Source organism: Mesorhizobium sp. B264B1B, assembly GCF_020165765.1.
Classification (GTDB): domain Bacteria; phylum Pseudomonadota; class Alphaproteobacteria; order Rhizobiales; family Rhizobiaceae; genus Mesorhizobium.
In genome coordinates, this window is record NZ_JAIUIS010000011.1 from 1 (window position 1) to 115,343 (window position 115,343).

Annotated in this window: 98 protein-coding genes and 12 pseudogenes (1 of these 110 running past the window's edge); 62 read left to right on the forward strand and 48 right to left on the reverse strand. The window is 60.3% G+C overall.

What is annotated here, in order from left to right:
* Positions 1-317 precede the first annotated feature (317 nt).
* A pseudogene (locus tag LB547_RS21535) lies at positions 318-500 on the reverse strand (IS21 family transposase); the annotation flags it as partial.
* Between the two features lie 285 nt (positions 501-785).
* Here LB547_RS21535 and LB547_RS21540 point away from each other — a divergent pair.
* The 3 genes and pseudogenes from LB547_RS21540 to LB547_RS21550 all read left to right on the forward strand — a co-directional run bounded on the left by LB547_RS21540 (position 786) and on the right by LB547_RS21550 (position 4,022).
* Positions 786-2,033, forward strand: a complete 1,248-nt coding sequence (locus tag LB547_RS21540) for an ATP-grasp domain-containing protein (protein WP_064994224.1) — start codon at positions 786-788, stop codon at positions 2,031-2,033.
* Positions 2,034-2,255: 222 nt separating this feature from the next.
* Positions 2,256-2,563: pseudogene (locus LB547_RS21545) on the forward strand (IS21 family transposase); the annotation flags it as partial.
* A 229-nt stretch (positions 2,564-2,792) separates the two neighbouring features.
* Positions 2,793-4,022 (forward strand): ATP-grasp domain-containing protein, encoded by a 1,230-nt coding sequence (locus tag LB547_RS21550; protein ID WP_084015912.1) that lies wholly within the window; start codon positions 2,793-2,795, stop codon positions 4,020-4,022.
* A 315-nt stretch (positions 4,023-4,337) separates the two neighbouring features.
* Here LB547_RS21550 and LB547_RS32645 read toward each other — a convergent pair.
* Positions 4,338-5,136 (reverse strand): annotated as a pseudogene (locus tag LB547_RS32645) (IS630 family transposase); the annotation flags it as partial.
* A 272-nt stretch (positions 5,137-5,408) separates the two neighbouring features.
* A complete protein-coding gene (locus LB547_RS21560) occupies positions 5,409-5,738 on the reverse strand; it encodes a hypothetical protein (RefSeq protein ID WP_064994219.1) in 330 nt (109 codons plus the stop codon).
* Between LB547_RS21560 and LB547_RS32650 the strand changes: the two genes are divergently transcribed.
* From LB547_RS32650 to LB547_RS21610, 10 genes and pseudogenes are all read left to right on the forward strand, one after another.
* Positions 5,733-5,963, forward strand: coding sequence for a hypothetical protein (locus tag LB547_RS32650; protein ID WP_411908928.1), 231 nt, complete (start codon positions 5,733-5,735; stop codon positions 5,961-5,963). The two genes, LB547_RS21560 and LB547_RS32650, sit on opposite strands and share 6 nt — an antisense overlap.
* 587 nt (positions 5,964-6,550) lie before the next feature.
* The gene (locus LB547_RS21570; RefSeq protein WP_064994218.1) at positions 6,551-8,158 is read left to right on the forward strand and encodes an ABC transporter substrate-binding protein; all 1,608 of its coding nucleotides are present in this window, start codon (positions 6,551-6,553) and stop codon (positions 8,156-8,158) included.
* On the forward strand, positions 8,158-9,099 hold the full coding sequence (locus LB547_RS21575) for an ABC transporter permease (protein WP_064994217.1): 942 nt from the start codon (positions 8,158-8,160) through the stop codon (positions 9,097-9,099). The genes LB547_RS21570 and LB547_RS21575 overlap by 1 nt, the downstream gene beginning before the upstream one ends.
* A 1-nt stretch (position 9,100) precedes the next feature.
* On the forward strand, positions 9,101-9,982 hold the full coding sequence (locus LB547_RS21580; protein ID WP_064994216.1) for an ABC transporter permease: 882 nt from the start codon (positions 9,101-9,103) through the stop codon (positions 9,980-9,982).
* Positions 9,983-9,989: 7 nt separating this feature from the next.
* Positions 9,990-10,991: an ABC transporter ATP-binding protein gene (locus LB547_RS21585; protein ID WP_064994215.1), complete on the forward strand. Its 1,002-nt coding sequence runs from the start codon at positions 9,990-9,992 to the stop codon at positions 10,989-10,991.
* Positions 10,988-12,061: an ABC transporter ATP-binding protein gene (locus LB547_RS21590; protein WP_064994214.1), complete on the forward strand. Its 1,074-nt coding sequence runs from the start codon at positions 10,988-10,990 to the stop codon at positions 12,059-12,061. Before LB547_RS21585 ends, LB547_RS21590 begins: the two co-directional genes overlap by 4 nt.
* 45 nt (positions 12,062-12,106) lie before the next feature.
* On the forward strand, positions 12,107-13,474 hold the full coding sequence (locus LB547_RS21595) for a CapA family protein (protein WP_064994213.1): 1,368 nt from the start codon (positions 12,107-12,109) through the stop codon (positions 13,472-13,474).
* A gap of 370 nt (positions 13,475-13,844) precedes the next feature.
* Positions 13,845-14,840, forward strand: coding sequence for a succinylglutamate desuccinylase/aspartoacylase family protein (locus tag LB547_RS21600; protein ID WP_064994212.1), 996 nt, complete (start codon positions 13,845-13,847; stop codon positions 14,838-14,840).
* An 81-nt stretch (positions 14,841-14,921) separates the two neighbouring features.
* Complete coding sequence (locus LB547_RS21605) at positions 14,922-16,172, forward strand: methylaspartate ammonia-lyase (protein WP_064994231.1); 1,251 nt, start codon at positions 14,922-14,924, stop codon at positions 16,170-16,172.
* Between the two features lie 15 nt (positions 16,173-16,187).
* Positions 16,188-16,988 (forward strand): annotated as a pseudogene (locus LB547_RS21610) (CaiB/BaiF CoA transferase family protein); the annotation flags it as partial.
* 325 nt (positions 16,989-17,313) lie between these two features.
* On the opposite strand, the gene LB547_RS21615 reads toward LB547_RS21610, so the two are convergent.
* Genes LB547_RS21615 through LB547_RS21625 form a run of 3 tightly spaced genes read right to left on the reverse strand, consistent with a single transcriptional unit; the run spans position 17,314 to position 22,764 of the window.
* A complete protein-coding gene (locus LB547_RS21615; RefSeq protein WP_140523105.1) occupies positions 17,314-21,306 on the reverse strand; it encodes a PIN domain-containing protein in 3,993 nt (1,330 codons plus the stop codon).
* Positions 21,306-21,992 (reverse strand): RES family NAD+ phosphorylase, encoded by a 687-nt coding sequence (locus LB547_RS21620; RefSeq protein WP_140523108.1) that lies wholly within the window; start codon positions 21,990-21,992, stop codon positions 21,306-21,308. The genes LB547_RS21615 and LB547_RS21620 overlap by 1 nt, the downstream gene beginning before the upstream one ends.
* Complete coding sequence (locus LB547_RS21625; protein ID WP_224656323.1) at positions 21,985-22,764, reverse strand: hypothetical protein; 780 nt, start codon at positions 22,762-22,764, stop codon at positions 21,985-21,987. The genes LB547_RS21620 and LB547_RS21625 overlap by 8 nt, the downstream gene beginning before the upstream one ends.
* A 625-nt stretch (positions 22,765-23,389) precedes the next feature.
* On the opposite strand from LB547_RS21625, the gene LB547_RS21630 reads away from it, so the two are divergent.
* The 3 genes from LB547_RS21630 to LB547_RS21640 are packed head-to-tail and all read left to right on the forward strand — an operon-like array spanning position 23,390 to position 27,160.
* A complete protein-coding gene (locus LB547_RS21630; protein ID WP_224656322.1) occupies positions 23,390-24,943 on the forward strand; it encodes an adenylate/guanylate cyclase domain-containing protein in 1,554 nt (517 codons plus the stop codon).
* Positions 24,940-26,652: a ThiF family adenylyltransferase gene (locus LB547_RS21635; RefSeq protein ID WP_140523110.1), complete on the forward strand. Its 1,713-nt coding sequence runs from the start codon at positions 24,940-24,942 to the stop codon at positions 26,650-26,652. The genes LB547_RS21630 and LB547_RS21635 overlap by 4 nt, the downstream gene beginning before the upstream one ends.
* Entirely contained in the window at positions 26,627-27,160 is a 534-nt protein-coding gene (locus LB547_RS21640; protein WP_181165402.1) for a Mov34/MPN/PAD-1 family protein, read from the forward strand. Before LB547_RS21635 ends, LB547_RS21640 begins: the two co-directional genes overlap by 26 nt.
* Here the strand turns inward: LB547_RS21640 and LB547_RS21645 are convergent.
* Both LB547_RS21645 and LB547_RS21650 read right to left on the reverse strand, forming a co-directional pair.
* Positions 27,141-28,058: a TIR domain-containing protein gene (locus LB547_RS21645; RefSeq protein WP_140523116.1), complete on the reverse strand. Its 918-nt coding sequence runs from the start codon at positions 28,056-28,058 to the stop codon at positions 27,141-27,143. The genes LB547_RS21640 and LB547_RS21645 overlap by 20 nt on opposite strands.
* Positions 28,059-28,228: 170 nt before the next feature.
* Positions 28,229-29,134: a restriction endonuclease gene (locus LB547_RS21650; protein ID WP_140523118.1), complete on the reverse strand. Its 906-nt coding sequence runs from the start codon at positions 29,132-29,134 to the stop codon at positions 28,229-28,231.
* Positions 29,135-29,988: 854 nt separating this feature from the next.
* Between LB547_RS21650 and LB547_RS32655 the strand changes: the two genes are divergently transcribed.
* Positions 29,989-30,228: a type IV toxin-antitoxin system AbiEi family antitoxin domain-containing protein gene (locus LB547_RS32655; RefSeq protein ID WP_347439601.1), complete on the forward strand. Its 240-nt coding sequence runs from the start codon at positions 29,989-29,991 to the stop codon at positions 30,226-30,228.
* A 102-nt stretch (positions 30,229-30,330) separates the two neighbouring features.
* On the opposite strand, the gene LB547_RS21655 is transcribed toward LB547_RS32655, so the two are convergent.
* A complete protein-coding gene (locus LB547_RS21655) occupies positions 30,331-30,603 on the reverse strand; it encodes an SDR family oxidoreductase (protein WP_140523121.1) in 273 nt (90 codons plus the stop codon).
* A gap of 32 nt (positions 30,604-30,635) precedes the next feature.
* Between LB547_RS21655 and LB547_RS21660 the strand changes: the two genes are divergently transcribed.
* Complete coding sequence (locus LB547_RS21660; protein ID WP_140624922.1) at positions 30,636-30,848, forward strand: hypothetical protein; 213 nt, start codon at positions 30,636-30,638, stop codon at positions 30,846-30,848.
* A 740-nt stretch (positions 30,849-31,588) separates the two neighbouring features.
* Here LB547_RS21660 and LB547_RS21665 read toward each other — a convergent pair.
* From LB547_RS21665 to LB547_RS21675, 3 genes and pseudogenes are all read right to left on the reverse strand, one after another.
* Positions 31,589-33,202, reverse strand: a complete 1,614-nt coding sequence (locus tag LB547_RS21665; RefSeq protein ID WP_140523129.1) for an MDR family MFS transporter — start codon at positions 33,200-33,202, stop codon at positions 31,589-31,591.
* A gap of 44 nt (positions 33,203-33,246) precedes the next feature.
* Positions 33,247-34,485: an HlyD family secretion protein gene (locus LB547_RS21670; protein WP_140523132.1), complete on the reverse strand. Its 1,239-nt coding sequence runs from the start codon at positions 34,483-34,485 to the stop codon at positions 33,247-33,249.
* 352 nt (positions 34,486-34,837) lie between these two features.
* Positions 34,838-35,262 (reverse strand): annotated as a pseudogene (locus LB547_RS21675) (alpha/beta fold hydrolase); the annotation flags it as partial.
* A gap of 483 nt (positions 35,263-35,745) precedes the next feature.
* Here LB547_RS21675 and LB547_RS21680 point away from each other — a divergent pair.
* From LB547_RS21680 to LB547_RS21695, 4 genes are read left to right on the forward strand one after another with little or no spacing between them, the layout of a single operon-like run.
* Complete coding sequence (locus LB547_RS21680) at positions 35,746-39,540, forward strand: PAS domain-containing protein (protein ID WP_140523137.1); 3,795 nt, start codon at positions 35,746-35,748, stop codon at positions 39,538-39,540.
* Positions 39,537-40,184, forward strand: coding sequence for a response regulator transcription factor (locus LB547_RS21685; RefSeq protein WP_023767341.1), 648 nt, complete (start codon positions 39,537-39,539; stop codon positions 40,182-40,184). Before LB547_RS21680 ends, LB547_RS21685 begins: the two co-directional genes overlap by 4 nt.
* Positions 40,181-40,570: a response regulator gene (locus LB547_RS21690; RefSeq protein WP_013896619.1), complete on the forward strand. Its 390-nt coding sequence runs from the start codon at positions 40,181-40,183 to the stop codon at positions 40,568-40,570. The genes LB547_RS21685 and LB547_RS21690 overlap by 4 nt, the downstream gene beginning before the upstream one ends.
* Positions 40,560-41,288 carry a response regulator transcription factor gene (locus tag LB547_RS21695; protein ID WP_140523140.1) on the forward strand — a complete coding sequence of 243 codons (729 nt, stop codon included), beginning with the start codon at positions 40,560-40,562 and terminating at the stop codon, positions 41,286-41,288. The genes LB547_RS21690 and LB547_RS21695 overlap by 11 nt, the downstream gene beginning before the upstream one ends.
* Before the next feature lie 239 nt (positions 41,289-41,527).
* On the opposite strand, the gene LB547_RS21700 is transcribed toward LB547_RS21695, so the two are convergent.
* Complete coding sequence (locus LB547_RS21700; protein ID WP_140523142.1) at positions 41,528-42,493, reverse strand: alpha/beta fold hydrolase; 966 nt, start codon at positions 42,491-42,493, stop codon at positions 41,528-41,530.
* A 566-nt stretch (positions 42,494-43,059) separates the two neighbouring features.
* On the opposite strand from LB547_RS21700, the gene LB547_RS21705 reads away from it, so the two are divergent.
* Positions 43,060-44,037, forward strand: coding sequence for an alpha/beta fold hydrolase (locus LB547_RS21705; protein WP_140523145.1), 978 nt, complete (start codon positions 43,060-43,062; stop codon positions 44,035-44,037).
* A 177-nt stretch (positions 44,038-44,214) separates the two neighbouring features.
* Positions 44,215-44,964, forward strand: coding sequence for a glucose 1-dehydrogenase (locus LB547_RS21710; protein WP_140523148.1), 750 nt, complete (start codon positions 44,215-44,217; stop codon positions 44,962-44,964).
* A gap of 204 nt (positions 44,965-45,168) precedes the next feature.
* Here the strand turns inward: LB547_RS21710 and LB547_RS21715 are convergent, their stop codons facing one another.
* Positions 45,169-45,396, reverse strand: a complete 228-nt coding sequence (locus tag LB547_RS21715; protein WP_013896614.1) for a DUF680 domain-containing protein — start codon at positions 45,394-45,396, stop codon at positions 45,169-45,171.
* A 418-nt stretch (positions 45,397-45,814) separates the two neighbouring features.
* On the opposite strand from LB547_RS21715, the gene LB547_RS21720 reads away from it, so the two are divergent.
* The 8 genes from LB547_RS21720 (at position 45,815) to LB547_RS21755 (ending at position 50,849) form a co-directional block, all read left to right on the forward strand.
* Entirely contained in the window at positions 45,815-46,585 is a 771-nt protein-coding gene (locus LB547_RS21720; RefSeq protein ID WP_085984582.1) for an alpha/beta fold hydrolase, read from the forward strand.
* 66 nt (positions 46,586-46,651) lie between these two features.
* The gene (locus LB547_RS21725; RefSeq protein ID WP_140523151.1) at positions 46,652-47,410 is read left to right on the forward strand and encodes an SDR family oxidoreductase; all 759 of its coding nucleotides are present in this window, start codon (positions 46,652-46,654) and stop codon (positions 47,408-47,410) included.
* 71 nt (positions 47,411-47,481) lie between these two features.
* A complete protein-coding gene (locus LB547_RS21730; RefSeq protein ID WP_140523153.1) occupies positions 47,482-47,883 on the forward strand; it encodes a cupin domain-containing protein in 402 nt (133 codons plus the stop codon).
* Between the two features lie 68 nt (positions 47,884-47,951).
* Positions 47,952-48,599, forward strand: coding sequence for a hypothetical protein (locus LB547_RS21735; RefSeq protein ID WP_140523156.1), 648 nt, complete (start codon positions 47,952-47,954; stop codon positions 48,597-48,599).
* Between the two features lie 58 nt (positions 48,600-48,657).
* Positions 48,658-49,095, forward strand: a complete 438-nt coding sequence (locus LB547_RS21740) for a CBS domain-containing protein (RefSeq protein WP_140523159.1) — start codon at positions 48,658-48,660, stop codon at positions 49,093-49,095.
* A gap of 209 nt (positions 49,096-49,304) precedes the next feature.
* Positions 49,305-50,039, forward strand: coding sequence for a sensor histidine kinase (locus LB547_RS21745; RefSeq protein WP_140523162.1), 735 nt, complete (start codon positions 49,305-49,307; stop codon positions 50,037-50,039).
* Between the two features lie 51 nt (positions 50,040-50,090).
* Positions 50,091-50,372 (forward strand): GNAT family N-acetyltransferase, encoded by a 282-nt coding sequence (locus tag LB547_RS21750; RefSeq protein WP_140523165.1) that lies wholly within the window; start codon positions 50,091-50,093, stop codon positions 50,370-50,372.
* Positions 50,373-50,417: 45 nt separating this feature from the next.
* On the forward strand, positions 50,418-50,849 hold the full coding sequence (locus LB547_RS21755) for a DUF1810 domain-containing protein (RefSeq protein WP_140523168.1): 432 nt from the start codon (positions 50,418-50,420) through the stop codon (positions 50,847-50,849).
* Between the two features lie 48 nt (positions 50,850-50,897).
* On the opposite strand, the gene LB547_RS21760 is transcribed toward LB547_RS21755, so the two are convergent.
* From LB547_RS21760 to petA, 4 genes are all read right to left on the reverse strand, one after another.
* A complete protein-coding gene (locus tag LB547_RS21760) occupies positions 50,898-51,806 on the reverse strand; it encodes a pirin family protein (RefSeq protein WP_140523171.1) in 909 nt (302 codons plus the stop codon).
* A 4-nt stretch (positions 51,807-51,810) separates the two neighbouring features.
* The gene (locus LB547_RS21765; protein ID WP_140523174.1) at positions 51,811-53,370 is read right to left on the reverse strand and encodes a mechanosensitive ion channel family protein; all 1,560 of its coding nucleotides are present in this window, start codon (positions 53,368-53,370) and stop codon (positions 51,811-51,813) included.
* Positions 53,371-53,527: 157 nt separating this feature from the next.
* Complete coding sequence (locus LB547_RS21770; protein WP_140523177.1) at positions 53,528-54,823, reverse strand: cytochrome b; 1,296 nt, start codon at positions 54,821-54,823, stop codon at positions 53,528-53,530.
* A gap of 15 nt (positions 54,824-54,838) precedes the next feature.
* The gene (gene petA / locus LB547_RS21775; protein ID WP_023767325.1) at positions 54,839-55,315 is read right to left on the reverse strand and encodes a ubiquinol-cytochrome c reductase iron-sulfur subunit; all 477 of its coding nucleotides are present in this window, start codon (positions 55,313-55,315) and stop codon (positions 54,839-54,841) included.
* Positions 55,316-55,785: 470 nt separating this feature from the next.
* On the opposite strand from petA, the gene LB547_RS21780 reads away from it, so the two are divergent.
* The 3 genes from LB547_RS21780 to LB547_RS21790 all read left to right on the forward strand — a co-directional run bounded on the left by LB547_RS21780 (position 55,786) and on the right by LB547_RS21790 (position 58,896).
* Positions 55,786-56,370, forward strand: coding sequence for a glutathione binding-like protein (locus tag LB547_RS21780; RefSeq protein ID WP_140523180.1), 585 nt, complete (start codon positions 55,786-55,788; stop codon positions 56,368-56,370).
* Between the two features lie 360 nt (positions 56,371-56,730).
* Positions 56,731-57,792, forward strand: a complete 1,062-nt coding sequence (locus LB547_RS21785; RefSeq protein WP_140523455.1) for an alpha/beta fold hydrolase — start codon at positions 56,731-56,733, stop codon at positions 57,790-57,792.
* Between the two features lie 123 nt (positions 57,793-57,915).
* Positions 57,916-58,896: a Dyp-type peroxidase gene (locus tag LB547_RS21790; RefSeq protein ID WP_210239471.1), complete on the forward strand. Its 981-nt coding sequence runs from the start codon at positions 57,916-57,918 to the stop codon at positions 58,894-58,896.
* Between the two features lie 199 nt (positions 58,897-59,095).
* On the opposite strand, the gene LB547_RS21795 is transcribed toward LB547_RS21790, so the two are convergent.
* From LB547_RS21795 to LB547_RS21820, 6 genes are all read right to left on the reverse strand, one after another.
* Positions 59,096-60,040 carry a threonine/serine dehydratase gene (locus LB547_RS21795; RefSeq protein WP_140499646.1) on the reverse strand — a complete coding sequence of 315 codons (945 nt, stop codon included), beginning with the start codon at positions 60,038-60,040 and terminating at the stop codon, positions 59,096-59,098.
* Complete coding sequence (locus tag LB547_RS21800) at positions 60,037-61,053, reverse strand: succinylglutamate desuccinylase/aspartoacylase family protein (RefSeq protein WP_140499644.1); 1,017 nt, start codon at positions 61,051-61,053, stop codon at positions 60,037-60,039. The genes LB547_RS21795 and LB547_RS21800 overlap by 4 nt, the downstream gene beginning before the upstream one ends.
* A 79-nt stretch (positions 61,054-61,132) precedes the next feature.
* Positions 61,133-61,921, reverse strand: a complete 789-nt coding sequence (locus LB547_RS21805; protein ID WP_056570895.1) for a transporter substrate-binding domain-containing protein — start codon at positions 61,919-61,921, stop codon at positions 61,133-61,135.
* Positions 61,922-61,956: 35 nt separating this feature from the next.
* Positions 61,957-62,688: an amino acid ABC transporter ATP-binding protein gene (locus LB547_RS21810; RefSeq protein ID WP_140499643.1), complete on the reverse strand. Its 732-nt coding sequence runs from the start codon at positions 62,686-62,688 to the stop codon at positions 61,957-61,959.
* The gene (locus tag LB547_RS21815) at positions 62,675-63,325 is read right to left on the reverse strand and encodes an amino acid ABC transporter permease (RefSeq protein WP_140499641.1); all 651 of its coding nucleotides are present in this window, start codon (positions 63,323-63,325) and stop codon (positions 62,675-62,677) included. Before LB547_RS21815 ends, LB547_RS21810 begins: the two co-directional genes overlap by 14 nt.
* On the reverse strand, positions 63,322-63,993 hold the full coding sequence (locus LB547_RS21820) for an amino acid ABC transporter permease (protein ID WP_140499639.1): 672 nt from the start codon (positions 63,991-63,993) through the stop codon (positions 63,322-63,324). The genes LB547_RS21815 and LB547_RS21820 overlap by 4 nt, the downstream gene beginning before the upstream one ends.
* A 122-nt stretch (positions 63,994-64,115) precedes the next feature.
* On the opposite strand from LB547_RS21820, the gene LB547_RS21825 reads away from it, so the two are divergent.
* Positions 64,116-64,877 carry an IclR family transcriptional regulator gene (locus LB547_RS21825; RefSeq protein ID WP_181165404.1) on the forward strand — a complete coding sequence of 254 codons (762 nt, stop codon included), beginning with the start codon at positions 64,116-64,118 and terminating at the stop codon, positions 64,875-64,877.
* 6 nt (positions 64,878-64,883) lie between these two features.
* Here LB547_RS21825 and LB547_RS21830 read toward each other — a convergent pair whose 3' ends face one another.
* Positions 64,884-66,041 (reverse strand): M24 family metallopeptidase, encoded by a 1,158-nt coding sequence (locus LB547_RS21830; protein WP_140523182.1) that lies wholly within the window; start codon positions 66,039-66,041, stop codon positions 64,884-64,886.
* Positions 66,042-66,117: 76 nt separating this feature from the next.
* The gene (locus LB547_RS21835) at positions 66,118-67,239 is read right to left on the reverse strand and encodes a RidA family protein (RefSeq protein ID WP_140762140.1); all 1,122 of its coding nucleotides are present in this window, start codon (positions 67,237-67,239) and stop codon (positions 66,118-66,120) included.
* 123 nt (positions 67,240-67,362) lie between these two features.
* On the opposite strand from LB547_RS21835, the gene LB547_RS21840 reads away from it, so the two are divergent.
* Positions 67,363-67,959 carry a TetR/AcrR family transcriptional regulator gene (locus tag LB547_RS21840; protein ID WP_140499631.1) on the forward strand — a complete coding sequence of 199 codons (597 nt, stop codon included), beginning with the start codon at positions 67,363-67,365 and terminating at the stop codon, positions 67,957-67,959.
* A gap of 160 nt (positions 67,960-68,119) precedes the next feature.
* On the opposite strand, the pseudogene LB547_RS32660 reads toward LB547_RS21840, so the two are convergent.
* From LB547_RS32660 to LB547_RS21865, 5 genes and pseudogenes are all read right to left on the reverse strand, one after another.
* A pseudogene (locus LB547_RS32660) lies at positions 68,120-68,409 on the reverse strand (transposase); the annotation flags it as partial.
* A gap of 23 nt (positions 68,410-68,432) precedes the next feature.
* A pseudogene (locus tag LB547_RS21850) lies at positions 68,433-68,691 on the reverse strand (IS110 family transposase); the annotation flags it as partial.
* Between the two features lie 221 nt (positions 68,692-68,912).
* Entirely contained in the window at positions 68,913-69,848 is a 936-nt protein-coding gene (locus LB547_RS21855) for a choline/ethanolamine kinase family protein (protein WP_140523188.1), read from the reverse strand.
* Between the two features lie 9 nt (positions 69,849-69,857).
* The gene (locus tag LB547_RS21860; RefSeq protein WP_140523191.1) at positions 69,858-70,943 is read right to left on the reverse strand and encodes a phosphotransferase family protein; all 1,086 of its coding nucleotides are present in this window, start codon (positions 70,941-70,943) and stop codon (positions 69,858-69,860) included.
* A gap of 132 nt (positions 70,944-71,075) precedes the next feature.
* Positions 71,076-71,840, reverse strand: coding sequence for a DeoR/GlpR family DNA-binding transcription regulator (locus LB547_RS21865; protein ID WP_140499625.1), 765 nt, complete (start codon positions 71,838-71,840; stop codon positions 71,076-71,078).
* Positions 71,841-72,311: 471 nt separating this feature from the next.
* Between LB547_RS21865 and LB547_RS21870 the strand changes: the two genes are divergently transcribed.
* From LB547_RS21870 to LB547_RS21920, 11 genes and pseudogenes are all read left to right on the forward strand, one after another.
* A complete protein-coding gene (locus LB547_RS21870; protein ID WP_140523193.1) occupies positions 72,312-73,865 on the forward strand; it encodes an ABC transporter substrate-binding protein in 1,554 nt (517 codons plus the stop codon).
* Positions 73,866-73,922: 57 nt separating this feature from the next.
* On the forward strand, positions 73,923-74,912 hold the full coding sequence (locus LB547_RS21875; RefSeq protein ID WP_140499621.1) for an ABC transporter permease: 990 nt from the start codon (positions 73,923-73,925) through the stop codon (positions 74,910-74,912).
* The gene (locus LB547_RS21880) at positions 74,912-75,826 is read left to right on the forward strand and encodes an ABC transporter permease (RefSeq protein ID WP_140499619.1); all 915 of its coding nucleotides are present in this window, start codon (positions 74,912-74,914) and stop codon (positions 75,824-75,826) included. The genes LB547_RS21875 and LB547_RS21880 overlap by 1 nt, the downstream gene beginning before the upstream one ends.
* Positions 75,823-77,694 (forward strand): ABC transporter ATP-binding protein, encoded by a 1,872-nt coding sequence (locus tag LB547_RS21885; RefSeq protein WP_140499617.1) that lies wholly within the window; start codon positions 75,823-75,825, stop codon positions 77,692-77,694. Before LB547_RS21880 ends, LB547_RS21885 begins: the two co-directional genes overlap by 4 nt.
* 79 nt (positions 77,695-77,773) lie before the next feature.
* A complete protein-coding gene (locus LB547_RS21890) occupies positions 77,774-79,357 on the forward strand; it encodes a GMC family oxidoreductase (RefSeq protein ID WP_140499615.1) in 1,584 nt (527 codons plus the stop codon).
* Positions 79,358-79,391: 34 nt separating this feature from the next.
* Positions 79,392-80,828, forward strand: coding sequence for an aldehyde dehydrogenase (locus LB547_RS21895; RefSeq protein ID WP_140523199.1), 1,437 nt, complete (start codon positions 79,392-79,394; stop codon positions 80,826-80,828).
* Between the two features lie 18 nt (positions 80,829-80,846).
* Positions 80,847-82,256, forward strand: a complete 1,410-nt coding sequence (locus LB547_RS21900; RefSeq protein WP_140499610.1) for an amidohydrolase — start codon at positions 80,847-80,849, stop codon at positions 82,254-82,256.
* Between the two features lie 453 nt (positions 82,257-82,709).
* On the forward strand, positions 82,710-83,516 hold the full coding sequence (locus tag LB547_RS21905) for an SDR family oxidoreductase (protein WP_140523201.1): 807 nt from the start codon (positions 82,710-82,712) through the stop codon (positions 83,514-83,516).
* Between the two features lie 13 nt (positions 83,517-83,529).
* The gene (locus LB547_RS21910) at positions 83,530-84,474 is read left to right on the forward strand and encodes a 3-hydroxyacyl-CoA dehydrogenase (protein WP_140523204.1); all 945 of its coding nucleotides are present in this window, start codon (positions 83,530-83,532) and stop codon (positions 84,472-84,474) included.
* Positions 84,471-84,688 (forward strand): annotated as a pseudogene (locus LB547_RS21915) (3-keto-5-aminohexanoate cleavage protein); the annotation flags it as partial. The gene LB547_RS21910 and the pseudogene LB547_RS21915, both read left to right, overlap by 4 nt.
* A gap of 29 nt (positions 84,689-84,717) precedes the next feature.
* A complete protein-coding gene (locus LB547_RS21920) occupies positions 84,718-85,353 on the forward strand; it encodes an AAA family ATPase (protein WP_140523207.1) in 636 nt (211 codons plus the stop codon).
* 57 nt (positions 85,354-85,410) lie between these two features.
* On the opposite strand, the gene LB547_RS21925 is transcribed toward LB547_RS21920, so the two are convergent.
* Positions 85,411-86,334 carry a nucleotidyltransferase and HEPN domain-containing protein gene (locus tag LB547_RS21925; RefSeq protein WP_140523464.1) on the reverse strand — a complete coding sequence of 308 codons (924 nt, stop codon included), beginning with the start codon at positions 86,332-86,334 and terminating at the stop codon, positions 85,411-85,413.
* A 407-nt stretch (positions 86,335-86,741) separates the two neighbouring features.
* Here LB547_RS21925 and LB547_RS21930 point away from each other — a divergent pair, with 407 nt between their 5' ends.
* From LB547_RS21930 to LB547_RS32380, 3 genes are read left to right on the forward strand one after another with little or no spacing between them, the layout of a single operon-like run.
* Positions 86,742-88,001 carry a metallophosphoesterase family protein gene (locus LB547_RS21930; protein WP_140762143.1) on the forward strand — a complete coding sequence of 420 codons (1,260 nt, stop codon included), beginning with the start codon at positions 86,742-86,744 and terminating at the stop codon, positions 87,999-88,001.
* The gene (locus LB547_RS32515) at positions 87,998-88,291 is read left to right on the forward strand and encodes an AAA family ATPase (protein ID WP_246674848.1); all 294 of its coding nucleotides are present in this window, start codon (positions 87,998-88,000) and stop codon (positions 88,289-88,291) included. The genes LB547_RS21930 and LB547_RS32515 overlap by 4 nt, the downstream gene beginning before the upstream one ends.
* Positions 88,192-88,878, forward strand: a complete 687-nt coding sequence (locus LB547_RS32380) for an AAA family ATPase (protein WP_246674846.1) — start codon at positions 88,192-88,194, stop codon at positions 88,876-88,878. The genes LB547_RS32515 and LB547_RS32380 overlap by 100 nt, the downstream gene beginning before the upstream one ends.
* 29 nt (positions 88,879-88,907) lie before the next feature.
* Here LB547_RS32380 and LB547_RS32665 read toward each other — a convergent pair.
* Positions 88,908-89,069 (reverse strand): annotated as a pseudogene (locus LB547_RS32665) (helix-turn-helix domain-containing protein); the annotation flags it as partial.
* A gap of 404 nt (positions 89,070-89,473) precedes the next feature.
* Between LB547_RS32665 and LB547_RS21945 the strand changes: the two are divergent.
* Together LB547_RS21945 and LB547_RS21950 are read left to right on the forward strand one after the other, a co-directional pair.
* On the forward strand, positions 89,474-90,322 hold the full coding sequence (locus tag LB547_RS21945; RefSeq protein WP_224656360.1) for a S8 family peptidase: 849 nt from the start codon (positions 89,474-89,476) through the stop codon (positions 90,320-90,322).
* Between the two features lie 424 nt (positions 90,323-90,746).
* Positions 90,747-91,520 carry a hypothetical protein gene (locus LB547_RS21950; protein ID WP_140499601.1) on the forward strand — a complete coding sequence of 258 codons (774 nt, stop codon included), beginning with the start codon at positions 90,747-90,749 and terminating at the stop codon, positions 91,518-91,520.
* A gap of 895 nt (positions 91,521-92,415) precedes the next feature.
* Here LB547_RS21950 and LB547_RS21955 read toward each other — a convergent pair.
* Positions 92,416-92,835, reverse strand: a pseudogene (locus LB547_RS21955) (transposase); the annotation flags it as partial.
* 25 nt (positions 92,836-92,860) lie between these two features.
* On the opposite strand from LB547_RS21955, the gene LB547_RS21960 reads away from it, so the two are divergent.
* Entirely contained in the window at positions 92,861-93,025 is a 165-nt protein-coding gene (locus LB547_RS21960) for an FCD domain-containing protein (RefSeq protein ID WP_246672837.1), read from the forward strand.
* A gap of 85 nt (positions 93,026-93,110) precedes the next feature.
* Here the strand turns inward: LB547_RS21960 and LB547_RS21965 are convergent, their stop codons facing one another.
* The gene (locus LB547_RS21965) at positions 93,111-94,118 is read right to left on the reverse strand and encodes a LysR family transcriptional regulator (protein ID WP_140523218.1); all 1,008 of its coding nucleotides are present in this window, start codon (positions 94,116-94,118) and stop codon (positions 93,111-93,113) included.
* A 122-nt stretch (positions 94,119-94,240) separates the two neighbouring features.
* Between LB547_RS21965 and LB547_RS21970 the strand changes: the two genes are divergently transcribed.
* Together LB547_RS21970 and LB547_RS21975 are read left to right on the forward strand one after the other, a co-directional pair.
* Positions 94,241-94,939 carry an HAD-IA family hydrolase gene (locus LB547_RS21970; protein ID WP_140523221.1) on the forward strand — a complete coding sequence of 233 codons (699 nt, stop codon included), beginning with the start codon at positions 94,241-94,243 and terminating at the stop codon, positions 94,937-94,939.
* Between the two features lie 31 nt (positions 94,940-94,970).
* On the forward strand, positions 94,971-96,266 hold the full coding sequence (locus tag LB547_RS21975) for an NAD(P)/FAD-dependent oxidoreductase (RefSeq protein ID WP_140523224.1): 1,296 nt from the start codon (positions 94,971-94,973) through the stop codon (positions 96,264-96,266).
* A gap of 20 nt (positions 96,267-96,286) precedes the next feature.
* Here the strand turns inward: LB547_RS21975 and LB547_RS21980 are convergent, their stop codons facing one another.
* The 9 genes from LB547_RS21980 to LB547_RS22020 form a co-directional block, all read right to left on the reverse strand.
* Positions 96,287-98,329: an NADH:flavin oxidoreductase gene (locus LB547_RS21980; protein WP_140523226.1), complete on the reverse strand. Its 2,043-nt coding sequence runs from the start codon at positions 98,327-98,329 to the stop codon at positions 96,287-96,289.
* Between the two features lie 142 nt (positions 98,330-98,471).
* Entirely contained in the window at positions 98,472-99,263 is a 792-nt protein-coding gene (locus LB547_RS21985) for an amino acid ABC transporter ATP-binding protein (protein ID WP_281405127.1), read from the reverse strand.
* Complete coding sequence (locus LB547_RS21990; protein ID WP_140523229.1) at positions 99,247-100,086, reverse strand: ABC transporter permease subunit; 840 nt, start codon at positions 100,084-100,086, stop codon at positions 99,247-99,249. Before LB547_RS21990 ends, LB547_RS21985 begins: the two co-directional genes overlap by 17 nt.
* Complete coding sequence (locus LB547_RS21995; protein WP_140499588.1) at positions 100,083-100,829, reverse strand: amino acid ABC transporter permease; 747 nt, start codon at positions 100,827-100,829, stop codon at positions 100,083-100,085. The genes LB547_RS21990 and LB547_RS21995 overlap by 4 nt, the downstream gene beginning before the upstream one ends.
* Positions 100,830-100,877: 48 nt before the next feature.
* Positions 100,878-101,738 (reverse strand): transporter substrate-binding domain-containing protein, encoded by an 861-nt coding sequence (locus LB547_RS22000; RefSeq protein ID WP_140523232.1) that lies wholly within the window; start codon positions 101,736-101,738, stop codon positions 100,878-100,880.
* On the reverse strand, positions 101,735-103,321 hold the full coding sequence (locus tag LB547_RS22005; protein ID WP_140523234.1) for an FAD-dependent oxidoreductase: 1,587 nt from the start codon (positions 103,319-103,321) through the stop codon (positions 101,735-101,737). Before LB547_RS22005 ends, LB547_RS22000 begins: the two co-directional genes overlap by 4 nt.
* Positions 103,322-103,390: 69 nt before the next feature.
* Positions 103,391-104,485 carry a LysR substrate-binding domain-containing protein gene (locus LB547_RS22010; protein WP_224684691.1) on the reverse strand — a complete coding sequence of 365 codons (1,095 nt, stop codon included), beginning with the start codon at positions 104,483-104,485 and terminating at the stop codon, positions 103,391-103,393.
* A 48-nt stretch (positions 104,486-104,533) separates the two neighbouring features.
* Positions 104,534-106,072, reverse strand: coding sequence for an FAD-dependent oxidoreductase (locus tag LB547_RS22015; protein ID WP_140523237.1), 1,539 nt, complete (start codon positions 106,070-106,072; stop codon positions 104,534-104,536).
* Between the two features lie 202 nt (positions 106,073-106,274).
* A complete protein-coding gene (locus tag LB547_RS22020) occupies positions 106,275-107,126 on the reverse strand; it encodes a transporter substrate-binding domain-containing protein (RefSeq protein WP_140523240.1) in 852 nt (283 codons plus the stop codon).
* Positions 107,127-107,281: 155 nt separating this feature from the next.
* Between LB547_RS22020 and LB547_RS22025 the strand changes: the two genes are divergently transcribed.
* From LB547_RS22025 to LB547_RS32670, 6 genes and pseudogenes are all read left to right on the forward strand, one after another.
* Positions 107,282-108,202 carry a LysR substrate-binding domain-containing protein gene (locus LB547_RS22025; RefSeq protein WP_181165427.1) on the forward strand — a complete coding sequence of 307 codons (921 nt, stop codon included), beginning with the start codon at positions 107,282-107,284 and terminating at the stop codon, positions 108,200-108,202.
* A gap of 99 nt (positions 108,203-108,301) precedes the next feature.
* Positions 108,302-109,588 (forward strand): NAD(P)/FAD-dependent oxidoreductase, encoded by a 1,287-nt coding sequence (locus tag LB547_RS22030; RefSeq protein WP_140523245.1) that lies wholly within the window; start codon positions 108,302-108,304, stop codon positions 109,586-109,588.
* Complete coding sequence (locus LB547_RS22035; RefSeq protein ID WP_140523247.1) at positions 109,492-110,076, forward strand: DUF1403 family protein; 585 nt, start codon at positions 109,492-109,494, stop codon at positions 110,074-110,076. The genes LB547_RS22030 and LB547_RS22035 overlap by 97 nt, the downstream gene beginning before the upstream one ends.
* Positions 110,045-110,296 (forward strand): annotated as a pseudogene (locus LB547_RS22040) (DDE-type integrase/transposase/recombinase); the annotation flags it as partial. The gene LB547_RS22035 and the pseudogene LB547_RS22040, both read left to right, overlap by 32 nt.
* Positions 110,297-110,501: 205 nt before the next feature.
* Positions 110,502-111,644 carry a GSU2403 family nucleotidyltransferase fold protein gene (locus LB547_RS22045; protein WP_140523249.1) on the forward strand — a complete coding sequence of 381 codons (1,143 nt, stop codon included), beginning with the start codon at positions 110,502-110,504 and terminating at the stop codon, positions 111,642-111,644.
* 93 nt (positions 111,645-111,737) lie between these two features.
* Positions 111,738-112,002: pseudogene (locus tag LB547_RS32670) on the forward strand (hypothetical protein); the annotation flags it as partial.
* Positions 112,003-112,088: 86 nt separating this feature from the next.
* Here LB547_RS32670 and LB547_RS22050 read toward each other — a convergent pair.
* From LB547_RS22050 to LB547_RS22065, 4 genes are all read right to left on the reverse strand, one after another.
* Positions 112,089-113,003, reverse strand: coding sequence for a polysaccharide deacetylase family protein (locus LB547_RS22050; RefSeq protein ID WP_140523252.1), 915 nt, complete (start codon positions 113,001-113,003; stop codon positions 112,089-112,091).
* Between the two features lie 197 nt (positions 113,004-113,200).
* Positions 113,201-113,959, reverse strand: a complete 759-nt coding sequence (locus LB547_RS22055) for an SDR family NAD(P)-dependent oxidoreductase (protein ID WP_140523255.1) — start codon at positions 113,957-113,959, stop codon at positions 113,201-113,203.
* Positions 113,960-114,011: 52 nt separating this feature from the next.
* Complete coding sequence (locus LB547_RS22060) at positions 114,012-114,317, reverse strand: hypothetical protein (RefSeq protein ID WP_140527984.1); 306 nt, start codon at positions 114,315-114,317, stop codon at positions 114,012-114,014.
* Positions 114,314-115,343 carry the 3' portion of a mandelate racemase/muconate lactonizing enzyme family protein gene (locus LB547_RS22065; protein WP_140523261.1) on the reverse strand. Its footprint extends 140 nt past the window's final position, so 1,030 of the gene's 1,170 nt are visible here — the last part of the coding sequence; its start codon lies beyond the right edge, outside the window; it ends in the stop codon at positions 114,314-114,316. The genes LB547_RS22060 and LB547_RS22065 overlap by 4 nt, the downstream gene beginning before the upstream one ends.

Genomic DNA, 115,343 nt, shown 5'->3' on the forward strand with positions numbered 1-115,343 from the left:
AATCTGCCACGGCTCGTCCTCCTGTGATGAGGATCGGCTCGGACCGCCCGAGCAACCCTCGGACGCGCAGTGTAGGGTGAGCCACCTCACCGGCAGAAGCGGACATACGGTCTTACACTTGACCGCAACCTTCGTGAGCAGATGCTGATCGAGAGTAAGACCGTATGTCCGCTTCTGCCGGTGAGGTGGCTCGCCCTACACTGCGCGTCCGAGGGTTACTCGGGCGGGCCGAGCCGATCCTCATCACAGTAGGACGAGCCGTGGCAGATTATAGGGGAGCAAGATTATAGGGAAGCATTTGTCGGACTCGATGTCAGGTGGACCTTCGCCGACTTCCACTCGGGTATTAGAACGGCCGCCGGCAGCGGCTTCAAGGCGGCCCGCTCGATCTCCTCGAACAGTTCGCGGCGGCTTTGGCCGACATGGCGCATCGGCCGATTGTTCAGATTCTCTAGCAGTTAGGCGATCGCCGCGTTGAGCTCGGCGTTCGAGAAGAAGGATCAACGACGCCGCGACCGCGGGCGGACACCAGAACTCTCCGGGCCTGACAAAATGCGCCACAGCTGCTTCGCCGGAACGTCGGCACGCAGCTTTGTCAGAGCGCGCCGCGCTGCAACGGCTGCAGCGTTAATCGTTGAATCTTAAACTAAAGCTTAGCGAATCTTTGCAACCGCAGGCCGCCGACAGTGATAACTTCACCGCCAAATCTGAGGTCCGGGAGCGATAAGGAGCTGATGCTTTTTACGCTCGGACCACCGCATAGCATGCAATAAAGGTCAGGGCCAATGACAAGAAGAGCGCTCATCATGGTTGAAGGCCATAGGAGTATGGGTCTGCTATTCGTCCAAGCGGCCCAGCGTCTTGGTCTTCATCCAATTACCCTGTCGGCTGATCCAGCTCCGTACGGCTACCTTGCAGCAGAAAGCGTTGATACAATCCCTGTCGATACAGCCAATCTCGATGCGCTGATCCACGTATGTTCCCGGCTGCGTGCGACCTATAAGATTGCAGGCATTACGGGCGCCGAGGAAGAGATTTATGCGATGGTTGGCAAGCTCTGCCGGCACTTCGACCTACCGGGCCCGGACCCCGAATCGGTTGAACGATGCTGTGATAAATTCCTTCAACGTCAGCTCCTCGCTGAGGCTGGCGTGGCAATGCCTGCTTATCGCTTGGCAATGAACACCGCGGATGCAGAAATCGCTGCCGCCGAAATTGGCCTCCCAGTGATTCTCAAACCGGCCGTAGGCACCGGCAGCAGCGGTGTCCGATTGTGCCGCAATGTGGACGAAGTAGCCGAACATACCACCTATCTGTTGGGCGGTAAGTACACATGGCGGTCTTCCCCGAGAATACTCGTGGAAGAATTCGCACAAGGACCTTATTATGCCACCCATATTATGGGAAATGAGGTTATTGGGATTGAGGCTGCTGACTTCGACCGTCCACCCCATTTTGTCTTTCGTGAGGGCATCTATCCGGCACCGCTTACTGGTCACGAGCAGAAACGCATGGCCGATGTATCGCTGAGCTGTTTGCGCGCTCTCGGCCTTGGCTGGGGGCCAAGCTTCGTTGAACTCCGGTGGACGAAGGTTGGTCCAGTCGTCATTGAAGTCAATCCGCGCCTTGGTGGCGGTCCTCAACACATCCAGCTGGCTGACGGTGTCGATCTCATTACGGAGCACATCAAGCTTGTCATCGGCAATGAATGGAATTTGCGCAAAACGCACTCAAACGTTGCGGGCTGGCGGAACCTACTTCCCGACCGCGATGGCACCCTCGATTGGATCGACAACGGCAGTCAGGCCGCTGCTGTACCAGGTGTCGCTGAGGTCAAATTCTATGTTGAACCCAACAAGCCGATCGTCAGGAAAGGTGATTACCGAGACTCTCTCGGATCTGTCATGGCCGTTTCGCCCAACCTTGCTCAGACCCAGGCAATACTTCAGCGTGCCGTCGACTTAGTTAGCTGGTCGATCACACCATTTCCGAGTGTGAATGAACAGGAACAGCCTGCAGCCCCTTACTCCTAGCGCAGTTAGGTAGCGCGGAGCGGATGGAGTGTGAATCGTCCGGGCTCTTTTTTCCAGGCCTTGCAGATGATCGATATGCACCGGAACAAAGCTGTTGTCGCACTTGCCGCCAAGATGGCGCATGTCTGGGTTGTCCTGACCAAGCGCTCTTCGAACGCAGGGACCCCTGCTTTCGTCTGACGCTCCGGCTCCATTGCAATTCTCGGGAATGATGACGAAACAGTGGCGCTGACGCTATTGTGGCAGGAGTATCGCGCCGTCCATCCCGACGGCTACGGCTACACCTGGTTCTGCGAGCACTTCGCCGCTTTCGAACGCCGGACGAGCGCGACATTCAGCAATCGGCATGCGGCGGGCGCGGTGATGCAGACGGGCTATTCCGGGCACACGGTCCCGGTGATCGATCCGGCGACCGGCGTCATTTACCGGCGCAGATTTTTGTCGCGGTGCTGGGCGCATCCAATCTGACCTTCGCCTTTGGGAGCCTCATTCAAAAGCTGCCGGACGGGATCGAGGGCCAGCTACAAGCGACCCCAGCCCGCGTGTCGGACAGGCTCCTAGGCCATGCCCTGCTGTGCAGCATCACCACCGAGGAATCGACTAATTCCGTCGTGTAACAGATCTTGCATGAAAAACTCACAAGTCTTCGCGATCGCAGGTATCTGACTGTGGTAGATTAAGCCGGGGTACAGCAAAAAGCTGTGATGTTGCTTTTACGCCTCAGACGCCCAACAGCACACAACATCGGAGTTAACAGCCATGGCGAGAAGAGCGCTCATCCTGATTGAAGGCTCAAGGAGCAATGGTCCGTTATATATCCAGGCGGCCCAGCGTCTAGGTCTTCATCCAGTTACCCTTTCAGCCGATCCAGACCGGTATAACTATCTTGCGGTGGAAAACGTTGAGGCAATCCGGGTCAATACAGACGATCTCGATGCGCTGATCCGCGAATGTTCCTGGTTGCATGCAACGTACGGCATTGCTGGCATTACTGGGTTTGCGGGTGACGACGAGTCGGTCTATGCGACAGTTGGCAAGCTCTGCCGGCATTTCAATCTACCAGGACCGAACCCCGCATCGATTGAACGATGCTGCGACAAATTCACTCAACGTCAGCTCCTTGCGGAGGCTGGGGTTCCGATACCTGCATATCGCCTCGCAGCGAATGCGGCGGAGGTTGAAAGCTGCGCTGCGGAGCTCGGCCTGCCGGTAGTTCTGAAGCCTACGGTAGGCAGCGGCAGCATCGGTGTCCGATTGGGCCGTACCGTCGAAGAGGTGGCTCAATATACAGCCTTTCTGTTGGGCGGGAAGCACGTATTGCAGTCTTCGTCGAGGATACTGGTCGAAGAATTCGCACAAGGCCCCCATTATATTGTTCATATAATGGGAAATGAGGTGTTTGGGATTGAGGCCGCTGATTTCGACCGCCCACCGCATTTCGTCTTCCGTGAAGGCATCTTTCCAGCACCGCTTGCTGATGAGGAGCATGAGCGTATCGCCAACGTTTCGCTGAGTTGTTTGCCAGCTCTCGACCTTGGCTGGGGACCAACGTGCGTTGAACTCCGGTGGACCAAGCGGGGCCCGGTCGTCATTGAAGTCAATCCGCGTCTTGGTGGCGGTCCTGATGCGGTTCAGCTGGCCTACGGCGTCGATCTCATCGCCGAGCACATCAAGCTTGTCATTGGTAAGGAATGGGATTTGCGCAGAAGGCAGTCTCACATTGCTGCCTGGCGGTGCCTGCTTCCTGATCGCGATGGCATCCTCGATTGGATTGATGGCGACAGTCTGGCGGCTGCTGTACCAGGTGTCGCCGCGGTCAAATTGTATGTTGAACCCAAGACGCCGATTGTCAGGCAAGGTGATTACCGAGACTCGCTAGGATGGGTCATAGCTGTTTCCCCGCGCCTTGCTGAGACCGAGATCGCCCTTCAGCGTGCTGTCGATTTAATCAATTGGTCGATCACACCGTTTCCACCAGTTGGGGACTAGTAATAATCTTCAGTTCGTTCTTCTGGGCCGGAAGCGAAGGTGCGGCAGATAGGAGATAATGAAAGCTTTATCGCAGTAGGGGAGAAGTATTTTCTGATTTTACCAAGTCCTGACACGGAATCCAGGATCGGGGAGAGCAGCAAGGGACTTCAGCGCCTAGTTGTGCCCGCCACAAGTCTGGCCGCTAAGCAGCGACGAAGAGCTTCGCGTGAGATTTGGACCTGCAATGAGCGGTGCTTCTGAAATATGAGCCCGTACATCAAAGCCGCGGCCCGTACACTTTGGCCAGGGTTAGGAAATTCGTTGCGATTAACGGAAGGCGAAGCGCTGATGCCGCCACGCGCGCACTTTCGGTAGCTGTGAGCAAGTAGTTGTCGAGACTGGACGGCCTTGTTGGCCGGCCTTTCGGCGTTGATGTCATTGAGGAAGCGAATGAACTACTGGTGGCGGTGCCGCTGCATGTTGCGGCCGCGCCGTCGAGCAAGTTGGTCACGGCAAAGAGAGCGGTGGTGCCGTGCTACTTCTAGTCATGCGCCATGGTGCCCCCGCCTCCCAGCTTCATGGACAGGCCAGGCTGGGGCTTCGGTCCGGCGCCTGGATCTGCAAAATTTCATCAGACGGCGGACCGACGTAAAGCCCGAGACATCGCGCCGTTTGTCGACAAATGTCGGATCGTTGGAGAGCTTGAACTGCCGCGAGCGGTGTGGCTGAAGACCATACGCCTTCCCGATGCGCTGGCTGGCGCTGGCGCTGATGTCGGCTACCTTCGCCATCATGGCGGCCGTCCAGCGCGTCGTCTCGGCGGGCGGGTCTTCGAGCGTGAGCGCAACAACGCGTTCGGCGACATCCGGGCCGAGCGGGGGGTGCGCGAGGGCCGCTTCTTGTGCGCAGCAGTTTTTCAAAGCCTTCCTCTGCGAAGCGCTCGCTGTCAACCGCCAGACGTTTTGGACTTGCCGGTCCGCCGCATGATTTCGACGGTGCCAACACCATCGGCGCTCAACAGCACGGTCTCGGCACGCCAGACATTCTTCTGCGGACTGTTGCGGTCGATGACCAGGGCGGTCAGCCGCCGATGATCAGAAGGCGAGACGGCTAGAGATATTCTACCGCGCATGATGCACAGGCAGCAGGTAATTCTACCCCAGAACTCTTATGTCAGGCGGAGACCATTAGGTGCCTTCAGCAATACCAGCGTGCATTAACCGCGCCTATCAGTGAATCTTAAAAAACGACAGCATCCCGAAACAAGGGAGTTCATAGAAATCTAAACCAAGGAGCGCGCATTCAAAGGTTATGGCTCAAACTTTGTTAAGCTTCCGTAAACTATAAAGTGCCAGCCCAGAGAGGAATCTTCCGATGTACACCCTCGAAACGTCCCACCTCATCCTAAGGTGTCCGTCGCATTGCGACGAGATTCTTCTGCATGGACTGCATAGCGATCCGTTCGTGGTAAACGCCATCAGAGACGGAGTCTCTCCGACAATAGAGCAGACGAAAGCTGAGCTTCTTCAGTTCATCAATCATTGGCAGCATCATCGTTTCGGCTATTGGATAATCGATATCAAAGACGAGGGTAAGGCCAAAAAATTCGCTGGTTACTGTGGACTTGTACGGGGAGACTCCGTAGAGGAGAGCAACGTGTAAATTGTAACCCGCCTCCACCTTGCTGCCTCCGGGAAAGGCATCGCGGTCGAAGCTGGGAGAGCGGTAGTGCAATTTGCTTTCGACTATTTAGAAATTAATAAAGTGACTGCGTTCGTTCGCCCAGGTAACACTCGCTCGCTCATCAAAAATCTGAAGATTGGGTTTCACTACGTAGATGACATAGTGTTCGAGAAAGGGACTAGAAGGCGCCTAGAGGTTTCTCCTAAAACTGCTGTAAGATCCGACAGTTTACGTGTGTTTGATTGCAGAGAGACGGGAATCACTCGAAATCCGTAGCGCTACGCCCGGCCCGCATTGAACACAGTCGCACGATTGGTGGCGGCGCCTCCTTCTCGTACTCGGTCGTAGCCATTCCCCGCTGTGATTGAGGCCCGGACAACGCCAAATTAGTAGACTAGATTGTCGCCGTTCGATCTCCGTCCCGATATCATCAATTTCGCGATCCATTCGGCGTCGCTGAGTGGCCAGAAGGCGATCTGCCCCTGCTTTCGGAGCGGACCAGGAAAACTCCCTGTTCCGCAAGGTTAGCATCCAAGCGATGAAGGCCGCTGTTCTTCATCCATGATATCGGAAGATCCGCCGGAAATCGGCGCGAAGACCTAACACGCTGCGTCTTACTCTCGGTCAGGCCGAATTGTATCGCCGGCCGCGTGCCGCTTCGCAGATCGGCGCTGCGTTCGACAGCTATCCATCTCGCTTTTAGATGACGACATATACAAACTGCATTTGACGACCGCTTGCGAGTGATGCTGATTGGTAGGCGGAAAGTCGTCATAAGAGCCTGCAATTGGGAACGTCAGACTTTCCGAGATTTGCCCACAGGCGCGGATCCGCCTCGCCACTAATTTAAGGGGAACTGGAACATGACAGTCTCTCGACGCGACCTAATTAAAGTGGGCTTGGTCACCGGAACGGCTTTATCAATCCCTTCGGTCCTGCGGGCGCAGACATCGCCAGCCTCAGCGCGGACGGTGCATATGGTGAAGGGCGACCTGCGTGTGTTTGACCCGATCTGGACGGCGACGAACATCACCGCCGACCACGGGGCGGCGATTTACGACACGCTGTTCTCGCTCGACTCCAAGTTTATGCCGCGGCCGCAAATGGTAGGGAAATGGGGCGTTTCAGACGACAAGAAGACTTATACATTCGAATTGCGGGAGGGGCTCAGCTGGCACGACGGCACCCCCGTGACCGCGGCGGATTGTGTGGCCTCGATCCGTCGCTGGGGCCAGGTGCATCCCGGCGGCCAGCTGATCATGGCTCGCGCCAGCGATATCTCGACGAAGGACGGGAAGACCTTCACGATCGCGCTCAAGGAATCGCTTGGGATTTTGATCGATATCCTGGCAGACCTTACGCCGCCATGCCTTTTCATAATGCGCGAGAAGGATGCGAATCGCCCCGCGACGGAGCAGGTGACCACGAATATCGGATCGGGCCCGTTCAGGTTCAATGAAGCTCTTGCCAAGCCAGGCGCGAGCATCACCTATGATCGCAATGAAAAATACGTTCCACGCAAGGAGCCGACCGAGGGATTGGCCGGGGGGAAGGTCGTCAATGTCGATCGCGTCATCTGGGATGTTATCGCTGACCAGCAGACGGCAATGGCGGCTTTGCAAGCAGGCGAGGTCGATTACGTAGAGTCGCCACCAGCCGATCTGTTCTCGGTGATCGAGGGCGATCTCAATCTTGCACTTCAGGTTCTGGACAAGCAGGGCTGGGACGTGGTGCTTCGCATGAACTTCCTGCATCCGCCGTTCAATAACATCAAGGCGCGCCAAGGGGTGCTTCACCTCATTGATCAGGAAGCGTTCATGCGGATCATGTACCCAGACCCAAAATACGTCGACACCGTCACTTCGATATTCGGCAAGGATACGCTCGTGTCCAACGAGGAGGACACGGGATGGTACAAGAAGGGTGGTGACCCGGAAAAAGCCAAGCAGCTATTCAAGGAGGCTGGATACGCCGGCGAGAAGGTGGTCATTCTCGATCCGACCGACTGGCGCGAGTCCGACAATGCCTCGCAGTTTCTGGCAGCTGAACTGCGCAAGATCGGCATCAATGCCGAGCTTGCGCCTATGGATTGGGGCGGACTGACCGCGCGCCGAGCGAAAAAGGACCCCGTTGAGAACGGCGGCTGGAGTATGTTTATCACGGCCGAATTCGATTATTCGCTAGGTAATCCGCTCGCCAGCCCCCTTCTCCTCGCGAATGGAGACGACGCTTGGTACGGCTGGCCGAAGAACGATGAGTATGAGGCGCTGCGGGCCAAATGGGCAGATGTCGCAACGCTCGATGAGCGAAAGGCACTGGCCCGCAAGATGCAACCAATCTGGTGGGACTTTGTCGGCGACGTGAGGTTGGGAACATATGTCTCGCCGGTCGCGCACCGCAAGTCACTCACAGATCTCATCGGCATGCCGCAGATAGTCCCCATGTGGAACATGCGGAAAGCCTCCGCCTAATGGCGGCCTACATCCTGCGCAGATTGGTTTCGGCGATCGCTGTCATGGTGATGGTCGGGATCTTCGTCTTTCTGCTGCTCAGGATGGCGCCCGGCGACCCGGCAGCGATCATCGCCGGCAAGTCGGCGACGGCCGACATGATCGCCGGCATCCGCGAAAAGCTCGGCCTGAACGATCCCATGCCGGTTCAGTTCATGCATTGGGTGCGCGACATGCTGGGCGGCGATTTCGGCACCTCGATCTTTGCGGGCCGACCCGTTCTCGATCTGATGTCGCAGCGGCTTGAGCCGACCCTTTCGCTGTCGATGCTGACGATGATCCTTTCGGTGACGGTCGGAGTCTCATTCGGCATTCTTGCCGCGTGGCGAACCGGCGGGCTCATCGACCGCCTGCTCGCGGTCTTCTCGGCATTTGGCTATTCGGTCCCGGTCTTTGTCATCGGCTATTTTCTGATATATTTCTTCGCCATCAGAACACATTGGCTGCCGGTTCAGGGCTACCTGCCGATCGAGAGTGGCCTCGGGCCGTGGTTCGTGCATCTGGTGCTGCCCACCGTGGCGTTAAGTCTTGGCTTCATTGCGTTCATCGCCCGGGTGACGCGGGCGAGCATGCTTGAGGTGCTGTCGGAAGACTACATACGAACGGCGGCCGCCAAGGGCGCTTCGTCCTATGCCATGCTTATCCACCACGCCCTCAAGAATGCCGGCGTCCCGATCCTGACGGTGATCGGCATCAGCTTCGCCTATCTGATCGGCGGCGTGGTCCTCACCGAAACGGTGTTCAACATACCCGGCATCGGCCGGCTGGTCGTCGATGCTATCAGCAACCGCGACTATCCGATCATCCAGAGCGTGCTGATCGTGACCTCGGGTCTATACGTGCTCATCAACCTCACGGTCGATCTGGCCTACACCCTGATCGATCCTCGTATACGGTACTGATATGACGATTTTGTCGGCACCAGTTGAAGATGTCCCGGCGAGGCGACTGCGCCTGTCTGATCTTCCGCGTCTAGCAAGGCGTCATCCGCTCGTCCTGACAGGCGGCGGCCTACTGGGGCTTCTGATCATCCTGACGCTGGCGGCGCGGGTTTACGCCGGCGATCCGGGGAACATGGATCCGTTCAAGCGGCTGCAGCCGGCTTCCGCCGAAATGTGGTTCGGCAGCGACAATCTCGGGCGGGATGTGTTTGCGCGAACGATCTTCGGGGCCCGCATCTCGCTCCTGGTCGGGCTGCTGTCGGCGGCGAGCGCTTCCCTGATCGGGCTCCTGATCGGTGTCATCGCTGGTTACAGCCGCAGCTTCGACAATGTCGTCATGCGGATCATGGACGGGCTGATGTCGATCCCGACGATCCTGCTGGCGATTGCGCTCATTTCTCTAACAGGTCCGGGGCTCGGCATCCTGATCGTCGCGATCGCGATCCCCGAGACCCCAGCCGTCGCACGGCTGGTCCGGTCGGTGGTGCTGGGGGTTCGCGAGCGCCCCTATGTTGAGGCCGCGCTGTGCGGCGGGGCGCGCCTGACAAGGGTGCTGTGGCGTCATATCCTGCCCAGCACTATTCCGGCGCTGATGGTGCAGGGCGCTACTGTCTGCGCCAGCGCGATCCTGACGGAGGCGGGGCTCAGCTTTCTTGGCGTAGGCGTTCCGCCCGAGATTCCGAGCTGGGGCAACATGATCGCCAGCTCGCGGCTTTATCTCGCCATCGCGCCGTTGACGATCTTTGCCCCCGGTATCTGCCTGGCCGTCACCGTCCTTGCCGTCAACCTGCTCGGGGACGGCCTGCGCGACCTGTTCGATCCCCGCGCCAGGCAGAGGCGCTGACACGCAGATGCATCAAAGGCTAGGAAACGACCTGCTGCTCGAGGTGCGAGACCTCGAAACGCATTTCTTTGGCGAAGACAGCGTCACCCGTGCGCTGGGCGGCATCAGTTTCCAGGTCAAGAAAGGCGAGACGCTCGGCGTCGTCGGCGAATCCGGATGCGGGAAGAGCGTGACGGCCCTGTCGATCCTTCGCCTGTTGCCAAAGCGGGGCGCCAGGACCGTTGGCGGCGAGGTCCGCTTCCAGGGTCGCGACCTGCTTGGACTGTCCGATCGGGAGATGCGCAAGATCCGCGGCGACCGGATCGCCATGATCTTCCAGGAGCCGATGACGAGCTTAAACCCGGTCTATACGGTCGGGCACCAGATCGCCGAAGCGGTTCAGATCCACACCAAGGCTTCCCGCCCGGCGGCCATGAAGAAAGCCGAAGAGATGCTACGTCTCGTCCGCATCGCGGACCCTGAGCGTCGCGTCAACAACTACCCCCATGAAATGTCGGGCGGCATGCGCCAGCGCGCCATGATCGCCATGGCTCTGGCCTGCTCGCCGGAACTGTTGATCGCCGATGAGCCGACGACGGCGCTCGACGTCACCATCCAGGCGCAGATCCTGCGGCTGATCGTCGATCTGAAGGAGCGCACGGGAACGGCCGTGATGTTCATCACACATGACCTCGGCGTCGTCGCCGAGACCTGCCAGCGCGTGATTGTGATGTATGCCGGTCGTATCGTGGAACAGGCCAACGTCATCGACCTGTTTGCGCGACCGGCGCATCCTTACACTCAAGGGCTTATGCGATCGGTGCCCGACCGGCGGCGCGGCCGCGAGCACCGCCTGCCGGAGATACCCGGCGTGGTGCCAAACCTGCGCGAGCCCATTGTCGGCTGCAGCTTTGCACCACGCTGCCCCTTCGCGATCGATATTTGCCGCGAGAAGACACCCATCCTGCGTGATGTCGGGTCGAGCCAGGCCGCAGCTTGTTGGCGCGCCGAAGAGGTAATGGGCGCATGAACGGTCCTCTGCTGAAAGTCGAGAATCTGACCAAGCATTATCCGCTTGGCTCGGGCCTATTCAAGAAAAGCATTCCGATGATCCGGGCGGTGGAGGATGTATCCTTCAGCGTCGAGGCGGGGGAGACGCTGTGCATCGTCGGCGAATCCGGCTGCGGCAAGTCCACAGTCGCGCGACTGCTGATGCGGCTCGTCGAGCCGACCGGCGGACGCGTGCTGATCGAGGGAACCGATATTGCTGGCCTCACAAAAGGCGCGCTGCGCGCCTGGCGCCGTCGCATGCAGATGGTCTTTCAGGATCCTTACTCGTCGCTGAACCCGCGCCTTACCGCCGGACAGATCATCACGGAACCCGTCGAGAATTTCGAGCGCCTCAGCCGAAGGCAGCGCAACGCACTCGCTGCGGATCTACTCCGAAAAGTCGGAATGTCGCGCGAGATGATGCACAGGCTTCCGTCCGAATTGTCGGGCGGTCAGCGTCAGCGGCTCGGCATTGCACGCGCCCTGTCGCTCAACCCCTCTCTCATCATCGCCGACGAAGCGGTGTCTGCCCTCGACGTCTCCGTGCAGGCACAGATCCTGAACCTGCTCCTGGATCTCCAGCAGCAGATGGGCATCGCCTTTGTCTTCATCTCACATGACCTTGGCGTCGTGGAGCATATCGGCCACAGCGTCGCGGTCATGTATCTCGGGCGGCTCGTGGAGCTTGCGCCGTGCGAGGCGCTCTTTGCCAAGCCGGTCCATCCCTACACCGAGGCTCTGATCGCGGCAGCACCGGTCCCGGATCCGACACGCGTTCGGCTGGAGGCGCCCGTCGAGGGTGAGGTGCCAAGTCCCATTCATCCGCCTAGCGGGTGCGCGTTTCATCCGCGCTGCCCGCTCGCGGTCGAACGTTGCCGTGTCGAAGTCCCGGCTTTGGTGCCTATGGGAGATGGGCGGGTCGTGGCTTGTCATGTGCGCGCTCCGCTGCAAGACATCCTCCATCTAATGCCTGTGCCGGGGGATCATTCGCTCGATCCGATGGTTATGTCAGAAACTTTCGCCGCTCGAACATCTCGAGAGCGCCGCTGACATGACCACCCAATCCAATGTAGCGAAAAGAAGAGAAGAAGGACTATGGAAGAAAATTCACACGTGAGCAGTTCTCATCTGGTCCAGCAGGACGGCAACTACGATACGGTTGGTTCAATTCAAACGAACGTTGAAGATGGCTTCACGATGGTAGCAGTCGGCGACCTAATCGTGTCTCGAGCGGTGACAAAATCTCAAGATCCCGGCTTCGGCGCTATCGTCAAAATCCTTCAGGATGCTGATGTCACTTTTGGCAATCTGGAAGTCAACATCTTTGACAGCAGATCTTTCAAGGGATATCCCCAGGCTGAATACGGCGGCGCGTATCACCTCAGCTTGCCGGAGGTCGGACCCGACTTGAAGGCGATGGGGTTCGACATCGTGGGCCGCGCGAACAACCATACTCTTGACTGGGGCATTGAAGGCATGCGCGAGACGAGCCGGGTGCTCGATGAGAGCGGTGTTGTCCATGCGGGGACGGGCGAGAACCTTGCACAAGCTGGTGCTGCGCGTTTCTTCGAAACGGCACGCGGTCGCGTGGGGTTGGTGTCGTTGGCCACAACATTTGCGCCAATGTTTCGTGCGTGCGATCCCGCTGGCGAGGCCCCTGGTAGACCCGGCCTCAACCCGCTTCGCTTGGCGCAAAACATCGTGGTCCCGTCGGATATGCTGAAAAATCTAAGGCAAGTGCGCGATGGATTGCCCGTTTATTACCAATCCGAATGTGAGCCAACATGCGTCGTGATCGCTGGAGTGACCTTCAAGGCGGGCGACAAGGCGGGATACAGCTATGAACCCGACTCGCGCGATGTCGCCGACATCCTGCGGAACGTTCGCCGCGGCAAGCAGTTCTCTGACTTCTGCATTGTCACCAACCACTGCCACGAGCCTGGTAATTTGAGCCAAGAACCGCCAGATTACGAGCAATCCTTTGCGCGCAAAATGATCGACGCCGGAGCGGACGCGTACGTTGGACACGGGCCCCATCTGCTGCGAGGCATCGAAATCTATCGGGGCCGGCCGATTTTCTATAGCCTGGGTAATTTCTTCGAGGACGACCTTGGGACCCCGACCGGCGCCGACATGTTTGACGAATATGCTAAGGACCCGCGCGTCCATACTGATGCGGAGGTGAAGGTCGCCGAGATGGCAAAAGGGTTCACAGACCCGATCTTCTATGAAAGCATTGTCACGGTAAGCCGTTTCGAGCGGAACCAACTTGCCGAATTGCGGCTATATCCCATCGAACTCGGCCACTCCAAACGGTTTGCCGACCGGGGAATCCCTCAGTTCGCCTCGGCACCTCAAGCCAAGGCCATCCTAGAGCGCCTACGGATTTTATCCGAGCCGTTCGGGACCGAGATCAACATCGAAAACGATGTTGGAGTGATCAGATTGACCCCGGCGCGCTGAGGGCTCGACCAAGTTGCCGCATCTGATTGGGCATTTACATCTGCTGAAATAGAGGACGTGGCAGGCTCGGTGGTGCTTTAGAATCTGCAGAAGCCCTACAAGAACCCGCCTCGTGGCCAGACACGATGGCAGTCCTTTGTAGGCACAGGTATCAACGGTTCACCGCTCCCGTTTTCTCTTTTTTGGACATCGACTAGCCGTGGTCCCAGCTAAGCGGCCTCCATCTAAAAGCGCGATGGCACCGTGCCGGACATTATATTGGCGAATTGACGATCGTGTGGCGCATACTTCGAGCGCGGGAAAATGCAAATGCATAACGGCAACCGAACCCGGCTGCCAGATCGCCTGAATACTCGCAATAGGTTGAACAATGAGCGAAGCACCACATCTTACGTTTGATCTCGAGACGCCCGGCGTGAGCAGGGGGCATCTTGTTGTCCCGGGAGGCGCCGACTCCGGAGAGCTTTCGCTTCCGATCTTCAGTCTCAATAAAGGTGAGGGACCGCGCCTCCTTGTCACCGGCGGAAACCATGGCAATGAACTGGAGGGGCCACTTGTCGCGCGACGGCTTATTGAGTGGCTGCCAGAAGCGCAAACCTGTGGAAGGGTTATCGTCCTACCGGTGCTCAATCCATTGGCCGTGCAGGCATGGAGCCGCAATACTCCGCTCGACGGGTTGAATCTCAATCGCGTGTTTCCGGGCCGCGGCGACGGGTCAGTGACCGAACGAATCGCTGATGCGGTGTCCCGCGTATTGTTGCCAATGGCCGACACGATATTTGATCTGCACAGCTTCGGACCAGCGTGGGATTTTCCACCGGCCGCCACGACGCATCCGATTGCCGATCGCGATCTCATGGCCAGGACGGTGAGAATGGCGGAAGCGTTCAAATTGCCCGTGACTTTGGTCTGGGAATATAACGACACGGTTGGAATGTTCGATATCCTGGCCCAAAACCAGGGCAAGGTATTTGTTTGCACTGAATTTGGTGGCGGCACGGTAGGTGCGGATAATCTCGCGATCTTCGAGGCTGGAGTGCGTAACGCGCTCATCGCGCTCGGGTTGGTCGAGGGCAAAGCCGAATATCCAACATTCCTTGAAAAGAAATCCGGTCAAATACTTGAAACTCGTCCGTCCGACGAGTTGAAATCGCCTGCAACCGGTATCTTCGAACCTCGCTGCTCGGTGTTGGACGAAGTGAAGCAGGGAGCTCTCATAGGAATCCTGCATCCGATGGATTCGCTGTCCGCTAAGCCCATTGGTATCCGCGCGCCTGGAACATCCATCGTCTTAGCCATCCGATCGGGCAGGCATGTGCACGTCAACGAAGAGGTAGCAATCGTCGCGCGACCGCAGAAGATCTAAGATCAAATGCCGACCGGCCAGCGCCCCGCCGGCCAGCAGCGTAACGAATTTTATCCCCTCAGAATGAATCGGGTGACTGAATTGCAGATCAAAGACGTGGTCCTTGCGCCTGGCAACGGTGCATTCTTCTATGATGATCAAGCTGCCATCAGGTCCGGCGCCGTCCAGGATGGTTTCATCTATGTCGGCGTACCGACAACGCCTGGGTTCAAGTCGATTCGCATTCCAGCATCATCGCTCAGCGTCGGGCTTGTCCTTGCCGACGACACCGTCGTTTGGGGCGACATGATGAACGTCCAGTACTCTGGTGCCGGCGGACGCGATCCGCTCTTCGATCCGAATCAAATCTCCGATTTGTCGTGGCGGGTCGTGGTCCCGCGGCTTCTCGATGTCGATGCATCTCTTTATCTGGATGCCTGTGCGAAGGTTTTCGAACCCTACGAACATAAGCCGTTGCCACTCGCGATTCAGTATGGCGTCAGCCAAGCTCTCCTTCGCGCGGCCGCCCATCTTCATCATACGACGATGGCGGAGATCATATGCAATGAATTTGATCTGCCTCTACCGACACGTAGGGTTCCGATTTACTGCCAGAGCGGAGATGCTCGCGAAATCAATGTTGACAAGATGATTTTGAAGGGCGTGGATGTTCTTCCGCACGGATTGATCAACTCGCGCCAGAAATTCGGCGTCGACGGTCAGACCTTCATGGAATTCGTCAAATGGGTTGCAACTCGGACAGGTGAAATCGGCCACGCAGGTTATCATCCGGTCTTGCATTTCGATGTGTATGGCTGGATCGGCCAGGAAATCGGCCTGGAGCCGCGACGCGTTGCCGACTTTATCTGCAAGGTTGCAGAAACCGTTCCGGATTTCACGCTCAATATCGAGTCGCCGGCGGATTATGGTTCCACGCAAGCTCAAATTGAGAAATATGCCCGGATCGTATCGATCCTGGATGACCGGGGATCGGGCGCCCGCGTTGTCGTCGATGAGAGATGCAATACGCTTGAGGATATTCTGCTCTTTGCTGAAGCGAAGGCCGCGCACCTTGTTCAGATAAAGACGCCCGATGTCGGCTCCATGGCCGACACGGCTCGGGCCGTTCTCCTTTGCAAGGAAAATGGGGTCGGAGCGTATGTCGGCGGGAGCTGTACCGAGACAGATCTCTCCGCCCAGGGTTCGGTCCACGTATCGGTGGCAACCCAGGCCGACATGATGCTTGCAAAGCCGGGAATGGGTGTCGACGAGGCATTCTCAATTGTCGGGAATGAACAGAACCGGTTGCTGGCGGTCCTGAGGCGTCGGAATCAAAACGAAAACGTTGGATGAAAAGCACGGTGTCGCATGCAGAACTCTCTTGAGGGGATCACCGTCGTAGCGGTCGAGCAGGCCGTGGCCGCACCCTACGCATCGTCACGCCTTGCAGACGCGGGCGCCCGGGTCATCAAGATCGAGAGGCCCGAAGGTGATTTTGCCCGAAACTACGACAAGTTGGTCCAGGGACAGAGTGCTTACTTCGTCTGGCTCAATCGGGGCAAGGAGTCGGTCTGTCTGGACCTGAAGTTGGAAGCGGACCGCGCAGTCCTGGACGCGCTTATTACCGGTTCGGACGTCTTTATTCAGAATCTGAAACCGGGCAGTACCGAAAAACTCGGTTTTGGATCTGCCGATCTCCGCCGACGTTTTCCGCGGCTGATCACCTGCGATATCTCTGGTTTCGGGGACACAGGGCCATATTCCCATTTGAAGGCATATGATCTCATCGTCCAGGCTGAAACAGGTCTATGCGCGATCACGGGCAACCAGCAAGGACCAGCGCGTGTAGGGGTCTCTGTTTGCGACATCTCGGCGGGCATGACCGCGCATAGCGCCATTCTTCAGGCGCTGTATCACCGTGAGGTCACTGGCGAAGGGACAAGCATTCAGGTGTCACTGTTCGATTCCGTCGCCGATTGGATGAACGTGCCGGTTCTGCAGAACGACTACAGCGGCTATCACACAGTACGCGCCGGCGTGAAACACCCGTCGCTGGCTCCGTATGGCGCCTATCGTTGTGCCGATGACAAGGAAGTCATTTTTTCGGTTCAGAACGACCGCGAGTGGGTGAATTTCTGCGAGAAATTCCTGAAGCAGCCGTCGCTTACTGTCGATCAGCGTGCCATTGTATGCCGCAAAAGAGAGCGCTTCCTGTTTGGAAGCGCTTACTAAACGATAGGTCACGCAGATCGCCACGAGATGACGGCCGAAAAACTGCAGGCCGTCGCTTTCGCCCCACTCCCGGGTATCGCTGGTCTGATCCATCTGCCGGCTTGAATCCTTCAAGCGTAGCAACCTGCACGATTGGACCTGGCTAGGCAACCTTTGCGGCACACGCGCATCTTGCCTGCAGCGACAGTGCCGCGCGCCAAGCAAGCCCAGCGGCGCGGTCGTCCGCCTCAGGGAATCGATATGGTGGATGTTCTCGTTGCAGCTAATAGGGCCGTGTGGGTCGCAAGGTATCGGTGGGAAGAAAATGCCCGCGGACCCAACGCACCAAATAGTCGACGAGAAACGGTAGATCTTGCACATGCCGTTGAATCGTACGCAGCAACGCAACGTAGTCCGATCGCCCTTTGATCAAGTGCTCGAGCAACAATCCGGTCGCAGCCTGCCGGAATGGGTAAGTAGAACCATCCGACCAGAGGTCACGAAGACACTGTAGCGCCGCCAGCACGTGGGATTTTGGCTCCGCGCCTCGCCCACCTATGACCTCGCACAAAGTCCGGTACAAATATCCCGGTGCCTGGCCTTCGGCGGCGTCGAGTCGAAATGCGCGAGCCAGAGCAATGCCCGAAACTCCAATGTATGTATGGCCGCTATCTACCAAGTCAGCTGACCAGCGAATGAACGTGTCGAAGTCAATATGGCCGTGTTCGGCCGCGACCCCGAACACTTGATGAAGCCATGCACTACGGCTCCATCCCATAATGTGCGCAAACTCCCTGATAGGCCGATCGTCGCTGATCAATAGATGCTTGTTCTGGATGGCCAAGGCTACGCTGTCGAAGAAGTCGCTCTTCCCACCCTGCAAGAATTCAATCAATTCCTTGGGCAGTTCGTCGGTCAGAAGCAACGGACAAACGTGGGCATTGGTTTCGACCCACGCTATCGCCTTGTCGATATCTTCGAGCCAGGTCTTGACGATCTCCGGAGCGACTTCCGTCGCAGCGATCCGTCCGTTGTCGTATTGAGCCGTCTTGAGGCCGTCTTTGAGAGAAAATTGAATTTGTTCACGACGGGCAAGCAACCGGTCAGATACGCTCTGAGGCAGATGAATTCGACCACACGTTGCCTCGATAGTCTCGAGAGCCCTCAACCGCCAGCCTGTCCAGAATGCCAAGAGATCCAGCGTGCATCCCTGGATCGCGTTCTCACGGACGGCGATTGCGGCGGTATCTCGTTCAGCCTCGTTGCCGATCGCGACTTTCAGCGGCACTCCCTGGGACGCCAGCCCAGCTGCGACCTCGATCGTGTCGACGCCGATGCGATGCGCGAGCATAGCAAGTGGCCACGGTCCGTTCGTGTAGGTTTCCTGCTCCTGCTTGACCCAGTCAAATCTTTGCTTCAACTCGGCGATCAGGTCATTGAGTCCGTCGGGTCGCTCAATATCGATTGACACCTTCCGAAACCCAAATATTTCGGGAAAGCGGCCCTCATGATGCTCCATCACGTAGTGAAGTCGGGCGACGTACTTGTGGCGAAGCGCTATAATCTGGCCCGGCCTGCCAGATGGATCCAGGAACCGATCACCGCTTGAAAGTCCTATGAGTGCTCGGACGAGCGGATGGTCAGGCTCCCAGGATTCATTGTCGAGTCGACGGAGATCGGGATCCGGCTCGACCACCAGAAAGAGCCGCTCGCCGTCGTCGTAGCTGAGGTCCACCGCAACGTCAGATGCAACGACTCTAGCATTCCACGATCGATCTTCGTTGTCGGTACGGCCTTCCTCGATGACGAGCGCCGAAAGCGTCATCCATGCCTGCGATCGATCGCGGTTCTCGAGAAAGAGGCGATACGCAAGAGCCGCCGCCCTATCGAGGTAGCCAAAGTGGCCAAGCAAGCTTGCAATTCGAAAGCGATCCTTAAGGCGTCGGTATCGAAGAAATTCCAGGGGGTGATCGAGTTCGGCGACGATCTCCGTCGATTGATTCTGACGGAGCAGGATTTCAATTCTCAGAAGGCGCGCGTCCGCATCCGAAGCATCGAGACTCAAAATCCTTTCGACGGACGCACGCGCCGTAGAGAGGTCGCCAACGTTCCACGCGTGAGTTGCGGTTGCCCAAAGTACGTCGGGTGTGTCGCGCACGATTGGTGCTGCACGCTGGAGCGCATTCCGAAAAGCCTCATCCCGACGGGCCGCGGCGAGGCACTGCAGATACATCGTAGTCAGGGGACCGGGACGGTTCAGGTCGACAGCGCTGTCCAAGAGTGCGGCAGCTTCCTCCGGCAAGTCGTTGTGGCGAAGCTGGTCGGCGACTTGATATCGCGTGACGACATCAACCGTGTCGGGCAAGCCCTCCACAATTTTTCGCAGGCGAGTCGTGATCTCATCATTACCAACGCCGGTTTTCTTGTCACAGCGGATAAGGAGCAACTCAGCCTCGACTTTATCCGTGCCCAGCTGTCGAAGGGCTTCCACCGCCTCCCGCACCCTTCTTTCGTCATCGAGAACAAGCGCGAGTTCGCCGATGAGATGCCATCGTGAGCTTGCCAAGGCAGGGCTCAGCTCGTCCGGATCAATAGCCAACACCCGACCCAATGCTCCCGAGGGGTCATCGAGTGCGACTAGGTCAGCGGCGAGAAACTGGTTCTCGGGATCACGATCGCCTTCCAGCGTCGCCAAGGCATCCTTCGGTCTGCTCTGGCCAATCAGAGATAACGCGAGAAGACGTCGCAGCTGAGGCTCGCCGTGAACGACGGCGGCTGCGCGCTTAAGCAGTGTCTCGCATTCCGCGGGCCGATCCCCCAGCCGCAGGAGGACGCCAGCGTTGTTCAGATAGGCAACAAGATCATGTCGATCGGCAAAGCCGATTTCCAGCATATGTTCCGCAACTGCCTTCATATCGTTGGCCGCGGTGTTGAGTTCATCGGGACTGATCGGGCTACGGGCTCCCGGAACGGTGGCGCCGGATGTCACGACTATAGAGAGCGTTGCAACGGCCCCAATTCGCTTGAATTCCGCGACCTCGGGATGCTTTCGTGCAAGCTGACGATTTCGCTCTGCCCAATCGGAGACGTTTCGACGGCTGTAAAATTCTGCCAGACCGAGATCCGCATGAGTGCTATCGACGAGATCCGGCGGGATGAGCGAATGTGGGTCGCCGGCGAAATCTGATCGCGCCGCTGCTTGGAGTAGATAACCTATCGCATGATCGGCACGCGGCGTACCGGCCAAAGCCTTTTGCGCAAGATCCATGGCCTCGGAATATCGTCCCTGAATCGTCCGGGCCAAGGCGAGATTGGCATTGGCATTCGGATCATCAGGGCGGATCGAATGCGCCGTTTCGAACCGCCGTGCCGCGTCCGGCTCCCGGCCCAGATCGAGAGCCGCCGCGCCCAGGTTGGTTTCAATCCGAAAGCGGGCCCACGGCTTCTTGTCCAGGACCTCCTTCTCTAGCAGCCCAAGAAGTGCCTTCTCCGCAATAAGCGGCTGATCCTCTCCCAATAGATCGCGAAATGTATCGATGCGGGCATGCAACGCCGGATCCTCGCTGGAGAGACTGCTATTCGATGAGCTATCTGTCGGTAAGGAAACAAATCCCATTTGCCGAAGCTGTTCGCCGACTTGCAAGGCAATCTGTCCCGCCAAGTCGCCTGGAGCGCGGTCTCCCGGTAATGGCTGCTGTGGGGCAGACGTGGATACCGAAGCCGGGAAGAAAAAGGCGTACGCCCGCTCATGGAGGGCGATCAGGACCTGGAGCGCTCCCCAACCATAGAGTGAAACCGTCAGGTCGTGGCCCTCTTCCCGCAGGGCTTTCTCAACGGCAACCGCTGCATCGGTCGCATGGGTATCGTCTTCCGCGGTTGTGGCAAAAATGATCTCCTTCAGTGCTGCCTCGAGTTGCAGCGCCGCCCGGCAATCGGAGAGGATTTTCGCCTGCTTGAGCGGCTTTGTGACCCTTCGGCATTGGACGCCGACATAGTGGTTGGGATCGCCATTGCGACGTCCGATTACATCGATTCCGCGCTGATCCTGCCCGCCGCGGCCGTACTCAACGGTGTTCGGGTCGTTCAGCTCATCGCGAAACAAGATCACACACCCGCGCTGCAGCGCCTGCCAATCCTTAGGTTTTGGGATTTCGTGGGCAAGTCGCGTTGATAGCGGCACACTCTGGTCAGATGGTTGCCGGAAGACGCGGCTGGGGAGGTCAACAAGTACCTCGTTGCTGTTTCCCGATTTGCCCTGGTCGCCCGTTTCAGCCATCAGAAGCTGACGCCTACGATCTTTACGCCGATCCGGTCGGCGAGTTCGAGCAACTCGGAATAGATGTCAGAGTTGCCGGTCAAATCGAGCGACGCGCCGGACTGCACCAACATGTTTGCCGGAATTCGGTCGCCAAACAGCATCACCGCGAGAGCCCGGTCGTCCTGCCGAGAAATCCAGCAAAGTCCCTGGATATCTGGGCATTGTGCGTGAATGGCTTCAGCCCAGGGGCGTGTTGCAGGATATCGGTCCTTCTCAGTGTCAATAATCTGGCTGCGCTTGATGCCGAGTTTCCGCAACGCGGTGACGCTCAAATCAGCTAGGACCAAATCCCTCCGTGGCACCACCTGCGAATAGACTTGATCGGCTAGTTTCACCTTGTCGTAAGTCTTCAGGCCTGCGGTGAATGGCACATCGTGGAAGACGGTTTCCATGGCCGCACAGTCGAAGGTCGTACCGCCATAGAGAGTTGGGACACTTGCCCCATTTGCACGCTTTATCGGGCTGAATCGGGCGTTGCCTTTAAAGCCTGGATTGAATTCCGCGCCGGCATAGAGATTCAAATGTATGCGATGGATAGTTTGGTCCGCTGGCCATATCGCTCGCGTTATGTTGTCGTGCAAATCGTTCGATGGGACGGGAACTGGTGTTGTCAGGGGTCCCCGTCCAATCTTTGATTTAGCCATGGAGTGCGCCTACCAACTCATCCTCGGCCGCCGCAAGAACGCGCTCGGGTTGCGCAGCGAGCACATCTTGCGGACGCTTGCCTCCGAGGAAGCTATTAACGGATGCAAACCAATAGGCGAGCCCCCAGTCATCCTTCTTCCCGTGTAAGACGCTCAGAATTTTAGCGAGCGTTTTCATCGGCCGATATCCGGTGGCGGAATCCAGAGCGTAGCCAGGGAAATAGTCTATACCCCGATGCCGAACGGCAAAGATCTGACCCTCTTTCTTCCACTTGTTTGGCTGTGCACTTGGGTTGCTTGTGCTGAACCCAGCCATCTTAGCGATTTGGGGAGCGGTTAGCCAATCGCCGCTTTCCAGCACGGCCTTTCTTGCCTCGGCCGCCATCCGCGCCTCGACAAGCATATGCTGTGGGGGCGGAACCTGAGGGACCAGGGCCTCAATTATCGAGTTGATTGCCTCACGCTGGCGACGCATCAGGATGGTTCGAACCAACGGCGCAATGCTGACGACCGTGTCGGCTAGCGCCCGAACTGCGGGTTCGCTCCCATGCTCGAACGTTAGTGCGATGACCTGCTCCGCTGTCAGCCGATCAAGTTGGTCGCCAACCTGCTTAGGCGTTCCGGTGAGTGCGCCAAATCCCGATAGTTCGATGGTGTCATTAGAAAGTGCCATGATATCCAACTCCGTTGGTTTGGTGAGGGTGATTACATATATAGCATGATAACCGATCTCATCAAGAGTGTCGACTTGAACTCTGGGCTGCCGCTTCATCCGGGCGGTCGGCCTTTCGGGTGATCGGGTGCGCCGCCAAAATTTATCCTGGGCTCACTGCCTTCCGATTCGTCTCGTTATGGCCGCACGTGATATGTTCGTGGTATGTTCGGCACGCATCAGGTAGAGTGTCGGGCAGCGACCTACGGTATCAAGCTAGAATGGTGCGCACGGAAAAAGCCCGATTACGACCGAGCGATTGCGCGGTTTGCGTGTTCGGACGCCGAAGCCGACACCTGGCTGGAGGGTTTTGCCGACGACACCTACCAAGCCAAAGAGCTGCGGTCGACGCGGACGCGGCCGATCACACCATCGAAGAACCCGGCGAGCAGTACTTCAACGCTGCCAAGGATGAAGGCCGTCGTGAAGCTTCGTCGGGGAGGCGGCCGCAAAATATCGGAATTTCGCCCCCGGAAAATCCGACAGGCTGCCGCTGAACGACGTCCCGCAGTGTTTCGTCGTCATAAACTGATTGTACTGCCACAACACCACACGGTCGCCTCCCACTGCACGGCACAAGCCACAAGCGCGCTGTTCCTAGGTAAATTCCAGCAAATTTAGATGGAACTTATCGTGAACATACACTAACACTGCTTAAGTCGTCGGAATTTTTTTGAGGGAAATCATGGCTCGGACTTGGAATCGTGATCGTGCTGCGAAACGCATTCAAACTAGGCTGAGTGAAGTCCGCCTCGAGGACATTGAGATCCGTAAATACGTTCGCGACATAAACCTCGACAACCTTCCGCGCACGGTAGCTTATCGCGTGGATGGCGTGCATTTGTATGCCGATATCGTCAATCTCGATGATATGTTGAACGTAACGACCGTGGAGGGTGAAACCTGCCACAAACGGACCTTGCGTTTTCTTAACCTCCATTATCGCGCGGTGCATCGAATTCTGCAGGAAGTCGACGCGCTTTTCGTTGATTTTCACAATCAGCGCTTACATTCAGTGGTCACCAAGCCGTACGACACTGAAGACGGGCGTATCCATCGCGCCGTGGCAATTGGTCAGTTGATCATTGATGTCCTGAAGCGAACAGGTGAGGACGCCGACCACCCTGCGGCGAAGGTTCGAGTGGGTATCGACAGTGGGAAGGCCGTTGCCGTCAGCAATGGCCGTCGCGGCCACCGCGAACCACTTTTTTTGGGTGAACCCGCCAACCATGCAGCCAAGCGGGCTGGGGGAGGGAAAGCTACCGGGATTTATCTGACGAACCTCGCGCGCAAAGTGATTGGATTGAAGGACGTCGACAATCCAGACGTCAATCCGCTTTCGGCGTCGGAAATCGAAACATCGCAAAAATCAGCCAATCTGAGCGTGACAGCAGATCAGATCGTCTCTGAGTGGAAGACTGACTTGACCAACAACCCAATTGGTTCTTTCAGCTTCAGCGGTCACACGCCGCCGTACAGCACTCTCGATATTGAAACGCTGTCGGTCCGGAATTCGCGCCGGCAAGATGCCGCGACAGTTTACGGCGACATCGACAACTTCACCAACTACGTCAGCGCAAACATTGGCGACGACAGTGGTGCAAAGCACGTCGTGCGCGCTCTTCATGTCATTCGCAGCGAGCTCGATGCCGTTCTTCACAAAGACTTTTCAGGCCGGAAGGTTCGTTTCATCGGCGATTGTGTGCATGGCCTTCTAGTCGAGGGCACTGCTCAGACTACCGATAGCGAGACGACGATCAGCAATATGGTGCTCTGCGCCGGTGGGATGCGAAGCAGTTTCGACCTGGCAATCGAGAAACTGCAAGATGACGGCACTGATGCGACAGACCTTGGGCTTGCTGTTGGGTTCGAATTCGGACCGATGACAGTCACGAGACTCGGGGTAAAAGGCGCGCTTGTCCGGTGTTCTGTAAGCCGGGGAGTCATACAGGCGGAACGGGAGCAGCATCGTTGCGGAGAACATGAAACCGCTATCGGGCAGAATGCTTATGACAAAGGCAATGATGCAGTTCGCGGTATTTTTGGTTCGAGGCGGAAGCGCGCCAATTTGGACTACGATGTAGCCGTTACCGAGTTGTCGTCCAAGGGCGACAAGGTCGCCAAAGCAGCGGCGGCCTTTGCAACCGCCGGCTTACTGAAACCAGCGTCGGCTCCCGCAAGTCCCTACAGTTTTCAGAATCGCCCGACCGGACCAGCCAAGAAAGACGGCTTTTCTTGATCTGGTATTTTCAGAACGCGGATCGATCGCGGCACGAGCGGCTCGCCATCGAAGCGCTCGTTGGGGAAGTCCAATGGTTACGCCCGCTCGATTGGCGAATCGATGAACATCTTCGTTTGGTTTGGGACGCCGACATCTTGATCGGAGAACGCATATTTCCGATTTATCTTCGATATCCCAACCATTTTCCTCATTCACCGCCGCTCGTGATGCAACGAGGCGATACGTCTAGATGGTCCAGCCACCAGTGGGGAGCTGGCGGTGAGTTATGTCTTGAAATTGGCGCCGACAACTGGAACTCGGATTTTACAGGCGCAGATATGGTTCGAAGTGCCTATAGTCTGCTTGAAATGGAGGTGGAGCGAATACCAAGCTCCGAAATTCCATCTCGGCATCAGACGACCCTCGGCCAGGACCTTCGTTGGACGGTGAGCCGGCTTGCAGCGACGACATCTTTGCTGGAATTTGCCGCCACTCAAGACGTGCCCCTGGAAGGGAAGGTCGACTGCATAGTACACGACGAAGCCGTCATATATTACGCTTCACTTTTTGCTCGGAATGGTGCCGAAGTCTGGCGTGACGCGTCAATCCCAAAGCCCCTCCGAGCGGAATCCTTCAACATCGACGGGGTTCTAATTCCATGGCCGTCGGCAACGAGCCTTCCAACCATTGCGACAGTTAAAGACTTTCGCGCTGACTTGGCTGCCCAATGGTTCCCGCTGGATGATAATAGAAGGGTTGTCCTGCTTATGCAGGGCAAAGCGCTTCACGCCTTTCGGATGTATGGAGACTCCGTTTCCAAGGTGACCATCGTCGGTCCCGAGCTAGTCGTGGATCGACTGGGCGAGGACCATCGCTCTCTCTTGGAAAGGAAGGTGGCTATCGTAGGCTGCGGATCACTCGGTAGCAAGGTTGCAGCGAGCCTTGCCAGATCTGGCGTTGGGAATTTTCTTCTAGTCGATGATGACGTTCTTATGCCCGGTAACTTCGTGCGGCATGATCTCGATTGGCGGGATATCGTGACACACAAAGCAGACGGCGTTGCACGTCGCGTCCAGTTAGTGAATCCGATGGCCCAAACTGACATTCGTCGACAGCGGCTTGGCGGACAGGAGTCGAGCGGTAGTCTCGAAGGGCTCATCGAAGTCATCTCGCAGTGCGACCTTATTGTTGACGCGACATCTAGCGCAGAGGCGTTCAACTATCTGTGCGCCGCCGCCGAAAGTGGTGCGAAGCCAATGATATGGGCGGAAATTCACGGCGGGGGTATCGGCGGCCTGATCGCTCGTCATCGGCCAGGCATTGAGCCCGGCCCAGCACTGATGCGGCGAGTGATCGAAAATTGGTGCGCCGAGAAGGGACTCGTGGTTGAGCGCCCCGAAAGGTCATATGAGGATCGAAATGTAGGCATTCCTTGGGTCGCAGATGATGCAGATGTGTCTGTTATCGCAGCTCACGCCTCGCGATTCGCGATCGACCTGTTGATCCCTCGCTCGCCATCCATTTTTCCACACTCAGTATATTTCATCGGGCTTGCGGAAGGATGGCTGTACAGTGAGCCGTTCCATACGGAACCTGTTGACGTCGGACTGGCCTCTCAGGTTATTGCGGAGCAGAACATTCTCGACGAAGCCGACGTAGCTGCCGAACGGGCACGTATTATCCAAATACTTGGGAGATCATTTGGTCAAACTCCTCCTGCCGGATGATATAGCGTCGCGGCTCAATATCGCGCTGGCGAAAGCTAGACGCCAGGAGATCGGTGGTCTTATCGTCGGCGAGCACGTGACGGACGAAACGTTTCGGATTGTCGATATTTCAATCCAGACGAGCCATGGCACTCCCACACATTTCGAACGCGATCCTGTATTGCACGCGGAATTCCTGCGAGAATTTTTCGAGCGAACAGGCAGAGATTTTGAGCGGTACAATTATCTGGGTGAATGGCACTCGCATCCGAGCTTCGACCCGATCCCAAGTGCCGACGATGTCAGGACGATGCGATCGATTGTAAGCGACCCGAAAGTAGGCGTGAATTTCGCTGTCCTGTTGATTGTCCGTCGTACCGGCTCCACGAGGCTCGCCCTATCGGCGACCGCATTTTCCCAATTACTTCCTCCTGAGTCGGTGACCGTCGTCGGTGATGTTGGCACCGCAGCAAGGAAGAGGAGCCTCATGGAAGCCAGTCTGGATTGGCTCAGGAATTTGGTGTCTTAACGCCGAGTTGCCGCACGATTTTTCGGATTTGCGTGCAAACCGGTCCAAGGCGTGACGCCAGCGTGCTGGGATCGCCCGTTGCGAAAGACGCTGGCGTCAGACCATGGAGGTCCGACGGAAGGTTTATCCCCGTTTGGCGCGGATATACTAGGATACTGCGACGCCGACCAAGGCGTCCCATGAACATGCCAAGCTCAAAGAGCACGTTGTCTCGGATGGCAGAATTGCGAGCGCCTCGGCTGGTTTCGACGATGTCCTCGAATAGTGCGACCGCTACACCGAAATCGCTTTCGGCCACGGCTAGTTCCAGAGATTCAAGCGGATAGCCGCCCGCCCAGAAGACGCCGTTCGGCCACACGGTTGCAAGTACGTCATGCTGGAGACCGGTCTGGATTTCATTCGCAACGTCGAGCCCCTCCACAGACGACATTATAAACATCCTCGGCTTCTCGTTGGGGGTCGTCATGAGTCGATTGCGATCGAATAGCCGCCGCGACAACTCTTGGGCTACGGATTTCCAGATCAAACCCGGAAACTTGTCAGCCAAAGCCGAGAATTCTGCCCCCGACATCTTTATCGCTACGACCGTATCTTCAGCGAACACTGAGGCGGACCGCCGCTGGGAAGGCTCTATCGCGGCCATCTCGCCGACGTGCGCACCGGCCTTTAGAGTTCGCACCTCTTGACCTTTGACCACTACAGAGACGCCGCCGGCGACAAGAAAGAACACGTCGTTGTCCTCACCGCCTTCGGCAATGAGCGTATCCGCGGCCTTGTATTCTACGAGCTCGCCAGCCGTCGCGATTGCCTCAGCGACCGCTGCGTCACCACTGTCAAACTGCCGCTTCAGACTAGCGATAAGCGCCGAACTGTTGCCGCCTTCAAACCGCTCTTTCATATTCCCTCCCGGCAATGCATTTGTCTGAATCCTATGTATGTATTTGCTGGGCCTACAGGAAATGTTCGCGAGGGTACGAGGCTATGGAGTGGCCGGAGACGGCCAAATTATGAGCCGCGTGGTCCTAGGTTGCCAAAACTAGTGCCGACTGCTGAAGATTCTACGAGAATCTAGACGAAGCGCCGTTCCGGTAGATTGCCGATCTTCACTCGATGGTCCAACGCTCCCGTTGAGACGAGGTAGCCCATAATGCCGTCCTTTGATTTGATGAATGCCAACGTAGACTGCCCACTCGGGAACGTAATTTGTCCGGACGCGATCTCCAGCGCTGCGCTTTCTCCGGCGTAGTAATGGAACGTAATTGGGCGCTCCGTAACCTCAATCTCCAGTGCGTAAGTGCATGTGATATCCTTCACTTGGAAGCGCTGGCCCAGAGCGTCGATGACGTACAGTCCGTCCATCGGAGCAACGATTTGACTGTTGAGGGTCTGGCGGGTCGGATTGCGGGCCTCCGGGGGCAATTTGTCCATGATGAGGGATTGAATACCCTCGCCGGGGTAGGGCAAGCCGTCAGACGTATAGACTGCGGATGGATTCGTGACCTTTCGCCCGTTTTCCACCACGCCAACGCAGGCCCCGATCGCGGTGAAGTTGTAGAATTGGCCGACGATGGTGACGGTGCCAATCCATTCAAAGGATTCCGCCTCGGCCAAGTCCATGCATGTCAGGTTCAGTGCCTTTGCCTTGGTGCGGGCGGTGCGTGTAAAGCCGTTCGCAGCAACAACGATTCCGCGATGGATTCCAGTCTTTTCACACTTCTTAGCGAAGGCCTCAATCTGAGGAACTCCCACCTTTCGCCCTTGGTCCCTGCATTCAATGGCCGTCAGGTTGGGCCCGTGATGAGTACGACGGATAATCACCACGTCATGTTCGCGAAGCCGCCCGGTGTCCTTGTCGGGTAACCGTAAGGAGGAATCCACCGTCACGCCGTCATGGTGCGCGAACATACGCTCCAGGGTGGCAACGAAATTATGGAATCGCTGACCAGGTCGTTCATGAGAGGCGGTTTCTTTCACGGCGCAAATAGTACCACCATGGTGTCAGCGTTGCATCCCGTCTAAGACTTTGGGCTGGAGTTTATCCGCGACGATTGGCGAAGAACGTGTTTCTGGCCCATGGGGTCAGTCGGAGGAACGAGTGTCTGTCGGCGACGGTGCGACGCACCGAAGCTTGGCCGAGAATGAAGTCAACACGGGTTGAGGCTGACCGAGCGCCGTCGCCTTCAGGGTTGCGGGGATCCTTGCTGCGACTTTGGCTTGTTCGGCGAGCGTTGCGGGCGCCTCATGGGCTTCTCAGTAATAACTATGATTGAAGAGGTCGAGACCCCAGAGGAACATGTCTGAGTCAAGCGACGGCCCTGATCCCACGTCAGGGAGCATCGCAACATTTCGATGAATGGAAACGGGGGTTGTTCCTGGTTTGTGCTCAAAAAGCCGCATAAATGGCAGTCTGGTGCGACGTCCGGAATTATTGAGCATTTCACGGGGTAACCAGTCCGGAATTATGGGTTGCTGGCGGGCGGGCGATTGAAAACAGGAGAGTTTTCTGGCTGAGGGTAGGGGTTTCCGATCAAAGATCGAGTTTACTAATGGCCTCAATGACAGTTAATTCTGGATTGGCATTAAGCGATTGGATTTGCGTAGAATATAGCCGCCCTTATTGGTAAACCCGCTCACGGTCGACAACGGATTGGTCGACCCAAGACGACAGGATTGGTAAAACCTGAGCACCGAGGTTCAGCTCTATACTTCCTCCCCAATCGCTTGAGACTTGAGCCAGATGGCGTCAGTATCTCAGCGTTGGCGCTTGCGCACGACGGCGACGGCCTGATTAATTCCGGACAGCGACAGATAATTCTGGACGGCACACCATGCGGAGGCACTTCGCTTTGCGGTCCCAAACCATCACTTCTCAACCAAGCTGTTGCTCTGGCTACAAGGGCTGTGAGGTGCGGACCTGTGATTTGTCAAATGCAGGAATCCCTCGCTATTACTTGTCCCCGATGTGCAAGGAAGGCCTGCTCGTGAAGGTCGGTAAGGGCGGTATCGCGCCGCAGTGGTCGATGCGCCTGCTGTTTCAAGGGCCTCACGCATCTTGTCGACACTGCTGACCCGAGCATCCTGGCCGGCCTCAAAACGATTACCGTAGTCCCTTCACTCCGGCCGCCTTGACTAGGCCGAGAGTGCTTCTAAGCGCGTCATGCGCTTGCGATCTACATCGCTTTGGGGTCATGTCCTTCGACCCGAATGCAAAGCTTGCCGCGCCATATTCGTCCTTGACGCCACAGCTCATGAACGAGCGACGCCAAATGCAGGAGCAGACGCCTCAGAGTTTGGCCAGCGTAGCCAGCATCGCGATAGTCCGCAATGTAGTTGTCGACGTGAGGGAGTGAGGCCGCAGCCTCCACCTCGTGGCCCTTACGCTGCAGTTTCTTGACGGTGCGTGCTCTTATATAACGTGAGCCGCCAATGACCACAATTTTCATGTTGCGTCTCCTTGCCAGCATTGAAACCAAACATGCTCGCCGTCGTGCGTGCCGTTCCCGGTCAGCGTTTCGCCACTATCCTTTGCCGAGATCGTGAGGAAGTCGTGCCCGGAAGCCATTCGTTTCGTCTGGAGGTCTATCGCCTCGCGCTGGAAGGAAGCGCCGGCCTCCTCAAGCGCGATGTGGTCAGCCGAACTGCAGGCGAAGGAACTGTAGTAGAGTTTCACGATCTTTCTCTTGTCTGAATGCAGATGACGTTCCGCAAATGGAGGGGCACGAGCCCGTTCGGCCACTTGGCGCCGGTCGTTCCGGATAGCGCGTTGGAAGGCTCGCACTTGGCAGGAAAGACGGCTACGGTGCAGACAGGTAGGTATGCCTATGCCGAGGTGTGAGCGCGCCGAGACAATTGTTCTTTGATTGCCGCGCGCGCCAAGCCTGGCGTGAGAAATGGTCGCCGGAAGAGCCAAGACCGCCTGTCGCCGCATGGCGTTCTCGGTTATCAGGCCAATCCTTCGCTGAGGAAATAATAAGCGAAAGTATCGGGCGCACACACTGTTGGCACAATGACTGATATCCCGCCTCGGCCCCCATGGTGCCACTTGAGCAAAGAGATGACCACGGCCGCAGACATGCCTGCTCGATTGCCGCCGGCGCGATGAAGCACTTTCCAGCAACAGAGACCTTCATCATGAGCAATCCTGGCGAACCCGAAAGACGGCCCGCCGAGCTGGTGTTACCTGTTGAAGACCTTGCTACGGTCGAGGTCGATTTCTCTTCGCTGGTGCCCGGCACATCTGTGGTCGCGCAATGGCGCGGCAACCGGCGTGAGCATCGTCAGCGCTTGGCGCAGCACCTATCACGGCTCGCGAATTCACACTGCATCCTAGTGCGGCCATGCCAAAGCCGCGTCCTATGAAGCCTACTGGCCCTGGAGCTCGAACCAGCGAATTGATGTCCGGTGGCGTTCCCGGCTTCCCCCAGTAGGTTAGTGGGCGCCGCCGGCTGCTATATGACCCGGCTTCTTTAGCAACAGGACGGCCGACAACGCGATTATTAAGCTAACGCCAAGCAGGAAGAAGGTGTCGTTGAAGGCCATGACGAAGGCCTGCTGGCGTACCCTCAGCGCGATCGCAGCAATCGCTTTTTGTGCAGCGAGCGCCTGGTCGTTGATACCATGCGAATGGAAATAGGCGGTGAGCCGCACAATGCGGACGCGCGTTGCCTCTTGAAACAGGGATACCGATTGTACCAGCACGTTCGAATGGTACTGCTCGCGCTTGGTGAGGAAGGTTTGCAGCAGCGCGATGCCGACGGCGCCGCCGAGGTTGCGGGTCATATTGAACAGGGCCGAGGCAGAGCCGGCATTTTCCGTCTCGATGCCTGACGTGGCTATTGCCGAAAGCGGCGCCAATATAAGGGCTTGGCCGATGGCGCGCACGATGTTCGGCCAGAACAGCTGGTCGCCGGCATATGCTCCGCTCATGTGGACGTTCATGAAGTTGGATGCGGCAAACAGGGCGAAGCCGATCGCGATGACGAGACGGATGTCGAAGCGCTGCATAAGGCCAGGTACAAGCGGGATCAGGACAAGCTGCGGCAGGCCGGTCCAGGCGAGCACCATGCCGATCTGCTCGGCATTGTAGCCCTGAATGCGGGCGAGATAGACGGGTACGATGAAGACCGATCCGTAGAGCGCGACACCAAGCAGGAAGTTGGCGAGGACGCCGAAGCCGAAGTTGCGGCGTACCAGCAGTCTGAGGTTCAGCAGCGGATGGCTCGAAGTCAGCTCGATCCAGACGAACAGGGTCAGCGACACCGCGGCGACGATTGCCAGCCGCGCGATAAAGGGCGAGCCGAACCAGTCGTCTTTGTTGCCTTCCTCAAGTATGGTCTGCAGGGCCGCCAGTCCGATGGCCATGGTGACAATGCCCGGCCAGTCGCCTTTGGCGAGCAGGCCAAGCCGCATCGGTTGGCCGTCGAGCGAAAACCACAGCATGCCGACCATCAGCGCGCCCGGCACCAGGTTGACGTAGAAGATGTATTGCCAGCCCCAGTTCTCGGTGAGATAGCCGCCGATGGTCGGGCCTATCGCTGGCGCGAAGGTGGCCGACAGCGCGAACAGGGCCAGGCCGATCGGCTGCTTGGCTTTCGGCAACATCGTGATGACAATGGTGAAGGCGAGCGGGATGAGCACGCCGCCGGTAAAACCCTGGATCGCTCGTAGGACAATCATCTGACCTAGATTGGCGGCGAAGGCGCAGGCGACCGAAAAGACGAGGAACAGCACCGCGTTGGTGATCAGATAGATCCGCAGCGAGAAGACCTGAGACAGCCAGCCGGTCAGCGGGATCACCACAATCTCCGCTATGAGGTAGGACGTCGAGATCCAGCCACCGTCATCGATGCCAGCCCCAATCGCCCCCTGGATGTCGGCAAGCGAGGCATTGACGATCTGAATATTGAGCACGGCCATGAATGCTCCGAGAGCAGAGCCGACCACCGCCACCCAGACCCGCAGCGAATTGGCGGCACCAGCAGATCCGGCCGCGTTCTGGACGTCGCCGGCCGACGTCGGAAGCGAGGAGACGGCGGTTTTCATTGCTGCAACTCCTCAAGCGCCAGTAAGAACGGCGCCAGTGTCAATCATCGCGAAACTGAGGAACGACCGTCGGCCAGCACGGCCGCTTTGGTGTTAATGGTCGGCTCGACGGACATGCCGGACCTGAGCAGCCCGTCGAGCTTGTGATTGTCGATGGAGATCCTCACCGGGATACGCTGCACGATCTTGGTGAAGTTGCCGGTCGCGTTGTCGGGCGGCAGCAATGCGAATTCCAGGCCGCTCGCCGGCGACAGGCTGTCGACCTGACCAGTCAATTCGACGCCAGGGAAGCCGTCGACGGCGACGCGCACCGGCTGCCCGGGACGCACATGAGCGAGCTGCGTCTCCTTGAAGTTGGCGACGACATAGACGGCATGCAGCGGCACCACAGCCATCAACTGCGTGCCTGATGCCACATACTGTCCAACCCTGAGCGTGCGCGCGCCGACCGTGCCGTCGACCGGTGCCGTGATTGTGGCATAGGAAAGGTTCAGTCGGGCCTGATCGGAAGCTGCCTCGGCGCGATCCGTTTGGGCAACGGCACTGTCGCGCTCGGTGGCGAGTACGTCGATCTTAGCCTTTGCGGCGGCTAGGGAAGCCTGGTCGCGCTGCAACCCGGCGATGAGTTGATCGGCCTGGGCGCGGCTTGCTTCGGCTTTCTGCGCAGTACCGGTGCCGCTCCTTGCCAACGTCGCATAGCGGTCGGCGTCGGTGCTGGCGAACGCCAGCGAAGCTTGCGTTGCGGCGACTGTCGCCTTTGCCTGCAGGATCAGCGACTGCTGGAGCGCGATCTGTGCGTCGAGATTACGGACGGCCGCCTCGGCGGCCTCGACCTCGGCATCAGCCTGGGCGAGCGCGGCACGGAAGTCGCGGTCATCGATGCGGGCGAGAACCTGCCCGGTCTCGACAGTCTGGTTGTCATGCACCGGCACATCGGCAATGTAGCCCGATATCTTCGGCGCCACCGTCGTGTAGTCGGCTTTCAAATAGGCGTCGTCGGTAGACTCCAGATACCGGCCTGCGGTCCAGTAGCCATAGCCCCAATCACCTCCCGCGGCTGCGCAAATCAGAAACGTCGCCGCGAATGCGATCCGCTTGAGGCGGCGGCTCCTAGATACCGCCGCAGTGACGTCGCCGGGAGTAGCTTCCGTACCAACCGGCAAGGCACTCGGCTCTTCCGCCGAGGGCCGAGCTGGCTGCTCGACGAAGGCAGCCGGCCGCGGCTGAGGCACGGCCGCGCCGGGTGCGTTGGAGAAGTTGGTGGTCGCGGGCATCTCGGACATCTCATTCGTCCTGACGTTCATCGTGCTTTGCGCAAGAGCGGAATGCCCCTGTGCTCAAAAATCGGAAGCCGGACAGGTAAGAAGCTCGCCTGCCTCTTCGTTGGCTGCAGAGAGAAACCGGAAAAACCCCTGCTTTCGTCGTCCGTACCTCGTCCGGTTGACACGGCTCGAAGTACATATTGCGATATCCGAGCCGAAAATCATCTGCACCAGCGTATAGGGAGGTGGCTGCGATAGCAGCGATGAAGATGGTCGTTCTGATCGTTCTCTTGCTCCTGTTTGTGAAGGGGGATTGCCTGCCGATCGGAGCGGCAGCCAGACTGGGCTCTTGTCGGGGGGAGGCGGCGCGAGCCTACGACCTGACTAGGGTGAGCAGGTCAGGATTTGATAGTGTCGGCCTGCGTCGTGCACATGCCGTGCGGAAATTTCTCATAGACCTTGAGTGTTGCTCGCTTCAGTGTTCGCGAGAGTAGCGCCGAGTCATGGATCGGAACGATCTAGTCGTCGTCGCCATGCATCACGAACGGAGACAAGTCGATTGACTTGGAGGTGTTCGGTGAAGTGGGTCTCCGAAAAGGCCTTGATGAATTGAATCTGGGCATTGGCGGCGCCCATCATGTGTGAACGACGCTCGCAATGGCTTCGCGTCGGATCGGTTGAACACTTAGAACGGGCCGCTCGCAAAATCGAGATAGAACTGCGCCCGACTTGCAGCGCTTGGCTCAGCCCGTCAAAAACTTCGATAGGCAAACCACTTGGATTGGCAGGCGTCTCAAGATCGGTGGCACTGCCGGAGGCCGGCATCGCGATCACCCTGAAGCCGGCATTGCGATACACGCTGTGGACGGCCGATCTTGGCAGCTTGGAGGCGAGCGGGCATTTGGCCTTTGCCCCGAACGAGTGTTGCGGCAAACATTACGAAAATACCGGCATGGCGAAGATGAATTTCACGGGGAGTTCCGGGGACTGCTCAGCGTAGTTGAGGCGAGGCCCGAGGCTTTCTGTATGTCGGTGAAGGCATGCGTTTTTAACGGCTAGGTTTTCGATTTCTCCGCGTGAAAGGCTATAGCTTCAATCGGGACGTGTAGGTGCCTCACCCGGAGGTTTGGTCACTCACATCTCATGGATTTCCATGAGGTGCGGCTGCGGCGTGGTCCGGTTAAGATCGGAAAAACGAATTCACGAGCCCAGATGGTCAATGATGAGAGTTAAAGAAGGCGCTGACAGTCTCCGCCTTTCATTGTCCGGCAGGAGAAGACAATGACGACAGCGTTCAACTCGCTTGGCGAACCCGACGCGGAAGCGTTGCGGGCGGCTCGGATCATTGAAAGCGTGGTCGGCAATGGGTGGGCGACAGACGCGGCCGGCAGATTCAGCTATGTTACTCCCAGCACGCTATCGCTTCTCGGCACGACGCTGGAGGAGTTCAACACTTCGTCAGAAGGTGGCCCCGCGGGTTGGAAGCGGCTAATCCATCCAGACGACTATGACCGAGCCGTGGCCGAGTGGCGTCGCTGCCTGCAGACAGGTGAGCACTACAATGTGGAGCACCGCATTTTGCGCGCGAGCGGTGCTTACGGTTGGAGCCGAATCTCCGGACAGCCGCTGTGCGATAGCGAAGGTAACGCCGTTGCATGGTATGGCACATTGATTGAAGGCGATTCGCCGTCCGCAGCCACAGAGCGATCCGCTGACGTGATCATTGCGGCCGAGAAGGAAGCAGCCTCCGACGCTCACCATTCCCTGAGACTGGTCCATCCGGACGACCGGACAGCGGCGGCGCACGCAGTCGCCCGCGCGTTCTGGACAGGTGTCCCCCAGGTAACGAGGCACAGGCAACTGCAGGCCGACGGAAGTTATCGCTGGAACGAGACCCGATCGGAGCCCGGCTACAGTGTCAGTGTGGACATTGATGATCTGGTGACAGATGGGGAGCCGCTTTCCGGGGCGAACCTGGATCACTTGGTTGAGAACAATGCCGGGCCAATTCGATCGGCGAAAATCGTTGAAAGCATATTCGGGAACGGATGGGCGTTCGATGCGGCGGGTAGATGGATCTACCTGCATCCGTTCGCGCTGAGCTCCCTCGGGGTGACGCTGGAGGATCTGAACGCTCCATTGAACGAGGGGTACACCGCCTGGAAGCGTTTGCTTCATCCAGACGACTATGAGCAGATCGCGGTTACCTGGCGCCATTGTCTGAGGACCGGCGATCATTTCAATGTCGAGTTTCGCTTTCGGCGCGCAAACGGCACCTATGTATGGGCCCGAACCGCCGCGCGGCCCGCGCGCGACAGCCAGGGTCGTATCACGGGATGGTATGGAATCGCGCTCGACAACGATGTCTACAAGAAAACCGTGGCGGAGCTGCGCGGTCGGGAGCGGGAACTTTCTCAGCTCGTCGACATGGTCCCAGTCCAGATCAGACGGCTGACGCCTGAAGGCGAGCCGACCTTCTTCAACAGACGTTTGCTTGACTTCTTCGGTCTCGACGGTGTGGCGGATCTGGACAAGCCGGGGATGAGCCGGCAGGCGGCGGCCATACAGTCCCTCGTCTATCCCGAAGATGCGGCACGCCTCCTGGAGACCGTCCGCCACTCTCTGGCTACCGGCGAACCATACTCCATGAAGTATCGAATGCGCCGTGCGGACGGAGCGTACCGCTGGGTGGATGGACGCGGCGAGCCGCTGCGTGATCACAGCGGCGCGATTGTTCAGTGGTATGTGATCTCTATCGACGTCGACGACGAGATGCGCGCACAGGAAGCGTTGCGCGACCGGGAGCGGGAACTCTCGCAACTGGTCGACATGGTGCCGAGCTTCCTCTGGCGCCTGTCTGCGTCGGGCGAGCCGGTCTTCTTCAGCAAGCGAATGGTTGAGTATCTCGGCCTTGACGTAGGAGGATACGAGAATGTCGGAGGAAATGGCCTGAAGGCGGCCATTGCGGCTGTCGTACATCCCGATGACGCCGCCACGCTGGAAACAGCGATCAACCACTCGGTCACCACCGGGGAAAGCTTCTCCCTGAACTATCGCCTGCGTCGTGCTGACGGCGTCTTCCGATGGATGTCGGGCCGAGCGGAACCGATGCGGGACGAGTGTGGGACTGTCGTCCAATGGTACGGTCTTTCGCACGACATCGACGACCAGGTGAGGGCAGAAGAAGCGCTGCGGAAAGCCAACCGGCAACTGGAGCAAATGATTGACGCTGTGCCCGTGAATCTCCTGAGCTTTGCCCCTTCAGGCAGGATCACCTACACCAGCAAGCGATACCTGGAGAAGGTCGGTTCGCCACCGACGCACATCAATAATTTCGATGCCCTGGCCCGGGACCTGGCCCATCCTGAAGACTTTCCGACAATGTTTCGGAGGGCTTCGAATGGCTTTGCGTCCGGCCAGCCTTTCGTGAACCGCTTTCGTCGACGCGAGAAGGATGGCGTGTACCGCTGGATAGAAGCACGAGCGCAACCGTTAAGGGATACCGATGGCGCGATCGTTCAATGGTATATGGCTTCAATCGACATCGAAGATGAGATGCGGGCGCAGGAGGCATTGCGCGAAAGAGAGCGCGAGCTTCAGCAGCTTGTCGATGCCTTGCCGGTCCACATCTGGAGCTGGACGCCCGATGGCAAGCTTGCGTACGTCAATAGGCGGTCTTTGGAGGAACTCGGCATCTCCGGGGCAAACTTCGAAGACTTCACGAGGGTGGCTCGAGATCTGATTCATCCCGAAGACGCTCTCGAGGTGCTCAATAGGTCAGCCAGCTGCCTCAAAACTGGCGACTCCTTCATCATGCGGTATCGCCGGCGTTGGAAAGACGGCAGCTATCGCTGGATAGAAGGGCGTTGCGAGCCTCTGCGCGATCGGGACGGAGCCATCGTTCACTGGTACCAGGTCTCCATCGACATCGACGAGGAGATGCGCGCACAGGTGGCGCTGCGCGAGAGAGAACGTTCGCTGTGGCAGCTGGTTGAAACGCTGCCGGTGATGATCGATTGCGCCGCACCGAATGGTGAGCCGATATATCGAAGCCGTCAGCTCCGCGAGTTCCTCGGATATGAGTTGGAGGTATTGGACGGTAAGGGAAAATCCCGCCTTTCCGGGACACTCGACGAAGGCGTTCATCCTGACGACCTGGCGGGCGTCAAAGCGAACTATGCTCATTCGTTGGCCACTGGCGAACCGTATGCGCGGAGGCACCGTCTGCGTCGCTTCGATGGCGAATATTGCTGGGTCGATACGCGCGCGGCACCGATGCGCAATGCAGAAGGGGCGATTGTTCAGTGGAACGTCGTCTGTCTGGACATCGACGGTGAAGTTCGCACGCAAGAAGAGCTGCGCCTGGCGCAAGAGAGACTTGCACGCGCGAGCCAGGCGGCGAGTCTCGCCGAGCTTTCAGCCTCTATAGCGCATGAGGTGAACCAGCCTCTGGCGGCTGTTGTCGCCAATTCATATGCCTGCCAGCGTTGGCTCACGGCCGATCCGCCAAATATCGAGCGGGCGCAGAAGACTGTGGAGCGTATTATCCGTGATGCCAACTCAGCTGCGGATGTCGTCAGCCGTATCCGCGCCTTATTCAAGCAATCGGCAGACGCGATGGCTTACACAGCACTCGACAGCGTCATCGCGGAGGCGCGCGACCTCATCGCCGAGGAGGCGGTGCGGCGCCGTGTTCGTCTGGATATCGATGTCGAAAGCGACCTTCCTATTGTCGCGCTCGATCGGGTGCAGATCCAGCAGGTTCTGGTGAACCTCATCCGCAATGGGATCGAGGCGATGGACTCTGTTACCGGTGACAAGGTTCTTGGACTTCGCGTGGGCCGTATAGGGGACGCGATCCAGATCGAGATCAGCGATTGTGGCCCGGGCATTGAGTTTCCTGACCGAATATTCGAGCCGTTCTTTACGACGAAAGAGCATGGCATGGGCATGGGACTCGCGATCTGCCGTTCGATCGTCGAGTCCCATGGCGGACGGTTGTGGGTGGAGAAGAACGACCCGCACGGAACGGCGTTCGTCTTCACGATGCCAGTTGAAATGAAAGCGGCAGCATGACGCCCCACGATCAAATGGTCTTCATCGTCGATGACGACGTGCGTATTCGGGAAGCGCTTGGTGAGCTTCTGGAGTCCCATGGCATGCGCGCCGTAGCGTTCGGATCGGCCGGCGACTATGTCCTTGCCGACAAGCCGGACGTCCCCGCCTGCCTGATCCTCGATGTGGAATTGCCTGACATCAACGGTCTAGATCTGCAGAAGCAGATCGCCGAGGGCGATCATCCGCCGATCGTCTTCATAACGGGGCATGGCGACATCCCGTCCTCTGTGCGTGCGATCAAGCACGGCGCTGTGGACTTCCTGACAAAGCCTTTCAGCGATACGGACCTCATGGTCGCGATCCGGGCAGCGATCGCCCAGGACCGGGAAAGGCGATCAGAGCGCGCCGAACTCACCGTGTTGAGGCAACGCTATCAAGAGCTCACGCAGCGAGAACGCGAGGTGCTGCCGCTCGTTGTGAGTGGCCTGCTCAACAAACAGGCCGCGGCTGAGTTGGGGATCAGCGAGGTCACGCTGCAAATCCATAGACGGAACGTGATGCAGAAAATGGTTGCGGCATCACTCGCTGATCTCGTGCGCATGGCGGAGCGGTTGGAGATACCGATCAGCCACTCTCGACGAACGGGAGGGAACGGAGTGTGAGCAAGGTGCGACCTGTCGTGGCGATTGTCGATGACGACCCAAGATTGCTCGAGTCGCTCGAGAACCTTTTGGAGTCTGCGGGCTATGCTGCCCGCATCTTCTCGTCGGCGGGATCACTGCTCGTCAGCGGGCTGTCTGACGTGGACTTGCTCATTACCGATATCGGGATGCCTGGTACGGACGGCTTTGAACTTCGTGACTTGGTCAAGAAGACGCGTGCGGACCTGCCGGTGTTCCTGATCACCGGTCGTCACGAGATAGCCGATCAGCACCGCGCCAAAGGCATCAGCGGGTTTTTCCGAAAGCCTTTCGATGGCCAGGCCCTGCTTGCGGCTGTGAGCGACGCTTTACGCAACCAAGAACCGAGGGATGAACATGAGAGTTGACCAACCGCTCTTGCAGAGATCGACGCCGGTGTCACGGCAGCGGAACGCCGAGCCGCAGCAGCCGCTCGTCATCATTGTCGATGACGATGCGTCTGTTCGGGAGGCACTGTCGGAGTTGATACTGTCGATGGGCTTTGAACCGGTCTGCTTCGCTTCGACCCGAGAATTGCTCGACGCTGACGTCTTGGACAGCCCCGGTTGCTTGATCCTCGACGTCCGCATGCCAGGGGCAAGCGGCCTGGATCTACAGCACCATCTTGCGTCAAACGGCAATCCCAAGCCCATCATCTTCCTGACTGGGCATGGCGACATACCGATGACTGTCCAGGCGATGAAGGCGGGCGCGGTGGATTTTCTCACCAAACCGGTGCGCGACCAAACACTCCTTGACGCCGTGATCGCGGGCATTGCGGTGGATGCCAAGCGGCGGGCAGATGCGGTGGTCGTCAAGCGCAACATCGAGCGTGTCGAGACGCTGACCCCGCGCGAGCGCGAGGTGCTGCATGAAGTGGCGCGTGGGCGCCTCAACAAACAGATCGCTTTCGACCTCGGCATCAGTGAAGTGACCGTCAAGCTTCACCGCGGCAATGTCATGCGCAAGATGGAAGCAGCTTCCATCGGAGAGCTGATCCGGGCCTGGGAAACGCTGCCCCCGCCGATGCGCGAGGCCGGCGCGGCCAGGACTTTCGAAAGGGTGAACCTCGCCTCCGTCCGATAGGATCGCCCAGCGGCTGGCGCTTCTCCGTTAAGAGTAGCCTGCCCAGGACGATCCGGACTCAGACAAATTTTCATGAAGTTTAGAGCGATGATCGCCGCGTGTAACCTGGTGTTGAGGCTACACTACCAAGCTCTTGCCGCGCATCGCCAGCTAACGGCGGCGCATTGGGAAAGCTTTGGAGCGGAGTATCTCCATCACGGCGACTATCGCTAATGTTGTGCTTCAGCCAGCCGCGAAGCTTAGTATGCTGGTGGCAGGAATTCGATCAGGGCCCTTGTGACGGCGGCCGGCTGCTCCTCCGGAACCCAATGGCCTGAGCCTTCGACTACTACGGCCCGTACGTTTTCGGCGACGTGGCGGAGATGGCCTTCGTACATCGATGCCAGGCCACCCGAACCGCTTATACCGAGTACCGGCATCGTCAGCTTGTGTTTTGCAAAGGCTTTGTTCTGTTCTTCGTCACGCGGGAAAGCCCGGTAGTACTCGAAGCCTGCGCGCAATGCGCCAGGCTGGGCATAAGAACGGCCGTAGACTTCGTCGGCTTCGGTGTCGAACGCGCGAGTATTTACCCCCTCTGCATTGTGAAACCACTTTAAATACTCAAGCTCGCGACCGGCAATGAGCATTTCCGGCACGTCGCGTACGGAGTGGAAGCGAAAATGCCAAGTGCGAGGGCCTTGGATCAATTCGTTCCACGGTTCGATGCCTGGCAGCGGGACGTCAACGATTGCCAGTGTGGTGACTTCCCCCGGGTGCTGCGCCGCATAGGAATAAGCGACCATGCCACCCATATCGTGACCGACGAGATTGAGGACCGGACCAAGGTTCAGCTGATTGACAAGTGCTCGAATATCCTCGGCAATCGCCGCCTTTTCGTAGCCGGCCGCAGGCTTGGCGGTGTCCCCCAAACCGCGCAAATCGGGCGCAAGTACCGTGTAACCGCGCGCCACCAGTTGCGGCATTACAAAGCGCCACATGTATGAGGTCGTGCCCCAACCATGCAACAACACCACGGTTTTCGGGCCGCCTGCTGCCAGCAAATAGTGATAGGCCACACCGTTAACGTCGGCCTTGCCGTCGACGATACGTGCCGACAGGTCGGTCGATTGCCCGAGCGGCACGCCGGAGTGCGGTGCGCTGGCAGAAGTCGATGGCCCGGCAGCAAGAACCGCAATGAGGAAACCAGAAAGAAAGCTAAGGCGCATAAAGCACTCCGGGGTTGTGAGGTACAAAGTGCTCCAAGAGCGGCAAATGCCGTGCAATTTCTATAAGGCGAAAGCTTTAAAGCCTTTGTCGTTATAATAACGCGTTGTACACCTAAGCATATTGCGCTCTGGCCGGCGGTGAGTTGATTACTCAACATGAGGACCACGTAGGCGAAACCTATCGCGGTCCGTTCGGGCGGTGACTTGCTCGCGATCAGCCGCTCCTCGTTTTGAGAAGAATCCTCATACGGCTTGATAGGTCGTGTTTGTGACAGCCGCACGCGGCACGTCGCGCACGAACCAACGTCATCGCATCATTTGCCCCATCTCAGCGACAGTTCCAGCACCTCGGCGTACCTACCCTGCACCTTGGCATCGTACGACAGATGCTTGCGTAGAATAGGTTCGCGGGGCGGATCGGCGCATCTTCTCCCTCGCAAGCCATCACGATCATCGGGCGTCGCCGCTCCTTCGCCCGCTCCTCCCCCCGAAAGCGACGGTGCAGGTCGACCCGGTGATCGTGATGGTGAGCCGACCCGAGAAGCCGCTCACCAAGGATGGACACGATGAGTATGGATGGACTTTTCACCCTCGGTGCAACCCGCCGCGACGTCTTGTTGGCCAGTTTTTCAGCAGCGGTCATAGCCGGACTGCCAGTCGCTTCGTCATCCGGCGCCCAGCAAAACCCACATGTTCCCACCCCTCAATCAGGACGCAAAACAATGAGCACCATCACAACCAAGGACGGTACGGAAATCTATTACAAGGACTGGGGTAGGGGTCCGCCAATAACCTTCTCACACGGCTGGCCGCTGAATTCCGACGCCTGGGATGCACAGATGCTCTTTCTGGCCCATAATGGCTTCCGCGTGGTTGCTCATGACCGGCGGGGCCATGGCCGCTCCAGCCAGGCCACCTCCGGCAACGACATGGATGGCTACGCGGACGATCTTGCAGCCGTGATCGAGGCGCTGGATCTCCGGGACGCCACGCTGGTCGGGCATTCAACCGGGGGAGGCGAGGTCGCTCGCTATATCGGGCGGCACGGGACGGAACGCGTGGCCAAGGCTGTTCTTATCGCCGCTGTTCCGCCGATCATGGTGAAAACGCCGGCCAATCCGGAAGGTCTGCCGATCGAAGTGTTCGACGGCATAAGGGCCGGCCTCCTCAAGGATCGCTCGCAGCACTATCTGGACCTCGCACAGCCGTTTTATGGTGCAAACAGGCCAGGCGCCACGGTCTCCCAGGGGGTTCTGAATCAGTTCTGGCTCTGGAGCATGCAGGTCGGTCTCGTGAATGCATATGAATGCGTCAAAGCGTTCTCCGAAACCGACTTCACCGAGGACCTCAAGAAATTCGATATACCGACCTTGATCCTGCATGGCGAGGACGACCAGATCGTCCCGGTCAAGGATTCGTCAGTCAAGTCGGAGCGGCTGATCAAGGGCGCAAAGGCCATATATTACCCCGGCGCGCCCCACGGGATCACGGCCACACACCAGGACCAGGTGAACGCCGATCTGCTCGCCTTCATCAAGGGCTAGTGCTCTCAAGCGGCGGTCATGGCTGGCCGCACAACACCGGTGCGGCCAGCCTGACTATGAAAACTCAGCATCGATGGCTCCTGGAGATGCTTTCTGGTCTCAGCCGTCCGAGTTCACGCTGAGAACTGCGGTTGGCAACTGCGGCGGCTCTCGTGAAAATCATCAGAGGCAATGCAAATGGGTATACTTTCAGGAAAGACCGCGTTGATCACCGGGGGAAACAGTGGGATTGGGCTATTCGCCGCGAAAGCTTTCGCGTCGGAGGGGGCGCAGGTCGTAATCACCGGCCGGAGACAGCGTGCGGTCGAGGAGGCAGTCTCCGAGATCGGAGCCGGCGCACTGGGCATTCAGGGTGATGTAGCCGACGTGGCGCACCACGAGGATGTCGCGCGACAGATCCATCAGAGGTTTGGGGCGTTCGATATCTATATGGCGAACGCCGGCGTGAACACCATCACGCATTCGTCGGCAGTTTCCGAAGCCGAGTACGATGCGCAGTTCTCTATCAATGCGCGCGGCGTCTTCTTTGGTGTGCAGAAACTGATCCCGCTGATGCGCGATGGCGGCGCAGTCATACTGACGGGATCAATCGCCAGCGAGAAGGTCTTGGAAGGCCATGCCGTTTATGCAGGCTCCAAGGCAGCCATCGGCGCCTTCGCGCGCAGTTGGGCGATAGAACTGAAATCGCGTCGCATACGCGTCAACGTGCTCAGCCCCGGCCCCGTGGATACGGCTATTCTCGACAAACTGGGTGTCCCGGCCGAAATGCGAGCATCCTTCGAGAAGTCCATGGCCGAAGCAATTCCCCTTGGTCGAATGGGCCAGCCGGAAGAACTGGCAAAAGCCGCTCTGTTCCTGGCATCGGACGCAAGCAGTTTTGTCACCGGTGTCAATCTGCGGGTCGACGGCGGAATGGCATTGCTTTGAGCTGGGGTAGCCAAGTCGCTGCCGTTTGACGGTCGAGCGTCGATCGCCATCCCACTCGGCCAGATCCAAGGTGAAAGGTGGTTTTATAGCTCCCCGGTCTCAGAACCTGTGTCAGGGCCCCCACGCACTTTCAAGGTCCTTTGGAAAGCGTGAAGAGGACCGGGGCGACGCCCCGGTCCTTCCAGGTTCTACAATTTTCGGGTGCTAGTGACCCCAGATGCCCTGGCCCGGGTCCTTGCTGGGAGCAATCGGCTTGCGCACGGTCTCCTGCACGCCGGCATCGTTGCCCGTCTTCCTGATCGAGGAGGTGTGCATGCTCTCGGAAGAAGTTGCGGGTTGCTGGACCGAGTTTGATCCGTAGTGATCGCTTCCGGCGACGGCGTTTCCTGCTGCAACAAGAAGGATTGCGGCAGCAAGAGATGTGTTCTTCATTTTGGTAACTCCATGGTTAATTTTGGATCGTATTCACAATAACAATATAAATGCTGCGTCATTGCGGAACGATCAGACGATGTGGCTGTTTGATCCATACGAAAGCATGGGCTGTGAAGGCCTAAGGTCAGGGGCAATGTCGTTCGCGGTGGGAGTCTTGCCGTTACGCCGGGGCGGCAGTGGTGTTTGGAGGCAGCAGCTCCATGGATTTGTATTGGTCACGAACCCCTGCGCTGCCGGCGATCCGCGTGCGGAATACCCAGGTCACCTGATCGCAGCGATGACCCACCCTGCACCTTGGCATCGTATGACCGACCATTCCGCACAATAGGTCGGCGCCCCGGATCGGCGCATCCTTCTCCACATTGGTCAAACGGAAGGCCGACAAAGGAGAAAGCAAATGCGAAATGTCACTGGAATCCTGGCGCTGGCCGCCGCGCTTGCCGTCGCGGGTGGCGCAACGGCGCAGGCGGCCGGAGCGAAGCCCAAGCCGACGATCGTGCTGGTGCACGGGGCCTTCGCCGAATCGTCGAGTTGGGACGCGGTCATAACCAAACTCGGCAGGGACGGCTATGTGGCGAAGGCGGCAGCCAATCCCCTCCGCAGCGTCGCCAGCGATGCCGCGGCGGTCTCGGCCATCATCCGGTCGGTTCCCGGACCGATCGTGCTGGTGGGGCATTCCTACGGCGGACCCGTGATCACCGAAGCCGCCAACGGCAATCCCAATGTGAAGGCCTTGGTATACGTGGCCGGATTCGCGCCGGATAACGGCGAATCGAGCGCCACCTTGTCCAGCATGTTTCCCGGCAGCACTTTGGCAAGCGCGCTTGCTCCAGTCGCGTCGCCGAACGGCGGCCAGGATCTCTTCATCCAGCCGGACAAATTCCGAGCCCAGTTCGCGGCTGACGTTCCCGAAGAGCAGTCGTCGCTGATGGCCGCCACCCAACGCCCGATCGCGCAGGCAGCCCTGGCCGAGCCCTCGGGCGTAGCTTCATGGAAAACGCTGCCGTCCTACATGATCTACGGCACCGATGACCGAAATATCCCGGCAGCCGTCATGAGCTTCATGGCCAAGCGCGCGCACGCCGTGAAGACGGTCGTCATCGAGGGTGCGTCCCACGCGCTCATGGTCTCGCACCCCGACGAGGTCACCTCACTTATCGAGGACGCCGCATCGGCCAGCGAGTAGCTCGCCGGAAAGCCGACATTCGACCAACACCCCGCAAATCAACACCCTCAACAAAGGAGATTGGAAATGAAGATCGTCGTCATCGGCGGAACCGGGCTGATCGGTTCCAAGACTGTGGAAAGACTGCGCAGGAAGGGACACGACGTGCTTGCGGCCTCACCGAATTCGGGAGTGAACACCGTCACCGGAGAAGGGCTGGCCGTCGCTCTTGCCGGGGCACAGGTCGTCGTCGATCTCGCGAACTCACCGTCATTCGAGGAAAAGGCCGCGCTCGAATTTTTCGCGGCATCCGGGCGTAATCTTCTTGCAGCCGAAGCGGCCGCCGGCGTCCGCCATCACGTCGCGCTGTCTGTGGTCGGCACCGACCGGCTGCAGGACATGGGGTATTTCCGCGGCAAACTGCTTCAGGAAAAGCTGATCAAGGAGTCCGCTATCCCCTACACGATCGTGCACGCCACACAGTTCTTCGAGTTCACCGCCGCCATCGCAAACACCGGCGCCGTAGGGGATACCGTCCACATGTCACCGGCGTACTTCCAACCAATGGCAGCCGACGACGTTGCCGATGCGATGGCGGACGTCGCCCTAGCAGCGCCAGTGAACGGCACGATCGAAATTGCCGGCCCCGATCGCGTTCGTATGAGCGAGCTCGTCGGTCGCTTTCTAAAGGCCACCAACGATCCGCGCAAAATCGTCTCGGATCCTGGCGCTCTCTACTACGGTCAAGTGGCAATCGACGATCAAACGCTTGTCCCCGGCGAGAACGCGCGTATCGGCGCCGTCCACTTCGACGACTGGCTCAGCCGATACACGCCACCGGCGTAAGTACTGAACGCCGGTTTCGCGACCCATCAGACCAGCATTCCCTAGCTCTCATTCCAACAAGGATATCGGACATGATCAGGAAACTCCTCTGTGCAGCGCTCGCCGCCGCATCCGTCACCGCAGCAATGGCCAAAGACGCGGACAGCGTGAAGCTCGTCTACGACCACGCCCTTCCAAATGTGCCCGGCAAGAGCTTGAAAGCCGTGCTCGTCGAGTACGGGCCGGGCGGGACATCGCCGGCGCATACCCATCCCAGTTCCGCGTTCATCTATGCCACGGTGCTGGAGGGGGCGATCCGAAGCCAGGTCAACGGTGGGCCCGTGAAGACGTACCGTGCAGGCGAAAGCTTCTCGGAATTTCCGGGCGACCATCACGCCGTCAGTGAAAACGCCAGCAAGACGGAACGCGCTCGCCTGCTTGCGATCTTCGTCGTCGATACCAACGAGACCAACCTGACGACCTACGCGAAATGAACTGGTGACGCCCTTGCCAAGGTAAGGGCGTCAAACCGACACACAATCGGCGAAGGAAAGGCACTGACATGGATGCGATCGCCAGGCGCACGCTTGCAGGGGTTTCGGTCCCCGATACGCCGCTTGTCGGCCGGGCGATCGAACATGCCCGCCAGCTATGTGAACCGTATTTGTTCAACCACGTGGTTCGATCATGGCTTTTCGCCGTCCGCATCGCACAGGTCCAGAACATCGAGCACGACGGTGAAGTTGTTGCCGTCGGAACCCTGTTGCACGACGTCACGCTCAACGAGACCTTCGCCGGGCCGCGCCGTTTCGAGGTGGAAGGCGCCGATCTGGCTCGCGCCTTCGTCCGGCAAGGCGGCTTCGACGAGCGTCGTGCTCAGTTGATATGGGACAGCGTCGCACTCAACTCGACGCCGTCGATCGGCCTCTACAAGGAGGCCGAGGTGGCGCTGTGCACAGCCGGCATCTGCCTTGATGTCGTGGGCCTGCAATACAGTTTCATCTCTTCCGCCGAGATAGCCAGGATCGTCGGCGAATTTCCGCGTCTTCAAATGAAGCGGCGGATGACGCGATGCTTTTGTCACATCGCCAAGGTGAACCCGGAAACGACCTACGACAACTTTGCCCGGGATTTCGGTGAGCGCTTTGTGGCCGGCTACAAGGCGCCGTCTTCCGTCGATTTTGTGATGAACACTCCCTTCGAAGAGTAAGCGAAACCTCGAACCTGATCTCTCCGGCTGCGGCCGCGAGACGCCTCAAGAGGGCATCATGCGAATTGACAGTCTACATCCAGAAACATCGGCGCGCCTTGCGGCGGTCGACCTCGACACGTCGCTGCGGGCAGCCGCGCTATGGCTGTCCAAGCCGGCCATAGGCCTGGTTGTCGTATGCCATGGCAGTGGCGAGGCGGCAGGCGTGCTGAGCAAGTCCGACCTTGTCCGTCATCTGGCGAATTCGGGGCCGGCGGAAGCGCCGGTATCGACACTGATGAGCCGGTCTTTCGTATCCTGTGGGCCCGATGACGACCTGCATTCGGTCTGGCAGACCATGACAACACAGCGGCTCCAGAACCTACCGGTGCTCGGCGGCGGCGCCAAGCCGATAGGCGTCCTCGATATCCGCGACGCGATGAAGGCGCTCTTCCAACAGGAAGAGCTCCAGGAGCGGCTGCTCGCCAACTATATCGGGGGCGTTGGCTACCAATAGAGGAGAATCTCGCGACGGTGCGATGAGCACGAAAGAGCGGGAGATCTGTCTCGCGAGATGTTTGGTCCCCCACTGGCGATGGTCCGCAGATCGCGGGACATATACTGCAATATGGTTTGGCTTCTTACTCGATCTAATCGACCACTCCCGTCCTCTATTGTACCGTCTTCAAGCAACTGAATTCTGCGTGAGCAAACATGAGGGTTACAATGTCTCGTCCGGAAGTGAAAGTGGATGTCTTCGACAGCCCGCCCGAGATTCCACGAGATGGCCTGCCCATTCAGCTAGCGACCGCCGGCATCGTTCATGACCTTGGCAATCTCATCCAGGTCGCCTCGTCGGCATTGAATCACCTGGCCCGTGACCCGAGCGTCTCGGCGGCTCCAGCGCTTGGGCATGTAATTTCGGGCGCCAGAACTGCCCTGGAACGAGCCGGCGCGCTTGTCCGCCAGACTATCAGTTCCGCCCGAGAGAGCCGCAGAGAAAGCGAATATGCAAATGTCGGCGCCTGTCTGGCTGAAATCGAGACCCTCATTCGAAGTGCGTCGGATCCCAAGATCCGCCTCGAGGTTCGAGTGACGCCGGACTTGCCTTCAGTGAGGTGCAATCGCCTGGATTTGCAGAACGCGATTCTGAACCTGGTATTCAACGCGCGCGATGCATCTCCCAACGGAGGCCTGATCTCGATAAATACCGCAGTGGTCTTTGATGGCTCCTCAGCCGCTCAGGTGGATATCACCACCGCCGACCACGGTGTGGGAATGACCGCCGAGACGATTGCCTTCGCATTCGATCCCTTCTTCACCACAAAAACGGAGGGCCTCGGCGGCGTCGGCCTGCCAATGGTCAAGCGCTTTGCCGAAGAGTCAGGCGGAAGCATCGATATTCAGAGCGCGCCCGGGGCAGGCACAACTGTCACGCTACGTCTGCCCGCGATGCGATAGCGACCGGGCAAGCTACATCCAGCCTCACGCAACGCACATCGAGAGATAGAGATGCACGCAAAGGTCACAGAAAACATTCAGCAGCATCGGTTCGAGCTCCCGATCACCGGTCAAGCCTTCGCAGTGGCCTACTATTCGCTCCAAGACGGCAAGGTAGTGTTGATACATACCGAAGTGCCTTTGGAATTTTCCGGACAGGGGATCGCGTCGCGGTTGGCGCAAGGCACCTTCGAATTGCTCCGCAAAACGGGCCGCAAAGCGGTCTTGAAGTGTCCCTTCATGAGCGGCTTCGTCGCCAGGTATCCGGAATACACCGATGTCGTTGCAGGGTGATCAGGCCCCGAATACAGCTGTTTGCAAAAAAAGGTCTGAGTCGAGATGGACGACCAATATAATTTGCAGAGGTTCGTCAACGCTCAGGATCCGGTCTACGGCGACGCCCTGGCTATACTGCGTCGAGGCGTGATGTGTACTCCATACATGGAGTTGATCTTCCCGAGGTTGGCTGCCGGGCTAAGCGACACTGACGCCGATCCGTACGCGATCACATCACTCGACGAGGCAGGCGCTTACCTCCAATCGCCGATACTGGGCGGTCGTTATCGGGAATGCGTCGGCACACTGCAACGACTTTCCAATCTAAGTGCTCGCGCGGTCTTCGGTGATGAAGATACAAAGAAATTGCACGCGTCCCTAACGCTGTTTTCCGAAGCAAGTAACGACGAGTTCCTGCTCAAGACCATCTTCGACGTCTGGTTCGACGGTCAAATCGACGAGGGCACGATGCGCAAACTCTACTCGATGTCATAACGCCGCCGGCGACCGGCGGATGTGGCCACCGCCGAAACCGTCACCGCCCTATTCTTCCTGTGGCAGAGGCATCAACCCGTGTTCGCCTGGTACGTCGGGGAAGCGGCCTTCGCGCCAGTCCGCCTTTGCCTGCTCAATCCGTTCGGCTGAGGAGGAGACGAAGTTCCAATGAACATAACGTGGTTCGGAAAGAGGCTCGCCGCCGATCAGCATCAGCCGCGCGGCATGGAAGGCAGGCGCCTGGAGCACGATCTCAGCGTCCGGCTCCAGCATGATCAATTCGCCTTCACCGAACGTGCCAAGTTGGCCCATGACTTCGATCTCGCCGGCGACAACATAGATCGCACGCTCGAGATATCCGGGTTTCACCTGATATCGCGCACTGCTGGTGAGCACGATTTCGGCGCAGACCAGGTCGGAGTACGTCCTTGCCGGAGACACCAACCCGTCGGAAACCCCGGCGATTAAAGTGAACTCGACCCCGTCGCCACAGATCCGTGGGATTTCGGGAGCGCCATAATGTGAAAAGTGGGCGGCAACTTCTTCGTGCTTGGTGGGGAGGGCCACCCAGGCCTGAACGCCGAAGAGATTGCTTCCTGGTGCTCGGGCTTCTGGCGACGTGCGTTCGGAATGGACGATGCCGGACCCGGCCGTCATCCAGTTGACCTCGCCGGGGCGGATGGTCTGCACTTCACCGAGATTGTCGTGATGGATAATCTCCCCGTCGAACAGATAGGTCACGGCCGCAATCCCGATATGCGGATGCGGCCCCATGTCGAAACCGCGACCTGCGTCGAATACCGCGGGGCCGAAATGGTCGAACAATATGTAGGGACCGATCATCAGGCGGTTCGAGGAGGGCAGTACGCGCCGTACCTTCAAACCGTCGGCAAAATCACGCATACTCGGCTGCCTAAGTGGGTCGATGCCGACGATGTCGCTTTGGCGGATGGTCATGAATCTAGTCCTTTCGAATGCCTGGTCGACCACGTGCTCGAGCGTGCTCCAATGGGGCGGTGTGGAAGACAGCCTGAATGGCTTTCAGGAGCGCAAATTTGGAGCTCTTGTGCTGCTGGCCGGGGATGCCGGTTTCGCCATAGGCCAACGTCCCCCTCGACAGGGTTGCCGCAAGATCTTCGGCCATCTCGGGCCTGTCGTGCAGGAGCGGCGCGAACCTCTGCTGGTCTATCTCGTAGACCAAGACGTGGGTCATCGCCCGCAATGTCGACGTCTCGCCAATACCTGCGAGCAGGCCGGTCTCGCCGAAGAAGTCGCCAGGTGCAAGCCGGCCAACCTCCTGCACGTTAGCATTGCTTTGGACATGTTGCCGGACGATGACGCCCTTCCGGACAATCATGAGGGATGGCAGCATCTCTCCTTGTTCTGCAATGACGTCGCCCTTGCGGTAGCTGCGAACCAGGATCGTCGCGGCAAGCGCCTCCTGCTCGGCATCCGTTAGCGTCGAGAAGATCGGTATGGCCTTGATCAGGTCGATCGCGGCGAAGCCTTGGGAGGTCGCCGTCCCGTCGATTGGCTGGGAGGTCATGGCAATCGAAGCCGAAAGTGGCGCTGCCAGCAGCACCCCGACCGACCTTGAATGGCGATAGACCAGATCGAAAATTTCGTTCCGAGCTGTAATCCGCTGGTCAAGGCTGGCGACGCGAAATGACAGCTCGATCCCGATTGCCGCCGCATCCAGGCTTGTGATGGCTACCACGGGCGAAGGGTCTTGGAGGATCGAGTTGCAGCTCAGGAGGACCATGCGCATCGTGTCTACGATGATAGCCGGCGTCTTGGTCAGAGTCATCTTTACCGTCACGGTAAGTCCATGGCTCTCGTCTGGGCCGCTAAGGTTTGTTACCCCGATTTTGGCGACAAGGCTGTTCGGAAGTGCGATGACGTTGTGGGCCGGGGTGAGGAGTTGGGTCGAGCGCCAATTGGTCTCTACGACGCGGCCCTCGGTTCCGTCGTTCAGAATGATCCAGTTTCCAAGCACATAAGGGCGGCCGAGGTTAAGCGCGATTCCCGAAAATACGTCGCCAAGCGTATTCTGGAGCGCCAAACCTAGCATGACGGCAAAGACGCCCGACGTGGCGATGAGCGTTCCGACCGGCACGGCAAAGACGAACGCCAGGATTGAAAGGAGCATTCCCGTATAGATGATGCCGACCACGACATCCTGCAGGAGGCGTGCCTCGCGCGGCTGCCGCTCGAACACGATATAGATACGGACAAACCCAATTAGCGCCCAGGCAAGATGGACCCACCACAGCAGCTTGACCGATCCGATGAGGATCGCTCCACTGGTCGTCCCATCGCTTCGTGCGGGCTCGTATGGGACGACCCGCAGTTCGAGAACCATGATCGACATTGCGAGGAAAAAGACGAGCTGGACGATCAACCTCGCATTGGCGAAGCGTCCCGGAACGAGGTTCCAAACGACGATTCCGGCGAGGCCGAGCGACACGATGTAGATCAGAGGTGAGTTCCACCAGTTCATCACCGGACCCAGATCGACCATGATCGCAATCCCTGTTTTTCATCATTCGGAGCAGAGCGGTTGCTGGCGCTCGACATAAAGTTGTCTCGTCGCCTCGACGCAACGGTTCGGTCCAAAGCGTGTTGCTATCGGCGCCTTTGAGACGGGCTGGCGAGACACGATCATCGCCTCTTCCCATCTACGTTTGGTCGCCGGCCACGGCGATCGCGCCTTTGCCGCCGGCCCCCTTGTTCTTCTCGAGCACCGCTTCAGTGATCGAGTTGGGCAGCCGCCGTGGCTTCTCGATTAAGCCTAGCACCGGCAGTGCGATCAGGAAGAAGGCGAAGTAGTAAAGCGTCGCCAACTGAGACATGACGACGTAATTCCCTTCGGCCGGCCGCGAACCAAGCCAGCCGAGAAACAGTCCGTTGGCGACGAAGAGCCAAAAGAACACCCTGTACCATGGCCTGTAAACGGCCGAGCGAACCTTGGACCGGTCGAGCCACGGCACGACGAAAAGCACCACGATCGAGCCGAACATGGCGAGCACGCCACCAAGTTTGGAATCGATCGGCCCGACATTGAAGGTGATGGCGCGCAGGATCGCATAGAAGGGCAGGAAGTACCATTCCGGCACCATGTGCGCAGGCGTCTTGAGCGGATTTGCGACGGTGTTGTTGTCAGGATGGCCGAGATAGTTCGGCAGGTAGAAGACGAAATAGGCGAAGAAGAACAGGAACACGATGATGCCGAACGCGTCCTTGACGGTCGCATAGGGTGTGAAGTCCACGACATCGGTTTTTGATTTCACATCAATGCCGGCTGGATTGTTCTGCCCGACGACGTGAAGCGCCCAGACATGCAAGGTCACCACACCTGCAAGCACAAACGGCAACAGGTAATGCAACGCAAAGAAGCGATTCAGCGTCGGATTGCCGACCGCGAAACCGCCGAGCAGGAGCCGCTGGAACCAGTCGCCGGCCAGTGGGATGGCCGTGAAAAAGTTGGTAATGACGGTGGCTCCCCAGAACGACATCTGTCCCCAGGGCAGCACATAGCCCATGAAGGCGATCGCCATCATAAGCAAGAGGTTGGTGCATCCGAGCACCCACAGCAGCTCACGCGGCGCCTTGTAAGAGCCGTAGTAGAGCCCGCGGCAGATATGGATGTAGGCGGCAATGAAGAAGAAGGAGGCGCCGTTCGCGTGGAGAGAGCGCAGCAGCCATCCCGAATTCACGTCGCGCATGATCTTCTCGACTGAATTGAAGGCCAACCCGGTATCTGGATCGTAATGCATGGCAAGCACGATCCCGGTCAGGATCTGCGAAACCAGCATGACCGTGAGAATGCCGCCGAACGTATAGGCGTAGTTCAAGTTGCGCGGGACGGGATAGACGATGAAGCTATCGTGCACCAACCTCGGCAGCGGCAGGCGGGCGTCGAACCAGCGTTCGATACCGGTCTTGGGCGTATAGGTCGAATTTTTGTCGCTCATCGAAATTGCCCCATCTCAGCCGATACGGATTCTGGTGTCGGAAATGAATTGGAACACCGGCACCGCCATGTTCTCGGGCGCTGGGCCTTTGCGGATGCGGCCGGCAGTATCGTATTGCGAGCCGTGGCACGGGCAGAGCCAGCCTCCGAACTCGCCTTGCTGACCAACCGGGATGCAGCCGCTATGCGTGCAGACCTGGACCATCACGATCCAGGCTTCCTTGCCCGGCGCTGTGCGGTTGGCGTCGATTGCAGGCGCATCGGCCGGCAGATTGGCGTTACGGGCGACCGAATCCTTGAGCTCGGCCAAGCTGACAGCTCTGCCGTCCTTGATTTCCTTCTCCGTGCGGTTGCGCACGACGACGGGCTTGCCGCGCCATTGCACGACCAGCGACATTCCCGGCATCAGCGAGGAGACGTCGACTTCCACCGCGGCCACAGCCTCGGCGGGCAATGCGGCAGTGCCGGTTTCGGTCTGGGATAGCTCGGCCATGACGACGACTCCTCTGATTGGAAAGCTGCTTCAGTGCGTCGGCGTGCAGTCGGAAAACCCGGCCGCGGCCTTTCGCCGTTCGCGTTTGCTCATTTCGAGTTGAACTATGCCGGCCGCAGCGGGATGTGGGCCATCGTGCCAAGGGCCCATGTGTCCAATACTTTCGTTTATGAGCCCTGAGCGAAGGACTGCGGGACTTTCGAGGACGCCAGGCGTAGTGGATGCGAATCCTTGGTTGTTGCCGTTCCCCACTTGAGCGGGATTCCGGCATTGCACGGGCAATCGCAGAACGATTGCTTGGCTTGATCATACCTCGGCATAGGCACGCCTACCTGTCGGTGTCGTAGCCTTCCTCCCCGGCAAGTGAGATCTTCTGGAACCTGATGGACGCCGCTGGCAAGTGCCCAGCTAGGCGGGCGCCGCCGCCGGACAATTGCGAAGCTTCGTCAGGATTCAAAAAGGGAAAACCCGTGAAACTTTACTATAGCCCTCTCGCCTGCAGCCTGGCCGACCACATAGCACTGGAGGAGGCGGGTGCCGCCTTCGAGCGCGAAACGGTCAATCTCAAAACCAAACGAACGGGCTCCGGTGATGATTTCACCACGGTCACGCGCAAGGGGTATGTTCCTGCCCTCGTGCTGGATAGCGGGGAAACGCTGACAGAAAATATCGCCGTCCTCGATTGGATTGCGTCGCAGTACCCGGCACTGGGAGTGGAAGGGCCAATGGGCCGTACCCGCGTTCTCGAAGCGCTGACCTACGTCTCGACCGAAATACACCGAAGCTTCAAACCCATGTGGCACCAAGGCAGCGATGCTGAAAAGGCCAAGGCGCGGACCACGATTACATCGCAACTTGATCTCTTCGCGGACGGTCTCAAGACGGATTTTCTGTTCGGCGAGAAACCCAGCGTAGCGGACTTCTACCTTTTCGTGATGCTTCTTTGGGCAGTCCGCTTCCAAGTCCCTGTTCCAGCTCCTTTGGAAGCGTTGCGCGCCCGAATAGCGGCCCGTCCGGCCGTTCGCATCGCAATGAAGCGCGAGGGCCTTGTCTAAGTGCGAGACCGGCCGCGTGTCGTGTCAACCTTCAGCCACGACACATTACGAAGGAGTTTGTCCATGCTTCTGTTCCTGCAGAACCTCCACCTGATCGCTACCAAGCGCGGCGACGGGCTACGCCCCGAATTTCTAAGCATGGAAGGCGAGGCGGGACTCGGCATGACCTTCCCATGTGATCGCGTCATTCCAGCTCAATGTATGTCTGAACAGCGCTCGGCGGAGCCACCGACGCCTCGGCTGTCCAAGGGGGTTGCCAAGGCATGCCGGCCGGGAACGCCAAGCCGATGAATGAAGCTGATGCCGGTGCCGCGCCATAACAGGTGGCATCCGGACGGTGCCGTGAAAGAGGTTGCAAGAATGGAAAATACAAGACGGCCGGGACAAATTGATCCCTATCGCAGGGCGTTCGTCGGCGTTGCTGCAATGGGTCTGGCTGCTGCTCAGTTCGCGACAGTTCGCTCAGCCGAGGCGCAACGCGTTTCAGGGCTGGACGGAGCAACGGCAGGACCATTGCCGGCTGCCTCGTTCGCAGCGCTCAGGCAAATCGACGCCGGCCTGCTGAACGTCGGCTACGCTGAAGCTGGTCCGTCCAATGGTCCCGTTATTATCCTCCTTCATGGCTGGCCCTACGACATCCACAGCTTTGTCGATGTCGCTCCCCTGTTGGCGATGGCGGGATATCGCGTGATCGTTCCCTATTCGCGTGGCTGTGGCACCACGCGCTTTCTTTCAAGTCAGACTGTCCGCAACGGCCAGCAGTCTGTGCTGGCTGTCGATGTCATCGAATTGATGGACGCGCTGAACATCGGCGAGGCAATCGTCGCCGGCTATGATTGGGGCGCGCGCACAGCCTGCATCATAGCGGCGCTCTGGCCGGAGCGTTGCAAAGCTCTCGTTTCGGTCAGTGGCTATCTGATCGGCAGTCTCGCGGCAAACAGAATGCCGCTGCCGCCGAAGGCCGAGCTCCAATGGTGGTATCAGTACTATTTTGCGACGGAACGCGGCCGGGCCGGCTACGAACAATACCGGCGCGATTTTGCAAACCTTATCTGGCGGATCGCCTCGCCGAAATGGGATTTTGATGACGCCACCTTTGAGCGCAGCGCGGCGAGCCTCGGCAACCCGGATCACGTCAGCATCGTCATTCACAATTACCGCTGGCGGCTCGGGCTTGCCGAAGGCGAACCGGAATATGACGGCCTGGAAAAACGGCTGGCCGAGAGCCCGTTGATCACGGTGCCGACCATCACCCTTGAGGGGGATGCCAATGGCGCACCCCACCCCGACAGCAGTTCCTATGCCAAGAAATTTTCGGGCAGATACGCGCATCGGACCATCACGGGCGGAATTGGCCACAACTTGCCGCAGGAAGCCCCACAGGCTTTCGCCCAGGCAGTCATAGACGTCGGCGAATACTGATCGGGCGAACTCGTGACCAACTGATGCGGAGATGATCCGCGAATTGGGTAAATCCAACTCCGCCCCTCCGGCCCTATGCCGGTCGACCAGTGGCGTTTCGATCAAGATTGAAAGGGATCTGTTGTGGATTCGACATTGCCATCCGCTGTTGCTCAACCGGTCGTCGCGCAACTGACGCGGGCCGCGATATTTCTTGTTGTGACGGTCATTTCCGGACCAGAACACGAAGCGACCGTGCGCGCCTTATGTTGCGATCTTTCCACACTTCTGCGCGCGGTCGGCTCCCGTGACCTCGAGGGCCGGCTCTCGTGTGTCATGGCGTTTGGTTCCGATGTCTGGGACCGCTTGTTTGGAGCCCCCAGACCGAAGGACCTGCATGCATTTCGCGAAATCCAAGGTCAGCATCATGCCGTCTCGACGCCGGGCGACATCCTCTTTCACATTCGTGCATCGCGTATGGACCTTTGCTTCGAACTGGCGACACAGATCATGTCGCAGCTCGACGGCGCAGTCTCCACGGCGGATGAGGTGCACGGCTTCAACTATTTCGATGACCGCGACCTGATCGGCTTCGTCGATGGCACAGAGAACCCGGTGGATGAGCGCGCCGTCAAGGCCGCGATCATCAGCGAGGAGGACCCCTCATTTGCCGGAGGCAGCTATGTGATCGTGCAGAAGTACCTGCATGATCTGAAAGCATGGAACGCGCTTCCAATCGAGGATCAAGAGGGAATTGTTGGCAGAAAAAAGCTCTCAGATATCGAACTGGACGATGACGTGAAACCGACCTCGGCGCACAATGCGCTGACCACGATCGTCGAGGACGGAGAGCAGTTGGAAATCGTACGCGACAACATGCCGTTCGGCGACGTCGGCAAGGGTGAGTTCGGTACCTATTTCATCGGCTACGCCCGTTCTCCGCGCAGAATCGAGCAGATGCTGGAAAACATGTTCATCGGCCGGCCGCCAGGCAACTACGATCGGTTACTGGACTTCAGCCGCGCAGTCACTGGCACATTGTTCTTCGTCCCGTCGACGACATTCCTGGAGAACCTTGCAACGGGGGAAGTCATCTCGACCACTGGTCCGGGCCTGTCGGGTTGACCTGTTTGGAGTAACCGTCAACAGGTTCCCCACCGAATATGAAACGCACGAACGACACCCCCACTTTGGCTTTCCAACGCTACACTGGCCTTGGGCGATGAACGGAAACGGTCGATGTTTCCGGTCTGTGCTCGAAAGTCGCATAAAACGCAGTCTGGAACTTGGTCTGGTATTTTTCGCTGCTGACATTCGGTCAGCTCTATCCTTGAATTCCATCTGGTCCGGCGCCGCAGATGATGGCACAGACGCACTCGCCTGAGCTGAACCGCACCCGACCCTCCGCAATTGCGGCAACCGCGGCAGCACCGCTTAGATCAGCCGCAAGGCCCATCTCGAACCACAAGCTTTTGGCGGCGCACAGCATCTCGGAATCGTCGACAAGCACGATCTCATCGACGCTATCGCGCACAATGTCGAAGATGCGATCGTCGGTTTTGGCGCAGGCCATCGTCGCGACAGATGTCGTGATCTTGTCCAGGGCCACATTGTGTCCGGCTTCGAGGGCGCGCAGCAGCACCGGCGAGCCTGTGGCCTCAATTCCAATAACGCGCACATGCGGCGCCAGCGCCTTGATCGCTGTCGCCACGCCGCTGACCAGCCCACCGCCGCCCATGGCGACCAACACTGTCGTCACATCCGGCATCTGGTCGAGGATTTCGAGGCCGACCGTGCCTTGCCCGGCGACCACAGCCGGGTCGGCGAAGGGATGGAAATAGACGGCGCCGGTTTCGCGGACGAAGGCTTGCGCGGCCTCGTTGGATTCGTGCCAGGCCGAGCCGACAATGTGGGTGGCCGCTCCCCAGGCGCGCAGCTTCTCGATCTTGGCCGGCGAGGCGTTGGTCGGCAGGAAGATGGTGGCCGGCACACCGGCCATGAGGCCCGCGCGGGCGGTGGCTATGCCATGGTTGCCACCCGACGCGGTGACGATGCCATGCTCCAGCGCGGCGGGGTCGAGCGAGAGCAGCCTGTTGGTGGCGCCGCGTGCCTTGAACGATCCGGTGACCTGCAGCAGTTCCAGCTTCAGCAGCAGGTCGACGCCGCCGGCCAGCGGCGTCTTGAGGTTGCCGGCGGCAATCATCGGCGTACGCCTGACATTGCCTTCGATGCGCGCGGCGGCAGTACGGATGTCTTCCAGCGCGATCACGCCAGCTCTCCTTCATAGCGCGTAGCGACGGTGACGCAGCAATTGCCGACAACGACACGGCCGGGCTGGCGGCGGCCATAGACGATGCCGTCCGAGAGGTAGCGCACGGTCTCGGGCGCGCGGCCGGGGTCGGCCAGGTCGTGGATGCGGCCGGCGTCCTGGCCAGCATGGACCTCGGCGCCCAGCGCGTGGAACGGTTCGAACACGCCATTGGTGGTGGCCAGCACATAGCCGTCATGGCCGGGAATGCGCAGGATGTTTTCGGGCCTCGCGGCAGGCGGCCTGCCTGTCGGCGGCAGCACGCCGAGGTGGCTCAGCACATTGCGCACGCCCTTGCGGCAGATGCCGAGCGCGTCGAGCGAGACCGTGCCGGCGCCGGCCATCTCGGTGCCGACCGTGGTCAGCCCGGCCCTCACCGATGTGGCCGTGGAGGTGCGCGGCTCGCCGAGATTGTCGATGACGACGGTGAGCGGAGCATCGAAGGCGAGCACCGCCTCCGTGTTGCGCTTGCGGTGGGCGGCGTCGGGCGCCGGCTCGATGATGGCGCTGGGCAGGATGTTGAGCGAGGAACCGCCGGAGTGAAGATCCATATAGGCATGCCCAAGCGGCATGACGACGTCGCTGACATAGGCCGAGATCTGCTGGGTGATGGTGCCGGTTGGATCGCCTGGGAACGTGCGGTTGAGGTTCAGCCCGTCGACGGGCGAGGTGCGGCGGCCGGCCAGCACGGCCGGCAGGTTGATCGCCGGCAGGAAGATGATGCGGCCGCTGACCATGCCCGGGTCGAGATCGCGGATGAGTTCGCCGAGCGTGATCGGCCCCTCATACTCGTCGCCATGGTTACCGGCCTGCAGGATGACGGTCGGCCCGCTGCCGTTCCGGATCACCGCGAGCGGAATGCGGGTCGCGCCCCAGGCGTCGTCATGCGGCGAATGCGGAATGTCGACGAAGCCGATCTGCTTGCCGGAACGGTCGAAATCGATGGTGGTGCGGGCGGTGGACATGCGGGCCATGTTTCTCTTTGAAACTCTAGGGGATGGAGGTGGCGAGGGAGAGGCGGCGAGGGCGGAAAGGCCCCCGCCGCCGAAGAAGTCAGATCGGCGGCAGGGTCGGCAGCGTGGTGCCGATCCACTTCTGCGACAGCGCCGAGAGCGAGCCGTCGAGCATGCCGAGATGGATGTAGGTGTCGAGCCAGCGAAGCAGCTCCGGGCTGCCCTGCTGGATGCCGATGTAGCAGGGCGAGAATTGCAGGATGAATTTGGGTTTCAGCTGCACCTTGGCGTCCTTGTCCATCAAATCCTTGGCCACGACATCGGCGGTGGCCAGCAGTTGCGCCTGGCCGGAGGTGAAAGCGGCTGCGGCGGTGGCGTCGTCGTCGAAGCGCACGATCTTGGCGTTGGGCGCGGCCTTGGTCAGTTCGAGATCCTGCGTCGTGCCGCGCGCCACCGCGATGGTCTCGTCCTTGAGCTCGGCCGGGCTCTTCACCGTGATGCTGTCGGGGCCGAAGACGCCGATCGAAAGCGCCGCATAGGGCGAGGTGAAGGCGATCTGCAGCGCGCGTTCCGGCGTCGCGCCCATGGCGGCGATGACGATGTCGAGGCGGTCGGTGACCAGATAGGGCACGCGGTTGGCGCCGGTGATCTGCTGCAGTTCGAGCTTGACGCCCAGCGCCTCGGCGATCTTCCTGGCCATGTCGACATCGAGGCCGACCGGCTCGTTCTTGGCGTCGACCGAACCGAAGGGCGGCACGTCGATCGGCACGCCGATGCGCACCGTGCCAGCGGACAGGATTTTCTGCAGGTCGGCCGCTCGCGCCGGCATTGCCGAGACGGCGCCGGCCAGGAGCACGGCTGTGACGATCCTGGTGAGATGCTTGAACATGGAACTTCCCCTTTTTCTGGTTGGACTTTCTTTTCCTAGTGAAGGACGGCGCTCAGGAAGCTCCTGAGTTCGGCCGTACGAGGCTCGAGCAAGGTCTCACGCGCTGGCCCATCCTCGTGGATGCGGCCCTCATGCATGAAGATCACGCGGTCGGCGACGTTCTTGGCAAAGTTCATCTCATGGGTGACGAGCATCATGGTCATGCCTTCGCTGGCGACGCTTTCGAGCACGCGCAGCACTTCGCCGACCAGTTCGGGGTCGAGCGCCGAGGTGATCTCGTCGAACAGCATCAGGGTCGGCTGCATGGCCAGCGAGCGCGCGATGGCGACGCGCTGCTGCTGGCCGCCGGACAATTCGTCGGGATAGGCAAGCAGCTTGTCGGCGAGGCCGACCTTGGCGACCACGGCGCGGGCGACTTCGCGGGCGGCCGGCGTGTCGAGCTTGCGCACCAGCTTCAGCGCCAGCGTGACGTTGCGCTCGACATTGAGATGCGGGAACAGATTGTAGCTCTGGAATACCATGCCGGCGCGCTGGCGCAGAAGGTTGAGGTCGGCCCTGGGCGCGGTGACGTCGATGCCGTCGACGACGATGCGGCCGGCCTGCACCTTCTCCAGCCCGTTGATGCAGCGAAGCATGGTCGACTTGCCCGAGCCGGAGCGGCCGATGACGGCGACGATCTCGCCTTTTTCCACGTTGAGCGAGATGCCCTTCAGCACCTCGATGGCGCCGAAGCGCTTGCGGATATCGGCGATTTCAACGAGCGACATGAAGTCTCCTTTCCAGCATGCGGGCGAGCTGGGAGAGGGAAAAGCAGATGACGAAATAGATGGCGGCGGCGGTGAGGTAGACCGGCAGCGGGGCAAAGGTCGCGCCGCTGATGATCTGGCTGGCGCGGGTCAGTTCGACGAAGCCGATCAGCGCGGTGAGCGAGGTGTTCTTCACCAACTGGACGAGGAAGCCGACGGTCGGCGCGACGGAGATGCGGATCGCCTGCGGCAGCACGACATGGCCGAGGCGCTGCGCGTAGGTGAGGCCGAGCGCGGCACCCGCCTCCCATTGCCGCTGCGACACCGATTGCAGGCTGCCGCGCCAGATCTCGCCGAAGAAGGCCGAAGCGTAGATCGACAGGGAAAGTGCCGCCGCCGTCCAGGCGTCGACCGAGAGGCCGATCAGCGGCAGGCCGAAGAAGAAGACGAAGAGCTGGCCGAGTAGCGGCGTGCCCTGGATCAGGTTGATCCAGGCGATGGCCAGCCAGTTGAGCGGCTTGAATGGGATGACGCGCAGGACGGCGACGACGATGCCGAGCAGCCCGCCGCCCACCGTGGCGGTGAGCGCCAGCAGCATCGTCCAGCGCGCGGCCTCGATCAGGTAGACGATATCGGTGCCGCCAAATTCGCGGATCATCGGCGCGGCCTCCTGACGAAGACCATCCAGTAGACGCCGGCGAAGAAGGCCCGGAAGCCCAGGGTCAGCACGAGATAGGAAATGGTGATCAGCGTGTAGGTCTCGAAGGAGCGGTAGGTGCGCGAGTCGATGAAGGCGGCCTGGTGGAACAGCTCGGTGGCGCCGATGGAGGAGACGACGCTGGTGGTCAGCATGATCAGCACGAACTGGCTGGCCAGCGCCGGGTAGATGGTCTTGACCGCCTGGAACAGCACGACATGGCGGAAGGTCTGGCCGGCGGTGAGGCCGAGCGAGCGGCCAGCCTCGACCTGGCTCTGGCGCACCGACTGGAAACCGGCGCGCAGGATCTCCGCGCCATAGGCGCCCATGTTGATCGACAGCGCGATCAGCGCAGCGGTGTTGGCGCCAAGCTTGATGCCGATCGAAGGCAGGCCGAAGAAGACGATGAACAGCTGCACCAGCAGCGGCGTGTTGCGCAGCGCCTCGACATAGACGCGAGCGCAGGCGCGCAGCGGCATCAGCGGGCTGATCGAGGCCATGGCGACGATCAAGCCGATGGCAAGGCCGCAGAGCATGGTGACGACCGAGAACTGCAAGGTCAGCAGCACGCCTTGCACAATCTCGGGGATATAGCGCAGCAGGACATCAAATTTGAAATTATAGCTCATGGAAGTAGAGCGTCCCCCTATGCAACTCCAGGCAGATCGCTATTTTCCGCTCGGATTTGCTGGACACCACGCTATCGTCGCTTCATATGTGACGTCAAGCGTCATCTATGAAGCGGATGCAAATGACGGACGACAAGCTGAATTACAGCGCGCCGGCCCTGGAAAAGGGGTTGGATATCCTCGAATTGCTGGCCAATGCCGGCCAGCGCATGGGCACGCGCCAGATCGCCGAGGAACTGGGGCGATCGAAGAACGAGATCTTCCGCATGGTCCATGTGCTGCTTGCGCGCGGCTACCTCCAGCGCGATGAGGGCGGCGAGGGGCTGATGCTGTCGAACAAGCTGTTCGGGCTTGGCATGCAGACGGCGCGCGCCCGCGACCTGGTCAGCACGGCGGCCCCCATCGTCGAGCGCTTCGCCGAGGAGGTGCACCAGGCGGCGCATCTGGTCGTCGCGCATCGCGGTGAAACCGTCATCATCGCGGCGGCATCGGGCGGGGCGGACATGAACTTCTCGCTCAAGCTCGGCTATCGCCGGCCGCTGGCGGATGCCCATTCCGGCCTGGTGCTGATGGCGTTCCAGCCCAAGCCCGTGCGTGACCGGATGATCGCCGAATGCCTGATGCTGATGCGTGAGCCGCCGGACCCGACGACGCTCGCCGCCGAACTCGACGCGGTGCGCGAGCGCGGCGCCATCATCCACGAGAGCCGCGACATCATCGGCGTGACCGACGTCGTCTGTCCGATCATCGCCGGCGACGGGCGCGCCGTGGCCTGCGTGACGGTGGCGGCGGTCAGCCGACGCAGCGCCGCGCCCAATTTCGAGGCCATGCTGGCGCGGCTGAAGCTCGCTTGTGCCGAGATCGCGCATGAGCTTGGAGGGTAGGGAGGCTCAGCCCGCGACGATGATGTCGCGCGGCGTGCGGGACAGCACCTCCGCACCGGCCGTGGTGACAAGCACATTGTCGATGATGCGGGCGCCAAGGCCTTCGGCGCCGATATAGACCGGCGGCTCGATGGTGACCACCATGCCGGCCTTCAGCATGTGCGGGCTGTCGCCGATCATGTGCAGCGGCTCGGCCCAGCTCGGCGGAAAGCCTGGCCCCAGCGCATAGCCGGACGTGTGGACACGGCAGGCTTCGAGCCCGGCCTCGCCGATGACGGCGCGGGCCGCCTGGTGCGGCACGGTTGCCGGCACGCCGTCGCGAATCGCCGCGATCATGGCGTCGCCGGCGCGCAGCACGATGTCGTGCAGTTCGGCCATGCGCGGCGTCGGCTTGCCCAGCGCGAAATTGCGGCCGATGGTGGCTGTGTAGCGGTTGAAGGTGGCGCCGAATTCGAGATTGCCGAAATCGCCATGTTCAAGCCGGCGCGCGGTCGGCGCGCCGTGGCTGTAGGCGGAGCGCGGGCCGGAGACGAGGTTGATCGGGCTGGCGGCGATGCCGCTGCCGTTGCGCAGCAAGGTCTCGTGGATGGTGCCGGCCAGCGCCAGTTCCGACAGGCCCGCCGCGAACTCGCCGGCAAAACGCTCCATGCCAAGGTCGGCAAGGGCCGCCGCGCGCCTGATATAAGCGATCTCGGCCGGCGACTTCACCAGCTTCAGGCCGGCGATCAGTTCCGTCGCCTCGGCAAGCAAGGTATCGCCGATGACGGCGCGAAGGCCGAGACAATGATGTGGGTGAAGATAGTAGGCCGGCACTTCGAGGCCGACGCGCCTGCCTAGCACGTCGTGGCGCCGCGCCACGTCGGCGAAGGCCGCGACCGGATCCTCGTTCTCGCCGCCGCCGAAGCCATGCACCTCGTCGGCAGCTGAATCCGTTTCGAATTCGTGCACTTCGCCCTGGCGTGTCAGCACGACGAGCGGCTCGTTGCGCGCGCCGACCAGCAGGCATTGGAATTCCTGGTAGCTCTTGGCGTCGCTGCCGGTCAGCCAATGGATGGAGGCGGGGTGAACGGCAATCAGCCAGTCGAGGTCGCGTGCGGCCATGGCGGCGCGGACACGCGCCAGACGATCGGCGAATTCGGCGGCGGTGAAATCGTGTTTCGACATTAGCCTCGCGTCACCGCCATCGCCTCGATCTCGATCAGCAGGTTCTCGAAGGCAAAGCCGGCGACGCGGATCGCAGTCACCGCCGGACCGGGCTCGGGGAAGAATCGCGCTGCACGCGGGCAATCACCGCGCGCGTCGCCTCGATCCCGGCCCAGCTGCCTTCGGCGTGATAGTAGATATAGAGCTTGGCGACGTCGCTTTCGTCGAGCCCGCCTTCGGCCAGCGTGCGGCGGATGAACTCGAAGACGTTGCGGGTCTGCGTCTCCATGTCGTCGCCGACGGCCTGCGCCTTGTTGTCGGCCGAGATCTGGCCGCCGATCAAGGCGAGCCCGCCAATCTTCCAACCTTGCGTGAACTGGGTGTTGGGAATGCTCCAGTCCCAATGGTTGGCCGGCTGCAGGCGCTGCTTGTCGTCGCCGAGCATGCCGATGCCCTCGACCTGGATCAGTTCGCCGGCATTGCCCATGCCCTGGATGCGCAGTCCGGCACCGGCCGCCGAAGGCACCGACATGTAGCGGCGGCGCACATTGGTCATCTTCTCCCAGTAGTCGGTGACCTCGCGGCCTTCGCCGAAAAAGCGGAAATAGGTGTTCTGGCGCATCAGGCTGTGGCGGTCGCCGCCGCCCGACCGCAGCATGGTGTCGAGGTTGCGGAAGGCCTCGTCGGTCTGCACCTCGATGTCGCCGAGCCCGAGCACATTGCCTTCGGCATCGAGCGAGCGCTGGCCGCCGACAAACAGCATGTCGCCGACCTTCCAGCCATGGACGAAGGGCAGCTCCCTGCGCCAGCGCCAGTGACCCGGGGGGTCGAGCAGTTCGCGCTTGCCGCCGATCACCACCCAGGCGTCGACCATCAGCAGCGCGCCCTCGCGGTCGAGGCCGCAGCGGATTTCGGTGGTGGTCGGGCCGGGAGCGGTGAAACAGCCGGCGCGCACGGCATCGAGTTCGTCGAGCAAGGCGCCCACGGCATCGGCCTTGCAACTGAAATAGATGTTGTGCTTGACCACATCGGTCATGCCGGCGCCGGCCTGGGCGAGAAGGGCCGCCAGCCGATCGAAAATGACGCGCGCCTGACCCGTTATGCCGGTTGCGACGATATTGCCGCTGACGTCCGTCGCCATCAGCCCGCCGATGAAGACCAGGTCACCGGCGCGGACGGCCTGCGGCGCCGATCCTTCGATATCGCTGAATGTCCGCATCCGCACCACGTATCCTCCCGCTGATTTTCTACTTACTTACCTGCAAGTCAGTGTTCCGTCAAATGCTGGGGATGCAGCAAAGCTTCGGCGTCCACGGCCAACGCATTTGGCTATGATGGAAGCATGGACGAGACCGACACCAGACAGGCGATCAAGGATACGGCGCTGGAGCTTCTGGTGCGCCACGGCTATCGCGGCACCAGCTTCGGGGATATTTCGGCGGCGCTCGGCACGACGCGCGCCAACATCCACTATCATTTCGGCAACAAACAGGCGCTCGTCGACGAGGTGCTTGACGACTACATGCAGGCGACGCTGAGCGGCTTGCGGGCTGTCTGGTCGCATGAGGGGTCAAGCCTCGAGGAGCAGGTCGAGGCGATGATCGCCTACAGCCGCGCCCGCTTCCGGCATTTCAACCCAGCCGGCACAGAAGGGCAAAACTGGAGCCTGATTTCGAGGCTGCGGCAGGATGCCGACCTCCTTGATGCCGACGGCCAGAAGATGCTCGGCCATTTCAGCGCGGAGCTCTCGGCGTTGTTTGCCGGCGCGCTGTCGGCGGCGGGCCGGCGCGGCGAGTTGTCGCCGAATGTCGTGCCCGGCGACGCCGCGCTGCTGTTCGCGGCGATCGCCGACAACGCCGCGCCAATTACACTGGGCGAAGGTGGCTTTGACGCGTTGGAGAAGACCTATCGCAGCCTGATACGGATGATCCAAATCTGACTCACCGAAACGACAATGTGAAACCCCATGTTATAGCAGTGAGCCTCGCTTCCTCTGACATTCTGTCTGAAGAATTGGTCGTCTGCTCGGCTTACCTTGAGACATTCTCGGTTGCTGGCTTAATCAGCCCCGCAAGTGTGATCTTGGTCATGAGCTTGTGCTTGGACTTGTCGTGGTGGCGATAGTCCTTCCAGCGGAAGCTGACCAGAACTCCATGATCCAGGCTCACGAGGCGGCTGTTGGCGATGGCGACGCGGTAGGTGTAGCGACCAAGGTAGGCGAGGACCTGTTTTGGACCGCCGAACGGGGGCTTGGCGTAAACGACCACTCGATCCGCTTCAGTCCAGCCAGTTGGGCGCAGAAAGTAGCAGGGTCGGCCAGGCTAGCGAGATCGCTGAAGAAGCGAAGCTGGCCGGCGTCGAAGGCGTCTCGGAGGCGCTCTAGGAATAGGCGGTGACAATCGGGCGGTTACTCTATGCTGATGGTTTCGTCAGGAGAGCTCCTTCTATAACGACTCCGGAATTCACGTATTTCCACAGCGCAACAAACAGTTTCCGAGCGAGGGCGACCATGCCGCCTTCTTGCACCGGCCACCATTCGGGATGACTCGCGCCCTGAACCACTGGCTCAGTGCGAATTGGGTTGATGGGGCACCCAGACCCACGCAACCTAGACAAGCGTCGGCCGGAGCCTAGGATTGCCGGACTTCGAGACTCCCTGCTCGCAATTAATTAATCTGCCCACTCTGCTCAACCGGCCACGGTCTTCCTCCTCCGGCGTTGGCACTCGCAACATTGCGCAAACCCGAGGCTCCCGCGGTTGTGGCCAACAACGAAGCTGACGGTCTGCTTTCAGCGCAGAAAGCAGTCATTCCACCGGTGGCCTCCACTGCCCAGATGTAGCAACAATCCTCGAATGGCAAGGGAAGCCTCGAGCCAGAAGCTGGCGGGCTCCTACAGGGACGTGAGGGCGCGGTCCCAATATGGATTCTGAAGGGTCGAGCGCAGGCGCATCTGCTTCCACACGCCGTATTTGTAGAAGTCGAAGTCGATGCTCGAGGTAATGTTCTGGACCATGCACCACAGCGACCATTTCAAGTCGCCCAGCATCTGGTAGACAAACATGCGCGCCTTGGTGCTGGCTTCGACGCGACCGAAATAACATTCGATCGCCTCATCCTGCATCACGTCGCTCAGGACCATTTCCCCACACCAGGTGGCGAGATCGCAGCAGCGGTCGTTGTTCGACGCGTATTCGAGGTCGACGATCAGGATCCTGTCTTCAGTCAGCAGGAAGTTAGCTGGTGCCGGATCGTTGCAGCAAGGAACGATGTCCAGTCCTGACGCTTCCAGCGCGGCGCGAGCGGTGCGGTACTTCATGTGAATGGTAGGAAAATCGTGCGGGAATGCCGCCCCGAGCTCACGCAATTGAACGATATGTTCATCGATCATGTCAAACAGGGTCTTGGTTAAGCGAAGCGGGGCAGAATTGTTGAAGGTGCGGAACAAGTTAATAGTGGGCGCCCTAATCTCGGCGGAGTGGAAGTCGCGGGTGGTGCAGGGACGAGACCGCTCTACAAAGTCGCTGATTTCCACGCCGCGGTCGCTGAGATCACTATAGATCCGAGGCCCGATGCCAAGTTCGTGCGCGCGCCTGCCGGCCTCGAGCGAAGCGCTCCGATCGATAAACTTCTCGGTCCCGGGGCCTGGCATCTTAAGGAAAAACGTCTGACGCTCACCTCCGATCCTGACGTGCCAGTTAGAATTGCTAAAGCCCCCGAAGATTGGCCGGTAAAAGATGTCTTTGCCCTGCCATGGGGGTACCAAGGAAAGCATTGTTTCCAATGCCAGTTCGGAGGCCGATTGGCCTTCTCCGCACTTCCGTTCCATGAAGGGTTCTCAGAGCATTCGGGCGTACGAGCCGAAATCGAGGCTTCCGAGCGCGGCGCGGCAGCGGATGAAGCGCCAGAACCCGTAGCGGTAAAACTCGACATCCTTGCGCTGCGAGGTGGCGTCCATCACGAGACCCCAGAGACCCCATGCGAGATCGTCGGCGATCGCGTAGAGACGCACGCGACGGAGACTTGCCGGCCTCGGCGTGCCTTCGAACATTTCGAGGGCCGGGAGGAAGTCCTTCTCGTCTTCGAAAACCTCGTTGATCAGGATCCCGATCTCATAATAGGGGTCGACGTTGCCGGCACCGTCGAAGTCCACGAGCTCGATGCGACCATCCGGCCCGATGAGGATGTTCGAGGCCAGGCCGTCGGCATGGGAGGGCACACTGTCGACCCCCGATGCGGCGATCATGCGCTCAAAGCGCAAAACCTGCTCGAACAGGACCGGAAGGTCGGGAGGAGCCTGGGCCACGAGCCGATCGCATTCCTGCTTCAGCGCGCGGATCCGGTCGAACGGCGACACCGGGATCGTGAAGCGCAGTCCGCCGTGGACCCTGCGCTTAACACCTATCACCTCATTGAGGACGTCCAGCTTTTTCAGGTCGCTGACACGGGCGGTCGCCCAGCCGTCGCGATATTCCATGATGCAGGTCGCGCGCCGCGCATCGATGGCAAGGATCTTGGGCGCGCAGCCGAGGCCGGCCGCTTTGCGCTGCGCATCGAAGGATGCGGCCGCATCGATGAAGCGGCGCTGGTCGGGCTGAATGGTTTTGAGCAGGAGCGACGGATGCTGGCCATCGACCGACAGAAGCAGGCGGGTGCTGTCCACGCCACGATGCGACGGGACGAGAATGCCCGGCTCCATCTCCTGTGCCGATCTGCACAGCTGCGGTCCGGCACCAGAGCAGGCGGGCTCGTCGGGCGTCACAAGACAGAGGTCGGCCGGCGCCGTGAGGTCATCCGCAAAAAGGGAACGGACTTCTTTTGTTGCGGACGGGAGACGATGAATGTCCATCGGGCCGATGCGGCGATCCATACCCTTTCGCGACAGACCAATTTCCATGAAGCCAGCGGAACCCTTGTAATCCAAGCAAGCACAACCGACCAGCGACGGCCCGTCCACGAAAGGGAGCGGGGGACAGGCGCGCCAGCAGGAAACGCAATGCTATATCTATGCGGGCGTGAGTAAAGTGCCGACGTGCCTATCGGCGCCGAGATGCACTTAAACGCGGATGAGGTCGACGCCCAGTTCGGCGAAGCGCTGGACGAATTCTTCGCCGACACCCTTAGTGGTGATGACATGTTGGGCGTCGGCAAGGCCGAATGCACGAACCGAGCCGAAGCGTCCGAACTTCGATCGATCGGCTACCATGACGGTGGTGCCGGCCTGACGCCTCGCCTCATCGTGCAGTGCAACCTCGTCCTCACCAAAGCCCATGAAGCCGTGATCGACATGGACGGCGCTGGCACCCATCAAAGCCAGGTCGAACCTGTGCCCTTTCAGCGCGGTAATGGTAGAATGCCCGAATGTGGCCTGATATTCCGGCACCATCGGACCGCCGAGCACGCGGACACTGGTGCCCCAGCCGTGGGAGAAAAAATGCGCCGCAATGGCGATGGAGTTCGTGAAGATCGTCAGGTCTGCATGCTTGTCAAGGTGCTTCACGCAGGCCAGCGTAGTGGTTCCCGAACTGACGAAGATCTTCATACCGTTCTGGATAAGGCTGGCAGCCCTTTCGGCGATCAAGTTTTTTTCCGGCGCATTGACCCGGCTGCGCTCGCCAAACGGCTTGTCCCCCTCTTTTGGCGTCAGTACCGCACCGCCGTAGACGCGCCGAGCCAAGCCATTTGTTTCGAGTAGACGCAGATCGCGCCGGATGGATTCCGGACTGACTTCGAGGCGATCGGCGAGCAGATTGACACTCGCGCGCTCATTCGCGCGCAGTATTTCCAGGATTTTTTCCTGGCGAAACTCAGAAAATCTCATGGACCGAATCTGCCTGTGACCATTTGGGTCTTTCCGGACTTAACATATCCCCGAGCACGTCGAACACTGCGAGATGCCGGAAGACCGAAAATCCCGGCGCCAAGCTAGTCGACATGCTCAAACCAGTCAAATCCGTCTTAGTCGCTCAACAGTCCTAGGGTCTAACAGCCTTGAGATTTAGACCTGTTCGGGACTGGGCACTCGCCGAGAGTAGGCCAAGCCGCGCTTGACCACAGGCAAATGTGTCGATATTGGTGTTTTTGACCGATTTGTGTGTTTTGAGAAATTGGATCGGTTTGAGGATGGATCTGGCGTCCAGTCAGGATTTGGAAGGCTCGTCTGGCAATGGCGAATAAGTGCCATGCTGCAGGTCGAAGGATGGAGTTCAACGGGCCGGCGCCGAGCGGGTCCTAGAAAACTAAACCGCACATCGGCAAAACAACCGCCGATACAAAAAGGGGAACAGGATCAATGATTACGCGTAGAGACATTATGGTTGGCGCGGGCGCGCTTGGCGTGGCCGGCGTGCTCGGCAAGCTCGCGGTGCCGGCCAATGCGCAGGGCAAGAAGTCACTCGTGCTCGCGTCGATGGGGCCCGTCACGGGTAATTGGGATCCGACTTCCCACACGACCCTTGGTCAGGGCAATTTCGAAAAGTTCGTCTTCAATGCGTTGACGCGTGCCCCGATGCGGGACGGCGAGGCGGACCTGCTCGAACCCGCGCTGGCGGAAAGCTGGAAGCTGATCGACACCAACACGTTCGAGTTCAAGCTGCGCGACGGCGTGAAATTTCACGACGGCAAGGAATTCAGCGCCGAGGACGTAAAGGCGACGCTCGAATACTCCTGCGACCCGGCCCGCCCGGCGGCTTCCTTTTGCCCCGGAAAGGTCGATGTCGAAATTGTCGATCGCCTTACGGTGCGACTGCACACCGAGAAGCACGGCTATCCGGCATCGGCTTGGTGGTTTATTTCAAGCGTGATCCCGATCCTCTCGGCGAAGGATGTTGCTGATCCGAAGATTCTCCAAAAGCGTCCGAACGGCACGAACGCCTTCAAGTATGTCGAGACCAACGGCGACAAAAATATTCTTCACGCCTATGACGACTTCTTCGGCGGGCGTCCGAAGATCGATGAGGTCGTCTATGCCTATGTTCCGGATGCCAACACGCGGGTTCTCGGCCTCTTGAACGGCCAGTACCACATCGCCGAACGTCTCGAGCCGGAACAGTACGCATCGCTCGCCGGAAATCCGAAGGTCACCACTCGCAAGGGTCTCACGACCGAGAACAAATATCTGCATTTTCGCTGCAACAAGGCGCCCTTCGACGATCCGCGCATCCGCCTGGCGGCATGCCATTCGATCGATCGCAAGCAGATCCTCGAACTGATGGGCGAAGCGGCGCTCGAGTCAAGCTGTTACGTCTCCCCGATGAAGTTCGGCTTCACCGACATCAAGGGATATCCAGACTACAATCCCGAGGAAGCGCAGCGTCTGCTGGCCGAAGCCGGCTTCCCGAACGGGGCGGGGCTGCCGCAGCTCGAATATATCACTTCGATCGGCTTCTATCCCAAGACCAAGGAGTATGGCGAACTGATCGCCGCGATGCTCCAGGAGCAGGGCTTCAACGTGCAGTTGACGGTGCTCGAGCCAGCGGCCTGGGAAGTGGCGATCTATCGCCGCGCCGACGGTCAGGGCCAGGGCCATATGTGCGACGTCGGCTGGATGACGCCGTCGCCTGAGCCGGACCTCGTCCTGCGGCCCAACTGGCACTCCAGCGCGGCGCTGATTTCGGGCATCAATGATCCCGAGATCGACGCGGTCCTGGACAAGGAGCGCAACGCGCCCAATCCGGAACAGCGGCTGAAGATCCTCACCGAGGAAACCTTCCCGACGATGGCCAAGAAAGTCCCAAGCTTCTCACTGTTCTCTGCGCTCACCTTCCACGGCGCCGCCAAGAACCTTGAAGGCGCGGTCTACCTGCCCTACGGACCTATCGACCTGTCGAAGGCGGATCTCGTCTAACCTTTGGCCCAGCAGCGTCGCCATCCGGCGGCGCTGCTCCTTCGTGAGCCTGCCGTTATGCTTTTTGCAATAGACTTCTTCGTTCGCCGTCTTGCCCAAGGCGTGATCATTGTGGCGGGCATCGCCCTGTTGATCTTCACCCTGCTGCGCGTGGTGCCCGGCGACCCCGTGCGGCTGATGCTCGGCCCGATGGTTTCGCAGTCCGTGGCGGAGCAGACGGCCAAGGAGCTCGGCCTCCGGGATCCGATAATCGTCCAGTTCGGGCGGTATATGACCCAGATCGTCCGCGGCGATTTCGGCCGATCCTTCGTGCGCAGCGCCCAGGGCGGCAGCACTGGAGGTTCGCGCGGCGAATCGACCTTCGATGCCAGCAACCGGGCGCCGGTCATTGATCTGATCGGCGCGACATTGCCCTACAGCCTGCTGCTGGCCGGCCTGGCCTTCCTGATCTCACTGTCGATCGCGGTTCCGCTCGGCATCTGGGCCGGCCTTAACGCGGGCAGGGCGCCCGACCGATTCGCGCTTTACCTGAGTTCGGTCCTCGTCTCGCTGCCCAATGTATGGCTCGGACTGGTGTTCATTTATTTGTTGTCGGCCAGGACTGGCTGGCTACCTGCAATCGGCTACGAGAACTGGACCTATGCGATCCTGCCGGCCTTGGTCCTGGCGGTGGAACTGATTCCGATCATCGTCCGGTCGCTCTCGGTTTCGGTCTCCTCCAACCTCCTCGAGCCCTATGTCTATGTTGGCCAAATCCGCGGGCTGACCCGACGGCGCATGATCTCGGCGCATGTTCTGCGTAACTCCGGGATACCCCTTCTGAACGTGTTGGGCATCCAGGCGGTCGGCCTGATCCTCGGCTCGCTGTTCGTCGTCGAATACCTCTTCAACTATCCGGGGATCGGCCTGCTCATGATCAATGCGGTGTTCCAGCGCGATTTCCCGATCATCCAGGCGATCGCGATCTTCGCCTGCGCCGGGCTCGTCGGTGTGAACATCCTCGTCGATTTCGCATCGACCACGATCGACAGAAGGCTCCAGTACTGATGTCCGAACACACCATCGTCGACGCGGAAGTCAGCGTTCCCCCAAAAGCCCGAAGCCTCGGCGCTAATATCTTCCTTCAAGCATTCAAGACGCCGGAGTTCCGGGTCGGGGCGGTCATTTTCATCGCCGTGATCCTGCTCTCGGTCGCCGCGCCGGGGCTGCTCGGCCTTTCCGCGACGAAATTCAACGTCGGCCTCAAGTTCTCGCCGCCCTGGCCTGCCGAAGGTTCGGTCTGGCCTCATTTCATAGGGACCGACCAGTTGGGCCGCGATCTTCTAGCCCGATCGCTGATCGGCCTGCGGAACGCCCTGATGATCGGCATTACGAGCGTCATCGGCATGTTCGTTCTAGGTTCGGCGGTCGGGATGGTGGCCGGCTATGTCGGCGGCTGGACCAACCTGATCCTGATGCGCATCACGGATGCGCAGATGTCGATCCCGGTGATCATCCTCGCCATCACCATCCTCGGCGTGACGCGGCCGACGCCGCTGACGGTCATCCTCGTCTTCATCCTCGCGGGCTGGCCAGGCTACGCACGCGTGGCGCGTAGCGTCACCATGTCCGAGCGGCGCAAGGAATATGTGCGCGCCGCCAAGATCCTCGGCGCATCGGACGTCCGGATACTGCTGGTGCATATCGCGCCGAACATCCTGCCCCCGATCGCATTCGTCGCCGTGCTCGACGTCGCGCGCATGATGATCTTCGAAGCCATCCTCGGGTTCATCGGCATCGGCATCCAGCCGCCCACGCCTACATTCGGGACGATCATCGCCGACGGCACCAAGTATCTCCTGAATGCGTGGTGGATCACCACCATTCCCGGCCTGCTGCTGGCGATATCGCTGTGCAGCATCAACCTCATGGGCGGTGCCCTTGAGCGCTCCCGCAACAAGCTACTCCAAGGTGTCCTATGAGCGGGGAGAGTGTAAGCATTCTCGAGATTTCGGGCCTGTCGGTCGATCTAGCGTTGCCAGGCGGCGCAAGGCGCGCTGTTCTTCAGGACGTCAATCTCTCGGTTTCCCAGGACGAGGTCCTCGGCATCATCGGTGAAAGCGGCTCGGGTAAGACCGTCCTGTCGCGCGCACTCGTCAACTGGATAAGCCCGCCGCTGGTCGTGACCGGCGGGACGATTGCCTACCATGGCCGCAACCTGTTCGATCTCGCGCCCGCCGAGATGCAGAGATTGCGAGGGCGCAAGGTGGCCTATATAGGCTCCGACCCTGGCAGCGCACTCGATCCGACCATCCCGGTCGGACAGCAGATCATCGAGAAGCTGCGCGCCGTCGAGCCGGGCATTTCGACTGCGGAAGCCAAGGCGCGCGTGCTTCGTGTCCTCGACGCGGTCCGCATTCCTTCCCCGGCGCAGCGCTTTCACGAATTTCCTTTCCAGTTCAGCGGCGGGATGATGCAGCGCGTGCTGATTGTCGATGCCCTGGTCACCAACCCTGACCTGCTCGTCGCTGACAACATCACGCAGCCGCTCGACGTGACGGTCGCCGCCCAGATTCTTCGCCTACTGAGGGATCTCCAGCGCGATTTTCGCACGGCGGTCATCTTCGTCTCCTCGGCGCTCGGTGTGGTTAACGAGATCGCAGACAACGTCCTCGTGCTCGCCGATGGCCGCGTGGTCGAGTGCCAGCAGACCCGTAAACTGATCGACGAACCCCAGCACAACTACACGCGCAACCTCATCAAGAGCGTGCCGCGCATCTGGGGCGCCGAGCAGGTCACCGCCGCGCCGGGCTTGGCCAAGGACGACACACGCGAAATCATCCTTTCGGTCCGCGACGTCTACCGTTCCTACGCAACCAAGGACCGTGAGAGGCTGTTTGCGTACCGGGTTGTCCAGGCCGTCCGGGGCGTCTCGTTCGACGTCTACAAAGGCGATAATCTTGGCATCGTAGGCGAATCCGGTTGCGGGAAGTCGACGCTTTCGCGTCTACTCAGCCGCCTCGAAGCACCCAATCGCGGCCAGATCCTGTTCAAGGGCCAGGACATCGCGCATCTCGGCCGAAAGAAGCTGCTTGATCTGCGCCGTCGGTTCCAGCTGCTGCTGCAGGATCCCTACAACGCCATCCCGCCACATTTGGCCATTGGCCGGACGATCGCCGAACCGCTGCGCATCCATGGCGGAATGAGCGCCAAGGAGATCGGCGAGAAGGTCGCCTACACGATGAACGAGGTGGGGTTGCGCCCCGAGCTGACGGACAAACTGCCGGTAGGGCTCAGTGCGGGCCAGCGGCAACGCGTCAACATCGCCCGCGCCATGGTGCTGGACCCGGAACTCCTGATCCTCGACGAGACGCTGTCGGCACTCGACCAAGTGGAACAGGGCAAGCTGCTCGATCTTTTCGAGCGTCTGCAGGCCCGCCACGGCATGACCTACATCTATATCTCGCACGATCTGAGCATGGTGCGCCGCGTCTGCAATCGCGTGGCCGTGATGTATCTCGGTCGCATCGCCGAACTCGCCGGCAACGAGGCGACGTTCTTCGATCCCGGCCATCCCTACACGCGAGCCCTGCTCAGTGCGGTTCCGGCGATCGAGCACAAGCCCTACGACACGGCGACCTATCTCCTTGAAGGCGAGCCGCCGGACCCCATCGACATTCCTTCCGGCTGCACCTTCCGCACACGCTGCCCGTTCGCTTTTGACCGCTGCGTCACGGAGGATCCGGCGCTGCTGAAACGAAGCGACGTGGATTACGCCGCGTGCCATCTCGTCGAGGCCGGCTTGTCGGCGCCAAGGCTGATGCCGGCGGTCGATCTGAGCGGCCCGTAACAGCGGCGCAGTCCCTGACCGTCCTGGGCGCCCCTGACCCCGGCGCGGTGCCCCGCAATCCCGATGAGGCAAGCGTATCATGGAATTCGACTATATCGTCGTAGGTTCGGGCAGTGCGGGTTCACCGCTCACCGCCAGGCTTGTCGAAAAGGGTGCGAGCGTCCTTCTCCTCGAAGCGGGCAAGCGCGAGAAGCTCCACCTGACGCGCGTACCGGCCGCGCTCATGTATACGATCGGTAACAACCGGTACGACTGGAACTACGTCACCGAGCCTGATCCGAGCCGTAACGGACTGCAGGAAGCCTGGCCGCGCGGGCGGGTTCCGGGTGGTTCGTCGGCCATCAACGGGATGATCTTCATTCGTGGCGCGGCCGGCGACTACGACGCTTGGGAGGCGCTGGGAAACAAGGGATGGGGCTGGGCCTCCGTGCTTCCCTATTTCCGCAAGATGGAGACGGCGGACGACGACAGGGACAATTCTCACCGCGGCGGGATGGGTCCGCTCCGGGTTTCATCGCTGCGCTGGAAACACCCACTATCGCAGAAATTCATTGACAGCTTCGTCAATGCCGGCGTGCCCCGCAACCCGGACCTGAACGGGAGCTCGCATGAAGGGGTCGCCTGGAATCAAGGGTCCACGACAGGGGGCTTGCGTCATTCGGCGTTCGACGCCTTCGTCCTCCCACGTCTCAAGGACAATAAGTTGACCTTCATGGACGACGCGCTGGTGGAGCGTATCGTCATGGAGGGTAAGCGGGCCTCGGGCGTGGACATCATGCGCGGGGACAAGACAATCCGGGCAACAGCACGCCGCGGTGTGGTCCTGTCTGCAGGCTCCATCAACTCGCCACAGCTCCTAATGCTTTCGGGCATCGGCGATCCGGCCGAACTGAGTCGCCATGGCATCGAAGTGCGCGTCGCCAGCCCCGACGTCGGGCGCAACCTGATGGAGCATCCGGGCCTCTATGTCCGCGCCGAAATGGACGTCAAGACGGGCAATGCCTATGCGTCGGCCCTGGGCCGGCTGCGCGCCGCCGGGCAGTGGGCGCTGTCGCGCAGTGGCGTGCTGAGCGTGCCGACCGCGCAGGTGCTCGCCTTCCTCAAATCCACACCCGAGCAGGAGGTGCCCGACCTCCAGTTCCACCTCTTCCCGTTCGGCTATTTCAGCGAAAGCGGACGCCTGCGCGTCCCCACGCGCAATCTCGTCACCATTCTGGCGAACGTGAATTACCCCAAGAGTACTGGCCGTCTGGAACTACGCAGCAGCGATCCGCGCACGCCGCTCGCGATTTATCCGCGGCTCCTCGACCACCCAGACGACCTGGACTGCGTTCTACGCGGACTGGCCTGGATTCGCCGCCTTGCTTCGACGCCGCCATTCGGAAACCACGTGCGCGAGCTGATCGACGTGCCGCCCGAGGGGGCCGGCCGCGATGCGGAGGAGCAGTATGTGCGCAAGGCAACGGTCCCCTTCCTTCACCCGGTCGGGACCTGCCGGATGGGGATCGACGATAAGGCGGTGGTGACGCCGGAACTGCGCGTGCGCGGCACCGAGAGGCTGTGGGTGGCGGATGCCTCGATCTTTCCGCGCCACATCGCGGGCAACACCAACGCGACTGCAATCATGATCGGCGAGCGGGCGGCGGATCTCATCCATCCCTGATCCCAGGCAAGCCGGAACAGGAGCCAGACGGGCAATGACCAGGAATTTCAAGCACAATTTCATCGGCGGCAGGCGCGTCGACCCGCTCGGCCCGGAGTCCATCGAAGTTCGTTCGCCCTACGACGGCAGCCTGGTCGGCACGGCTCCGCTCGCCGCACAGGCGGACATCGACCTTGCCGTCGACGTGGCGCGCAAAGCGTTCGACGAAGGGCCGTGGCCGCGCATGCCGGTAGCCGAGCGCATCGCGGTCATCCGTAAATTCACCGACCTCTACGAGGCGCGGTCCACGGAATTTGCCCGACTGGTCACGGCAGAAATGGGCGCTCCCGCGTGGTTCGCCGCGGCGATCCAGGCCCTGATCCGTGATCAGGGCCAGGCTTATCTGACCGCGGCCGAACACTATCCCTGGGAAGTGAAGCGCGAGGGCTTCCCGAAAGGGACGTCCATCTGGATCCGCGAACCAGTCGGCGTGGTTGCCGCCATCATCCCCTGGAATGCACCGCATCAGGTCGCGCTAGCGAAACTCTTTCCGGCTCTGCTTGCCGGATGCACGGTGATTCTGAAATTGGCGCCGGAGACGGCGATTGACGGCCAATATCTGGGCGAACTTTTCAGCGAAGCCGGACTGCCGGACGGCGTGCTGAGCATCCTGGTAGCGCACCGGGAAGTGAGCGAGTATCTCGTCACGCATCCGGGAGTGGACAAGATCGGCTTTACCGGGTCGACCGCCGCCGGAAGCCGCATCGCCAGCCTCGCCGGTGCGCAGCTGAAGCGAGTCAGCCTAGAACTGGGTGGCAAGTCCGCGGCGCTCGTCTTAGACGACGCGGATATCGGCGAAACGGTCGAGGCGCTGCGTTACCGCTCGTTTCCGAACAACGGCCAGGTCTGCGTTGCGCAGACTCGGATACTCATATCGCGCCGGCGCCACGATGCCTTCACCTCGGCGCTGGTGGACAATGTTACGGGTATGAAGATCGGGAATCCGGCCGACCCGCAAACTTTCCTCGGTCCGGTTGCTGCCGAGCGCCAGCGCCAGCGGGTCAGTGACTACATCCAGTCTGGGCTGGAAAGCGGCGCGGAACTTGCGACGGGCGGCCTTGGAATGCCGGAAGGCATCAATCACGGCGCCTTCGTGAAGCCGACGGTTTTTGCCAATGTCGACAACAACTCACGCATCGCCCAGGAGGAGATCTTCGGCCCAGTCGTCTGCGTCATCCCCTATGACGGGGTGGATGAGGCAGTGCGGCTCGCCAACGAGTCGGAGTACGGTCTCTCCGGTTCGGTTTGGACGAACGATACTGACCAGGGTCTGGCGATCGCCCGCCGCATCCGCAGCGGCGGGCTGACGATCAACAACGCGGCCTCGGACCTGCTCTCCCCCTTTGGCGGCTTCAAGCGAAGCGGCGTGGGACGCGAGTTCGGCCCGGAAGCCATCAATCACTACATCGAGCACAAGACTGTCGCAGTCTGAGGGAGTTCCGGAGCGATAATGAGCAACGGCCATGGAATATGGATGCATGTCGACGGTCAGGCCGGGCGCTTCATCGAACTGAGCGACAGGGTTTGGGAAACGCCCGAACTGAACTATCAGGAACATCGGTCGTCGGCCGAGCATCTGAAGGCGCTTAACGATCAGGGCTTCCGAGTTGCTACCGGCCTTGCCGGCATGCCGACGGCCATCATGGGCGAGGCAGGCGAAGGCGGCCCGGTCATCGCCTTCCTCGGCGAGTTCGATGCATTGCCGGAGTTAAGCCAGGAAGCCGGCGTAGCGGAACACCGGCGTCTTTCCGGCAATGGACCGGGACATGGCTGCGGACACAATCTGCTCGGGGCCGGCGCACTGCTCGCCGCTACGGCGACGAAGGATTGGCTGGCCGCGAACAGCCTGCCCGGGCGTGTACGCTATTATGGCTGCCCGGCCGAGGAGGGCGGATCGGGCAAGGCGTTTATGGTTCGCGACGGGGTTTTCGCTGACGTCGACGCGGCGCTTTCCTGGCACCCCTTCTCGTTCGCGGGCGTAATGGAGCCGGCCTCGCTCGCTTACGCGATCCTTGATTTTTCTTACACTGGACGGTCCGCCCATGCTGCGGGCTCGCCGCATCTCGGCCGCAGCGCGCTCGACGCCGTTGAGCTGATGAGCGTCGGCGTCAACTATCTGCGCGAACACATCCCCTCCGATTGCCGGGTTCATTACGCCTATCTCAATGCGGGCGGTCCGGCGCCGAACATCGTGCAGGCGGCCGCAATTGTGCGCTACATGGTTCGGTCGCCGCGAGCCTCCGAGGTGTTGATGCTAGTCGAGCGGGTCAAGCGCATCGCGGAGGGTGCAGCGCTGATGAGCGAGACACAAGTGGAGTCGCGCTTTGTCTGTGCGATGAACAGCCTGCTTGGCAATCGCGTTATGGAGGGAGCGATGGCGCAGAATTTCGAGATGCTGGGGCCGCCGGAATTCGATGCGGCTGACCAAGCGTTCGCGGGGCAGATCCAGGCCACGCTGACAAGGGAGCACATCCAATCAGCCTATGCGATGTTCCGGCTTCAGGAGAGTGACAGCGCTCTCAGCGACGGTATCGTCGGCGCCGCTTCCGGTGGCAAGCAGATGCTTGGATCGACTGATGTCGGCGATGTGAGCTGGGCCGTACCGACCGTGCAGGCATATGGCGCGACCTATGCCATCGGCACGCCTTTGCACACATGGCAAGTAACGGCGCAGGGCAAATCGCCACATGCACACAAGGGCATGATCCATGTTGCCAAAGCGCTGGCGGCGACGGCGGCGGACCTCTTTAGCCACCCCGATCTGCTAGCTTCAGCTAAGGAGGAACATGCAGCAAGGTTGGCGCGCGATCCCGCAGTACAGATCCTGCCGCCCCACCTCGCGCCCCCGTTGGACGGCTAGATGTATGATGCCGGGCATCGTGCTCATCTTTGTCGTCCTAATCAAAGGAACCGCTGGAGCGAAGCGACATACTTTGCCCGAAGATGGGATTTCTCCTGGAAGATGTGTGAACGATCCCGTGATAGTGACGGTTGATCGGCCCTCATCAAGCTGTTGCACTGCGATGGGCTTTGAATCACTTCTCCCGATCCTCGGGTTGCCCGGATCTCCATCACTGATGTCGTTCTCTCCTGCCGAAAGGGGACGTCTTTTCGTGCGACTGTCGGTCATCCTCAAGGGTGCGGCGCGCGGTAGCTTTCCTCACGCGCTATCGATCCGTCCTACCTTGTTGGCGAGAGCGACTGTGACCTGCCGTTCCGGTTTACGCTCAAGCAACTCGTCCGCCCAAGTGCTGACGGTCGTCACTTTTCGCCGGGTGTATCATTTCCGGCCGAGCTTGTCAGAGGGACGATCATGAGTTCGAGCGCGCCATACTCCGCAAACGAATTTCTGGCTGGGCTGAAAGGCCAGCGCGTTCTGGTGACAGCGGGTGCGGGGGGCATCGGTTTTGCCATAGCCGACACGCTGTCGCGGCTCGGCGCCCGCGTCGTTGTCTGCGACGTTTCCGACGAAGCGCTCGCCGCTGCGCCCGACAAGATCGACCTGATCGCGGCAGTGAAGGCCGACGTCTCGCGCGACGATAACGTCGACCGGCTGTTCGAGGCGGTCGAGAAAGAACTCGGCGGGCTCGATGCGCTGATCAACAATGCCGGCATTGCCGGGCCGACAGGCGGTGTCGACGAGATCGATCCGGACGACTGGCGGCGCTGCATCGACATCTGCCTGACCGGCCAGTTCCTGTGCGCCCGGCGCGCCGTGCCGCTGATCAAGGCGGCGGGCGGGGGCTCGATCGTGTCGATGTCGTCGGCGGCTGGCCGCCACGGCTATGCGTTCCGCACGCCCTATTCGGCGGCCAAGTGCGGTGTCATCGGTTTCACGCAAAGCCTCGCCAAGGAGCTTGGGCTGCACGGCATCAGGGTCAACGCCATCCTGCCCGGCATCATCGAGGGACCCCGCATCGAAGGTGTTATCTCGGCGCGCGCCAAGCAGGTCGGTATCAGCCACGAGGAGATGACCGATCGTTATCTCCAAAACATTTCGCTGCGTCGCATGACCAGCCCTTATGATGTCGCGTCGATGGTCGCCTTCCTGCTGTCGGACGCCGGCATCAACATTTCCGGGCAGTCGCTCGGCGTCGACGGCAACGTCGAAACGCTCTGAGGAGGGCCGATCCATGGCAAAGGTTGCGATTGTCGGCAGCGGTTTCATTGGGCGGGCCTGGGCGATCAGCTTCGCTCGCGCCGGCCATGACGTGCGGATGTGGGACCAGTCGCCCGCCGCGACGGGCGGCGCGCGCGACTACATAGAAGGCGTGCTTGGCGATCTTTCTTCGAACGACCTGCTGCGTGGGCAGTCCGTCGACACCGTGCTTGGCCGCATCGCCATCGCGGTCGAACTGGAGGAGGCGCTGGCTGGAGCAATCCATGTCCAGGAGAACACGCCTGAAAACCTCGATGTGAAGCGGGAAGTGTTCTCCCTGATCGACAGTCTGGCCGGCCCGCAAACGGTGATCGCCAGTTCCACCTCGGCGCTGTTGCCGTCGAAGTTCACCGACCATCTGCAGGGGCGGCACCGCTGCCTGGTCGTGCATCCGATCAATCCGCCCTACCTCATTCCGGCGGCCGAGGTGGTGCCAGCGCCATGGACGTCCGCTGAGACGCTGGAAAGAACCCGCGCCTTCCTTATCGATGCCGGTCATGCGCCGCTGGTGATGAAGCGCGAGCTCGACGGTTTCATCATGAACCGGTTGCAGGGCGCCTTGCTTGAGGAAGCCTTCCGGCTCGTCGACGGCTATGCCAGCGTCGAGGATGTCGACATCGGCATCCGCGACGGGTTGGCTTTGCGCTGGTCATTCATGGGGCCGTTCGAGACCATCGACCTCAATGCGCCCGGCGGCGTGCGCGATTATGTCGATCGCTACCAGGGCATCTACTCCAACATCTTCCCGCAGATGCTGCGCCGGGTCGACTGGGCGGGCGAGGTCATGGCAACCGTCGAGGCCGAGCGCAGCAAGCGCCTGCCAAGGAAAAAACTGGGTGACCGGCAGGTCTGGCGGGATCGCCGGCTGATGGCGCTGGCGGCACACAAGAAAAAATCGGATCAGGAGTTCGGACAATGAAAGAAACCAGCCGCAAGCCCGGCGCGACGGCGACCAGGTCATCATCACCTGTGCGGTGACCGGGGCGATCCACACCCCGACCATGTCGCCCTACCTGCCGATCACACCGGACCAGATCGCGTCGGAGGCGATCGCCGCGGCCGAGGCCGGTGCCGCGATCCTGCATTTGCACGCGCGAGACCCGGAAACCGGCAAGCCCGACCAGACACCCGAGGACTCGGAAAGACTGTAGCGCTCAACTGGATAGCCGCCCAAAGCGGAGCTGCCTATTGTGAGGTTGCGCAGCATACCAAGGCTATCAGGCCGATGTTCCTGATGCTGCACGACGCCTACGGCGTCCAAAGGGACAGCAAGCACACATACGATCTTGCGAAGGATTGCATGAATTTTTTGGGCGCCCGATACGGCCCGACGCGCCCGTTGCTGGTGGACGAATATCAGAACTTCACACCCACTGTTTTGCGGGAGCTGCTGCATCTTCAGGAGCGATGCGGCTTCGCTTTACTGCTCGCCGGCAACACTCATCGGTTAGCGGGCACGAGGCGTGATACCCATGCTATGGATCAGATCGAAAGCCGTATCGGCATGCGTTTCGAGATCGGGCAGCCGACGCGGGAGGACTGCTTGAGGATTGACGCCGAACACAACGTTGAAGGAGCCGACGCCTACGTGGCAATCGCCACCTACGGGCAAAACACCTCCCTTCGCGCGCTGTGCCATCTCCTCCAGAATTGCGCTGCGGGTACCAGCGGCTTCGGCAGCATTCGTCTTCCCCGGATAGAGACCACGCTTCGCGGCATGTCGTGCGGCAGCGATGTGCTCAAGGTTCTATACGAGTGCCGAAACGACTTCGCACACGACGTGGGCAGCCCCACTTAAATTCGGACGACGACAGATAATTCCGAACATCACACCGGAATTGGTGCAATCGCGAAGTTAGCCCGCTTGCTGATCAGCCGTATTTGCCTCGCTCCTCAATTTTTCAAGCCGTGATCGGCAGATCATTTCGATACGATCGATCAACTCGGAGACCCGCTTGGCAAGCCACTGGAGCGCTTCGCGAGTGATCTCGAAGTGCCTCGAATAGCGCGCTTTCACATAAGCCTCGTTGATGACGTTGAACCAAGCTACGAAACGCTGCTGGTCGCGGGGCCAAACTTCGGCAAGTTCCTGTGCTTGATCTTCAGCGAGGCTGCGAAGGAATTTGACGTTGTGAGAGGCAGGGCTGTAATTTGTTAGAACCAACAACAACACCGCGTAGGCCTGCTCGATTGATTGGTGAAGGAGAAAGGCCGCTTCCTTGAAATTGGATTCGCTGAGAAGAAATCCAGCTGTCTTTGCAAATACTCGGGCGTGCGGCAGCCTGTCTTCGAGGTGTTCGGCTGCTAATTGGAATGCATCGGCCGGCTTCGTAGGTGCCGGATGCGCCAGCGATTCTTCGTCGAGCTCGTAGAGGACAATTCCCTCGCGACGGATGTCGACAAAGAAGTACTGACCCTCCCTGAGGGCAGTGTTCACCTCCCGGCGGGAATGTACAATGAAGCTGACTGGCGTGCTGATTTCGCGCATCAACCGGTCTGCTGCCGTCTGCCAATAGCCGGCAAAATCGGTCAGTTTGCGATTGTTCACCACCACAAGCAGGTCGAAATCCGAACGGTAGCCCTTCCTGGTATGCGGCTCGTCGACCCAGCCACCACGTGCATAGGACCCGAAAAGTATGATCTTGAGAATGCGCCCGCGCTTTTTGAAGTCGGTCATCCCTCCCTTGAGGGCATCCTCAAACTCCTCGAGGAGCAGCTCAACCGTCTTTCTCAGCTCGCGCTGCTTTGGTGGCGGGAGGTGGTCGATGCTGGATTTCATAAACAAGGATCTGTCGTCCATCGTGTGTGCATAGCCGAGACGAGGCCCCGAATCCACACACTGCCTCGTTCGGCCGAATTGAGCAACGCACACCGTGCGACATCAAATGGAAGAGTTGTTAAGTCAGCATCCTAAACATTGCAGAGGGATTTAAGCTCATCACGTATCACTGCAATGTTGGGGGTATCGTCAATACATTGCCCCACCATTTCCCAGCGCTTTTATCTGTGGAGGGTCTGTCCCGCAGCGTCGCGCTCGGTCCTCGAATAAGCGAACAGACTTCTAGCTCGGAAGATGTCGGCGAACTCATGCGGAAGGGGGGCGGCGGTATCGGCCGCCGGATTTTCTTAAGATTTTCCCTGTCGAGCCGCGGTCGAACACCGGTATGTTCAAACCGGAGATTTCCAATGCCATTTCGAGTCGTCGACACCGCCGACATCCACCTCGACTCGCCGCTGCGTTCGCTGGCGATGCGAAACCCCGACCTTGCCGAACTCGTCGGAGACGCCAGCCGTCAGGCGTTTGTCTCGATCGCTGACCTCTGCCTCACGGAACGTGTCGATGCCCTGGTCATTGGCGGCGATCTCTATGATGGCGATCAGACTTCGATGAAAACGGCCCGCTTCCTGGCGTCACAGATGACACGGCTTCATCAGGCCGGCATCAGGGTTTTCAAGATCCGTGGCAATCATGACGCCCTGTCGCGGATATCGAAACAGCTGGTGTTCCCTGACACGGTCACGATCTTCGGCGGCCGTCCCCAGACCGTGCTGCAGACAGCCGGCGGGCTTGACGTCATGTTCCACGGCTTGAGCTTTGCCAGCCCCAAGGCGCCGGACAGTCTACTCCCGAAGTACTCAGCGCCGCGCGAGGGCGCGGTCAATGTCGGTATCATGCATACCAGCCTGGCCGGATCGCCGGGCCACGACGTCTATGCCCCCTGCAATGTCGCTGACCTGCACGGCCACGGTTTCGACTACTGGGCGCTTGGGCACATCCATGTCCGCCAAGTCCATCCCGGGGCAAGCACCGTGGTGATGCCAGGAATTCCACAGGGCAGGGACATCAACGAGGCCGGCGAGAAATCCGTCACCCTGGTGACGATACAAGACGACCGCACCATCGAGATCGAGGAAAGGCTCACCAGTATCGCGCAATTCGAGCGGGTGAACGTCGACGTGACCGAAACGGTGGAATGGTCCGAGATCGTCGAGCGTGTCCGATCCGCGCTCGAAGATGTGCGCGCCTCCGTTAGATCCCGTCATGCTGTGGTTCGCCTCGGCCTGACCGGGGCGTCACCTCTATCGTGGGCACTGATCCGCGACCGGGATCTGCTGCTCGCGGAAGCTGAGCAGGTCGCGGACCAGGTAGGCGAAACCTGGGTGGAGAAGCTCGAACTTAACGTCTCGCCACCCGCAGCCGAAACATCCGAGGGCGTCGCCGATCCGATTTTCGAGCTCGCAGAGTCCATGCGCGCCGATGCCGGCTCGGAAGCCTTCCGTGCCGAGGCGAGGGCGTTGGTCCAAAAGATGATCGCGGATTTTCCGCCTGACGGGCGCGATTTCGCCGGCAAGGACGAGACTGAGCAGGAGTTGTTCCTGGAGAGGGTGGTTGCCAGCGGCGCCGACCTTGTTACCGCCCGCCTCAAGGCCGGTGGGTCACAATGAGGCTGCGGCGACTTGATCTCATCCGTTATGGCAAGTTCACCGACAGGACGATCGACTTCGGGCCGAAACCGGAATCCGGTCCCGACCTGCATGTCGTCTTCGGCCTGAATGAGGCCGGCAAGTCGACGGTGCTTTCCGGCTATCTCGAGATCTGCTGTTCGGCATCGAGGAGCGCAGCCGCTACAATTTCGTGCACGAGTACAGCGCAATGCGCATCGGCGGGGTGCTCGAACTTGGCGGCGCGGAGCAGATTTTCACACGCACCAAACAGCGCACCAACTCGTTGCTGAACGCGACTGGCCAACCAGTCAGCGAAATGGCGATATCATCCCATCTCGCCGGCCTGTCGCGCGACGCCTACGAGACCATGTTCTCGTTGGACGACGAAACGCTGGAAGCAGGTGGAAAATCAATCCTGGAATCGCGCGGTGACCTCGGCAAGCTGCTGTTCACGGCCAGCGCCGGCCTCGGGCATGCAAGCGATACATTGAGCCTGCTCGAGGCCGAGGCGGACAGGCTCTATCGCAAGCAGGCACACGGAACCGAGCTTGCTCTGTTCAAGAAGCGGCTTGCGGAACTGAAGTCGAGGAGGGAGGCGATCGACACCTTGGCGTCGACCTTCGAAACCCTTGAGACAGAGCGCCTGGACGCGACAGAAAACTACGACCGCAGCATCGCCGAGCGGTCGGTGCTGTCGGCCAGGCTCGATACGATCGCGAATTATCTTCGCGCGATCCCGATCCTTGCCGATATCCGACGCAAGCAAGCCCAGCTGGCCGAGTTGCCAGAGATCGCTTCACCGTCACGGACCTGGACGGGCAGCGTCGCCGACATGATCGAGATCGACGCCAGCCTGAGAACGCGTCTGCCGTCCTGATGCAGCATCATGACCCGACGAGTCGAATTCTTGCCCAGACGCCGATCGAGCAAGCCAGCTTCCCCAGCCTTTTCGTACCGATCGCGGTAGCGTCGGAATTGCCGCTCCGACATGCCAAGCAACTCGCCGGCCTCCGTCATCGAAAGATCGCCGCCATTCCAACGGCTCAAAACGTCCCGAAACTTTTGCATTCTCCGGCCGCCGATCCAGCAACCCAGCTTCCCCAGCCTCTTCCTAACGGTCGCGGTAGCGTCGGAATTGCCGCTCCGACATGCCAAGCAACTCCCCTGCCTCCATCATCGAAAGATCGCCGCCATTCCAGCGGCTCAATACGTCCCGAAACTTTTGCATTCTCCGGTCCTGTAGCCATGCCGTCCGCTTCATCCCCAGCCTCCATCCGCTGGCGATAAAACCGGACAACTCACGTGCTACCTAATCCGGACAACTCATCTGCTTACGACATTGCAACCGGATGGGGTTGCGTTATTCCTTGCGGCGTGTAGGATAAAAAAGATGCTGGGAGGTCGATCGCGACGATCGTCCAACGCAGATGGCGCCCTCTGCTTCTTTAGCCTTAGTCAGCCTCACCGCGTTGATGGAACGCGGCAGCGGTAGCCCGGAAGTGAAGATCGGGCTCATCGATGGACCTGTCGTTACCCAACATCCCGATCTGACAGGCGAACACCTCCACGAGATCCTCGGAAGCAGCGGTGGCACATGCACCCAAGCTAACAGCGCGGCGTGCCTACATGGAACGTTTGTGGCCGGCATCTTATCGGCCCGGCGGAGTTCCGCTGCGCCCGCCATTTGCCCCGATTGTACCCTACTCATACGCCCTATTTTCACCGAGACGACCGCCGGGCGCGAACATATGCCCAGTGCAACACCCCGGGAGCTTGCCACGGCGATTGTCGAATGCATTGGCTCAGGCGCGCGAGTAATCAATTTAAGCCTCGCCCTTGCGCAACCTTCGGTTAAAGACGAGCAGGCGTTGGAAGAGGCGCTCAATCTCGCCGTCAGCCGCGGCGTCATAATCGTTGCAGCTGCGGGCAACCAAGGCACGCTTGGAAGTTCCGCCATCACCCGCCACCCGTGGGTCATCCCGGTGGTGGCCTGTGATTTTCGAGGTAGGCCGATCGACGAATCGAACCTGGGTAGTTCCATCGGCAGGCGGGGTTTTCGCGCGCCCGGCGACAGCATTACCAGTCTCGGCAGCGAGGGCCAGTCGCTTGCGCTCGGTGGAACAAGTGTTGCGGTGCCCTTTGTGACCGGTGCGATTGCACTTCTATGGTCGGAATTTCCTTCTGCGACCGCGGTACAAATCAAGCTCGCCCTGACCCAAGCCTCCACCTCGCGACGTGCTTCCGTCGTTCCACCTTTACTGGATGCCGCGGCGGCCTACCAAGTACTATTGGTGACAAATGGGAGGAGGCGAACAGCGTGACAAAGGCAAATGAAGGCAACGACTCGCCAAACCAGAGCGAACATCCGCCTTACCGGGTACGCCTGCCTGGATTTATCACCGACGAGGAAATCGGGTTAGGCGATGCGGTTGGACGAGCTACCTCCTATCTGGGGATACAATCCTGCGGAGGCTGTGAACGCCGGGCGGCCGCGCTAAACCGCCGGTTTGTCTTCACCGGCCGTGCCCATTAACCCAGATCCATTGATCTGTGATGTGATGAATGAGGATTACTATGGAACAAGAATCGACAGAACGGTCGACAGGTCATGATGAGGCAAGATGCGATGCCGCTGTGTTCACGGCCGCCTACGGTCCCGCTGGGGAGGAAAACCTCCGATCGTCGTCGACCTCTCCACTCTCGAGGGAGACGCCCTGCCCAACCTGCGCAGGAGGCGCGAACTCCATGTCCCTCTCTTATGTTTACGCCATTGGTCGGGTCGAAGCGCGTTTCCCGAACCTCGCCGCGGAAAAGGAATTTGCCCAGGCGACAGGACGCACGGAGACCGCCGGGAAGACCGATCAACAGACCTTCTACGCCGTGCTATCCAAGCGCGAGCACCGCTACCTAGTGCGCCAACTATGCTGGGTCCTGACCATCCAGGGGCTGGAAACTTACCTACTGCAGCCACGCGATCCGGCGGACATTGATCTGCTGGTGGAAGCCACTCGTCCCGCCCCTAGCCCTAATGACATCGATGTTGTCATCGGTATGCGCGGTCCCATCGCGCCGCCGCAAATGTGTAATGGCCTGATGGTACCCATCGTCGCATTCGATCAAATCTACTCCTTCGACCGCGACGCCCTTATCAAAGCCATCCCGAAGCCGGAGAAAACCACTGCCCAGCAGTTCGGACCGGCGGCCGAGGAACTGTTCGGCAGGATCATGCAGCTGACGGACAATGCCGGCGCGACCGACGAGCACCGCGCCTTGAACTACCTGGCCATGCGCTATCCCGCTATCTATGGCAAGGCCGCTGAGGAATTTGGGCGGGACTTTTCGTTGACCGGGGTGGAAGTGCGCCCCTCGCCCTTGAGCGCCACCCGCAACATCGTTGACGTGATCTTCTCTTATACCAACCGCAACAGCGATTTTACAGAGAAGTTCTCTACGCGCTGCGACGTAACCGAAGAATTTCCGTTCCTCGTCGCGAAGATGTCGCCGTACTATGACCGTTAAATCTAGCTAAGTGTAAGGAGATACAAAATGAATATGCCTGGATTTACTGCAGAAACATCGCTATGCAAGACGAGAGGTCACTACCAATCTGCAATAAACCAACCCTACAACAATATTGGAGAAGGAGTGATGGCTCAATTGCGCGGCGGCGGCGGAGGCATGATTGGGGGAGGTGGTGTGCTCTTTGGGTTTTGGTCATGCCTTGCATGTACTACTGCTTGTTCAATACTTACTGCTGGCGATATACCGGCATGTTTGACCGCATGTTATGCGTCTGGCTTCTGCTAAGCGCAATTCAGAAGGTTCGTTCGCAAGATCCGGATCGCCCGTTCATGCGGGCGCTCCTTGGTTAAAGCGTTCCTGCATGTTGGCGGACTGAAGTTTGTGTCGACAAATCGGGAGTTAGTCTGGTCAAATGCTATGATCGATAAAACCAACAAAGGAGGCGATCAAAATGAATATTCCTGGATTTGCTGCAGAAGCCGCTCTCTTACAAGAAAGAACCGGGCGCTACCGACTCATGCGATTTCCGATTCAAGCAGGGCCAATTACGCCGAGTCATGAAGGACGTTTGCGCAAACCGGTGAATCCCCAAGCGCTGAATTGGGGAGGAAGTCGACCGGGGAGCTGTGTGGACCGTTGTTTGGCGTCGTGCCCAAGGGACTCCGTCGGTGGAATCGAGGTCGCGTGTGCCCTCAACTGCCTTTGGATCTGCTCCGGATCTCGAGTTCTTGGGTATGCTTCCTTTGCCGCCACCTGAGTGCCGGTGCCCGTGGGCAAAGTTGGCGTCCGCGGACCCCACCCTAGTGGCAATCCGCATCGACATTTTCTTTTGAGGTATTTTGATAGTCACTTCCTCCTCTCGGCCAGCCAAACCGGTTGAGAACCGCTTCTCCATGCCGATCTCGATGTCGACCATGTTGAGCCAACTGGCGTGCTTGGGCGCATAGTGGAATTCGATGCGCCTGAGCAGGCGGCGCGCTTCCGATGACGGGAAGGCCGCATAGAGGACGGCGGGCGTGTGTCGACAGATTGACCAGCACGATCTGATGTACTCGGCCTTTGGGAAGTGGAGATCGACGAGTGCATGCAGAGCGCGAAGTCATCGGAGGTTCGCCGCTCGGTCACCTTGACGTTCCCCCATGACCGATGGGCATCGAGGCAAACGAAGAGATTGGCGGTGCCGTTGCGGCGATACTTCGTAATCGATACGCTGCGGCTTTCGCGATGCGGCGCCGTTCGGCTGGCGAAGTTCGCCGATGAGCTGGATCGGGCTCTTGTCGAACAAACGACCGGTCGTCGGGGGATCGGGAGCTGAGACGCTCGAGGCGCAGCGCCAGATGACGCATGATCCCGTCCGGTTGCAGATTTCCGACGCCGAATTCCACCACGCCATCTGTCGGGCCGGCGGCAATCCGCTTCTGGCCGATTTTCTGCACAAGATGTATTCGTTCGGCCTGGAATTCCGCCGCCGGGGCTTTTGGCGAAGGGCGCCGTGTCACTGAGCGTCCGCGATCACACCCGAATACTCGACGGCCTTGAAAAGCGCGATGCCGCCGCAGCCGTTGGAGCAATGGAGAAACACCCTTATCAGAATCCGCCGCAAGACGCTGGATGGGATGAACTCCTGATCGGATTACGGCCATTTTCCTGGCGCGATGGATCGGCACCAAGTTCAAGGCCAGGATACTGCGCGTCGACGCGCTTCATATCGGTGGTGAATTCGGTATCTATCCAATCGCAGATCTCGGAAACTACAGGAGTCTCCTGCTTGCGGGCGATGACCAGTTCGCAGGTCCGGCCGGTCTTCATGACCGGGCCTACCGGCACCAGGACACCGCGCGCCAGGTGATGCGACACGACGTTGAGCCAGCCGAGAGCGACGCCCTGCCCGAGCAGGGCGGCCTGGACCACGACTGTATAGTCCGAAAACTGCAGCCCGCCCGCCGTGCCATTTGCCGTGTTCTCCGAAAACAGGCCCGACCAGTCCGGTTCTGCCGTGCTGAGATTGATGATCCTGTCGAGCGCCGGCATGAACGTGCCGGTGGGCGCCTGTTTTTCCGGCAGGTGAGGAGCGCGGATCGGCACCAGCAATTCCGGCATCAGCTTGCGCGCGACGTGCCGGGCGTTGCTGCCATGATCGAAGCGCATCGCAATATCGACACCGTCCACGGCTCCGCCAAGCGGTCCGCTGATCAGCTGAAAGCGGATATCGACTTTCGGGAATCTCGACTGGAACAGCGCTAGCCTGGGCATGAACCAGTGCGTGGCGAAGGCAGACGACACCGAAAGAACCACTGTCCGCATTCCCGACTGCCTTGACTGCTGCACCCGCAGGACTGTTCGCTCGATTTCGTCGAAGCTGCCCGAAATTCCCGAAAAAAGCACGCTGCCCTGCTCCGTCAGGACGGCGCCGGAAGCGGTCCGGTGGAAAAGCGCGACGCCCAGATGGGCCTCCAGCCGCCCGATCGTGCGACTGACAGCCGGGCCGGTGACGCAAAGTTCCTGTGCGGCACGAGCAAAGGTCCCGCAGCGTACGGCCGCCTCGAAGGTCACGAGCGCATTGAGCGAAGGAAGCAGGTGTCGAAGGCGGGACATTACAAAATGTAAGCTCCCCGATCAGCATTTGTGGAATTGCGGCGACGCATCCTCTTCTGTTCATTGAACGCAAGCTTCCGCCGGTCGGAAGCCGGTTTCAGCGAGGAAGAGAGGCAGGTCTGATGTCCTTCAAGCAATTCAAAATTTTGACATTCGACGTCGTGGGGACGCTCATCGATTTCGAGAAAGGCATTCTCGACGCGTTCCGCTCGATCGGGGGAAAGGCTGCCGAGGGGCTGAGCGACGACGATCTCTTCGCCCCCTATCTTGAAGGGCGCGTCGATCATCCCGGCCGCTCCAGCCAGGTGATGGCGGACGTCTACCTCCATGTGGCCCATAAGCTCGGCCTGCCTGCGGACCAGCGCTCGGCCGACGCTTTCCAGATTGCCGTGCTGCGCTGGCCGGCATTCGAGGATTCCGCCGAGGCACTCAAGCGGCTGCGCCGGCATTTCCGCCTGGTCGCCATGACGAACGCCGACCGCGTTGCCTTCAGCGCCTACTCGCACACGCTGGGGACCCCTTTCCACGACGCCGTCACGATGGACGACGCCAGATGCGCCAAGCCTGACCCACGCTTCTTCTCGCATAATCTCGGGCGGCAATCCGCCTTCGGCTATCGCCAGGAGGACATGCTGCACGTTGCACAGAGCCAGTATCATGATATCGGCGTTGCCCGCTCGCTCGGTTACAAGGTCTGCTGGATCGAGCGGCGGATGCACCTGGAAGGCTATGGCGGCACACCGCATCCGGGCGAAGTGACGAAGCCGGATTTCCATTTCGCCACACTGCGCGACCTCGCCGACGCCGTCGAGCGGGAATAGCTCCGCCGGCGCCCAAGGGAGGACGATGCCGATGCAGGACCTGGCACATCCACGATCGCTGTGGCTGGAAACGGCCTCGCCGGCGCCGCCGCCGGTCGCGCTTGGAAACGCGGTCCAGGCCGATATCGCCATCATCGGCGGCGGATATACCGGCCTCAATGCCGCCTTGCGCGCCATCGAGCGCGGCCTGCATCCCGTCGTTCTGGAAGCGGTCGAAATCGGCTGGGGCGCTTCCGGCCGCAATGGCGGGGTCGTTTCCACCAAGTTTCGCGCCTCGCTAAGCGACATCGCGGCGCACCATGGGCTTGAAGCGGCGCGGCGCATGCACCGCATCGGCCATGATGCGATGGATCGCGTCGAACGGAATATCCAAGAACTGGGTATTGCCGACGCCGGCTTCATCCAGACCGGCAATTTGCGTTGCGCCCACAACGAACTTGCCCAGAAAAGGCTCGTGGCCGAAGCGGAGACGGCGCGGGGTATGTTCGGCGATGCCAGCCTGACCATACTCAACGCCAGCGCGGTGCGCGAGGAAACCGGTTCGGCCGATTTCGTCGGCGGCGTGCTTTCCACCCATGCCGGCATCGTTCATCCGCTGAACTATGCGCGGGGGCTTGCCGGCGCAGTGCGCAGCGGGGGCGGCGAGATCTTCGAGAATTCGGTCGTGGTGGCACGCCGGAAGGACGGCGACCGCACCGTTTTGACGACGGCGCGGGGCCAGGTCGCAGCCAGGCATGTCTTGATCGCCACCAACGGCTATTCCGACATTACCGCCGCCACTGCGCCGGTGCGCGGAACGGTGATCCCCTTCCGCAGCGCCATGATCGCGACCGAGCCGCTTGGCGCCGACCTCAGGGCCACGCTGATGCGGCACTGCCGCAGCTACAGCGAGACGCGGCGCATGATGCGCTGGTTTCGACCCGCCGGCGACCGGATGCTGTTCGGCGGGCGCGGGGCCTTCGGGCGCGAAGATTCCGCCTCCGCCTTCCAGGCGCTCGAAAGGGCGCTGAAGGAGATGCTCCCCCAGCTTGCCGGCACCGCGATCACCCACCGATGGTCGGGGCTCGTGGCCATGACCATGGATAGCCTGCCGCAGATCGGCATGCTCGACGAGCGGACCGGTTTCGCGCTCGGCTACAACGGGGCCGGCATCGCCATGTCGGGCCTCATGGGCCGCCGCGCCGTCGACCTGATGCTGGGAGACAGGCCGGAACTCAGCCTGATGCAACGCAACGAGCCGCAATCCATCCCCTTCTATTTCCTGCGCGAGCCGGCGGTGCGCACAGTGGCGGGCTGGTATCAGTTTCTCGACCGCATCGGCCGCTGACACCGCCGGCGCGCGCACCGTCACAGCGCGCTGCATATGCGCAAGGCGTCCAGCACCGCGGCATGGATGTTGCGGCTCGAAACCGCGTCGCCGATACGGTGCAGTTCGAAGCCGCTTTCCCGCAGGCGCGGTTGCGGCGCCGCCTTAACCATGGCGTCGAGATCGGTGACGCCATCATTCGCCGAGTGGCTGCGCAGCGCAAAATAGGTTTCGTCCATGGGAATGCTGCCCTGCTCGACGATGACCTGGTCGACAAGGATACTCGTCACCTCCCGCGAGATTTCATTGACAAAGCTGGCTTCCAGCCGGTTGTCCTTGCGCTGAACCGCGAAGAGTCGGCTCTCGAAGACTGGCCTCACGCCAAGCTGCAGGAAGCGCTTCTTCCAGCGCAGCCGCTCGGCATAGGTCAGTTCCTCCGAAAGCTGCGCGTCGATCGAGACATAGGCGACCTCCGCACCTGCATCTCTGGCTTGTTCGGCGGAAAGCGGGCCTGGATGCCGTCCGGTTCCGTCGTAAATCAGCACTTCGCCATGCAGCGGCACCTGTCCGGTCAGGACGTCCCATGTGTTGAGACAGAGTTCCGCGCCCTCCTGCAGGTCGATCTGCGGCAGGCCGCCCGTGGCGAGGATGACGACATCCGGTTCAAGCGCGGCGATATCGGCGCTTTCCATATAGGCGTTGGTATGGACGGCAACGCCGAGACGCTGCAGTTCGGCTTCGCGCCACTCCACAATGCCCATGAGGTCGCGACGCCAGGAGCCGGTCGCGCCGATCCGGATCTGCCCGCCGAGATCGCCAGCCGCCTCGTAGAGCGAAACGGCATGGCCGCGCTCGGCGCTGATACGCGCCGCCTCCAGGCCGGCCGGTCCGCCGCCGACGACGACTACCTTGCGGGCAGGTCCGTCAGTCTTCTGGATGATGTGGCGCAGCGTCAGTTCGCGGCCCGTCGCGGCATTGTGCAGGCAGGAGGGGCGATACGGCGACTGGCAATGCGTGGCGCCAACGCAAGGGCGTATCTCGGCCTCGCGGCCGCCGGCGAGCTTCTCCACCAGATGGGGGTCGGCGATCTGGGCGCGCGTCATGCCCGCCATGTCCAGCCTGCCTTCCGCCACCGCGAAGCGAGCCGAAGCGACATCGGCAATGCGCGCGGCGTGAAAGACGGGCAACCCGACCTCGTGGCGGAAGGCGCCGACCGGTTCGATCCATGGAGCCAGCGGCGAGCCCATGCCGGGCATGTTCTCCTCCGCAAGCGCGCGTGTCGTATCCATCGTGCCGTAAATGGCATTGAAGAAGTCAACGCCTCCCCCCGCCTTGAGCATCAGGGCCGCCTTGACGCATTCCTCGAAGTTCAGGCCGCCATCGGGGCCTTCGTCGACGACAAAACGTATGCCGACGAGGAAATCATCCCCCACGGCCTTGCGGATCGCTTCGTGGACCATCAGGCCGAAACGCAGGCGGTTCTCAAGCGCGCCGCCGAAACGATCCGTGCGGCGATTGGTCAACGGCGACAGGAATTGGCCGATCAGGTGCCCGGCCGCCAGGGTCTCGATCCCGTCCAGACCGCCTTCCTTGCAGCGCAGGGCAGCCTGGGCGTAAGCCTTCACGACACGGTCTATGTCGTGCTCGTCCATCTCCTTGGGGATGCTGCGGTGGAGCGTCTCGCGCACTGGCGAGGGTCCGATCGTAGAAAGCCGGTCGCCGGCATAAGGATCGCCGCGGCGGCCCAGATGGGTGATTTGGCACATCAGCGCCGCACCGAGATCATGCATGCGCGCGCTGAAGCGCTGGAAGTGCGGGATGATCGCGTCGGTGCCGACATTGAGCTGCCGGAAGATGTTGGGGGAATCCAGGTCGACGTTGGACGAGCCGCCGAACATCGATAGCGCCAATCCGCCGCGCGCCTTCTCCTCGTGATAGCGCTGATAAGCTTCCTCGGGCATGCCGCCGACTTCCAGGCCACAGGCATGACTGGTGCTTATGATACGGTTGCGCAATGTCAGCTTCTTGATGGTCAGCGGCTGCAGCAGCGGATCCCTGGTAATGGTCTTGACCGGCCCGTTCATTTCATTCTCCTGCCGAATTCCGGCCGAGCACGATCGCTCGCGCAGACGGATCGGTCCGCGCGTCGCCGTTGCCGGCCTGTTGGTTCAATTTCCGAGGCCCAAGGGTCTTGGGCCTAAACTCCTAGTCCGAGGGCCTGCGGCCCTAAAGAACCTGACTCAGGAACTGCCTCGTCCTGGGATCCTTCGCCTTGGTGAAAAACTCGTCCGGTGGGCCGTGCTCCACGATCACGCCCCGGTCGGTGAAATAGATGTGGTCCGCCACCTCGCGGGCGAATCCCATCTCATGGGTGACGAGGATGCAGGTCATGCCCTCTGCCGCCAGTTCCCTGATCGTGAGCAGCACCTCCTTCACCGTCTCGGGATCTAGCGCCGCCGTGACTTCGTCGAACAGCATGATGTCGGGGCGCATGGCCAGGCTGCGCGCAATGGCGACGCGCTGCTGCTGGCCACCCGACAGTTCTCCCGGATAGGCGTTTTCCTTGCCCTGCAGGCGGACTTTGGCGATCAGCGCGCGGGCGCGCTCCTCGACTTCCCTCTTCGGCTCCTTCAGCACCAGGACCGGCGCCATCATGACGTTCTGCAGGGCCGTCTTGTGCGGGAAGAGATTATATTGCTGGAACACGATGCCGACTTTCTTGCGCAGCGCGAGAAGATCGAGCTTGGTGTCGTTCACCTCCTGCCCTTCGACCTTGATCGAGCCCTTCTGGACAGGACTGAGCCCGTTGATGCAGCGGATCAGCGTCGATTTACCCGAGCCGGACGGGCCGATGACGCAGATCACCTCGCCTTTGCGGACATCGAAGCTGATCCCCTTCAGCACCTCCAGGGCGCCGAAGGACTTGTGCACGTCGCGCAGCGATATGATCGGCATGTCCGGCGACCAGCCTGATTTCAGCTTTGCTTCGTCGGTATTCGATTTAACTTGCAACGACATATTTTCGCTCGAGCTTCCGCGTCCAGATTGCGATCGGATAGATGTAGGCGAAGAACAGGCACAAAAGAAAAAGATAGAACGGAATGAGGAATTCCGGCCGCGCGCCCGCCGCTTCCATGGCGGCCTGGGCATTGCCGACCGCCTCGTGCACACCGAGGATCGAGGCCATCGGCGTCGCCAGCGCCAGCAATGCGTACCAGTTCATCCATGGCGGAATGGCGCGCCTGACGCATTGCGGCAGGATGATCCAGCGCAAGGTCTGGCCACGCGTGAAGGCAAGGCTCTCCGCCGATTCCCACTGACCCTTCGGGATGGAGTTGATGGCGCCGCGCAGCACCTCGCTGATATTGGCCATCACCGGTAGCGAAAAGGCGAAGGTGGCCTTGATCCAGTCCGGTATCGCCACCGTTCCGGCGCCGGGCAGGCGCATCTCGAACGGCACCAGCAGCATGACCGTGAACAGGATCACCAGCCACGGCGAATTGCGGAACAGATGCGTCACGAACCATGCGGGCGTTCGCAACAGCTTCGAGCGGCTGACCCGCAGCAATCCCAGCCCGATCCCCAGAAGGGTTGCGACCGCCATGGCGATGAAGCTCATCAGGAGATTGAGAGCGAAACCCTTGAGAATGAAAGGCAGCCACAGGATCAGCGTGGCGATGGCCGACGGGGCCTGCTGCTGGGGGTCCGATTGGGCATAGGCGAAGGCAAGCGAGCCGAAGAAGGCGAGCACCAGCCACAGCCCGTGCCGCCAATGGATGCGCGAGCAGAAGCTTTCTTCTGCGAAGCGGCCCCTTTCGATACGGAAAGCCGCGCCGCTCATTGGCCGTATCCCGGCAGGGTCAGCCTGTGCTCGATGAAATGGAGCCCGGCGGCCAGGAGCGAGACGACGAGCACATAGAACAGGAACAGGAGCAACATCATCTCCGGCACGTTCACATTGTCCGACCACACCTGGTTCAGCGTATAGGTCATCTCCGGGACGGAAATGACGTAGGCGAGCGATGTCGTCTTGGCGAGACTGACGAGATTGTTGGTGAGGGCCGGCAGGCTGATGCGGAAGGCCAGCGGTAGGGTGACATACAGGTATATCTGCCACTTGCTCATGCACAGGCTCTCGGCTGCTTCCTTCGTCGATCCCGGCACCGCCTCCAAGCCGGCGCGGAAGATCTCGACATTGAAGGCGCCGCCGAAAATGCCGAGCGAGATGATCGCCCAGGCGAAGGACGAGATCAGCGGCTGGTAATAGCCGCCAACATCGACCTGCGGCGTGAAGGCGCCGAGAGCGAAATAGAAGAACAGGAGCTGGATCATCGGCGGCGTGTTGCGGAATGCCTGGATATAGGCATCCATCAGCACCCGCAGGACGGGAGACCGGGCGCTTTGCGCCCAGGCCCCCAAGACGCCGATCACCAGCGACACGACGATCGACCAGAAGATCAGCTGTAGCGATATGCTGATGCCGGACAGGAAGCGCCCATATTCATAGCTGTCGTAGAAGACGATGAAATTGAGGCCCGTGCGGTCGTAGAGATCCTGGAAGAAGGGCGCGATCAACTGGAACATTTTAGCTCCGGCAGCCGGTCATCGATCAGCGTTTCGCAGAGCATCGGCTCAGTTGCCGCCCTTCAGGTAGCTCGTGTCCCACTCAGCCTTCTTGTGCTGCTCGGCGATCCACTGCGACGGCTTCACCTTCCATTTCTTTTCAAGCTCGACCAGCTTTCCGGACGCTTGCCAGCGATAGGCCATGCCTGCCATGAACACGCCCAAGGCCTTGTCCACTTCCGCCACGGGCACCGCGGCCGCCCAGGGATTGTCGAAGAGAACGGAAACAGGCATCTCATAACCCTTCCACTCGCCCGAAGCGAGGTCGGCCATAATGCTCGCATCGTCATAGACCCAGGCGATGCACTTGCCGGAGCGCAAGGCTTCCTTACCCTCCGTGTTTCCGGTGAAGGCGACGACCTTGGCGTGATATTCCGTCTCCACCAGCTTGTTGTAGTAGACGCCCTGCTTGGCGCAGACCGGCTTGTCGGCGATGTCCTTCCAGTCCTTGATGACACCCTCCTTGGCCAGCAGGGTCGGACCGGACGTCCAATAGGCCGGCTCGATGATGCCGACCGCCTTGCGCCGCTCAGTGGTGTCGTACATGCCGCCGATGATGACGTCGATCTTGCCCTGCTGCAGGAACTGCATGCGGTTGGCGGACGTGACCACGACCGGCTCAAGCTTGACGCCGAGCGCATCGGCTACCGACTGGGCGAGGTCCACCTCGATGCCTTGCATCGAACCATCCGGCGATGGGAAGGACCAGGGCTTGAACGCGCCGAGAACGCCGACACGCACGGCGCCTCGTTCCAGAATCTGCTGCAGATGCGATTCGGCCGCCTGCGCGCTGCTGGCGGGAAGGATCGCACTTGCGGCCAGCGTGACTGCAAGGGCGGCGATGGTTTTCAGTGCTGATCCGATTTTCATGCTTCTACATCTCCCATTTTGTGTGTTGTCGGCTGAATTGGAAGGTCCGATGCGGCGCGGAACGCCGTCTTCTGGTATCGGATGAACCCGTCGATTTCACTGACGGTCCGCTCCGGCGCCCAGCCGACCAGATCGGCAATGGCATCGGCAGCCTCCTCAACCTCGGCGCGGTCGAGATGGCGGCGCCAGGCGAGGCCTGTCCTCGTATAGAGAATACCTTTCAGGTCGCGGGCATGCTCGACCGAAACCGCTGTGCGGAAAGCGGCGCGCCTGCCTTGCGAAAGCGGCCTCGAAATTGCGAACTCCGCACCGCTGTCGCCTGTCTCCGGGATCCGCCTCGCCACGGACTTGCGCGTCGGCTTCAGTTGCTTCTCGACGATCCGCAGCATCTCGCGCCCTGCGCTCAGATGGCTCATGACCGGCCCTGCCGTCATCGCGAAGATACCCGGCCTGCCGGCAGATGCGAGATCGTGGATCTGACGCGTGCGCCGCCCCATCGGCTCGGCTGCATCGAAGGTGAGCGGCCGCACGCCGGCCCAGGTGAATTCGACGTGGCGGCGGCCGAGCCGCAGGCCGGGAAGCATGTGACTGGCTTCCGCAAGCAGGAAATCGATGTCTTCGTTGGTGGCTGCGGCACCGGCGGCGTCGCCGTCGAAAGGCGTCTCCGTCGGCCCGAAATAAAAGCAGTCGTCATGCGAAGGCAGACAATAGAACGGCATACCGCTGCGGTTGATCGTGGCGATGCCGTAGCCGCGATAGGAATCCGGCAGCCTGACCGCGATATGAGCGCCCTTGGTGCCGCGAACAAGGCAGGGCGCTGGCTTGCCGGCGACGGGATTGGCGTTCACCGCGTCCACCCAGGTGCCGGCCATGTTCAGCACGACGGACGCGCGAACCTCGGCCGCTTCCCCCTTACCGTCGCGCAGTTCGACGAGCCAGCCTTCCGGCTTCCTACGTATAACGGAAGCTTCGCAGAACAGGCGTATTTCGGCGCCGTTTCGCTCGGCGTCGAGGGCGGCATCCACGCACAGCCTGTCCGGCCAGTCCATGATGTATTCACGGTAGGTGGCAATCGACCGCAGACTTTCGGGGTCCCGCAGGTCGTTTGCGAATGGCAGGTGGGTTTCGAAATCACTCTTCAGCCGACGATAGGCGAGCGCCGGTTCCGGTGGCCCGAGACGGCGCAGGATGCGGAAACCGAGATCCAAATGCCAGCCGCGGACGGGGCTCTCCGGATAAATCGGAAAGCACATGGTGAAGGGCTTGCACCGTTGCGGGCTCCGCCCGACAAGTTCGGTTCGCGCTTCCATCCCCGCCCGCGCCATGCGCAAGGCCGCGGCGAAGCGCTGCGGATGAAACGCAAAGGTGCGGATCGGGTTGGGCGTTTCGAAATATCGAAGGCCGCAATGCAGGATGCGCGAGGATCGGCTGGAGGCGCCGGCGGCGAAATCGCTCCTGTCGACCAGGAGGACGCTGTAACCCGCTGCGGCCAGTTCTCGCGCCGCGCTCGAACCGTTGATGCCGGCGCCGACCACGACGACATCGTAGTCCCGGCCCTGCATCTCGATAATTCTAGGCGACATTGGCGGCCTGTTTTCCTGGACGGTCGATCACGCCAATAAAGCGCTGATACCGAAATGTTCAAAATAGAATTATCGGCGATTGATATGCGTAGTGTGCATATCGTCCTGGTCCGGCAATTGTCTCAGGATCCGATCGCGCTTTTGCGCCATCAGCTCCAGCAGGGCATCGGCGGCGGGGTTGGGCCCGCGCGACTCCGGGCGCAGCAGGGCAACGTTAAACGGGATCTTCGGCGCGAAGGGGATCAGCCTGACCCGGTCGTCCAACTGCTCGACCGCGGTGTAGGGATCGATGATCGCAATACCGATCCCGTGCTTGACCATTTCATAGGCCGACACCGAAAAGGTCGTCTCATAGGCGGCATCCACCTTGACGCTACTGGACAGCAGCGCCTGATCGAGGAGATGCCGTGCCGAGACGAAGGAAGTCCAGGAAATGAATGGCCCCTGGCGCAGGTCGGCCGGGCCGAGCCGGCTGCGCCCGGCGAGCGGATGATCGCGCGGAACAGCCGCGATATAGGGCGCGTCACTGAAGACTTCGGTCCGGAACCCGGAGCGCTTGAACGGTGTTTCCGCCAGTCCGAAATCAATCTGCTGCGCGGCCGCCCATTCCTCGATCTTGACGGACATGCGCACGTTCAGCGTGACCTTGGTCTTCGGCCAGTTCTTCCTGAAATCGGCCAGCAGATGCGGCACGAAATTGATGCCCAGCGCCGGCATGACCGCAAGGCTGATCTCGCCGCCTTCCCCGCTTGCCAACCGTGCTGCGAAGCTGCTCAACGCGTCCAGCGAGACATAGGCTCGCTCGATCTCGTCGAGTAACAGGTGTGCCACGGTGGTCGGCGTGATCAGGCCCCTGCGGCGCTCGAAAAGCGAAACGCCAAGCTCGTATTCCAGCTTGTCGAGAAGCCGGCTGACGGCCGGCTGGCTGCGCCCCAGCAATTCGGCCGCGCCGCTGACGGTGCCGGTGAGCATGACGGCGCGAAATGCCGAGTAGTGCAGAAGGTTCAACGTACTTGTCATGGCGCACCGGTCTTCCCCGGACTCCCTGCAAAGCCATTCGTCCCGTAATCGCGATTCCCGCGATCGCGTACCGGCTGTGTAGCATCTATCCATCAGCAGGCTGTCATTATCTTTGACGGCTTCAAGGCGCGGACTGTCCTGCAAAGAGGGCATGAAACACTGCCTCTGGTGGCAGGTGGGCCCGATATTGGGTCAAGCGGGCGGATCAATGTGCAGCCGATGGGCGATAGCCTCCCGGGCGGAAGCAGCCTCCTGCCGCTTCCTCTGCGCCGACCATGAGCGCGCCTTGGCAAGCACCTCGGCTGCCAGGTCCACGTCTTCGCCAAGCGGGTCGTCGTTCCAGACGAGGCCGCTGCGGCGTACCAGCAGATCGTCGATGGTCTCGGCATGCTCGCTCTCCACGCCCCGTTGCATGATCGAAAGCTTGTCCTCGCGTGAGCTGTTCCCGGTTTCGCGCGGAACGCTCCTGGAAGCGAAATCCGGCTGCTGGCTCGGCCGTGACGGTGCCAGTCCCTTGCCCAGTGCCGTCAATGCGAGCTGCCCTGCCGAGCGATGGCTCATGATCGGCCCTGCCGTCATGGCGAACAGGTTGGGCGCTCCTTCAGGACCGAAGTCATGCAGTTGCCGCGAACGTGCGCCCATGGGCTGCGCCGGATCGTAAGTGAGCGGCCGCACGCCCGCCCAGCCATAGAGAATGTCGGACCGCCTGATATCGAGCGTCGGCAGGAGATGATTGGCTTCGCCGAGCAGGAACTCGAAATCCTCCTCGGTCGGATGGATGTCGTCGGGATCGCCGTCATACAACGTTTCGGTCGGTCCGAAATAATGCAGGCCACGCCACGGGATACAGTACAGCCCCTCATTCAGCCGGTTGAGCGTTGCGATGCCGAAACGGCTGCATTCGGGCGGCAGGCGGACCACGATATGCACGCCCTTGGTGCCGGTGATGCGACGACCGATCCGCCCAGCCTCGACGCGCGCATTAATGCGGTCGATCCATATCCCGCCCATGTTGAAAACACTGCGCGCGACGACGTGAACGGGCCGGGCGGCAGCATCCAGCGTATCGCCGAGCTCCAGCTGCCACAGATCGCCCTGCTGCGCCGCATGGGTGACTTCGGTATAGTTGCGTACCGACGCACCCAGACGCTGCGCTTCCAGCACCGCATCCACCACCACCCGTTCGGGCCAGTCGAACTGGTATTCGTCGAACATGGCGACCGACTGGAGCGCCTGCTTGTCGCGCAGATGCTGGAGAAGCGGCATCTGCGCCACTTCTGCGCCCGATAACCGGCGGTAATTCAGCGGCACCTCGCGGCCGCCCAGGGATTTCAGGATGCGGAACGCCGCATCGATCTGCCACCCGCTATAAGGGCCTCCACGGTAGACGGGAAAGCAGAACCTCATGGAGCGTATACGGTCGGGCGTGTCGCGGACGAATTGCGCCCGTGACTGCATCGCCGCCCGGGCCATCCGGCACGCGGTCAGGAAGCGCTGCGGCTGGCGCACGAATTCCCAGACGGATTTTCCGGGCGCGAGATAACGCAGACCACAATGAAGGAGCCGCGAAGACCGTCCGCTGGCGCCGGCGGCGAAATCACTCTTGTCGACGAGCAGCACCGAATAGCCGGCAGCACTGAGGCAACGCGCTGTTTCGGCGCCGTTGATGCCGGCACCAACGATGGCGACGTCGAAGACTGATCCGGAAAGTTCATCGAGTGAAAGGCGCATGATATCCCTGCTTGTTTGCAACTATGGATCCGCTTGGCGCAGGCGCCCGCGCCGGGCCGATCGAACCAAGAGTTGAAAAAAATCGACCGGAGGACCGCGTCCACCGGTCTCAAAATGGAGCTTTTCCGTCTCCGGCCGGCGGCTCGACAAAGGCTGTCTGTCGACCGCCAACCGGCCTGGCGGCGCGCCTGTCGCGTTGAGACTACTGGCTGTCCATTTTCGTGTTGTCAGCCTCAAGCAGCTTTTCGTGTTCGGCTTCGAACCACGGATCCGCGACCACTTTCCATTTCTCGGCAAGTTCGATGAGCTTGCCGGAGGCATGCCAGCCATGGCTCATGCCGGTCATGAATTTTCCCCAGATGCCGTCGCGCTCCTCCAGTGGAACGCCTGCCGCCCAATAGCTGTGATAACGGGATTTCAGGGGCATTTCGTAACCATCCCAGCCTTCGGTTCTCAACGACTGCTGGATCGCCGTATCGTCCGACAGCCACGCTGCGCATTTGCCGCTGCGCAGGGCCTGTTTGGTTTCCGTATTGCCGGAAAAGGAAATGATCTTGGCGTCATAGGCCTGAGCGATCACGGTATTGTAGAAAAGGCCTTGCTTGGCGCAAAGCGGCTTGCCGCTGAGATCCTCCCAACTCTTGATCAGTCCGGCCTTGGCCATGACATTGGCGCCCGATACCCAATAGGCTGGCTGCACCATCCCGACGACCTTGCGTCGCTCCGGCAGGTCGGACATCGCCCCGAGGATGAGGTCGATCCTTCCCTGCTGCAGGAGTTGCATGCGGTTGGCGGATTCGATCTGAACCAGTTCCAGCTTGACGCCCAGCTTTTCGGCGACATCCGCAGCGAGATCAGGCTCGATCCCGACGAGCCTGCCATCGGGGTCACGATAGGACCAGGGCGGATAGGCACCCTGCACTCCGACCCGCAGCGTGCCGCGTTCAAGGACTTCCTTGAAGCGATCATTGGCCGCGTCCGCCTTTGCGGCAACTCCCGCAAGGACCGCGCCAGCCACGACGGCGATCGACGTGAACTTCACCCATAAATCCATTGCCCAATCCTCCCATTGCAATTATTGGCGACAAATGTCGCGGTCCGGCGATTGGTCACCGCCTCATCAATCGGACTTCGCGCCGATCCCATTGTCAAATAAGGGGAATTATGGACGCTATGCAGTTCCGTTATAGGCTGCAAAGGAGAGGCGGCTTGAACATCAGGCAACTCGAAGCCTTCAAGGCAACGATGACTGCAAAGACCACCATCGGGGCCGCGGAGCTTCTCGGCGTTTCCCAGCCGGCCGTAAGCCGGCTTCTGGGTCAATTGGAAACATCTTTGTCAGTGACCCTGTTCGACCGGTCCGGCGGGCACCTCAATCCCACGCCGGAAGCCCTCCTGCTGCATGAGGAGGTTCTTCGTGCCTTCGTGTCGATCGACAAAATCCGCGAGATCGCCCGCGAAATGCAGGTCGCCAATTCCGGGATGGTCTCGGCGGCGTCGCTGCCGATGCTGGCAATGGACTTCATGCCTTCGGCGATCGCCCGCTTCACGGCAAGCCGGCCGGAGAGCCGCATTTCGCTGCGTATCCAGATGTCGCCGCGCATAGAAGAACTCGTCGCCAGCCAGCTTGTGGATGTCGGCATCGCCGAATATCCCTTCGACCGCTCCGGCATCGAAATCGAGGAATTCTGCTCCGCGCATTATCTGATGGCGGTTCCAAGCCATCATCGGCTGGCGCAGAAGGCACGGCTGACGCCGGAAGATTTACGCGACGAACGCTATATCTCCATCACCCACAATCATCTGGGGAGGCAACTCGCCGACCAGATTTTCGACCGCTACGGCGTTAAGCGCCGCATTGTCCTTGAAGCCCAGCTTTTTAGCACCATCGCCAACATGGTGGCCAAGGGGCTGGGAATCGGATTGATCGACCCCTTCACGGCGTTCGATTTTCGCGAGCATCCGGGAGTGCGCTCCATTCCCTTCGAGCCCGCGGTCAGCCTGCGTCTCGGCATGCTTTATCCGACACACCGTTCCCCCTCGCGCGTCGCGCGCGAATTCATTTCCAGCCTCAAGGCATCGCGCCGCGATGTCCTGCGTCAGATCGACGATATCTTCCACCGCAATTGAAGCCGGGCGCGCATCTATGCCGATCCGGCATAGCCCTATGCCACGCGCGGCTGCCTTCTCCTGTTATTGTCGCGGCGAAGGATCGGGCAAGGAACATAGATGGGCACCTTTCAAACGGACGTGGCCATTGTCGGTGGAGGAATTGTCGGCTGCTCGACCGCTCTTTCCCTAGCCCGCAAAGGGAGGTCGGTAACAATCTTCGAGCGCGGCAAGATCGCTTCCGAACAATCCAGCCGTGCCTGGGGTTTCATCCGCCGGCAAGGACGGCATGAAGCCGAGCTGCCGCTCGCGGTCGAAGCCTTGGAACTGTGGGCGGACTTGACCTCGAGATACGGCACACAGGCGACGCAGTTCACCCGCAGCGGAATCCTGGTCCCCGCGGAAACCGCTGCCGATGAGGATCGGATCCGCAGCGGCCACGATATTGCGCGCAGCTTCGGCCTTTCGACGCGCCTGCTGGATGCCGCGGACGTTCGTCAGACAATCCCCGAATTGGCTGGGCAATGGCGCGGCGGACTTTTCACCGCCGACGACGCCCATGCCGATCCGGCTCTTTCGACCCGGACCATCGCGGCTGCGGCACGCGAAGCCGGAGTCACTATCCTGGAAGATACACCGGTTTTCCGGCTCGACCTCGACAGGCAGGACAGACCGAGGCTCCTGGCGTCTAACGGGATCTTCGAAGCAAAAACCGTCGTTTTGGCAAACGGCATCGGCGCACCGGTGCTGGCCGCTTCGGCCGGCCTGCACCTGCCTATCCAGATCGTCAAATCCTCCGTCGGCCGCACCCGGAAGGCAGCACCCTTCACCCGCATCGCGATGTGGGGTCCCCGCGTTGCATTCCGCCCCTCTATGGGCGGCGATTTCATTATCGGTAACGGCTATCGCGGCATGGGAGTCGATTACGAAATCACCGTCGACTCATTTCGCTGCATGCGCCATTTCATACCCGCCTATCGCAACAACTGGCGTCAACTGCACCTCAGCATCGGAGCCGATTTCCGTCATCAATTAGCCGCGCGCTTCAGCCGCCGCAATGCCGTGCAGGCGCTGCCGGAGCCGAAGCCCAATATGCGCAAGGTGATGGCCAACCTTGCTGGCTTCCGGCAGATCTTTCCGCATCTGAATACGATCGAACTGCAGAACGCCTGGGCCGGCAGGCTGGATATCACGCCCGACGTCATTCCAATCATCGATCGGCCCAAGCCAGAGCTCGAACTCTTCGTGGCGGCCGGCTTCAGCGGCCACGGCTTTGCGCTTGGACCTTCCATCGGCAAACAACTCGGCGAATGGGTCACACAGGGCAGCCCCTCGATCAATCTTTCCGCCTTTGCTCTTTCCCGGTTCGAAAAGGGCATCGTTCACAAAGCGCAACAGGCGCTTTGAGATCGTGTTCGTTCACGCGGCCTCGCCTTAGACTTAACGGCGGAGCCGGGCTTGACGGACTTGTCAGACAGGCCGGAGCCGAGCTCACCGCGATAGGAAGCGCGGCCGGCAGCATGCGGCTCGCCGGCCGCGCCGAGGACGCCCTGCGCGACCCCTGGTACCTGCGCCCGGCCGGCGCCGATCCCGGCCCCGCCGGCGCGGTTCTTGGCGCCTGGCGGCAGCTGTCCGTGCAGCCGCCCGCTGGCAGCGCCGACCGACTCGAAAAGATCGTCGACCAGCTCGGGCTCCATTGCCACCGCGCGGCGCTCGCCGACCTTTGCACGGAGATCGAAAAACTGGCGGGATCGCAGCGGCCGGTGCCGTTCGCTGCAACGGCAATCGCCGCCCGCGTCGCCGCGATTCGGCCCGACCCCGAGCTTTTGGCCTGGTGGCTTGCCGACCTGGTGCTGGCAGCACCAGCCCACCCTGGAGGCTGTCGTTTCCTGTGACAACTCAAATCGCTTGCAGTATCGTTCCCGGCGTCGGCTGAAGCCGATCCGGACCCGCAAGAGTAAATACCTGAGTAACCGGATCGAACAGGACCATCGGCGCATCAAGCGCCGCATCGGGTCAATGCTCGGCTTCAAATCACCGGGATCAGCCGCGATCATCCTAAACGGCATCAAAATGGTTCACATGATCAGCGGCGGTCACGCGGTGCCTGATTGATCGGCGCGGCTCCAGCATCGTTGGCGGTAGCATTGGCCAAAGCCGGGCGCATCGATCGCCATGTGTGGCATGACGGGTCTGCGTGAACCCTGGATGATGCGGCGGCGTTATAAGATTTCTGCAACTGTCTTATAACCACCGCTTGCGTCGCTTGAGTTCATCCTGTTATAAGAGAAACTCATTTTTCTTATAACGGAGCCGGCGCATGAAGACGGTCGATCTCGTTTATCGCACGATGTATGCGGAACTCGTTCAGCGCTGCCTTGGTGCATCGTTCGAAACCGACTTCTCAACGGCGGGAAATTTCGTTCGGGTTCCGGTGAAGGGGCGGGATTATTGGTATTTTGAGGAGACCCAACCCAAGAAGACGCGGAAGTATGTCGGCCCGTCCGATGATCCCGAGATCGCGAAACGCGTTGCAGCCTTCCAAGAGATCAAGGAAGACCTCCGCGGGCGACGGAAACTCGTCTCCACGCTGACTCGCCAAGCAGGGCTGACTGCACCGGACCGGTTCACTGGCGATGTCGTTGGAGCAATGGGAGCAGCAGGAATCTTCCGCCTGAGAGGCGTGCTCGTCGGTACGGTTGCCTTCCAGACGTATGCGGGACATCTCGGCGTGAGATTGCCCGGTGCCTCATTGCAAACCGGCGATGCCGATTTCGCGCAGCACTACTCGATCTCCTCGTCAGTCGACGACAGCCGGCCGCCGATCTTGGAAATCTTGAGAGAGATTGACCCGACCTTCAGGGAGATCCCGCACAGATCGGATCCCGCACACGCGACGCAATTCGAGAATGCAACGAGATACAAGGTCGAATTCCTCACGCCGAACCGGGGATCCGATCACTACACCGACCATGCCACTCCGATGCCAGCACTGGGCAGAGCTTCGGCGCAGCCCTTGCGTTTCCTTGATTTCCTCATCCACGAGCCCATCCGGACCGTGATGCTGCATCGGTCAGGGGTGCCTGTAACCGTGCCGTCGCCGGAACGCTATGCAGTTCACAAGCTCATCGTCGCCTCTCGCAGGCAATCAGATGCAAACGGCGTCGCCAAGCGCGAAAAGGACGTCTATCAGGCCAGCCTCCTTATCGAGGCACTGGAGGCCACCCGTCGCCAGGACGACCTTGCAACAGCGCTCGCGGAAGCGTGGGGCAGGGGGCAGCACTGGCGCGAGGCGATGCTGAAGGGGCTGAGCCTGATGCCGCCGAAGAAACGACAGGAAGTTGAGGAGACAGTCAGAAAGGCCCTTGTCGAGATCGGCGAGGAGTTGGACGGCTTCAACTCGGCCGTGAAGTCGTCGCCAGAAAAAAGTGCGACCCGAAAGCCGCCCTGTCGCTTGGACTGAGGAATATCCTCGTTGATCAGGATCGCGTACGAGGGAATATACCGTAGCTGAGGTCTGTTCGCCGTGTTCGTCTAAAACAAGGCACTAAGGAACTATAAGCTGGATTGCCTCGGGCGATCGCTTGCCTACCTGGCCAATACGGTAAAGAACCCTGCCTGACCAGCCGGAAAAGTGCGTAGATCGCACCACGACCGCAGCGGCCGTATGGTGGTTTTGCGTCTTCACCACGCTGGCGAGTTGGAGCGCGACCTGACCCGTGAATGCGCCAGCTGGTCTTCCTACCGCCAGAGCACGCGGCCGCAAAGGCGGACGGAAATTCGCGCTCACCAAAGCGCGGATACGCCTCGCCCAAGCTGCCACGGGCCCGCCAGTTCCGCAATAGCATTCCGAACAGCCCGATCGACGAGAATGCTGCGCTTCGGTGGAGACGAGCGTTTGCTTTTTTCAACCCATAGCCGTGCCAGACAGCTCTACCGACCCTGCGGGGAGCCGCGCAAAAGTGTACCAATTATAGATCTGCTCGCCCGTCCAGAATGCCACGTCGCGATGAGAGGAGATATAATCCAGCAATTCCTCCAGATAGCCAATCCGATGCGGAACACCGCTAAGATAAGGATGGACGCTGATGGACATGATCCGGGGCGAGGTCGCGCTCTCCCGATACAGCCGGTCGAACTGGCGCTTGCCGCGCTCGAGCAGTTCCGCCGACGAGTGCTGCGCCACAGCCATTATTGCGACATCGTTAATCTCCACCGTATAGGGGAGTGTCACCAGCCGGCCGGCCGTCGTCTTCAGTTCGCAAGGCAGGTCGTCCATTACCCAATCGGCGACGTACCGAATTCCTTCTTCAGCGAGGATGTCGGCCGTGTCCGAGGTCTCCGTAAGCCCTGGGCTTTCCCATCCCACCGGCGGCTTACCGGAAATCTTGGACAGCGCGCCGATTGTGCGCCGAATTGCAACGCGCTGGTCTTCGAGGTTGTGCATCGGCCCTTGGAGCCAACCGTGACCCATCAGTTCCCATCCGGCGTCGTGCGCGGCATGCGCGATCCTGGGATAGACCTCGCACACTGATCCATTGATGGCCAACGTCGGAACAATTGTTCGGGATGTCAGGCTCTCGTGGATGCGCCAGAAGCCGACCCGCATGCCGTATTCGTGCCACGACCAATTCGGAATATCGGGTAGCATCGGCATGCCCATCGGCGGCGGCAAGACGGTGCGCGGCATCGGCCGCCTCGCGTCCCAATGTTCGACATTGACGATCAGCCACACCGGCATCCTGACGCCGTCAGGCAATTTCAGCGGCTGTCTATCGACGATGGCCTGGTAGTCTATTCGTTCGCGAGGGCTCAGCGGCATGCGACGGTCCTAAGGGCTTGGAACGCACTTGGATTGATCAGCTTCATAGGGTGACTCGCCGTCAACCCAGTCGCACCACCAGTGGGCCGATACGTATAGACCTCCACCACGCCGCCGCCAAGCGGATGCAACGTGGGGCGCCTTGGCTTGGCACAAAGGACGACCAGTTGCACAAGCAAGCAGACGCATGATGATGTTTAGCCTTGTTTGATCGTCAGCCCGCCGTCTACCAGCAAAGTCTGGCCCGTCACGTATCGCGCTGCGTCGGAAGCCAGAAACAGGATTACATCCGCCACCTCGTCGGGTTCGCCGATGCGACGCAATGGAATGGAAGGAGCCTGAGCCACCAGCCGCGCTTCACCCATCGAGTGCTCCTCGGAGAGGGATTGTGCCGTGCGGATGAAACCGGGCGCGACGCCGTTGACCCGGATCCCGTCGCCGCCCAACTCGGCGGCCAAGCCTCGCACCAAACCCAGAACGCCGGCTTTGGCGGCGGAATAATGGACATGCTCGGCCCAGCCATAGCTCATGCCTGAAATCGACGATACCGCCACGATGGCGCCTTTGCGACGCTCTCGCATGCGCGGCGTGGCAGCGCGTGCCATCCGGAACACGCCTTTTAGGTCAATGTCGACTGTGATGTCCCACTTGGCATCGCTCATCTGCGCCAGCGGCACCTTGTGGGCGATACCCGCATTGGCCACCACGACGTCCACGCCGCCATACTGCTTGTCGATTTCCCCCACGACGTCGTCGACCTGATCCGATCTGGTCACATCGAGTTTGCGGAAATAAGCATCCCCGCCGCCCGCCTTGATCTCTTCGGCCACCTGCTTGCCTTCGGTCTCGAGAATGTCGGTCACGCAGATTCTGTAGCCAACCCTGGCGAAAGCGAGGGCCGTGGCGCGGCCAATGCCGATGCCGGCGCCGCTGATGATTACGGTAGGCTTGGTCATGACGATCTCCCGGACACTGCGTGGTTCGATGCGATTGTGGACATGAGGCGCATCACTCGATGACGCCGATCTTGCCGTGTTCCAGCGAAAGAAACACCGCAAGGATGAGAATTAGGCCGGTGATGATCTTCTGCTTCTCGCACGAGATGCCGAGAATGATCAGGCCATTGCTCCGCATGGCCATTATGAGGGCCGATATCACACTGAGTTCGAAGGAGGTTGCGGTTGTCGGCGTCGCCGCACCCAATCTTGCGGCGACGACGCGCGAAGTCACCGAAGCAGTCTGCAACGCCATAGGCGGGTGCAACGTCCTGACAGGCTGAAAACTGTCGTTCGGCACGGCCGGCGTCTCGCTCACGGCTGGTGCAATTGTCGGAACAGCTTGAACAGTTCGGCTTTCTTCTCGAAGCCGACACCGGGAACATCGGGTAGCCCGACATAGCCATCTTCGACCGCGATGTCGTCGGCGAAGCCGCCAAAGGGCTGGAAAACGTCGGGATAGGATTCGTTGCCGCCCAGATGCAGCCCTGCGGCAATGTTGAGCGACATCTGGTGTCCACCATGCGGCACCACGCGTCGTGACGACCAGCCAAGCGCCTTCATCACCTCCAGCGTGCGCAGGTATTCCACCAGGCCATAGGAGAGGGCACAGTCGAACTGAAGATAGTCGCGGTCGGGCCGCATGCCGCCGTAGCGCAAGAGGTTGCGCGCATCCTGGTGCGAGAACAGGTTCTCGCCTGTCGCCATCGGCCCACCGTAGTGGTTCGCCAGTTCCGTCTGCAACGCATAGTCCAGCGGATCGCCGGCCTCCTCGTACCAGAACAGGCCGTATGGCTGCATCGCCTTGGCATAGGCGACGGCGGTCTTCAGGTCGAAGCGTCCGTTGGCATCGACAGCCAGATACTGGCCCCCACCGACCACCTCCAGCACGGCCTCGATGCGGCGCAGATCCTCATCCAGGGGCGCCGCGCCGATCTTCATCTTCACGACCTTGTAGCCGCGGTCGAGATAGCCCCGCATCTCCGCCTGAAGCTTCGAGTGATCCTTGCCGGGATAATAGTAGCCGCCTGCCGCGTAGACCCAAACTTTCTCGTCCGCCACGCCCGCCCGGTAACGGTCCGCCAGCAGGCGCCACAGCGGGACGCCGGCGACCTTGGCGACGGCATCCCAGACGGCCATGTCGATGGTGCCCACCGCCACGGACCGTTCGCCGTGGCCTCCGGGCTTCTCGTTGGTCATCAGCGTCTTCCAGATGGCGAACGGGTCAAGGTTGTCGTTCTCATGGTCGATCAGTGTTTCGGGATCGGCCTCGAGGACGCGCGCGAGGAAACGGTCGCGCATCAGCGCGCCCTGCCCGTAGCGGCCATTCGAGTTGAAGCCGTAG

Bases quoted from the DNA above. Each gene is read 5' to 3' on its own strand.
- LB547_RS21540 (WP_064994224.1), top strand. From the start codon at position 786: ATGACAAGAAGAGCGCTCATCATGGTTGAAGGCCATAGGAGTATGGGT.
- LB547_RS21550 (WP_084015912.1), top strand. From the start codon at position 2,793: ATGGCGAGAAGAGCGCTCATCCTGATTGAAGGCTCAAGGAGCAATGGT.
- LB547_RS21570 (WP_064994218.1), top strand. From the start codon at position 6,551: ATGACAGTCTCTCGACGCGACCTAATTAAAGTGGGCTTGGTCACCGGA.
- LB547_RS21575 (WP_064994217.1), top strand. From the start codon at position 8,158: ATGGCGGCCTACATCCTGCGCAGATTGGTTTCGGCGATCGCTGTCATG.
- LB547_RS21580 (WP_064994216.1), top strand. From the start codon at position 9,101: ATGACGATTTTGTCGGCACCAGTTGAAGATGTCCCGGCGAGGCGACTG.
- LB547_RS21585 (WP_064994215.1), top strand. From the start codon at position 9,990: ATGCATCAAAGGCTAGGAAACGACCTGCTGCTCGAGGTGCGAGACCTC.
- LB547_RS21590 (WP_064994214.1), top strand. From the start codon at position 10,988: ATGAACGGTCCTCTGCTGAAAGTCGAGAATCTGACCAAGCATTATCCG.
- LB547_RS21595 (WP_064994213.1), top strand. From the start codon at position 12,107: ATGGAAGAAAATTCACACGTGAGCAGTTCTCATCTGGTCCAGCAGGAC.
- LB547_RS21600 (WP_064994212.1), top strand. From the start codon at position 13,845: ATGAGCGAAGCACCACATCTTACGTTTGATCTCGAGACGCCCGGCGTG.
- LB547_RS21615 (WP_140523105.1), bottom strand. From the start codon at position 21,306: ATGGCTGAAACGGGCGACCAGGGCAAATCGGGAAACAGCAACGAGGTA.
- LB547_RS21620 (WP_140523108.1), bottom strand. From the start codon at position 21,992: ATGGCTAAATCAAAGATTGGACGGGGACCCCTGACAACACCAGTTCCC.
- LB547_RS21625 (WP_224656323.1), bottom strand. From the start codon at position 22,764: ATGAAGCGGCAGCCCAGAGTTCAAGTCGACACTCTTGATGAGATCGGT.
- LB547_RS21630 (WP_224656322.1), top strand. From the start codon at position 23,390: ATGGCTCGGACTTGGAATCGTGATCGTGCTGCGAAACGCATTCAAACT.
- LB547_RS21645 (WP_140523116.1), bottom strand. From the start codon at position 28,058: ATGAAAGAGCGGTTTGAAGGCGGCAACAGTTCGGCGCTTATCGCTAGT.
- LB547_RS32655 (WP_347439601.1), top strand. From the start codon at position 29,989: ATGCGGAGGCACTTCGCTTTGCGGTCCCAAACCATCACTTCTCAACCA.
- LB547_RS21655 (WP_140523121.1), bottom strand. From the start codon at position 30,603: ATGAAAATTGTGGTCATTGGCGGCTCACGTTATATAAGAGCACGCACC.
- LB547_RS21660 (WP_140624922.1), top strand. From the start codon at position 30,636: ATGCTCGCCGTCGTGCGTGCCGTTCCCGGTCAGCGTTTCGCCACTATC.
- LB547_RS21665 (WP_140523129.1), bottom strand. From the start codon at position 33,202: ATGAAAACCGCCGTCTCCTCGCTTCCGACGTCGGCCGGCGACGTCCAG.
- LB547_RS21670 (WP_140523132.1), bottom strand. From the start codon at position 34,485: ATGTCCGAGATGCCCGCGACCACCAACTTCTCCAACGCACCCGGCGCG.
- LB547_RS21680 (WP_140523137.1), top strand. From the start codon at position 35,746: ATGACGACAGCGTTCAACTCGCTTGGCGAACCCGACGCGGAAGCGTTG.
- LB547_RS21685 (WP_023767341.1), top strand. From the start codon at position 39,537: ATGACGCCCCACGATCAAATGGTCTTCATCGTCGATGACGACGTGCGT.
- LB547_RS21695 (WP_140523140.1), top strand. From the start codon at position 40,560: ATGAGAGTTGACCAACCGCTCTTGCAGAGATCGACGCCGGTGTCACGG.
- LB547_RS21700 (WP_140523142.1), bottom strand. From the start codon at position 42,493: ATGCGCCTTAGCTTTCTTTCTGGTTTCCTCATTGCGGTTCTTGCTGCC.
- LB547_RS21705 (WP_140523145.1), top strand. From the start codon at position 43,060: ATGAGTATGGATGGACTTTTCACCCTCGGTGCAACCCGCCGCGACGTC.
- LB547_RS21710 (WP_140523148.1), top strand. From the start codon at position 44,215: ATGGGTATACTTTCAGGAAAGACCGCGTTGATCACCGGGGGAAACAGT.
- LB547_RS21715 (WP_013896614.1), bottom strand. From the start codon at position 45,396: ATGAAGAACACATCTCTTGCTGCCGCAATCCTTCTTGTTGCAGCAGGA.
- LB547_RS21725 (WP_140523151.1), top strand. From the start codon at position 46,652: ATGAAGATCGTCGTCATCGGCGGAACCGGGCTGATCGGTTCCAAGACT.
- LB547_RS21730 (WP_140523153.1), top strand. From the start codon at position 47,482: ATGATCAGGAAACTCCTCTGTGCAGCGCTCGCCGCCGCATCCGTCACC.
- LB547_RS21735 (WP_140523156.1), top strand. From the start codon at position 47,952: ATGGATGCGATCGCCAGGCGCACGCTTGCAGGGGTTTCGGTCCCCGAT.
- LB547_RS21740 (WP_140523159.1), top strand. From the start codon at position 48,658: ATGCGAATTGACAGTCTACATCCAGAAACATCGGCGCGCCTTGCGGCG.
- LB547_RS21745 (WP_140523162.1), top strand. From the start codon at position 49,305: ATGTCTCGTCCGGAAGTGAAAGTGGATGTCTTCGACAGCCCGCCCGAG.
- LB547_RS21750 (WP_140523165.1), top strand. From the start codon at position 50,091: ATGCACGCAAAGGTCACAGAAAACATTCAGCAGCATCGGTTCGAGCTC.
- LB547_RS21755 (WP_140523168.1), top strand. From the start codon at position 50,418: ATGGACGACCAATATAATTTGCAGAGGTTCGTCAACGCTCAGGATCCG.
- LB547_RS21760 (WP_140523171.1), bottom strand. From the start codon at position 51,806: ATGACCATCCGCCAAAGCGACATCGTCGGCATCGACCCACTTAGGCAG.
- LB547_RS21765 (WP_140523174.1), bottom strand. From the start codon at position 53,370: ATGGTCGATCTGGGTCCGGTGATGAACTGGTGGAACTCACCTCTGATC.
- LB547_RS21770 (WP_140523177.1), bottom strand. From the start codon at position 54,823: ATGAGCGACAAAAATTCGACCTATACGCCCAAGACCGGTATCGAACGC.
- petA (WP_023767325.1), bottom strand. From the start codon at position 55,315: ATGGCCGAGCTATCCCAGACCGAAACCGGCACTGCCGCATTGCCCGCC.
- LB547_RS21785 (WP_140523455.1), top strand. From the start codon at position 56,731: ATGGAAAATACAAGACGGCCGGGACAAATTGATCCCTATCGCAGGGCG.
- LB547_RS21800 (WP_140499644.1), bottom strand. From the start codon at position 61,053: ATGGCCCGCATGTCCACCGCCCGCACCACCATCGATTTCGACCGTTCC.
- LB547_RS21805 (WP_056570895.1), bottom strand. From the start codon at position 61,921: ATGTTCAAGCATCTCACCAGGATCGTCACAGCCGTGCTCCTGGCCGGC.
- LB547_RS21810 (WP_140499643.1), bottom strand. From the start codon at position 62,688: ATGTCGCTCGTTGAAATCGCCGATATCCGCAAGCGCTTCGGCGCCATC.
- LB547_RS21815 (WP_140499641.1), bottom strand. From the start codon at position 63,325: ATGATCCGCGAATTTGGCGGCACCGATATCGTCTACCTGATCGAGGCC.
- LB547_RS21820 (WP_140499639.1), bottom strand. From the start codon at position 63,993: ATGAGCTATAATTTCAAATTTGATGTCCTGCTGCGCTATATCCCCGAG.
- LB547_RS21825 (WP_181165404.1), top strand. From the start codon at position 64,116: ATGACGGACGACAAGCTGAATTACAGCGCGCCGGCCCTGGAAAAGGGG.
- LB547_RS21830 (WP_140523182.1), bottom strand. From the start codon at position 66,041: ATGTCGAAACACGATTTCACCGCCGCCGAATTCGCCGATCGTCTGGCG.
- LB547_RS21835 (WP_140762140.1), bottom strand. From the start codon at position 67,239: ATGCGGACATTCAGCGATATCGAAGGATCGGCGCCGCAGGCCGTCCGC.
- LB547_RS21840 (WP_140499631.1), top strand. From the start codon at position 67,363: ATGGACGAGACCGACACCAGACAGGCGATCAAGGATACGGCGCTGGAG.
- LB547_RS21855 (WP_140523188.1), bottom strand. From the start codon at position 69,848: ATGGAACGGAAGTGCGGAGAAGGCCAATCGGCCTCCGAACTGGCATTG.
- LB547_RS21865 (WP_140499625.1), bottom strand. From the start codon at position 71,840: ATGAGATTTTCTGAGTTTCGCCAGGAAAAAATCCTGGAAATACTGCGC.
- LB547_RS21870 (WP_140523193.1), top strand. From the start codon at position 72,312: ATGATTACGCGTAGAGACATTATGGTTGGCGCGGGCGCGCTTGGCGTG.
- LB547_RS21875 (WP_140499621.1), top strand. From the start codon at position 73,923: ATGCTTTTTGCAATAGACTTCTTCGTTCGCCGTCTTGCCCAAGGCGTG.
- LB547_RS21880 (WP_140499619.1), top strand. From the start codon at position 74,912: ATGTCCGAACACACCATCGTCGACGCGGAAGTCAGCGTTCCCCCAAAA.
- LB547_RS21885 (WP_140499617.1), top strand. From the start codon at position 75,823: ATGAGCGGGGAGAGTGTAAGCATTCTCGAGATTTCGGGCCTGTCGGTC.
- LB547_RS21890 (WP_140499615.1), top strand. From the start codon at position 77,774: ATGGAATTCGACTATATCGTCGTAGGTTCGGGCAGTGCGGGTTCACCG.
- LB547_RS21895 (WP_140523199.1), top strand. From the start codon at position 79,392: ATGACCAGGAATTTCAAGCACAATTTCATCGGCGGCAGGCGCGTCGAC.
- LB547_RS21900 (WP_140499610.1), top strand. From the start codon at position 80,847: ATGAGCAACGGCCATGGAATATGGATGCATGTCGACGGTCAGGCCGGG.
- LB547_RS21905 (WP_140523201.1), top strand. From the start codon at position 82,710: ATGAGTTCGAGCGCGCCATACTCCGCAAACGAATTTCTGGCTGGGCTG.
- LB547_RS21910 (WP_140523204.1), top strand. From the start codon at position 83,530: ATGGCAAAGGTTGCGATTGTCGGCAGCGGTTTCATTGGGCGGGCCTGG.
- LB547_RS21925 (WP_140523464.1), bottom strand. From the start codon at position 86,334: ATGAAATCCAGCATCGACCACCTCCCGCCACCAAAGCAGCGCGAGCTG.
- LB547_RS21930 (WP_140762143.1), top strand. From the start codon at position 86,742: ATGCCATTTCGAGTCGTCGACACCGCCGACATCCACCTCGACTCGCCG.
- LB547_RS32515 (WP_246674848.1), top strand. From the start codon at position 87,998: ATGAGGCTGCGGCGACTTGATCTCATCCGTTATGGCAAGTTCACCGAC.
- LB547_RS21945 (WP_224656360.1), top strand. From the start codon at position 89,474: ATGGAACGCGGCAGCGGTAGCCCGGAAGTGAAGATCGGGCTCATCGAT.
- LB547_RS21950 (WP_140499601.1), top strand. From the start codon at position 90,747: ATGTCCCTCTCTTATGTTTACGCCATTGGTCGGGTCGAAGCGCGTTTC.
- LB547_RS21960 (WP_246672837.1), top strand. From the start codon at position 92,861: ATGACGCATGATCCCGTCCGGTTGCAGATTTCCGACGCCGAATTCCAC.
- LB547_RS21965 (WP_140523218.1), bottom strand. From the start codon at position 94,118: ATGTCCCGCCTTCGACACCTGCTTCCTTCGCTCAATGCGCTCGTGACC.
- LB547_RS21970 (WP_140523221.1), top strand. From the start codon at position 94,241: ATGTCCTTCAAGCAATTCAAAATTTTGACATTCGACGTCGTGGGGACG.
- LB547_RS21975 (WP_140523224.1), top strand. From the start codon at position 94,971: ATGCAGGACCTGGCACATCCACGATCGCTGTGGCTGGAAACGGCCTCG.
- LB547_RS21980 (WP_140523226.1), bottom strand. From the start codon at position 98,329: ATGAACGGGCCGGTCAAGACCATTACCAGGGATCCGCTGCTGCAGCCG.
- LB547_RS21985 (WP_281405127.1), bottom strand. From the start codon at position 99,263: ATGTCGTTGCAAGTTAAATCGAATACCGACGAAGCAAAGCTGAAATCA.
- LB547_RS21990 (WP_140523229.1), bottom strand. From the start codon at position 100,086: ATGAGCGGCGCGGCTTTCCGTATCGAAAGGGGCCGCTTCGCAGAAGAA.
- LB547_RS21995 (WP_140499588.1), bottom strand. From the start codon at position 100,829: ATGTTCCAGTTGATCGCGCCCTTCTTCCAGGATCTCTACGACCGCACG.
- LB547_RS22000 (WP_140523232.1), bottom strand. From the start codon at position 101,738: ATGAAAATCGGATCAGCACTGAAAACCATCGCCGCCCTTGCAGTCACG.
- LB547_RS22005 (WP_140523234.1), bottom strand. From the start codon at position 103,321: ATGTCGCCTAGAATTATCGAGATGCAGGGCCGGGACTACGATGTCGTC.
- LB547_RS22015 (WP_140523237.1), bottom strand. From the start codon at position 106,072: ATGCGCCTTTCACTCGATGAACTTTCCGGATCAGTCTTCGACGTCGCC.
- LB547_RS22020 (WP_140523240.1), bottom strand. From the start codon at position 107,126: ATGGATTTATGGGTGAAGTTCACGTCGATCGCCGTCGTGGCTGGCGCG.
- LB547_RS22030 (WP_140523245.1), top strand. From the start codon at position 108,302: ATGGGCACCTTTCAAACGGACGTGGCCATTGTCGGTGGAGGAATTGTC.
- LB547_RS22035 (WP_140523247.1), top strand. From the start codon at position 109,492: ATGGGTCACACAGGGCAGCCCCTCGATCAATCTTTCCGCCTTTGCTCT.
- LB547_RS22045 (WP_140523249.1), top strand. From the start codon at position 110,502: ATGAAGACGGTCGATCTCGTTTATCGCACGATGTATGCGGAACTCGTT.
- LB547_RS22050 (WP_140523252.1), bottom strand. From the start codon at position 113,003: ATGCCGCTGAGCCCTCGCGAACGAATAGACTACCAGGCCATCGTCGAT.
- LB547_RS22055 (WP_140523255.1), bottom strand. From the start codon at position 113,959: ATGACCAAGCCTACCGTAATCATCAGCGGCGCCGGCATCGGCATTGGC.